General features: G+C 69.5%; 97 protein-coding genes and 6 pseudogenes. 44 read left to right on the forward strand and 59 right to left on the reverse strand.

The genetic code is table 11. From position 1 onward, the window contains the following. The 5 genes from ACZ7M2_RS12765 to pcaDC form a co-directional block, all read left to right on the forward strand. A partial coding sequence (locus ACZ7M2_RS12765) for a thiolase family protein (RefSeq protein WP_471595245.1) occupies positions 1 to 832 on the forward strand: 832 nt, incomplete at its 5' end. Between the two features lie 10 nt (positions 833 to 842). Next, positions 843 to 1610 (forward strand): protocatechuate 3,4-dioxygenase subunit beta, encoded by a 768-nt coding sequence (gene pcaH / locus ACZ7M2_RS12770; RefSeq protein WP_471595246.1) that lies wholly within the window; start codon positions 843 to 845, stop codon positions 1608 to 1610. 2 nt (positions 1611 to 1612) lie between these two features. Further along, entirely contained in the window at positions 1613 to 2176 is a 564-nt protein-coding gene (pcaG, locus tag ACZ7M2_RS12775; RefSeq protein WP_352047694.1) for a protocatechuate 3,4-dioxygenase subunit alpha, read from the forward strand. Then, a complete protein-coding gene (pcaB, locus tag ACZ7M2_RS12780) occupies positions 2173 to 3516 on the forward strand; it encodes a 3-carboxy-cis,cis-muconate cycloisomerase (RefSeq protein WP_471595247.1) in 1344 nt (447 codons plus the stop codon). The genes pcaG and pcaB overlap by 4 nt, the downstream gene beginning before the upstream one ends. Continuing rightward, positions 3513 to 4646, forward strand: coding sequence for a bifunctional 3-oxoadipate enol-lactonase/4-carboxymuconolactone decarboxylase PcaDC (gene pcaDC, locus ACZ7M2_RS12785; RefSeq protein WP_471595248.1), 1134 nt, complete (start codon positions 3513 to 3515; stop codon positions 4644 to 4646). Before pcaB ends, pcaDC begins: the two co-directional genes overlap by 4 nt. Before the next feature lie 48 nt (positions 4647 to 4694). Here pcaDC and ACZ7M2_RS12790 read toward each other — a convergent pair whose 3' ends face one another. Further along, on the reverse strand, positions 4695 to 7376 hold the full coding sequence (locus tag ACZ7M2_RS12790) for an ATP-binding protein (RefSeq protein ID WP_471595249.1): 2682 nt from the start codon (positions 7374 to 7376) through the stop codon (positions 4695 to 4697). Between the two features lie 222 nt (positions 7377 to 7598). Here ACZ7M2_RS12790 and ACZ7M2_RS12795 point away from each other — a divergent pair, with 222 nt between their 5' ends. The 3 genes from ACZ7M2_RS12795 to ACZ7M2_RS12805 all read left to right on the forward strand — a co-directional run bounded on the left by ACZ7M2_RS12795 (position 7599) and on the right by ACZ7M2_RS12805 (position 11206). After that, positions 7599 to 8891, forward strand: a complete 1293-nt coding sequence (locus tag ACZ7M2_RS12795) for an MFS transporter (RefSeq protein WP_471595250.1) — start codon at positions 7599 to 7601, stop codon at positions 8889 to 8891. Between the two features lie 4 nt (positions 8892 to 8895). After that, on the forward strand, positions 8896 to 10050 hold the full coding sequence (locus ACZ7M2_RS12800; protein WP_471595251.1) for an anhydro-N-acetylmuramic acid kinase: 1155 nt from the start codon (positions 8896 to 8898) through the stop codon (positions 10048 to 10050). A 151-nt stretch (positions 10051 to 10201) separates the two neighbouring features. Beyond that, entirely contained in the window at positions 10202 to 11206 is a 1005-nt protein-coding gene (locus ACZ7M2_RS12805; protein WP_471595252.1) for a DUF2510 domain-containing protein, read from the forward strand. 172 nt (positions 11207 to 11378) lie between these two features. Here the strand turns inward: ACZ7M2_RS12805 and ACZ7M2_RS12810 are convergent, their stop codons facing one another. Continuing rightward, the gene (locus tag ACZ7M2_RS12810) at positions 11379 to 11993 is read right to left on the reverse strand and encodes a TetR/AcrR family transcriptional regulator (protein ID WP_054236092.1); all 615 of its coding nucleotides are present in this window, start codon (positions 11991 to 11993) and stop codon (positions 11379 to 11381) included. A 259-nt stretch (positions 11994 to 12252) separates the two neighbouring features. Here ACZ7M2_RS12810 and ACZ7M2_RS12815 point away from each other — a divergent pair, with 259 nt between their 5' ends. Together ACZ7M2_RS12815 and ACZ7M2_RS12820 are read left to right on the forward strand one after the other, a co-directional pair. Beyond that, the gene (locus ACZ7M2_RS12815) at positions 12253 to 13152 is read left to right on the forward strand and encodes a phosphatase PAP2 family protein (protein WP_471595253.1); all 900 of its coding nucleotides are present in this window, start codon (positions 12253 to 12255) and stop codon (positions 13150 to 13152) included. Beyond that, positions 13149 to 14108 carry a DMT family transporter gene (locus ACZ7M2_RS12820; RefSeq protein ID WP_471595254.1) on the forward strand — a complete coding sequence of 320 codons (960 nt, stop codon included), beginning with the start codon at positions 13149 to 13151 and terminating at the stop codon, positions 14106 to 14108. Before ACZ7M2_RS12815 ends, ACZ7M2_RS12820 begins: the two co-directional genes overlap by 4 nt. Before the next feature lie 96 nt (positions 14109 to 14204). Here the strand turns inward: ACZ7M2_RS12820 and ACZ7M2_RS12825 are convergent, their stop codons facing one another. The 4 genes from ACZ7M2_RS12825 to ACZ7M2_RS12840 form a co-directional block, all read right to left on the reverse strand. Further along, positions 14205 to 15050, reverse strand: a complete 846-nt coding sequence (locus ACZ7M2_RS12825) for an LURP-one-related family protein (protein WP_471595255.1) — start codon at positions 15048 to 15050, stop codon at positions 14205 to 14207. Between the two features lie 52 nt (positions 15051 to 15102). Continuing rightward, positions 15103 to 17154 (reverse strand): phosphocholine-specific phospholipase C, encoded by a 2052-nt coding sequence (locus tag ACZ7M2_RS12830; RefSeq protein ID WP_471595256.1) that lies wholly within the window; start codon positions 17152 to 17154, stop codon positions 15103 to 15105. A 205-nt stretch (positions 17155 to 17359) separates the two neighbouring features. Beyond that, positions 17360 to 18268 (reverse strand): hypothetical protein, encoded by a 909-nt coding sequence (locus ACZ7M2_RS12835; RefSeq protein WP_471595257.1) that lies wholly within the window; start codon positions 18266 to 18268, stop codon positions 17360 to 17362. Further along, on the reverse strand, positions 18265 to 18669 hold the full coding sequence (locus ACZ7M2_RS12840; RefSeq protein WP_471595258.1) for a hypothetical protein: 405 nt from the start codon (positions 18667 to 18669) through the stop codon (positions 18265 to 18267). Before ACZ7M2_RS12840 ends, ACZ7M2_RS12835 begins: the two co-directional genes overlap by 4 nt. Positions 18670 to 18823: 154 nt before the next feature. Here ACZ7M2_RS12840 and ACZ7M2_RS12845 point away from each other — a divergent pair, with 154 nt between their 5' ends. Further along, positions 18824 to 19135 (forward strand): hypothetical protein, encoded by a 312-nt coding sequence (locus ACZ7M2_RS12845; protein ID WP_471595259.1) that lies wholly within the window; start codon positions 18824 to 18826, stop codon positions 19133 to 19135. After that, entirely contained in the window at positions 19135 to 21984 is a 2850-nt protein-coding gene (locus ACZ7M2_RS12850; protein WP_471595260.1) for a CHAT domain-containing protein, read from the forward strand. Before ACZ7M2_RS12845 ends, ACZ7M2_RS12850 begins: the two co-directional genes overlap by 1 nt. A gap of 103 nt (positions 21985 to 22087) precedes the next feature. On the opposite strand, the gene ACZ7M2_RS12855 is transcribed toward ACZ7M2_RS12850, so the two are convergent. The 5 genes from ACZ7M2_RS12855 to ACZ7M2_RS12875 form a co-directional block, all read right to left on the reverse strand. Then, positions 22088 to 22552 carry a hypothetical protein gene (locus tag ACZ7M2_RS12855; RefSeq protein WP_471595261.1) on the reverse strand — a complete coding sequence of 155 codons (465 nt, stop codon included), beginning with the start codon at positions 22550 to 22552 and terminating at the stop codon, positions 22088 to 22090. Between the two features lie 2 nt (positions 22553 to 22554). After that, on the reverse strand, positions 22555 to 22755 hold the full coding sequence (locus ACZ7M2_RS12860; protein ID WP_355590628.1) for a hypothetical protein: 201 nt from the start codon (positions 22753 to 22755) through the stop codon (positions 22555 to 22557). Then, a complete protein-coding gene (locus ACZ7M2_RS12865) occupies positions 22752 to 23186 on the reverse strand; it encodes an ATP-binding protein (RefSeq protein ID WP_328510979.1) in 435 nt (144 codons plus the stop codon). The genes ACZ7M2_RS12860 and ACZ7M2_RS12865 overlap by 4 nt, the downstream gene beginning before the upstream one ends. 458 nt (positions 23187 to 23644) lie before the next feature. Then, the gene (locus ACZ7M2_RS12870; RefSeq protein ID WP_471595262.1) at positions 23645 to 24430 is read right to left on the reverse strand and encodes a zf-HC2 domain-containing protein; all 786 of its coding nucleotides are present in this window, start codon (positions 24428 to 24430) and stop codon (positions 23645 to 23647) included. Between the two features lie 25 nt (positions 24431 to 24455). Next, on the reverse strand, positions 24456 to 25058 hold the full coding sequence (locus ACZ7M2_RS12875; protein WP_471595263.1) for a sigma-70 family RNA polymerase sigma factor: 603 nt from the start codon (positions 25056 to 25058) through the stop codon (positions 24456 to 24458). 825 nt (positions 25059 to 25883) lie between these two features. Between ACZ7M2_RS12875 and ACZ7M2_RS12880 the strand changes: the two genes are divergently transcribed. From ACZ7M2_RS12880 to ACZ7M2_RS12895, 4 genes are read left to right on the forward strand one after another with little or no spacing between them, the layout of a single operon-like run. Beyond that, positions 25884 to 26180 carry a cupredoxin domain-containing protein gene (locus ACZ7M2_RS12880; RefSeq protein WP_060897465.1) on the forward strand — a complete coding sequence of 99 codons (297 nt, stop codon included), beginning with the start codon at positions 25884 to 25886 and terminating at the stop codon, positions 26178 to 26180. Further along, a complete protein-coding gene (locus tag ACZ7M2_RS12885; RefSeq protein WP_471595264.1) occupies positions 26177 to 27178 on the forward strand; it encodes a metallophosphoesterase family protein in 1002 nt (333 codons plus the stop codon). The genes ACZ7M2_RS12880 and ACZ7M2_RS12885 overlap by 4 nt, the downstream gene beginning before the upstream one ends. Beyond that, a complete protein-coding gene (locus ACZ7M2_RS12890) occupies positions 27175 to 27615 on the forward strand; it encodes a hypothetical protein (protein WP_471595265.1) in 441 nt (146 codons plus the stop codon). The genes ACZ7M2_RS12885 and ACZ7M2_RS12890 overlap by 4 nt, the downstream gene beginning before the upstream one ends. A gap of 50 nt (positions 27616 to 27665) precedes the next feature. After that, the gene (locus tag ACZ7M2_RS12895) at positions 27666 to 27938 is read left to right on the forward strand and encodes a hypothetical protein (protein WP_328510976.1); all 273 of its coding nucleotides are present in this window, start codon (positions 27666 to 27668) and stop codon (positions 27936 to 27938) included. A 292-nt stretch (positions 27939 to 28230) separates the two neighbouring features. On the opposite strand, the gene ACZ7M2_RS12900 is transcribed toward ACZ7M2_RS12895, so the two are convergent. After that, positions 28231 to 28881 carry an aldo/keto reductase gene (locus tag ACZ7M2_RS12900; protein WP_471595998.1) on the reverse strand — a complete coding sequence of 217 codons (651 nt, stop codon included), beginning with the start codon at positions 28879 to 28881 and terminating at the stop codon, positions 28231 to 28233. Beyond that, complete coding sequence (locus ACZ7M2_RS12905; protein ID WP_471595266.1) at positions 28878 to 29360, reverse strand: Dps family protein; 483 nt, start codon at positions 29358 to 29360, stop codon at positions 28878 to 28880. The genes ACZ7M2_RS12900 and ACZ7M2_RS12905 overlap by 4 nt, the downstream gene beginning before the upstream one ends. Before the next feature lie 34 nt (positions 29361 to 29394). Here ACZ7M2_RS12905 and ACZ7M2_RS12910 point away from each other — a divergent pair, with 34 nt between their 5' ends. Then, positions 29395 to 29757 carry a GTP cyclohydrolase I gene (locus tag ACZ7M2_RS12910; protein ID WP_471595999.1) on the forward strand — a complete coding sequence of 121 codons (363 nt, stop codon included), beginning with the start codon at positions 29395 to 29397 and terminating at the stop codon, positions 29755 to 29757. Between the two features lie 298 nt (positions 29758 to 30055). Here ACZ7M2_RS12910 and lpdA read toward each other — a convergent pair whose 3' ends face one another. Genes lpdA through ACZ7M2_RS12925 form a run of 3 tightly spaced genes read right to left on the reverse strand, consistent with a single transcriptional unit; the run spans position 30056 to position 34929 of the window. Next, on the reverse strand, positions 30056 to 31435 hold the full coding sequence (gene lpdA / locus ACZ7M2_RS12915) for a dihydrolipoyl dehydrogenase (protein WP_471595267.1): 1380 nt from the start codon (positions 31433 to 31435) through the stop codon (positions 30056 to 30058). Between the two features lie 34 nt (positions 31436 to 31469). Beyond that, complete coding sequence (locus ACZ7M2_RS12920; protein ID WP_471595268.1) at positions 31470 to 32747, reverse strand: dihydrolipoamide acetyltransferase family protein; 1278 nt, start codon at positions 32745 to 32747, stop codon at positions 31470 to 31472. Beyond that, positions 32740 to 34929, reverse strand: coding sequence for an alpha-ketoacid dehydrogenase subunit alpha/beta (locus ACZ7M2_RS12925; protein ID WP_471595269.1), 2190 nt, complete (start codon positions 34927 to 34929; stop codon positions 32740 to 32742). Before ACZ7M2_RS12925 ends, ACZ7M2_RS12920 begins: the two co-directional genes overlap by 8 nt. A 132-nt stretch (positions 34930 to 35061) precedes the next feature. Between ACZ7M2_RS12925 and ACZ7M2_RS12930 the strand changes: the two genes are divergently transcribed. The 3 genes from ACZ7M2_RS12930 (at position 35062) to ACZ7M2_RS12940 (ending at position 38058) form a co-directional block, all read left to right on the forward strand. After that, positions 35062 to 35574, forward strand: coding sequence for a VOC family protein (locus tag ACZ7M2_RS12930; protein ID WP_471595270.1), 513 nt, complete (start codon positions 35062 to 35064; stop codon positions 35572 to 35574). Continuing rightward, the gene (locus tag ACZ7M2_RS12935; RefSeq protein WP_471595271.1) at positions 35571 to 36254 is read left to right on the forward strand and encodes a GntR family transcriptional regulator; all 684 of its coding nucleotides are present in this window, start codon (positions 35571 to 35573) and stop codon (positions 36252 to 36254) included. The genes ACZ7M2_RS12930 and ACZ7M2_RS12935 overlap by 4 nt, the downstream gene beginning before the upstream one ends. A gap of 427 nt (positions 36255 to 36681) precedes the next feature. After that, the gene (locus ACZ7M2_RS12940) at positions 36682 to 38058 is read left to right on the forward strand and encodes an NADP-dependent succinic semialdehyde dehydrogenase (protein WP_471595272.1); all 1377 of its coding nucleotides are present in this window, start codon (positions 36682 to 36684) and stop codon (positions 38056 to 38058) included. A gap of 128 nt (positions 38059 to 38186) precedes the next feature. Here ACZ7M2_RS12940 and ACZ7M2_RS12945 read toward each other — a convergent pair. Together ACZ7M2_RS12945 and ACZ7M2_RS12950 are read right to left on the reverse strand one after the other, a co-directional pair. After that, positions 38187 to 38466 (reverse strand): annotated as a pseudogene (locus tag ACZ7M2_RS12945) (ISL3 family transposase); the annotation flags it as partial. Positions 38467 to 38603: 137 nt separating this feature from the next. Next, positions 38604 to 38856, reverse strand: a pseudogene (locus tag ACZ7M2_RS12950) (VOC family protein); the annotation flags it as partial. Here ACZ7M2_RS12950 and ACZ7M2_RS12955 point away from each other — a divergent pair. Beyond that, a pseudogene (locus ACZ7M2_RS12955) lies at positions 38828 to 39193 on the forward strand (MarR family winged helix-turn-helix transcriptional regulator). The pseudogenes ACZ7M2_RS12950 and ACZ7M2_RS12955 sit on opposite strands and share 29 nt — an antisense overlap. Positions 39194 to 39299: 106 nt before the next feature. On the opposite strand, the gene ACZ7M2_RS12960 reads toward ACZ7M2_RS12955, so the two are convergent. From ACZ7M2_RS12960 to ACZ7M2_RS12975, 4 genes are all read right to left on the reverse strand, one after another. Then, a complete protein-coding gene (locus ACZ7M2_RS12960; protein ID WP_471595273.1) occupies positions 39300 to 40010 on the reverse strand; it encodes an enoyl-CoA hydratase/isomerase family protein in 711 nt (236 codons plus the stop codon). 83 nt (positions 40011 to 40093) lie between these two features. Further along, positions 40094 to 41521 carry a Re/Si-specific NAD(P)(+) transhydrogenase subunit beta gene (gene pntB, locus ACZ7M2_RS12965; protein WP_471596000.1) on the reverse strand — a complete coding sequence of 476 codons (1428 nt, stop codon included), beginning with the start codon at positions 41519 to 41521 and terminating at the stop codon, positions 40094 to 40096. Between the two features lie 23 nt (positions 41522 to 41544). Beyond that, on the reverse strand, positions 41545 to 43101 hold the full coding sequence (locus ACZ7M2_RS12970) for a Re/Si-specific NAD(P)(+) transhydrogenase subunit alpha (RefSeq protein WP_471595274.1): 1557 nt from the start codon (positions 43099 to 43101) through the stop codon (positions 41545 to 41547). Between the two features lie 119 nt (positions 43102 to 43220). After that, on the reverse strand, positions 43221 to 44030 hold the full coding sequence (locus tag ACZ7M2_RS12975) for an SDR family NAD(P)-dependent oxidoreductase (protein WP_471595275.1): 810 nt from the start codon (positions 44028 to 44030) through the stop codon (positions 43221 to 43223). 191 nt (positions 44031 to 44221) lie between these two features. Here ACZ7M2_RS12975 and ACZ7M2_RS12980 point away from each other — a divergent pair, with 191 nt between their 5' ends. The 3 genes from ACZ7M2_RS12980 (at position 44222) to ACZ7M2_RS12990 (ending at position 47295) form a co-directional block, all read left to right on the forward strand. Then, on the forward strand, positions 44222 to 44983 hold the full coding sequence (locus tag ACZ7M2_RS12980) for a hypothetical protein (RefSeq protein WP_471595276.1): 762 nt from the start codon (positions 44222 to 44224) through the stop codon (positions 44981 to 44983). Positions 44984 to 45094: 111 nt separating this feature from the next. Continuing rightward, a complete protein-coding gene (locus ACZ7M2_RS12985; RefSeq protein WP_471595277.1) occupies positions 45095 to 45751 on the forward strand; it encodes a helix-turn-helix domain-containing protein in 657 nt (218 codons plus the stop codon). A 143-nt stretch (positions 45752 to 45894) separates the two neighbouring features. Next, positions 45895 to 47295 (forward strand): M24 family metallopeptidase, encoded by a 1401-nt coding sequence (locus ACZ7M2_RS12990; RefSeq protein WP_471595278.1) that lies wholly within the window; start codon positions 45895 to 45897, stop codon positions 47293 to 47295. 478 nt (positions 47296 to 47773) lie between these two features. On the opposite strand, the gene ACZ7M2_RS12995 is transcribed toward ACZ7M2_RS12990, so the two are convergent. Continuing rightward, complete coding sequence (locus tag ACZ7M2_RS12995) at positions 47774 to 49192, reverse strand: FAD-binding oxidoreductase (RefSeq protein WP_471595279.1); 1419 nt, start codon at positions 49190 to 49192, stop codon at positions 47774 to 47776. Positions 49193 to 50010: 818 nt separating this feature from the next. On the opposite strand from ACZ7M2_RS12995, the gene ACZ7M2_RS13000 reads away from it, so the two are divergent. Together ACZ7M2_RS13000 and ACZ7M2_RS13005 are read left to right on the forward strand one after the other, a co-directional pair. Beyond that, entirely contained in the window at positions 50011 to 50385 is a 375-nt protein-coding gene (locus ACZ7M2_RS13000; protein ID WP_471595280.1) for a hypothetical protein, read from the forward strand. Between the two features lie 92 nt (positions 50386 to 50477). Beyond that, positions 50478 to 50975 carry a carboxymuconolactone decarboxylase family protein gene (locus ACZ7M2_RS13005; protein ID WP_471595281.1) on the forward strand — a complete coding sequence of 166 codons (498 nt, stop codon included), beginning with the start codon at positions 50478 to 50480 and terminating at the stop codon, positions 50973 to 50975. 278 nt (positions 50976 to 51253) lie between these two features. On the opposite strand, the gene ACZ7M2_RS13010 is transcribed toward ACZ7M2_RS13005, so the two are convergent. The 11 genes from ACZ7M2_RS13010 to ACZ7M2_RS13060 all read right to left on the reverse strand — a co-directional run bounded on the left by ACZ7M2_RS13010 (position 51254) and on the right by ACZ7M2_RS13060 (position 68348). Next, positions 51254 to 52873, reverse strand: coding sequence for an ISL3 family transposase (locus ACZ7M2_RS13010; RefSeq protein WP_471595282.1), 1620 nt, complete (start codon positions 52871 to 52873; stop codon positions 51254 to 51256). A gap of 827 nt (positions 52874 to 53700) precedes the next feature. Beyond that, complete coding sequence (locus ACZ7M2_RS13015; protein ID WP_471595283.1) at positions 53701 to 54588, reverse strand: NAD(P)-dependent oxidoreductase; 888 nt, start codon at positions 54586 to 54588, stop codon at positions 53701 to 53703. 114 nt (positions 54589 to 54702) lie between these two features. Further along, positions 54703 to 55242, reverse strand: a complete 540-nt coding sequence (locus ACZ7M2_RS13020) for a flavin reductase family protein (protein ID WP_471595284.1) — start codon at positions 55240 to 55242, stop codon at positions 54703 to 54705. Between the two features lie 103 nt (positions 55243 to 55345). Then, a complete protein-coding gene (locus tag ACZ7M2_RS13025; RefSeq protein ID WP_471595285.1) occupies positions 55346 to 58318 on the reverse strand; it encodes a winged helix-turn-helix domain-containing protein in 2973 nt (990 codons plus the stop codon). A 107-nt stretch (positions 58319 to 58425) separates the two neighbouring features. Further along, entirely contained in the window at positions 58426 to 59286 is an 861-nt protein-coding gene (locus ACZ7M2_RS13030) for a cupin domain-containing protein (RefSeq protein WP_471595286.1), read from the reverse strand. Between the two features lie 154 nt (positions 59287 to 59440). Next, a complete protein-coding gene (locus ACZ7M2_RS13035; RefSeq protein ID WP_471595287.1) occupies positions 59441 to 60970 on the reverse strand; it encodes a 4-hydroxyphenylacetate 3-hydroxylase N-terminal domain-containing protein in 1530 nt (509 codons plus the stop codon). Positions 60971 to 61620: 650 nt separating this feature from the next. After that, complete coding sequence (locus ACZ7M2_RS13040) at positions 61621 to 64677, reverse strand: winged helix-turn-helix domain-containing protein (protein WP_471595288.1); 3057 nt, start codon at positions 64675 to 64677, stop codon at positions 61621 to 61623. A 232-nt stretch (positions 64678 to 64909) separates the two neighbouring features. Continuing rightward, positions 64910 to 65362 carry a hypothetical protein gene (locus ACZ7M2_RS13045; RefSeq protein WP_471595289.1) on the reverse strand — a complete coding sequence of 151 codons (453 nt, stop codon included), beginning with the start codon at positions 65360 to 65362 and terminating at the stop codon, positions 64910 to 64912. Positions 65363 to 65566: 204 nt separating this feature from the next. Next, positions 65567 to 66046, reverse strand: a complete 480-nt coding sequence (locus tag ACZ7M2_RS13050; RefSeq protein WP_471595290.1) for a flavin reductase family protein — start codon at positions 66044 to 66046, stop codon at positions 65567 to 65569. Positions 66047 to 66139: 93 nt separating this feature from the next. Next, on the reverse strand, positions 66140 to 66484 hold the full coding sequence (locus ACZ7M2_RS13055; RefSeq protein WP_471595291.1) for a dioxygenase family protein: 345 nt from the start codon (positions 66482 to 66484) through the stop codon (positions 66140 to 66142). 241 nt (positions 66485 to 66725) lie between these two features. Further along, positions 66726 to 68348, reverse strand: coding sequence for a 4-hydroxyphenylacetate 3-hydroxylase N-terminal domain-containing protein (locus ACZ7M2_RS13060; protein WP_471595292.1), 1623 nt, complete (start codon positions 68346 to 68348; stop codon positions 66726 to 66728). A gap of 636 nt (positions 68349 to 68984) precedes the next feature. Here ACZ7M2_RS13060 and ACZ7M2_RS13065 point away from each other — a divergent pair. Continuing rightward, positions 68985 to 69113 (forward strand): annotated as a pseudogene (locus ACZ7M2_RS13065) (IS110 family transposase); the annotation flags it as partial. Positions 69114 to 69857: 744 nt separating this feature from the next. After that, positions 69858 to 70499 (forward strand): annotated as a pseudogene (locus ACZ7M2_RS13070) (reverse transcriptase N-terminal domain-containing protein); the annotation flags it as partial. Here the strand turns inward: ACZ7M2_RS13070 and ACZ7M2_RS13075 are convergent. After that, positions 70480 to 70850, reverse strand: a pseudogene (locus tag ACZ7M2_RS13075) (transposase); the annotation flags it as partial. The pseudogenes ACZ7M2_RS13070 and ACZ7M2_RS13075 overlap by 20 nt on opposite strands. A gap of 255 nt (positions 70851 to 71105) precedes the next feature. On the opposite strand from ACZ7M2_RS13075, the gene ACZ7M2_RS13080 reads away from it, so the two are divergent. The 7 genes from ACZ7M2_RS13080 to ACZ7M2_RS13110 all read left to right on the forward strand — a co-directional run bounded on the left by ACZ7M2_RS13080 (position 71106) and on the right by ACZ7M2_RS13110 (position 76830). Then, positions 71106 to 72170 carry an aromatic ring-hydroxylating dioxygenase subunit alpha gene (locus ACZ7M2_RS13080; protein WP_471595293.1) on the forward strand — a complete coding sequence of 355 codons (1065 nt, stop codon included), beginning with the start codon at positions 71106 to 71108 and terminating at the stop codon, positions 72168 to 72170. After that, the gene (locus ACZ7M2_RS13085) at positions 72167 to 72358 is read left to right on the forward strand and encodes a hypothetical protein (protein WP_471595294.1); all 192 of its coding nucleotides are present in this window, start codon (positions 72167 to 72169) and stop codon (positions 72356 to 72358) included. The genes ACZ7M2_RS13080 and ACZ7M2_RS13085 overlap by 4 nt, the downstream gene beginning before the upstream one ends. Next, a complete protein-coding gene (locus ACZ7M2_RS13090; RefSeq protein ID WP_471595295.1) occupies positions 72355 to 73290 on the forward strand; it encodes a PDR/VanB family oxidoreductase in 936 nt (311 codons plus the stop codon). Before ACZ7M2_RS13085 ends, ACZ7M2_RS13090 begins: the two co-directional genes overlap by 4 nt. A 186-nt stretch (positions 73291 to 73476) precedes the next feature. Then, on the forward strand, positions 73477 to 74448 hold the full coding sequence (locus tag ACZ7M2_RS13095; protein ID WP_471595296.1) for an ABC transporter substrate-binding protein: 972 nt from the start codon (positions 73477 to 73479) through the stop codon (positions 74446 to 74448). Then, on the forward strand, positions 74445 to 75218 hold the full coding sequence (locus tag ACZ7M2_RS13100) for an ABC transporter permease (RefSeq protein WP_471595297.1): 774 nt from the start codon (positions 74445 to 74447) through the stop codon (positions 75216 to 75218). Before ACZ7M2_RS13095 ends, ACZ7M2_RS13100 begins: the two co-directional genes overlap by 4 nt. Before the next feature lie 11 nt (positions 75219 to 75229). Next, positions 75230 to 75994, forward strand: coding sequence for an ABC transporter permease (locus tag ACZ7M2_RS13105; protein WP_471596001.1), 765 nt, complete (start codon positions 75230 to 75232; stop codon positions 75992 to 75994). A 20-nt stretch (positions 75995 to 76014) separates the two neighbouring features. Further along, a complete protein-coding gene (locus tag ACZ7M2_RS13110) occupies positions 76015 to 76830 on the forward strand; it encodes an ABC transporter ATP-binding protein (protein WP_471595298.1) in 816 nt (271 codons plus the stop codon). On the opposite strand, the gene ACZ7M2_RS13115 is transcribed toward ACZ7M2_RS13110, so the two are convergent. The 16 genes from ACZ7M2_RS13115 to ACZ7M2_RS13190 all read right to left on the reverse strand — a co-directional run bounded on the left by ACZ7M2_RS13115 (position 76802) and on the right by ACZ7M2_RS13190 (position 95030). Further along, entirely contained in the window at positions 76802 to 78955 is a 2154-nt protein-coding gene (locus ACZ7M2_RS13115; RefSeq protein ID WP_471595299.1) for a discoidin domain-containing protein, read from the reverse strand. The two genes, ACZ7M2_RS13110 and ACZ7M2_RS13115, sit on opposite strands and share 29 nt — an antisense overlap. 95 nt (positions 78956 to 79050) lie before the next feature. After that, positions 79051 to 80643: a glycoside hydrolase family 13 protein gene (locus ACZ7M2_RS13120; protein ID WP_471595300.1), complete on the reverse strand. Its 1593-nt coding sequence runs from the start codon at positions 80641 to 80643 to the stop codon at positions 79051 to 79053. A gap of 30 nt (positions 80644 to 80673) precedes the next feature. Continuing rightward, positions 80674 to 81555, reverse strand: coding sequence for a carbohydrate ABC transporter permease (locus tag ACZ7M2_RS13125; RefSeq protein ID WP_067361564.1), 882 nt, complete (start codon positions 81553 to 81555; stop codon positions 80674 to 80676). Beyond that, the gene (locus ACZ7M2_RS13130; protein WP_471595301.1) at positions 81552 to 82523 is read right to left on the reverse strand and encodes a carbohydrate ABC transporter permease; all 972 of its coding nucleotides are present in this window, start codon (positions 82521 to 82523) and stop codon (positions 81552 to 81554) included. Before ACZ7M2_RS13130 ends, ACZ7M2_RS13125 begins: the two co-directional genes overlap by 4 nt. An 8-nt stretch (positions 82524 to 82531) precedes the next feature. After that, the gene (locus ACZ7M2_RS13135) at positions 82532 to 83881 is read right to left on the reverse strand and encodes an extracellular solute-binding protein (protein WP_471595302.1); all 1350 of its coding nucleotides are present in this window, start codon (positions 83879 to 83881) and stop codon (positions 82532 to 82534) included. Between the two features lie 158 nt (positions 83882 to 84039). Further along, a complete protein-coding gene (locus ACZ7M2_RS13140; protein WP_352047660.1) occupies positions 84040 to 85038 on the reverse strand; it encodes a LacI family DNA-binding transcriptional regulator in 999 nt (332 codons plus the stop codon). A 63-nt stretch (positions 85039 to 85101) separates the two neighbouring features. Next, a complete protein-coding gene (locus ACZ7M2_RS13145) occupies positions 85102 to 85794 on the reverse strand; it encodes a GntR family transcriptional regulator (protein ID WP_471595303.1) in 693 nt (230 codons plus the stop codon). A 52-nt stretch (positions 85795 to 85846) separates the two neighbouring features. Further along, a complete protein-coding gene (locus tag ACZ7M2_RS13150) occupies positions 85847 to 86848 on the reverse strand; it encodes a proline racemase family protein (RefSeq protein ID WP_352047658.1) in 1002 nt (333 codons plus the stop codon). A gap of 57 nt (positions 86849 to 86905) precedes the next feature. Then, positions 86906 to 87802: a dihydrodipicolinate synthase family protein gene (locus ACZ7M2_RS13155; protein ID WP_471595304.1), complete on the reverse strand. Its 897-nt coding sequence runs from the start codon at positions 87800 to 87802 to the stop codon at positions 86906 to 86908. A gap of 145 nt (positions 87803 to 87947) precedes the next feature. Continuing rightward, on the reverse strand, positions 87948 to 89360 hold the full coding sequence (locus ACZ7M2_RS13160) for an FAD-dependent oxidoreductase (protein WP_471595305.1): 1413 nt from the start codon (positions 89358 to 89360) through the stop codon (positions 87948 to 87950). Next, positions 89350 to 89649, reverse strand: a complete 300-nt coding sequence (locus ACZ7M2_RS13165; protein WP_060898511.1) for a (2Fe-2S)-binding protein — start codon at positions 89647 to 89649, stop codon at positions 89350 to 89352. Before ACZ7M2_RS13165 ends, ACZ7M2_RS13160 begins: the two co-directional genes overlap by 11 nt. Then, positions 89646 to 90797 carry an NAD(P)/FAD-dependent oxidoreductase gene (locus ACZ7M2_RS13170; protein WP_471595306.1) on the reverse strand — a complete coding sequence of 384 codons (1152 nt, stop codon included), beginning with the start codon at positions 90795 to 90797 and terminating at the stop codon, positions 89646 to 89648. Before ACZ7M2_RS13170 ends, ACZ7M2_RS13165 begins: the two co-directional genes overlap by 4 nt. Before the next feature lie 179 nt (positions 90798 to 90976). Then, positions 90977 to 91792 (reverse strand): ABC transporter permease, encoded by an 816-nt coding sequence (locus ACZ7M2_RS13175; protein ID WP_471595307.1) that lies wholly within the window; start codon positions 91790 to 91792, stop codon positions 90977 to 90979. Between the two features lie 10 nt (positions 91793 to 91802). Next, positions 91803 to 92693, reverse strand: a complete 891-nt coding sequence (locus tag ACZ7M2_RS13180; RefSeq protein ID WP_471595308.1) for an ABC transporter permease — start codon at positions 92691 to 92693, stop codon at positions 91803 to 91805. Between the two features lie 10 nt (positions 92694 to 92703). Further along, positions 92704 to 93963 carry an ABC transporter substrate-binding protein gene (locus ACZ7M2_RS13185; RefSeq protein WP_471595309.1) on the reverse strand — a complete coding sequence of 420 codons (1260 nt, stop codon included), beginning with the start codon at positions 93961 to 93963 and terminating at the stop codon, positions 92704 to 92706. Between the two features lie 29 nt (positions 93964 to 93992). After that, the gene (locus tag ACZ7M2_RS13190; RefSeq protein WP_471595310.1) at positions 93993 to 95030 is read right to left on the reverse strand and encodes an ABC transporter ATP-binding protein; all 1038 of its coding nucleotides are present in this window, start codon (positions 95028 to 95030) and stop codon (positions 93993 to 93995) included. Positions 95031 to 95134: 104 nt separating this feature from the next. On the opposite strand from ACZ7M2_RS13190, the gene ACZ7M2_RS13195 reads away from it, so the two are divergent. Together ACZ7M2_RS13195 and ACZ7M2_RS13200 are read left to right on the forward strand one after the other, a co-directional pair. Further along, the gene (locus tag ACZ7M2_RS13195) at positions 95135 to 95971 is read left to right on the forward strand and encodes a FadR/GntR family transcriptional regulator (protein WP_471595311.1); all 837 of its coding nucleotides are present in this window, start codon (positions 95135 to 95137) and stop codon (positions 95969 to 95971) included. Continuing rightward, complete coding sequence (locus ACZ7M2_RS13200; protein ID WP_471595312.1) at positions 95928 to 96707, forward strand: cache domain-containing protein; 780 nt, start codon at positions 95928 to 95930, stop codon at positions 96705 to 96707. The genes ACZ7M2_RS13195 and ACZ7M2_RS13200 overlap by 44 nt, the downstream gene beginning before the upstream one ends. 34 nt (positions 96708 to 96741) lie before the next feature. Here the strand turns inward: ACZ7M2_RS13200 and ACZ7M2_RS13205 are convergent, their stop codons facing one another. Next, a complete protein-coding gene (locus ACZ7M2_RS13205) occupies positions 96742 to 97389 on the reverse strand; it encodes an MmyB family transcriptional regulator (protein ID WP_471595313.1) in 648 nt (215 codons plus the stop codon). Between the two features lie 240 nt (positions 97390 to 97629). Here ACZ7M2_RS13205 and ACZ7M2_RS13210 point away from each other — a divergent pair, with 240 nt between their 5' ends. From ACZ7M2_RS13210 to ACZ7M2_RS13225, 4 genes are read left to right on the forward strand one after another with little or no spacing between them, the layout of a single operon-like run. Then, entirely contained in the window at positions 97630 to 98286 is a 657-nt protein-coding gene (locus tag ACZ7M2_RS13210; RefSeq protein ID WP_054236054.1) for a helix-turn-helix domain-containing protein, read from the forward strand. Between the two features lie 32 nt (positions 98287 to 98318). Continuing rightward, on the forward strand, positions 98319 to 98849 hold the full coding sequence (locus ACZ7M2_RS13215) for a hypothetical protein (RefSeq protein WP_054236102.1): 531 nt from the start codon (positions 98319 to 98321) through the stop codon (positions 98847 to 98849). A 15-nt stretch (positions 98850 to 98864) separates the two neighbouring features. Next, positions 98865 to 100073 (forward strand): MAB_1171c family putative transporter, encoded by a 1209-nt coding sequence (locus ACZ7M2_RS13220; RefSeq protein ID WP_352047652.1) that lies wholly within the window; start codon positions 98865 to 98867, stop codon positions 100071 to 100073. Continuing rightward, positions 100057 to 101505 carry an NAD(P)/FAD-dependent oxidoreductase gene (locus ACZ7M2_RS13225; RefSeq protein ID WP_471595314.1) on the forward strand — a complete coding sequence of 483 codons (1449 nt, stop codon included), beginning with the start codon at positions 100057 to 100059 and terminating at the stop codon, positions 101503 to 101505. Before ACZ7M2_RS13220 ends, ACZ7M2_RS13225 begins: the two co-directional genes overlap by 17 nt. Positions 101506 to 101562: 57 nt before the next feature. Here the strand turns inward: ACZ7M2_RS13225 and ACZ7M2_RS13230 are convergent, their stop codons facing one another. Continuing rightward, a complete protein-coding gene (locus ACZ7M2_RS13230; RefSeq protein WP_471595315.1) occupies positions 101563 to 102606 on the reverse strand; it encodes an alpha/beta fold hydrolase in 1044 nt (347 codons plus the stop codon). Positions 102607 to 102845: 239 nt separating this feature from the next. On the opposite strand from ACZ7M2_RS13230, the gene ACZ7M2_RS13235 reads away from it, so the two are divergent. After that, complete coding sequence (locus ACZ7M2_RS13235) at positions 102846 to 103088, forward strand: hypothetical protein (protein ID WP_168497945.1); 243 nt, start codon at positions 102846 to 102848, stop codon at positions 103086 to 103088. Here ACZ7M2_RS13235 and ACZ7M2_RS13240 read toward each other — a convergent pair. Together ACZ7M2_RS13240 and ACZ7M2_RS13245 are read right to left on the reverse strand one after the other, a co-directional pair. Then, entirely contained in the window at positions 103085 to 103771 is a 687-nt protein-coding gene (locus ACZ7M2_RS13240) for a 4'-phosphopantetheinyl transferase family protein (RefSeq protein WP_471595316.1), read from the reverse strand. The two genes, ACZ7M2_RS13235 and ACZ7M2_RS13240, sit on opposite strands and share 4 nt — an antisense overlap. Further along, positions 103719 to 104627, reverse strand: a complete 909-nt coding sequence (locus ACZ7M2_RS13245; RefSeq protein WP_471595317.1) for a metallophosphoesterase family protein — start codon at positions 104625 to 104627, stop codon at positions 103719 to 103721. The genes ACZ7M2_RS13240 and ACZ7M2_RS13245 overlap by 53 nt, the downstream gene beginning before the upstream one ends. Before the next feature lie 288 nt (positions 104628 to 104915). Between ACZ7M2_RS13245 and ACZ7M2_RS13250 the strand changes: the two genes are divergently transcribed. Together ACZ7M2_RS13250 and ACZ7M2_RS13255 are read left to right on the forward strand one after the other, a co-directional pair. Next, positions 104916 to 106091, forward strand: coding sequence for an ATP-grasp domain-containing protein (locus ACZ7M2_RS13250; protein WP_471595318.1), 1176 nt, complete (start codon positions 104916 to 104918; stop codon positions 106089 to 106091). A gap of 146 nt (positions 106092 to 106237) precedes the next feature. After that, positions 106238 to 107935, forward strand: coding sequence for a carbohydrate binding domain-containing protein (locus ACZ7M2_RS13255; RefSeq protein WP_471595319.1), 1698 nt, complete (start codon positions 106238 to 106240; stop codon positions 107933 to 107935). A gap of 27 nt (positions 107936 to 107962) precedes the next feature. Here the strand turns inward: ACZ7M2_RS13255 and ACZ7M2_RS13260 are convergent, their stop codons facing one another. The 4 genes from ACZ7M2_RS13260 to ACZ7M2_RS13275 form a co-directional block, all read right to left on the reverse strand. Then, a complete protein-coding gene (locus ACZ7M2_RS13260) occupies positions 107963 to 108847 on the reverse strand; it encodes a sulfotransferase family protein (RefSeq protein ID WP_471595320.1) in 885 nt (294 codons plus the stop codon). Between the two features lie 174 nt (positions 108848 to 109021). Then, positions 109022 to 112069 (reverse strand): alpha-mannosidase, encoded by a 3048-nt coding sequence (locus ACZ7M2_RS13265; protein WP_471595321.1) that lies wholly within the window; start codon positions 112067 to 112069, stop codon positions 109022 to 109024. Between the two features lie 44 nt (positions 112070 to 112113). Continuing rightward, positions 112114 to 113451, reverse strand: coding sequence for a 6-phospho-beta-glucosidase (locus tag ACZ7M2_RS13270; protein ID WP_352047643.1), 1338 nt, complete (start codon positions 113449 to 113451; stop codon positions 112114 to 112116). Continuing rightward, entirely contained in the window at positions 113448 to 114215 is a 768-nt protein-coding gene (locus ACZ7M2_RS13275) for a DeoR/GlpR family DNA-binding transcription regulator (RefSeq protein ID WP_352047754.1), read from the reverse strand. The genes ACZ7M2_RS13270 and ACZ7M2_RS13275 overlap by 4 nt, the downstream gene beginning before the upstream one ends. Positions 114216 to 114279: the final 64 nt, after the last annotated feature.

Here is a 114279-nt window from a genome sequence, read left to right on the forward strand (position 1 = left end):
CTACGTCCTGCCCAAGAACGACCGGCCCTTCCCCGCCGGACACACCGAGCTGTACTCCACCACCCTCGGCTGGCGCATGGTCAACCCGAAGATGGCCCCCCAGTGGACCATCCCGCTCGGCGAGTCCGCCGAACTCATCGCCGACAAACACAAGATCAGCCGCGAGCAGCAGGACGAATACGCCCTCGGCAGCCACCGCAAGGCCGCGGGCGCCCAGCAGGAGGGCCTGTTCGACCGCGAGATCACCCCGGTGCCGATCCCCCAGCGCAAGGGCGACCCGGTGCTCTTCGCCGCCGACGAATCCGTCCGCCCCGACACCTCCCCCACCGCCATGGCCAGGCTCAAACCGTCCTTCCGCACCACCGACGGCACCGTGACGGCCGGGAACGCCTCCCCCCTCAACGACGGCGCCGCCGCCCTGCTCCTGACCGACGAGGAAGGCCTCAAGGCCACCGGCCGTGAACCTCTCGCCCGCATCCGAGCCACCGGTGTCTCCGCGACCGACCCCCAGTACTTCGGCCTCGCCCCCGTCGAAGCCGTCAACCGCGCCCTGGCCAAGGCGGGCAAGACCTTCGCCGATCTCGATGTGCTCGAGCTGAACGAGGCCTTCGCCGCCCAGGTCCTCGGCTGTCTCGCCGAATGGCCCGAGTTCGACCCCCAGGTCCTCAACCCGCAGGGCGGCGCGATCGCCCTCGGTCACCCCCTCGGCGCCTCCGGCGCCCGCCTCGCCGGCACCGTCGCCCACCAACTCGCCCGCAAGGGCACCGGCACCGGCATCGCCACCCTCTGCATCGGCGTCGGCCAGGGCCTCGCCCTCGTCCTCGAACGATAGGAAGTCGACCATGGCCCTCACTCAGTCGGACATCGACGTCGAGATCAAGGATCTCCAGGACGCGTACGACAAGGCGGTCGCCGGCGGAGCGCCGGTTCGAAACCACCCGTCGCGCGACTACCCCCCGTACCGCAGCTCCCTGCTGCGCCACCCCGTGCAGCCGCTGGTCGCCGTCGACGGTGACCCGGAGACGGTCGAGCTGTCGGGTCCGGTGTTCGGCGTCACCGACATCACCGAGCACGACAGCGACCTGACCATCCAGCACCGGGGCGAGCCGATCGGCGAACGCATGACCGTCTCGGGCCGGCTGCTCGACCGCGAGGGGCGTCCCGTGCGCGGTCAGCTCATCGAGATCTGGCAGGCCAACGCCGCCGGTCGTTACGCCCATCTGCGCGAGCAGCACCCGGCGCCGCTGGACCCCCACTTCACCGGTGTCGGACGGACCCTGACGGATGATCAGGGACGGTACAGGTTCACCACGATCAAGCCGGGCCCCTACCCGTGGGGCAACCACACGAACGCGTGGCGGCCCGCGCACATCCACTTCTCGGTCTTCGGTACGGCGTTCACCCAGCGGCTGATCACCCAGATGTACTTCCCGAGCGACCCGCTGTTCCGCTACGACCCGATCCTGCAGTCCGTGACGGACCAGGCGGCCCGGGACCGTCTGATCGCCACCTACCGGCACGATCTCTCCCAGCCCGAGTTCTCCATGGGTTACGAGTGGGACATCGTCCTCGACGGTCCCTCCGCCACCTGGATCGAGGACGGCCGTTGACCATGACCGAGCGGTTGCTCCCCACCCCGTCCCACACCATCGGCCCCTTCTACGGCTACGCGCTGCCCTTTCCCGACGGAGGTCAGGTCGCGCCGCAGGGCCACCCCGAGGCGATCACCCTGCACGGGTACGTGCGCGACGGCGCGGGCGAGGTGATCCCGGACGCCCTGCTGGACTTCTGGCAGGCGGCTCCCGACGGCTCCCTCAAGGGTGCCCCCGGTTCGATGCGGCGCGACCCGTCGACGGGCGGCTTCCTCGGCCGGCGCGGCGTCGACTTCACGGGCTTCGGCCGGGTCGCCACGGACGCCGACGGTCGGTACGCGCTGCACACCCTGCCGCCGGGCAACGCCGGGCTTCCGTACATCAGCGTGTGTGTGTTCGCGCGCGGTCTGGTGCACCACCTCTTCACCCGCGCGTACCTCGCCGACGGCGCCGACCCGCTGCTCGACTCGCTCCCTGCCGACCGGCGCGCCACGCTGATCGCGACCGAGGGCGCGAACCGGACGTACCGTTTCGACATCCGCCTTCAGGGCGAAGGCGAAACGGTCTTCCTGGAGTTCCAGTGACTGCTGCCGGCCCCGTCCGTTCCGAGTCCGATGCCGATATCGGGCTGCTCGCCCCCGGGTGGGCGGGCTCCCCGGCGGCGTCCGCGACCTCGGACGGCGCGCTTCTGGGGGCGCTCCTCGACGCGGAGGCGGCACTGACCCGCGCGCAGGCGGGACTCGGGCTCGCGCCGGACGCGGCGGCGTCGGCGGTGTCCGCCGTGGCCGCGGCGGACCTCGACGTCAGGTCGATCGCGCTGCGCGCCCGAGGCGGCGGCAATCCGGTGATTGCGCTGGTCGCGGATCTGACAGCGGCGGTCGGCAAGGAGTACGGGCCCTACGTCCACCGCGGCGCGACCAGCCAGGACATCCTGGACACGGCGCTGATGCTGGTCGCCCGTCGCACACTGGACCTGGTCCTGGCGGATCTCGAGCGGACGGCGCGGGCCCTGGCCCGACTCGCCGCCGCGCACCGGGACACGGTGATGCCGGGGCGGACCCTCACACAGCACGCCGTACCGACGACCTTCGGGCTGAAGGCGGCGGGGTGGCGGTCGCTGGCGCTGGACGCGCGGGACCGGCTCACGGGTGTCCGGCTTCCCGCCCAACTGGGCGGAGCCGCAGGGACGTTGGCCGCCTTCACGGCCTTCGGCGCCGAGGATCCGGGCGCGCTGGTGGCGGCGTACGCCGGTGAACTCGGGCTCGCGGAACCGGCGTTGCCCTGGCACACCCTGCGGACACCGATCGCCGACCTGGCCGGCGGCCTGGCCTTGACGGCCGGGGCCCTCGGCAAGATGGCGGCCGATGTGCTGACCCTCTCCCGCACGGAGGTCGCCGAGGTCGCGGAGGGGAGCGGTGGCGGATCGTCCGCGATGCCGCACAAGGCCAACCCGGTGGCGGCCACCGTGATCGCCGCCTCCGCGCGCCGCGCGCCGGGGCTCGCCGCCACGCTCTACGGGTCGATGGTCGCCGAGGACGAGCGGCCGGCCGGTGCCTGGCACGCCGAGTGGGAGCCGTTGCGCGAACTGCTGAGGCTGGTCGCAGGCGCCGCCCGCAACGCCGCCGAGCTGGTCGAGGGGCTTCGGGTGAACGCGGGCGCCATGCGCGATCACCTCGCTCTCACCCATGGGTTGATCGTCTCCGAGCGCCTGGCCGTCGAACTCGCTACGGTGCTCGGGCGGGCCCGCGCCAAGGAGCTGCTGACCCGGGCCGCCGGGCGGGCCGTCGCCGAGAGACGGCCCCTCGTGGACGTACTCGGCGAGGAGCCGGAGCTCAAGGAGCTCGACCTCGCGGAACTCACCGACCCCACCCGCTACACGGGCTCCGCGAAAGCCCTCATCGACCGTGCTCTGGAGCGAACGTGAACCGCACCCTGCTCAACCACCGCGCCGAGGGCCCCGAGACCGCTCCCCCCTTGCTCCTAGGCCCCTCGCTCGGCACCTCCCATGCCCTGTGGGACAAGGTCGCGCCCGAGCTGTCCGTCACCCACCGGGTGGTTCGCTGGGATCTTCCGGGACACGGAGAGTCGGCACCGGACCTGATCGGGCCGGGGGCCACCGTCGGCGACCTCGCCGCCCTGGTCCTCGCCCTCGCCGACTCGCTCGGCATCGAACGCTTCGCCTACGCGGGCGTCTCGCTCGGCGGCGCGGTCGGTCTGCACCTCGCCGTTCACCACCCGGAGCGTGTGTCGTCCCTCGCCGTCATCTGCTCCTCGGCGCACTTCAACGGCTCCAAGCCGTGGGAGGAGCGTGCGGAGCTGGTACGCGGGGAGGGGCTGGCCGCGCTCGCCACGAACGCGAACTCCCGTTGGTTCACGCCCGGTTTCACCGTGCCGCGGTTGATCGAGGACCACCGGAACGCGGACCCGGAGGCGTACGCCGCCTGTTGTGACGCGCTGGCCGCCTTCGACCTGCGCGACCGGCTCCCCGACATCTCCGTGCCCACCCTGCTGATCGCGGGCCGCCAGGACCCGGCGACGCCGCCCGCCCATCTGCGGGAGATCGCCGACGCGGTGGCGAGCGCCACGCTCGTCGAGCTCCAGGGAGCCTCGCACCTGGCGCCCGCGCAGTGTCCGGTGGCGGTCCTGACGGCGCTGCGGGCCCACTTCGACGGGGGTGCCGTGCGGGGCATGGAGGTGCGGCGTGAGGTACTGGGTGACGCCCATGTGGACCGGGCACAGGCCCGGCAGACCCCCTTCACCGCCCGCTTCCAGGACTTCATCTCGCGCTACGCCTGGGGCGAGATCTGGACCGACCCGACGCTCTCGCGCCGCGAACGCAGCATGATCACCCTGACGGCGCTGGTCGCACACGGTCACTACGACGAGCTGGCCATGCACGTCCGGGCGGCACGCCGCAACGGGCTCACCCCGGAGGAGATCGGCGCCGTACTGCTGCAGACGGCCGTGTACTGCGGTGTCCCGGCGGCGAACTCGGCGTTCGCGACGGCTCAGCGGGTGCTCGCCGAGGAGGAGGGCGACGACAGCACAGGGTGACCCTGCCCGTCCGCTCCGGACACCTCGTCCTCGCGCCCGGCCCGGCGGCTACCTCAGCCCTCTCCCTGTCGACAGGACCTCCTCCGCCCTCGCCACCAGCCCGTCCGCCCCGCACGAGCGCGCCAGCGTCAGGCCCTTGCCGAGCTCCGAGACCGAGCGCGCCGCGATGCCGTACTCGACGCGGGCCGCCGCGTGTTCGTACTGGCAGGGCGAGGCCTCCAGGTAGGTGACGGCCTGGGCGGCCAGGCGGACCGCACGCTGGCCCGATTCGAGGGCCGCCGCGCAGCGCAGTGCCTCACCGATCGCGGTGTCCGTGCCGAAGCGCTCGGCCTGGCGGCGGGCGTCGGTGGCCAGTACGGCGGCGCGGGCCGGGTCGTCCGAGGCGAGCGCGCGAGCGAGGTCGAGCGCCCAGGGCGCCATCACCGTGTTGTGGTGGCCGCGCGCGGCGGCGGCCTTCTCGGCAGCCTCGAGTTCGTTGATGCCGTCCTTGACACGGCCGACGGCGAGCAGCAGCCGTCCGCGTACGGAACGGGTGTCGGGCAGCACGATGGTGGACGGGTACGGCGGTGCGAAGCCGTACTGCTCGGCGATCGCCCAGGCCTCCTGGACGTCGCCGCGGGCGAGCAGGGTGTCGACGAGGCCGCAGGTGGCGGACCAGTACAGGGGCAGCCCGCGTCCGACCCGCTCGGCGATGCGCAGCGACTCGCGCAGGGTGGTCTCGGCGTCCCTGAGGCGGCCCCGCCTGCGGTAGGCGAGACCGAGGAAGGCGTGCGCCAGGGCGAGGTGGCCGCCGCTCCATCCGGCGCTCGTGTAGGAGCGCAGCGCCTCGGAGAAGAGGCTCTCAGCCCGGTCGAGCCGGTCCGCATAGGCGTACGAACTGCCCAGCATCATGAGGAGTTCGATGCCCCACTCGGTGTCGGTCCAGCCGAGTCCGGGCGCGAGGCGGCCGTTGACGAGGGCGCGGTCGCAGAGTTCCACGACCTCCTCCGCGCTCTCGCCGCGGGTCATCGCGTCGAAACCGCGCAGTATCAGCAGGGCGCGCTCGGAGTTGTCGCGTCCGCTGCAGGTCTCGACGAGTTCGGCGAGGTTTCGTGAGCGTCCCGGAACGTGGTCCTCGCCCGCGTGGATGCCCTCCCACATGTAGTGGACGGCCTGAAGCCGCATCCGGGCGGGGCCCACGTCGAGCCGGGCGGCCTCCGCGTCGACCGTGCGGACGGCCTCGTCCAGCTGGTCGTTGTGAACCAGGGCCTGGGAGAGGCGGAAGACGGCGTCCACCCGCAGATCGCCGTCGAGGCCGGACTGGTCGAGCGCGGTGCGCAGATGGCTGATCGTGGTGGCGGGAGCGGTCAGGAGGGTGGCACAGCCCAGTTCGTAGAGCACGCGCGCCTGGACCTCCGGAAGCGGGGGTTCCGCCAGGGCGCGCTCCAGGCAGCGCCTGGCCGCGTCGGGCGCGCCGACGGCGAGGTGTTCGCGGGCGGCCTCGCGCATCTGCTCGACGAGTTCGGGGTCGTCGTCCGGGTGTACTTCGAGGAGGTGGCGGGAGGCGGCAGCGGATCCGCGGCCCGATTCGGTGACCGCCCAGGCGGCCTGGCCGTGCATCGCGGTGCGCAGCGCGTCGGGGATCGAGCGGTAGACGGCGCTGGCGATGAGGGGATGTACGAACTCCAGGTCACCGCCGGTCAGTTCGCGGCTCACGGGTTCGGTCGGGGTGAGGATGCGGGCCGCGCCGAGCAGTTCGGCGCAGCGCACGGCCTCGTCGCGCTGCATCCCGGCGAGCTGGGCGGCGAGGTCGAGAGAGATCCCGGTGCCGAGGATCGCCGCCGCCCAGGCGAAGCGGGTGGCATCGATGCCGAGTCCTTCGAGGCGGGCGACGAGTCCGCGACCGCGTGCCGAGCGGTTCAGGGCGCGCAGTTCGGCGGCCGAGGCCTCGACCGGTTCCAGCTCGCTGTCCTGCACCTTGGCGAGCAGTTCGACGGTCTCGTACGGGTTGCCGCCGGTGACCGCCCACACCTCGCGGCAGAACGGGGCGTCCGCGTGCTCTCCGAGCGTGGCGCGGGTCAGTCCGGCGGTGGCGTCGGGTGTCAGCGCGCTGAGCGTGAGGATCGGTCGGGCCGCGGCGGCGACGGCCTCCAGCTGGCGGGCCCGCTCACCGCTGACGTCACCCGGCCTGCGGGCGACCACGACGAGGACGGGCAGGTCGTCGAGGCGCTCGGCGAACGCGACCAGCCACTGCAGGGTCTCCTGGTCGGCCCAGTGCGCGTCGTCGAGGATCAGGACCAGGGGCCACTCGCGCTTGGCCAGCCGCCTGACCGCCGCGACCAGTCCGTCGCACACGCCCTGCGGGTCGGCCTGGCGCTCGCCCGGTTCGGCGATGCCGAGCGCGGGTCCGGCGATGTCGTACCAGTCGCCCAGGTATTCGCGGGCCTCTTCGGGCATCAGCGAGACGATGGCGGGCTGGAGGAGTTGCCGTATGACGTTGAAGGGAACGGAGGTGACGGTCTCGCCGCCGCGGGCCGACCACACCGTGCAGCCGTGGGCTTCCGCGATCCGGCGCGCCTCGGCGAGCAGCGCGGTCTTGCCGATGCCCGCCTCGCCACTGAACACCAGCAGACTGCCGGAGGACGAGGCGTCCGCGCGCAGGGTCTTGACGGCCTCGACCACGTCGGCGATCTCCGCCTCGCGCTCCCACAGGGAGGACGAGGCGGCCGGTCCCGGCCGTGCCTCCGTCATGCCGCTACCTCCCCAGGTCGCCCGTACGACGTACAGACATCGAGCCTAGCCGTCCGGAAGCCGATGTGGAGGTGGGTCGGTGCACCTGTTGCCGAGACGGGTAACGGGAGGTGTCCGCAGGCGACGCGGTGGGGCGCCGACCAGCCGTGGTGAAAGTTATCGACAGTCAAAAGACCTGAAAATGGCGCTGCTTTTCCAAGGAACAGCGAGGAGGAGGGACCCATGAGTGGCCCCCGCGTGCACGACTCCGTCCCGCACACCACCGGTCCCCCGCGCGAACGGCACGGGGCCCTGCTGGCGGGCTCGGTCGGCAACTTCGTCGAGTGGTACGAGTTCGGGGTCTACGGCTACTTCGCGACCGTCATCGCGGCCCGGTTCTTCACCCCGGAGGGCGGCAGCGAGACCGAGGGGCTGGTGAGGACCTACGCGTCCTTCGCGCTGGCGTTCTTCTTCCGGCCGGTCGGCGCGGCGCTGTTCGGACGGCTCGGCGACCGGATCGGGCGCCGCCCGGTCCTGATCATGGTGGTCGCGTTGATGACGGGCGCCACGACGCTCATCGGCGTGCTGCCGGCCTACGCCACGGTCGGTGCCCTCGCGCCGTGGCTGCTGACCTTCCTCCGGGTGGTCCAAGGGCTGTCCGCCGGCGGGGAGTTCGGCGGCGCGGTCTCGATCATGACGGAGTTCGCGCCGCCGGGCAGACGAGGGCTGTACGGGTCGTGGCAGTCGTTCACGGTGGCTCTGGGGCTGCTCGGTGGTGCGGGTGTGGCGACGCTGCTGGCGACGGTGCTGACCGAGGGGCAGTTGAGCGACTGGGGCTGGCGGCTGCCGTTCCTGCTGACGCTTCCGCTGGGGCTGGTCGCGCTCCGGCTGCGGCTGCGACTGGAGGAGACGCCCGCCTTCCGGCACGAGAGGAGACGGGAGCGCCCGCCCGGGCACGAGGTCGCGCGGACCGTCGCCCTCGGAGCGGGACGCGTGATGGGCTGGTCGGCGGCCGGATACACGTTCCTGGTCGTGCTCCCCTCATACCTCCAGAACACCCTCCACACCGGCTTCCGGCAGGCGCTGCTCGCCACGGTCCTCGCCAACCTCGGCTTCGCGGCCACGATCGTCCCGGCGGGTCTGCTCAGCGACCGGATCGGGCGGCGCCCCGTGCTGCTCACCGGCGCCGGCCTGGTCGTGGTCCTTTCCGTCCCGCTGATCGACCTCCTTCAGGACACGGGGACTTCGCACGCCGTGAAGGGTCTCGCCGTGTGCGGGGCGGGTGCCGTCGTCGGGTTGATGGCGGGACCCGGACCCGCCATGCTCTCCGAGATGTTCCCCACGAGCGTCCGCCACACCGGCCTGGGACTCGCCTACGCCCTGTCCAATGCCGTGTTCTCGGGCTGCGCGGGCCTCATCATCACCGAGATGATGAAGCGGACCGGAAGCGTGGACATCCCCGCGTACTACGCGGCGGCGACGTGCGCCGTCAGTGCGCTCGCCCTGGCCACGCTCCCCGACAACCGAGGGAGTTGAGCAGGTGCGGGTGATCGGCCTGATGTCCGGGACGTCGTACGACGCGATCGACGCGGCGGCGGCCGAGCTGACCCTCGAAGGTGAGGACCTCACTCTGCGGCCGCTCGGGATGGTGGGTGAGGCGTACGACGGCGCGCTGCGCGAGGCGCTCGCGGCGGCGCTGCCCCCGGCGGCCACCACGCTGGCCGAGGTGTGCCGCCTGGACACCCTGATCGGGCAGGCGTTCGCCGCGGCGGCGGTCCGGGCCGACCGCGAACTGTGCGGCGGCGATGCCGAGTTGGTCGCCTCGCACGGGCAGACCGTCTACCACTGGGTCGAGGACGGCCGGGCGCACGGCACGCTCCAGCTCGGTCAGCCCGCCTGGATCGCCGAGGCGACCGGGCTGCCGGTGGTCTCCGACTTCCGCCCCCGGGACATCGCCGCCGGCGGCCAGGGCGCGCCCCTGGTGAGCCTGGTCGACCTGCTGTGGCTGCGCGGCAGGGCGGGGACTCCGGTGGCGCTGAACCTCGGCGGCATCGCCAACCTCACCGCGCCGGACGGCACCGCCTTCGACTCCGGGCCCGGGTGCGCCCTCGTCGACGTGGCCGTGCAAGGGTTGACCGGGGGACGTCTGCACTACGACGTGGACGGCGCCCTCGCCGCCCGCGGCACCGTGGACGAACCGTTGCTGGACCGGCTGCTCGCGGAGCCGTACTACGCGCTGCCCGCGCCCAAGACCACCGGCAAGGAGCTCTTCCACCTCGGCCATCTGCGCGACGCGCTGACCGGGTTCGGCACCCTCACCGCCGAGGACGTCATCGCCACCCTCACCCGGCTCACCGCCCGTACGGTCGCCGACGCGGTGCGCTCGGTAGGTGCCACGGAGGTGATCGCGTCCGGTGGCGGCACCCGCAATCCGGCGCTGATGGCGATGCTGGGCGCGGAGCTGCCGGGAGTGCCCGTACGCACGTCCGACGCTCTGGGTCTGCCGGCGGCGGCCAAGGAGGCGTACGCCTTCGCCGTGCTGGGTTTCCTGACCCTGCACGGGCTCACGGGCACCGATCCGGTGAGCACCGGGGCCCGGCATCCGAGTGTGCTCGGCTCGATCACGCCGGGGCGCGGCGGGCTGCGGCTGCCGCCGAGGGCGGGAGCGGCGCCGGTGCGACTGGTCCTGGCATGAAACCCACTGGTCGTAGCCTGACACCCGCTGGTCTTGACGAGGCACTCGTTGGTCTTGACGAGGCACCCGGCGGCGCTTGCGAGGCGTTCTTGAAACGAATCTTCCGGATCCCTCTCATCCGCCTTTCACCCACGGCTCATACGGTGGGTCCATGACGCAGGTGACTCCTCCCGGCTGGTATCCCGACCCGGGGCAGACAAGTGACAGTCCCGCCACCGAACGCTGGTGGGACGGCAAGACATGGACGGACCAGACCCGCCCCGTCGGGTCCGCCGCCGCATGGGGTCCCCCGACGCACCCGCCGGCCGCCGGACCGTATCCGGCGCCCGCTCCGGGCGCCCCGCGGCGCGGACTGCGTACCGGCATAGCCGTCGCCGCGGCGATCGCGGTCCTCGCGGGCATCGGGGGCGGCGTGTACGCCCTGACCAAGAGCGACGGCAACGGTGGGAACAGCGCCACTTCCCCGGACTCCGGCGGACAGAACGGCGGCCAGGGCGGATTCGGCGGCCAGGGCGGCGGCAACGGGGGCCTCGAGGGCGGACCGGGCGGCGGCTCCGGAGGCTCGGGCGGTTCCGGGGGCCAGACCCCGGCACCGGGCCAGTCCGGGCAGCCGCAGCTCGAGGACGGCTACGCCACCGACCTGATCAGCGGCATCAGCGTGCCGGTGCCCGACAACTGGACCGGCGGCAGCACCACGACGGGTGCCGTGCTGTCGACGAAGGACACCTACAAGTGCCCCGGCGACACCGCGCAGGAGTGCCAGCGGGGCGGCGCGTACTCGGCAACCGCCGCAGCGCAGAAACTGAAGTCCACCACGGCGGAGGCGGCGGCCAAGGAGGACATCTCCAAGAACGCCACCGAGTCGTACGGCAAGGGCTACGGCACGATCACCTCGCACACGGAGCTCGCCTCCAAGGCGGTCACCGTGGCCGGCGAGAAGGGCTACCTCGTCCGCTGGAAGGTCGTCACCAGCAAGGGTGACGACGGTTACGTCGAGTCGCTCGTCTTCCCGTCCCCCGCCGACTCCAAGTCACTGATCGTCGTCCGCTTCGGCATCGACGTCAGCTCCAAGGCGCCCAAGGAGTCCGTCATCGATGACATCACCAAGGGCATCAAGGTGGCGTCGGGAGTCAGCGGCAACGGGCAGAACGTGTAGCCCGTAAGACCGTGTAGCCCGTAAAACCGTCCCCCGGACATGGATCGGCCGGGTGGGGTGCCCCTCCGCTCAAGAGGAACCCCACCCGGCCGGGGGTGCGCGCCGCCCCCGTCCCCACGGTGCGGCGCGTGCAGGCCGACGTCCGGTCATCCCGCGGACGGCGACCTGGGTCTCAGGTCAGGCCGAGCGCCGGAATCACGACAGCCTCGACGAATTGTGTGAGATACGCCGCATCGGCGTTCCGCCCTTCCAGCACGGGACGAACCCGCACCACACCGAAGAGCTGCGCCGGGATGAACTCCAGCGCCGGGTGGTCCGCGGCGACCTCGCCGCGGGCGACCCCGCGGGCGAGGATCTCCTTGACCGCGCCGATCTCGGGCTCGACCAGCGCGTCGCGCAACGCCTCCTGCAGTTCCTTGTCCTGGAACACGGCGTGGCCCAGCGCCTGGTGCAGCTGGCTGTCGCGGCCCGACCAGTTCCCCGCGGCCTGCGCCATCGCGCGCAGGTCCCCGGCGAGCGTGCCGGTGTCGATGCCCGAGAAGCGCGGACAGCTGTTGGCCCGCAGGGCCGCAGCCACGAACTGCGGCTTCGTCTTCCACTGGCGATACAGCGTGGACTTGCTGCACCGGGTGCTCGCGGCCACGCCCTCCATGGTGAGCGAGTCATAGCCGCACTCGCGGATCTGCTCGAGCACGGCGTCGTAGAACTCCTGCTCACGCTCGGGCGTGATCTTGGAGCGGCGCGAGGCGACGACCGTCTCCGGTCCGTCCGCGGCCTGCGACGTCATGGCTCATCTCCTCGCTCATGTGGGTGGCTCGCCTGGTGTTCCGCTTCACACAGTGTATATCGATACGCCACTGTACCGGTACGCGTCCGTATCGGTACAGTGGCGTATCGGAACACCTTCGTATCGGTACACTTCCGTATCGATGAGCCTTGGACAGGACCCACTCCGCTGTCGAGTGAATCTCGAGTGATCGAGTGGATGCTGTCCTGGGCTCACCGCGCACCACCCCAAGCAACACCGTCAGCAAAGGGGCCGGGGGATGGAATCCCGAACCGAGCCTGCGGAAGCAGAACCAGAGCCGGCCGCGGCGATACGGCGGCCGTCGCCGCACGACACCGCGGCACGGCCGCCTCTCGTACGTGAGCTCCTGCTCGTCGTAGGACTCTTCCTCGTCTACAAGGTCGGCAGGCAGCTGGCCGACGGCCACACCGCCGAGGCCTTCCGCAACGCGAACCGCGTGTGGGACTGGGAGCGGACGCTCCACCTGCCGGGCGAAGGCTCCGTACAGGGCGCGCTGCTGCACAGCGACACCCTGGTGCACCTCGCGAACACCTACTACGCGACCGTGCACTTCCCGGCCACCGTGGCCTTCCTGGTCTGGATGTACCTGCGGCGCCCGGTCCACTACGTGTGGGCCCGCCGGGTCCTGGCCGTGGTCACCGCCGCCGCCCTGGCGCTGCACCTCACCTTCCCGCTCGCCCCGCCCCGGCTGCTGACCGCGGCGGGTCTGGTGGACACCGGACAGGTGTACGGGCCCACCGTCTACGGGGCGCACCCGGCGACCGACGAGATGGCGAACCAGTTCGCGGCGATGCCCTCGCTGCACTTCGGCTGGGCCCTGATGGTGGCGATCGGCCTGATCGCCGCGACCCGCTCCCGCCTGCGCTGGCTGTGGCTGCTGCATCCGCTGCTCACCCTGCTCGTGATCGTCGGTACGGCGAACCACTACTGGCTCGACGCGATCGTGGCGACCGCGCTGCTCGGCATCGCGCTGGCCGTGATCCGTCTGCCGCGCGGAGCCGCGGCGACCGAGGCGCACGGCCTTGCCGCCGATGACGAGGCATCTGACGAAGCCGACGGCGGAGCCGGGAATTCCGGCGGGGCCGGCGGTGCTGGCGAAAAGGAATCCGTACCGGAGCTCGTGGGGGCAAGACGATGAACGCCACACTCGCCGCCGTGGTCCTCTCGCTCTTCTCGGCCGTGGCGTACGCCGCCGCGGCCGTGGCCCAGGAGCGGCTGGCCTCCCGGACGACCGACTCGGGCATGCTGCGGCTCCTGGGCAGCGGGGCCTGGTGGTGGACCGTCGTACTGAACGCCTCCGCCGCGCTGCTGCACGTCGCCGCGCTGAAGTACGGCACGCTCACGCTCGTACAGCCGCTCGGCGCGCTCACCCTGGTGGCCGCGGTACCGCTCGGCGCACGGGTCGCCGGACGGCGGGTCAGCCCGGTCGAGTGGCGCGGTACCGCGCTCACCCTGATCGGACTGTCCGCGCTGCTGGTCACGGCGTCCGGGCCCGCGCCCGACGACGTTCTGAGCGTGCCGCAGGCGCTGGGCGTGGCCGCCGCGACGGCCGCCCTGATCGGCATCCTGTCGCGGCCCGGCACCCGGCCGGGGCTGCGGCACGCGACCGCCTCCGGGTTCGCCTCGGGTGTCGCCTCCGCTCTCACGCAGACGGTGACCGTGGCCGTGACGGACCGCTCCGGACCACTGCTCAGCGCCCAGGTGATCGTGGTGGCCCTGCTCGTCGCCGTCTTCGCGGCGGGCGGACTGCTCCTGTCACAGATCGCCTACCGGGGTGGTCTCGGCGCCCCGCTCGCCGTCGTGACGCTCGCCAACCCGGTCGCCGCCGCGGCGATAGGCCTCTTCCTGCTCGGGGAGCAGTTGCAGGGCGGCCCGGCCGGCCTGCTGCTGGCGACCCTGGGCGCGGGCGTGGCGGCGTGGGGTGTGGTGACGCTGTCCCGCTCGGTGCCGGAGCCGGCGCGGCCCGAACCTCTGGTGGACGCCGGGGACGAGCACCCCGTCGCCGCGGTGCTGGCGCTGGAGCCCGGATCGGCGGCGTACGAACCCTCGATGCTGCCGAAACAGCCCGGCTCGGGTCAGCTGACGCCCCTGTAGGGCTCCCGCAGGGCTCTGGGAAGGCTCCAGGAGCACGTACGACAAGAAGGGTGGCCGCGGAGAGTTCCGCGGCCACCCTTCTTGTCGTGTGCTGGTTCAGCCCAGCCCGCGGGCGTCCTGCTTGAGCGCCGTGTCGACGGTGAGCGCCGTCGCGATGACGAGGCTCAGCAGGGGCTCGGGAAGCTGGTAGTGGATCTGGAGGACGTAGTTGTCCGCCGTGGTGAACATCGTCTTGGCGAGGCCTTCCCAGGTCTTGGTGATCCGGGCGACCTCGTTGTCCGTGTGGTCGACGATGGCGAAGTTCCAGGCGCGCCAGTTCTCCGCCTTGATCGCGCCGACCTGCTGGCCGTTGACGTTGATCGCGAAGTTGATCTTCCCGATCATGTTCTGCTGCACGATCTCGCCGACGGGCTGTCCGTCCGGACGCTCCACGACCACCCGCGACTTGATGAACTTCGCGGGACGCGTGAGCCGCAGCACCGGCTGCCCGTGGGCGTCACGGATCTCCAGCTTGTGCGTCATGTACTGGTCGAGGCTGGAGACGAAGCGGATTGCCTTCTTCAGACCGCTCTGACCGACCTCGACGACCGCGCCGAGCTGGTTGCCCTGCTGGTCCATGACCTTGTACTCGTTGGTCAGCTCGATCAGCTTGGCCTTCTGGTTCACCACCAGGACCGGCTCGGTGAACAGCGTGCCACCCCCGGCGCCGCCGCCCGCGACACCCGCCTGCCGCTGCACCTGCTGCTGCACGCGAGGGTCGGGACCGGCCGCCGGCTGTCCGTACGGCTGCTGGGCCTGCTGCGGAACCGTCGGCCCCGCCGGGGCCGCCTGGTCCACATTGGTGTGCTCGGTCCACTGCGAGCCGTCCCAGTAACGCAACGTCTGGGGCGCCCCGTGCGGATCCGGGTACCAGCCTGCAGGAGTGTTCGAATGCGTGGTCACCGGGGCACACTACCGTGAGCCGGCCGGAAATTGACCAGAGCCGAGATATCCATCAGAAGGTGACGATCGCCGGGTCGCTCACACCCGCGTGACCGTTCTCGACATGTCCGGCGAACCGCCTCAGGAACCCCGCGTCCGCCGTGGACACGACGGTCAGGTCGTACCAGCGCCGGCTCGCCCGCAGGTCCACCGTGTGCCGCACGGTCGCGCCCGCCCGCACCTTGAACGAACTCGGCCGCCCTCCGTAGCCGCCTGTGAGCTTGAGCTCGACCGTGCCGGAGCCCTTGTTGGTGAAGGTCAGCTCCACGTTCTCGCCGACGTGGCGCGCGGTGACCTCGGGTCCCGCGGTCTTGCCGGGGCCCTTGAAGACGCGCAGGAAGCCGTTGGGACCGTGCACCGTCAGGTCGTACGAGCCGCCGGAGTACGCCGAGTTCCAGGTGTCGGAGACGGTCTTGCCGGCCTCGGTGGTGTACGTCCAGGGGCCGTCGGTGCGGTTGCCGGAGGTGACGAAGAAGGCGGCGCCGGCCTTGGCACCCGAACCGAAGGCGAGCGTGAACTTCCCGGCCGCCGTGTCCGCCGAACCGTCCACGAGGGGCGCGTACTTGAGCGGGCGGGCCGGGCGCGAGCCACGCTCCTGCCGGGGCAGCACGGGGTTCGCGGGCGGGGTCGGCACATAGTCGGGGTGCCGGTCGTGGTCCGGCGGCTGGTAACCGTCGGTGTCCGGCAGCGCGACCGGCTTGGTGTCCTTGCACGAGAAGTCGAAGGCGGCGGTGAGGTCGCCGCTGATCGCGCGCCGCCAGGGCGAGATGTTCGGCTCGTGCACGCCGAAGCGGCGCTCCATGAACCGGATGATCGAGGTGTGGTCGAGGGTCTCGGAGCAGACGAAACCGCCCTTGCTCCAGGGCGAGACGACGAGCATCGGCACCCGCTGGCCGAGTCCGTACGGTCCGGCGGCACGGCCGGCGTCTCCCTTGTAGAGGTCCGGGCCGACGTCGACCGTGGACTTGCCCTGCGCGTCCGACTGGGGCGGGAACGGCGGCACGAGGTGGTCGAAGAAGCCGTCGTTCTCGTCGTAGGTGATGAACAGGGCCGTCTTCGCCCACACCTCGGGGTTGGAGGTCAGCGCGTCCAGGACCTGGGAGATGTACCAAGCACCATAGTTGGCAGGCCAGTTGGGGTGCTCGGTGAAGGCCTCGGGCGCGACGATCCACGAGACCTTGGGCAGCTTCTTACCCTTGACGTCGGCCTTCAGCTGGTCGAAGAAGCCCTCGCCCTTGCGGGCGTCGGTGCCGGTGCGGGCCTTGTCGTAGAGCGCGTCACCGGGCTTGGCGTTGCGATACTGGTTGAAGTACAGCAGCGAGTTGTCACCGTAGTTGCCGCGGTAGGCGTCCGGGATCCAGCCCCAGGAGCCGTTCGCGTCGAGGCCGTCACCGACGTCCTGGTAGATCTTCCAGGAGACCCCGGCGGCCTCCAGCCGCTCCGGGTACGTCGTCCAGTCGTAGCCCACCTCGTCGTTGCCGAGGACCGGGCCGCCGCCCTTGCCGTCGTTGCCCGTGTACCCCGTCCACATGTAGTAGCGGTTCGGGTCCGTGGAGCCGATGAACGAGCAGTGGTACGCGTCGCAGATGGTGAACGCGTCGGCGAGCGCGTAGTGGAACGGTATGTCCTCGCGCGTCAGGTACGCCATCGTCGTCGACGACTTGGCGGGCACCCACTTGTCGTACTTGCCCGCGTTGAACGCGGTGTGCCCGTCGCTCCAGCCGTGCGGGAGGTCCTGGATGAACTGCAGGCCCAGGTTGTCGGCGGCGGGCCGGAAGGGCAGCACCTCCTTGGTGCCGTCCGACTGGTGCCAGACCGACTTGCCGCTGGGCAGCGTGGACGGGCGGGGGTCACCGAAACCGCGGACGCCTCTGAGCGAGCCGAAGTAGTGGTCGAAGGACCGGTTCTCCTGCATCAGCACGACGATGTGCTCGACGTCGTCGATCGTGCCGGACCCATGGTGCGCGGGCAGGGCGGCGGCGCGCTCGATGCTGTTCGACAGCGCGGTGAACGCCGCGGTACCACCGGCGAGTTGGAGGAAGCGGCGTCGGTTCACTTGAGGCATGACTGGGTGACCTCTTGTCCTGACGTGGTGCTGTGGATGGGACCTGCGCGGGGGGAGTGTTCCAAGAGGAACGAATGTCGGGGAAGACCCCGTGGCGCCGGTGTGACGCACAGGGGTCTGCGATGCGAACACCAGCGCGCGTGCCGTCCGCGCCGATGCGCGGTCTCAGACGCCCTTGCGGAGCAGGGCGGCCCGGGTCACGGATTCAGACGCCCTTGCGGAGCAGGGCGGTGATCTCCAGGCCGGTTTCCCGGTCCAGCCTGCCCGGGCAGTCCACGCCCAGCGCGAGGGCCAGGTCACGGCCGTGGAGGTCCACCGCGGACTCGACCAGCTCGGCGAAGGCGTCCATCGCCGACCGGCCCCGGCGCGCCCCGAGCATCGCCAGGCCCAGCGCGATCAGGGCGGACGGCCACCACCAGACGGCGACCAGCAGGTACGGCGGGCTCCAGGCGGCGAGGCGGACGGCGTCGTCGTAGACCTCCCGCGCGGTGCGCAGTTCGGTGCGGGTGTCGGCGGACAGGACGAGCCAGAGCCGGGACCAGGCGGAGTCGAGGTCGAGCCGGTAGGCCTGGTGGACGCGCAGGTCGAGGGCGCGGACGCGATCGCCGGTCCAGCAGGGGTGGGCGGGCTCCACCAGGGAGATCCGGTTGCGCACCGCGGCCAGTCGCGCGAGCTCTCGGAGCGTGCCGGGGTCGAGGGGCGGCCCCTGTGCGACGGCTCGCGCGTCCACCCGCGCGTAGGCGTCCTCGGCCGCCCGCCACCTCCCTCGCCGACGCTCGGTCAGCCGCCCGCCGAGCGGCCGTGCCGGTGCGGGCCAGTCCCCCGTCCAGAGCCGCTCCACCGCCCCGCCGAGCGCCTGGGCGAGGAGGCCGAGCCCGGCCGAGGCGATCACCGTCGCGGACGCCGCCAGCACCACACCGCCGGTCGACCGGCTCGCCGGATGCCCGGCCAGGTCGTCGAGCGCGCGGGTGACCCGGCCGACGTCGTACCAGTGCGCCTGGCCCAGCAGCCGCCCCGCCCCGGCGACCGCGAGGAACAGCAGCCCCGAGGGGACGAGGTGGGTGAGCCAGCGCGCGGCCAGGTTCTTGCCCAACTCGGCGAGCACGGCGTTCATGACAACCTGCGGCGGCGCATCGGCTCGCCGTACAGACGGCAGGTCTCCGGCACCGGTTGGTTCCGGGCCGGGGTCCGGCGGTCGCAGCGGTCCCCCGGGCAGACGTACGCCTCCACCACCGGGTGCCCTTCCACGGCCGCCGGAAGCCCGCCGATGCCCGCGCCCCGGGTGAACGCGCGCAACCCGGCCGCCACCCCGCAGCGGCGCAGGAGCCGGTGGAGCGCGGCCTGTGGACCCGCCGGGTCGCCGTTCCCCCGCAGCGCCCCGAGGATCTCCTCCAGCTCCGGCCGGCGCTCGGCCGGCACCAAGCCCCTGATCTCGTCCAGCCGGGCGCAGACGACCGACCGCACCGCCCTCGACTCGCCGTCCCCGTCCCCGTCGCCGGTGCGGATTTCCGCCATCCTTGCAACCTCCTTACATGGCAACCGAGTTGAGAGGATACTGGGCGATCACCGACGGTCACGGGGGGTGATGCCGATGTTCTGGCGTCGACGCACGCGGGCACGGAGAGCGGAGCAGGACGGATCGGACGGACCGCGGTTCACGTTCAAGGTGATGCCCTCGGAGGCCGAGCTGCGCCGGGCGGCCGAGACGGGCTCCCCGCAGGCCCTGAACCAGTACGGCATCAAGCTGCGGCTCGACGGGCGCCTCGATGAGGCCGTCGAAGTACTCACCGGGGCGGCGGAACAGGGCAGCCAGGACGCCACCGCCAATCTCGCCCTGACCCTGCTCTCGCTGGGGCGCGACGACGAGGCCGCCGCATGGTTCGACCGGAACGGGCCGTTGGGCGAAGCGATGGCCCGACGCATCCGCGAAAAGCGCGACGAGCGTGACGCTCCGGGCTCCCCTGGGCAGCACGGTTCCTGATGTCCGCCCCGTACGACCTGTTCGGCGCACCCGGGTACGAGCAGTTGCTCGCGGTGCTCGGCGCCGCCGAGGACTCGCACACCCGGTACGAGCGCACCGGCCGGCTCCCGGACCTGGAACGGTCCCTGGTCCTCTTCGACGCCGTGCTCGACAGGACGCAGAACATCGACCTCCGCGGCGCCGCCATGAACGGGGTCGGCACGGTCCTGTGGTCCCGCTACGAACGGTTCGGCGAACCGGCCGACCTGGACGGGGCCATCACCCTGTTCCGCGAGGCCCTGGCCCCGTACGGGGCGGAGGTCACCGTCGCCACGCCCTCCTATTGGACGAACCTCTCCGGCGCGCTGCGGCTGCGGTGGCTGCGTACGCACGACGCCCGGGACCTGACCGCCTCCGTCGACGCGATCCGGACAGCCCTCGACTCGACCCCGGTGCGACGCTCCAACCGTCTGAACAGCCTGGGCGACGCGCTGCTGAGCCTCCATCACCTGCACGGCGACTCCGCCGCGCTCGCGGAGGCCGTCGAAACCTTCCGGGCGGCGGTGGCCTGCGCCGAGCCGGGCACGGAGGAGCAGACCTGGGCCCGCTCCAACCTCGCCGAGGCGCTGCGTCTGCATCACCACCAGTCCCCCGACGGCGCCCCGGAGGCGCTCGACGAGGCGGCTCTGCTGGCGCGGGCGGTCCTCGCCGCAGTCCCGCGGCGCCATCGGCTGTATCCGCGGTTCCTGTCGAACCTCGCCTCGATCCTGGCCGAGCGCCATCAGGCCCGGGCGGACCCCGCCGACCTGCGCGAGGCCGCCAGGGCCGCCCGCCGGGCGGTCGCCGCGACCCCGGCGGGCCATCCCAACCTGGTGCAGCGCAACGCGGTGCTGGCGACCGTACGGCGTCTGGAACTGATCGGCGCGGCAGATGTCGCCGCGCCCGCACCCGGGGTCGTCGACGGTGGCGGCGGACGCCGTTCGACGCGCCGCGAACGGCGGGCCTTACGCGCATGGGTCCGGGCCACCGCCGAGGCGTACGCCACGACCCCCGAAGGGCACGCGCTGCGCGGGCTCGCCCTGCTGAACCACGGTTCCGCCCTGGGCATGCGGGCGGTGACCGAGGGCGATCCGCAGGCCCGTGCGGCGGCGATCGACCTGTACCGGAAGGCCGCGTCCGACCCGACCATGGACGTCAGCGTCCGGGTGGGCTGCGCACACCTGTGGGCGCTGAGCGTCATCGGCGGCGGCGAGAGCGGCTCGCCCGACGACCACGCCGCGGCCATGGAACCGTTCCGGCTCGCGGTCGAACTGCTGCCGCGCACGGCGTCGTACCGCATCGGACGCATGGACCGCGCACGCCAGTTGGGCAAGTTCGCGGGTCTCGCGCAGGACGCGGCGGCCTGCGCGCTGGAGCTGGCCGACCCCGAACTCGCGCTGCGGCTCCTGGAGCAGGGCCGTGGCGTGCTGCTCGCCCAAGCCCTCGGCGCCCGCACGGACACCACGGACCTGCTGAGCCGTCTGCCGGACGAACTCGCCGCCGAGTACGCCCGGTTGATCCCCCAGCTGGACCGCCCCGAAGCCGCCTCCTTCATCTCGTCCGGGCCGGCCGGGACCGGCCCCGGCCACCCGGCCCCTGGCACCCCACTCGCGGGCGAGGACCGGCACGCCCTCGCCGAACGATGGGACCGGCTCGTGGCGGCGATCCGACGCGAGCCGGGCTTCGGGGACTTCCTACGGCTCCCCCGCACCGCCGAGATGCTCGCCGGACTCGGTGACGAGGGCCCGGTGGTGATGGTCAACATCAGCCCGCTGCGCTGCGACGCGCTCGTCCTGCGCGAGGGACGGGTGCGGTGCGTACCGCTGACGGCGCTCAGCCATGCGGAGGTGGTCCGCCGGGCCGACGCCTTCCTCGTCGCCGTCCGTACGGCGGGCGACGCCGGCCGGCCGTTGTCCCGCCAGCGCGACGCCCAGTCCGAGATCCGGGAGGCGCTCGCCTGGCTGTGGACGGCGGTGGCCGAACCGGTCCTGGACGCGCTCGGGCGCCACGCCGACGACGGGCCCGGCGGGGAGTCCCCGGGACGGATGTGGTGGATCCCCACCGGCCCCCTGACCGCCCTGCCCCTGCACGCGGCCGGGCGCCACGAGAACGACCGGGACAACCTGCTCGACCGTGCCGTCAGCTCGTACGCCCCGACCGTCAACAGTCTCGTCCACGCCCGGCGCCGCCAGAGCGCACGACAGGACCGGCGGCCGACCGCCCCCACGGCCCCCCTGGTGGTCGCCGTGCCGGCGCCGCCGGGCGCGGGGCTCGTGCCACTGGAGGGCGCGCGGGCGGAGGCCGCCCTGCTGGCCGCGCGACCGGGCGCCCGTCTGCTCCTGGACGAGCAGGCGCTACGCCGGACCGTGCTCGACGCACTCCCCCACCACCCCTGGGTGCACTTCGCCTGCCACGCCGTCGCCGCCGACGACGGGGTCGCGACCGGCCAGGTCCTGCTGCACGACCACGACACGGCCCCGCTCACCCTCACCGACATCGCCCGGCTCCGGCTCCCGGCCGCGGAGCTGGCGTACCTCTCGGCGTGCGAGACCACTCGCGGCCGCGGCGAGTACGCCGACGAGGCGCTGCACATCACCGGCGCCTTCCACATGGCCGGCTTCACCCACGTCATCGGCACCCTCTGGGGCGTCGACGACGACACCTCCCGAGAACTGGCCGACCACTTCTACTCGGCCTTCGCGCCCCGACACCCCTTCCCCGGCCGGACGGCACGCGCCCTGCACACCGCGGTACGCGCCCTCCGCGACGCCGACGAGGGCTACCGCCTGAACCCGAGCCTGTGGGCGCCGTACATCCATGTGGGGCCGTAGGCGTATCGGCCTGAAGCACGCGGGAGGATTCTCCGTGGCCGAAGGTGCGGCCGGGCTCCCCGAGCGATGTCGTACTCACACGCCCGCCCGGTACTGGTCGTACTCACGCGCCCGCCCGGTACCGGAGGTCGGGCACGCGCCGCTCCTCCTGGTGCGTGCCGGGGCGCCCGGCGGCCGTCCATGCGGCGTACTCCTGGCGCACATAGGGCCGACGGCCGGGGTCGACCGTGATCGCGTCGGGGTGGTGCGGGCCGGCCACCAGGCCGGGATGGCGGCGGTCGTACAGCAAGAGCTGTTCGGCGGTCTGTGCGGCGGCGCCGTCCGGGCCGGGGCCCGGGCCGTCCAGGGCCATCCGGTCCATGAGAGCAGCCCTGCGCAGCAGCCAGGCGCGTTCGGCGGCCGTCGCGTCGACCGGCGGGCCGGTGACGGTCCGGACGCGGCGGCCGTCGCGTTCGGCTCCGAGGGCAAGCACTCGGTGCATCTCGCGGCGCAGGTCGGGGGCGTTCGCGTACGCCACGTGCGGAGGCGGCGCGTCGATGGCCTCGGCGGTATTCGGGGTGACCCTCATGCTCACACCTCCGCCGTTACACCGAGGCCGCAGCGTTTGCAGAGCACCGTGTCATGGTCGGGGTCGCCGTGGTCGAGGACCGACAGGTTCGCCGGGGAGGGCACGAGCACCTGCGCCGGGCCCGGGCAGCGGTCGATGGGGCACGGCTTGTGGGTAGCGAAGGCCCGGTCGGTAGAGGCATCGGGGGATCCGGGGCCGGTCATGCCGAGCACCTCAGACAGGCGCGGACCTCGCGGCCGTCGCCCGTCTGGTGGACCTCGGTGGACTGTGCGAGGTGCCGGACGATGCCGGTGCCGCGGCCGTGTTCGTCCGGGGCGATGTCGGGGCGAAGGTGCTCCACGACCATTCCGGAGTCACTGACCACTATGTGCAGGGTGCCGTGCTCGAGGACGAGCAGCAGGGTCATGCGCTCGCGTCCGTACTGGGCGGCGTTGGCGGCGAGTTCGTCGACGATGAGAACGGCGGAGTCCCGTTCGCTCGCGGGAACACTCCAGGTCTCCAGCAGATCGGCCGCGAAGTGACGAACGGCGGAGACGTGCGCCTCCTGCGCGGGCAGGGTGAGCAGCGCCTGGTGACTGCAGTGCCGGGTGAGCAGCGAGCTCGGACGGGGGGAATCGGTGACAAACATGGTCATCTGGCTCTTCCGTGGATGTGCGGAGACCGGAAAGTGGAGGACCGCCAAGGACTTCGGGGGGGCGGTCGGTGGGCCGGATCCTGTAGGGGAGCGCTCATTCAGTTCCACGGGCGGCACATGCCGAACGGTTCGGGTTGTTCACGCCTTTTGCTCAATTTCTTGCGGCTCAGGTCAATGCCGTTGACCGGGCCGAGCTCACTCGCCTCCGCAGGAGCTCGATGCCGAACCCGACGAGCAGGGCACGGGCAGCACCTCGGCCGTCGGGCGCGTCCCGAGTGGGTCCGGGGCGCCGCCTTCGGCCTCCTCCGGCGGAGGTTGAGGTGAACGCCACAGGCCCCCGCACAACTGTGCCCACCCGCACACGCAGCCGGCGCGCCTTTCCTCCAGGCGCGCCGTGAGGAGTCGGCCGGATACGCGGGGAGCCCGCCCGACGCATCGTCGGGCGGGCTCCCCACCGCTCACGCCTGCATCGTGACCAGCTTCTGACCGTTGCCTGCGACGATCTCAAAGTGCTCGATGGCTCCCGGAGACATGGCAACCGCTCCTGGGATCGTGGTGCCGGGAGGGTACTCGCCCGCCCGCCAGGTAGCGCCGTCCGCCCTGACCCCGCCGGGCCCGACCGCCTGCAGCCGGCAGGTGATTCCGGCAGGCGCTCCCCTGGCGGAGACCTGGAGGACACTGCCCCAGGCAGAGGGCGAGACCTTGACCGAGGCGGTGACGCCGGTGGCGGGATCACTTCCCGAGAAGGTGCGCCAGGCGGTCGGCGCGGTCGGCCCGGGCCGCGTCGCCAGACTGCCCACCGATCCGGTGGTCGCCAGCCATGTGCCGCCGGCCGCTGCCGCGATGAACGTCAGGGAGGCGGCGGCACCGGCCAGTTGCAGACGCCAGGTCCTGCGGCGCCGGGCCGCGGCCTGCTGGAGCAGCCTCTCCAGCACACCCGCCTGCGGCACCGCGGACACGGTGGGCCGTACTGGCGAGGAGCCCTGAGCGCTCTGGGCCGCCCGCGCCACCAGCCGGTCGGCCAGGTCTTCGTCGGCCACCGGCGCGGTCCGGCCCGCAGCTTCGGCCGCGGTCACCGTCGCCAGCAGCGCGGGCAGTCCCGCCAGCTTGACGTGTTCCGCCTGGCACTCGGCGCATTCCGCGAGGTGGACGCGCACCTGTTCCATTTCCGCCGGGGGCAGCGTGCCCAGGACGTATCCCCCCAGCGCCTGCCGGAGGGCGTCGTGCTCCGCGCTCATGCTCATGGTCGCCACCTCCTGCATGCCACGGTCATGGCTCGATGCCCCGTTCCTGCAGCGCCAGCCGCAGGGCGTGCAGGGCGTAGTACGTCCGCGACTTCACGGTGCCCAGCGGGATGCCCAGCACCCGGGCGGCCTCCGTCATGGTCCCGCCCCGGTAGTAGGTCTCCAGCAGGACGACGCGGTGGTCCGGGGACAGTGACCGGACGGCGTCGGCCACCGCCCAGCTCTGCAGTGCCTGCTCGATCTCGTCCTCGCCCGGTGTCTGCTCGGCGGCTCGCTCCAGCGCCTCGCCGCCGACCTCGGCCGGTCTGGCCCGCCGGGCCCGGTGGGCGTCGATGACCAGGTGCCGGGCGACCGTACACAGCCATGCCCGGGCCGGGCCGCGTGCCGGGTCGAACGCGGCGGGATGCTGCCACGCCCGCAGCAGCGTCTCCTGCACGACATCCTCCGCCCATTGCCAGTCTCCTGAGGTCAGTCGCAGCACGTAGTGGAACAGGGGTCCCGCGTGCTCCGCGTACAGAGTGCGCAGCAGTTCCTCGTCTGCGGTCGAAAGGGTCCCTTTACCAGAGACACGGTGCGCGGAGTCATCCGGATCGGTCTTTTGATCACGTTTTCGGGAACTCCAGGGCATAAGTCGATCATCGCGCATATGTATCGCTTTGTCGTGTAACGCACGGCGCGGCAATGGTGACGCTCCGCGAGCGGAGCACCCGGGGGTCGACCGTTCTACGGCGATCACCAAGAAGCGTCATAAAAAGTGCATATCTACCGAACCGAGCGCCCTCGCCGCCCGTGGAGCCATACAAGAGCCGACTTTCGCGGCGCTCCTCCTCCATTCCCCACACGGCAAGGACGGATCAGAGGTGACCGAGAGACACGACGCGGCGCACTCGCCCACGGCGCCGGCCGCACTCGCCCCGCGCACACCACGACAACGGTCCTACGGAGTGTTCGACGCGTACGACGCGCCGCTCGCGGCCCCGGATGCGGAACTGCCGCCCGCCCCCTGCGACTTCACGGCACGCAAATGCGGATGCACAGCGCGGGGCATGCCGAGGCGGCCGGGCGCCACAGGGGCAGCACCAGCGCTCACGGGTTCCGTCAGGGGCACGCGGCCGCGACACGGCATCCACCACACATCACGGCGTTGCGTGGGCTCAGTCGGCACATGCCCCATCCCTGCCTTGACCAGTGAGGAACGAACACCATGCACCTGAACCTTCGTACACCAGGCCGTCGATCACGCGTCGCGGCCGGGTCGGCCGTCGCCACCGCCGTCGCGTTGGGGCTCCTCAGCGCATGCGGCCAGTCGTCGCATCCCTCGTCCACCGGAGCCGGCGCCATCAAGCCCGGTCCAGGTCAGCACCAGATAGCAGGGATGCCCGGTGCCACCGGACCGGGGAACACGGCGGGCTCCGCTCCCGGCACCTCGCCGATGCCCAGCATGAGCATGCCCATGAGTCCCCCGAGCACGGGTGCGGCTGCCGCGCCGGTGGCCGGTGACGCCGTGGCGATCAAGAACTTCGCGTTCTCCCCGGCCACGCTCAAGGTCAAGGTGGGCACGACGGTGACCTGGACCAATCAGGACACCGATGCCCACACGGTCACCAGCGCGGGATCGGGCGGCCCGCTGCGTTCGGCAGCCCTGAACACCCACGCGACCTACAGCTACACGTTCACCAAGCCCGGCACCTACTCCTACCTCTGCACCATCCATCCGTTCATGACCGCCACCGTGGAGGTGACCCGATGACCGGCTACTACGACCGTCCCAACAGCGCATCGGCCGACGATGCCGAGCAGCCCGCCACGGAGCACGGCATGTCCCGACGCCAACTCATCCGCCACGCGGGGTGGTTCGGCGGCGCCGTGGTGCTGACCGTGGCCAGTGGAGAGGTGATCAGCCACATCGCCGACTCCCGGGAACCCGACTCCATGACCGCCGCCGGCGCCACCGCGGCGGCGAACAGCTCGCTGCGGTTCGTGCAGGTCTCCGACAGCCATATCGGGTTCCATGGCCCGGCGAACACGGACGTGGTCGGCTCATTCACCGAAGCGATCAATCAGGTCAACTCGCTCGGATTCAGGCCTGACTTCGTCATGCACAGCGGCGACCTGACCCACCTGTCCACGGCCGGCCAGTTCGACCAGGTCAAGCAGATGCTGACCGGTATGCAGACAGACCGTGTCTTCACCGTACCGGGCGAGCACGACTCCATCGGCGACGCGGGCCGCGCCTACCGGAAGACCTTCGGCATGGGCACGCTCGGCGATGGCTGGTACAGCTTCGACACCCACGGCGTGCACTTCATCGCCCTGGTCAACACCCTGAGCCTGGAGAAGCTCGGCCATCTCGGCAACGACCAGATCGACTTCGTCCGCAAGGACATCGCCGGACTGTCGTCGGACACCCCCATCGTGGTCTTCAGCCACATCCCGCTGTTCGCCATGTACCCGAAGTGGGGCTGGAGCACCGATGACGCCCTCAAGGTCATCGCCCTGCTGCGCCGCTTCTCCTCCGTCACCTGTCTCAACGGGCACGTCCACCAGCTGTTCACCAAGACAGACGGCAACATCACCTTCCACTCCGCCACCACCACCGCCTACCCCCTGCCCAAACCGGGCCGTGCCCCCGCCCCCACTCCGCAGGTCGTCCCCGCCCGGCAGCTCAAGGACGCACTCGGCATCCGCACCGTCGGCTACCGCCAGGGCGACCGCGAGCTGGCCATCAAGGATCAGAGACTGGCATGAACGCCCAAAGACTCCTCGCCCCCACCCTGCGATCGGCGAGCGCCGTCACCCTCGCCGCCGGCGGATACATACACGCCCAGCTCTACCTCGACGAGTACCGCTTCATCCACATCATCGGCCCCCTGTTCCTGCTCCAGGCGAGCGCCTCCTTCGCCCTCGCCGTCCTGCTGCTGATGGGCACACCACCCCTGCTCCTGAGGGCCGCCGCGGCCGGCGTCACGCTCGGCGCCCTCGCCGGTTTCACCGCCTCACGCACGGTCGGCGTCTTCGGATTCACCGAACACGGCCTGCAGCCCGCCCCACAGGCCCTCCTCAGCCTCCTCACCGAAATCGGCACACTGCTGCTCCTCGCGGTCTGGCAGGTGACCGTGACGAGACAACACCGCGCTGCCCGCACACCCGTCAGGACATCCGTCCGAGAGCGGGCCACCAACTGAACCACCACGGCCAAGCCGCTCGGGATGGCCCAGAACCAAGGAGTATCCCCATGTACCTGGAACCGCGCCCAGGAACCGCCGGGCCGAGCCCGCACCTGCGCGAACTGAAGGACGCCGTGCGCGCCCTGCTCGGCCTGGACAACGACACCGCCGTCATCATCCGCGAACTCACCCGCAGCGAACCCGGCCGCCCACCGCGGGAGACCGTCGTCGCCGTGGTGCCGATGGACGGCGAGGCCCACCGCTGGACACTCCACCGCCCCGCCGACCAGATCACCGAGAACGACCTGAGGGCCACCCTGCTCCCCCACCGACCGAGCTGACCCGAACAACCGATCTGCGGAAGCCCGTCCGCCCGACCAGGGCGCCGCCGGCCTCGGTGAAGGTGTCGAGCAGCGTGAACGCCTCCTCCTCGGTGTTCTCGCCGCCGAAGTACATTCGTGTCGACCGCCGGCTCGGACACGGCGAGACCGGAGTTGCCGAGGCTGCGGTACTGCATGGCTTTCCCAGCCTTTCTGTTGCGAGTGAGGGTCGGTCCGAGCGACGGGCTGAGGAGTTCGGCCGGGGTCCCGCAGTCCCGCGGTCCCGTAGTCCCGTGGTCCCTTGGTCCCGTGGTCAGAACCAGGAAGGCCCGACGTTGGTGTACGGCGTCTGCAGCGCTGCCGCTTCCTCGTCCGAGAGCTGAAAAGCGAGCGCGTCCACGGCCTGCTGGAGGTGGTGCGGCTTGGTGGCTCCGACGATGGGCGCCGAGACCAGCGGGTTGCGCAGCACCCAGGCGAGAGCGATCTGGGCCATGGGGACGCCGCAGGCTTCGGCGAGCTGCCGCACGGCGTGGATGACCGGCTCGTCGTACTCACTGTCGAAGGCCTGCACGACGTGGTCGGTGGAGGAGCGGGTGCTCTGCTCACCGACGGGGCGCGCGAGGCGGCCCTTGCCGTTCGGGGAGTAGGGCACCAGCCCCACGCCCATGTCGCCGCACATGGCCATGAGTTCCGGCTCGTCCTGGCGGCGCAGGAGGTTGTACTGGTTCTGCATGGACACGAAGCGGGTCCAACCGCCGAGGGCGGCGGCGTGCTGGAGCTTGGCGAACTGCCAGGCGTACATCGACGATGCGCCGAGGTAGCGGACCTTTCCGGCCTTGACGATGTCGTGCAGTGCTTCCATCGTCTCCTCGACCGGTACGTCGTCGTCGAAGCGGTGGATCTGGTAGAGGTCGATGTAGTCGGTGCCCAGCCGGGTCAGGGAGGCGTGCGCACCCTCGACTATCCGGGCAGCGAGCTCCTGGAGGAGGGGTGGCTTGAGAACTTCGAGAACACCGCCAGGTCGCGCAGTTGCTCGATGAGCAGGTCCTCGGTGGCGGTGTCGATGTCCTCCGCTTCCTTGATCGCGGCGCGGACGGCCTCGATCACTCCGGTGTAAACGAGATCGAGCGCGCTGAGGTGGGCGATCGCATCGGCGCGGCCGATGGAGTAGTCATCCCAGGTACGGTCGGTGACCAGGGCTCCCGGTGTTCCCAGCGCGACACCGCCGAGCGCGGCGATGCGCTCCGCGACGTCGTCGGCCATGTCCCGGACCCGCTCCACCTGCGGGTCGATCATCTCGTGGACGGCGATGAAGTGCGGCCCCACCACGTTCCAGTGCAGGTGCTTGAGCGTCAGGTGCAGATCGTTGAGCGCGTGCAGGCGAAGCCGGAGCACACCGATCAGCGAGACCTTCTCCTCGATCATGCGGGACTGGTTCCCCATGGCCGTGCATCTGCTGCCCGGCGCCTCGCGCTCGATGCCGGGCACCGTGTACTTCGGGGTGAGATCCCGTGCCGGAAGGCTACGAACCTGTAAGGCCGGCTCAAGGTGCTGCGATAGCCGTGTGCCAGGCAGCCCTGCCTTCGACCGCATCGTCGAGTACTTCGCCTGCCTCGCCCAGGTCCAGGAACGCCTCACCAAACAGGTCGCCGACTGGCTCCAGTCCCACCTCGAACCCAAGGGCGTCGGCGTGGTCATGGAAGCCGAGCACTCCTGCATGACCCTGCGCGGCGTCCAGGCAACCGGCTCCACCACCATGACCTCGGCCCTGCTCGGCGTGCTCCGCTCCGACGCCCGCTCCCGCGGCGAATTCCTCGCCCTCACCTCCACCACATCCTGACCCGCCGGCACCACATGCCGGCACGCCACACCGCTTCTCTCCCCCAGCCCGTCGGCGCCGCGGTCACCGGACAGCCCAACCGCCGGCGCGGCGCGGACATCCGTGGATGGGGCGGTCGTTCTCCGGCGGGAGACGCTCGACGTGGCGCCGGCAAAACCCTTGCTCGGTCGAGGTCGGCGCGGACGCCGCCCGCGACACCGCCGGCCGGTGGCGGCGTCCCGCGCGCTCGCGCCGTCCCCACCCCCGCCGACGTCCCGGACACCACGGCATCCGCCTGATCGCTACCGGATCCCGGGCTTCATCCGTGCGTGTGCAACGACTTGCCCGCGAGAGCGAGGAACGCCTCCCCCAATGCCTCGTTCTGGCTCGGATGCGCGTGCACGAGGGGGGCGACATCACCTGGACGAGCCTCCCAGGCGACCACGAGCTGAGCCTCCGCGATGAGTTCGCCCACCCTCGCACCGACCATGTGGGCCCCCACTACCGGACCGTCCTTGTCACGAACCAATTTCACGAAGCCGGACGTACCGATGATCTGGCTCTTGCCGTTGCCGGCCAGGTTGTACTCGACGCTCTCCACCCCGTCGGCACCGAACTTCTCCTTGGCCTGCGCTTCCGTGAGGCCGACAGACGCGACCTCCGGGTCGCAGTAGATGACGCGGGGGATGTAGCTGTCGGCGACCGGTGCCGGGGCAAGACCTGCGACCTCCTCCGCGACGAAAATGCCGTGCTGGAAACCACGATGCGCGAGCTGGAGCCCATCGACGATGTCCCCGACGGCGAAGACTCCGGGTACCTGGGTGCGGAGGCAGTCGTCGACCTGGACGAATCCACGATCCAACGTCACACCGACCTCCTCGAAGCCCATGCCGGTCGTGCGGGGTCCGCGCCCAACCGCGACAAGCAGGATCTCGGCCTCAAGCCGGTCACCCGCCTCGATACTGACCGACACCCGGCTCGCGTTCTGCTCGACGCTGTCGACCCGAACTCCGGTACGCACGGTGACTCCGCGCCGCCGAAAGGCACGTTCCAGGGTCTTGCCACAGGACCGGTCTTCGTTCGGGACCAGGCTCGGCAGTGCCTCGACGATGGTGACGTCGACTCCGAAGGACCGCCACAGGCTTGCGAACTCGACACCGATGACGCCGCCGCCCAGGATGATCGCACTGCGCGGAAGCTCCGGCAGGGAGAGCGCCTGCGTCGACGAGAGGATTCGTCCGCCGAACTCGAGTCCGGGCAGGCTGCGGGCAACGGACCCGGTGGCCAGGACCACGGCTCGCGCCGCGGAATAGGTCACCTCACCGACCTGCACTGCCGTCGGTGACACAAGGCGTCCGCGTCCCTGGATCAATGTCACGTCACGGCTGACGACGAGTCCTTGCAGCCCCTTGTACAGACGGTCGACGACATCGTCGCGATAGGCGTACAAGCTGGGCAGGTCGATGCCCTCGAAGGAGGCGCGGACGCCGATCGACGCGGCCTGTCTCGATACGTCGGCGACCTCGGCGGCGTGCAGCAGAGCCTTGGTGGGGATGCAGCCGTTGTGCAGACACGTTCCGCCGAGCTTGTCCTCTTCGACGAGGGCAACGCTGAACCCCAGTTGCGCACCGCGCAGCGCGGCCGCATAACCGCCTGATCCGCCGCCGAGGATCACGAGGTCGAAAGTGGTATCGGTCATGGTGCGTTCTCCTTGTCCTCGCGTTCGCCGGTACTCACAGCAGGATCCGGAGCGGGTGTTCGAGCACGTCCATGAGCGCCTTCATCCACTCGGCCGCGGTGGCGCCGTCCACCGACCGATGGTCGACGGCGAGGGTGAGACGCAGAACGGAGGCGACGACGACCGCGTCCTCCTCGACGACTGCCTCCTGCCGCACCGCGCCGACGGCCAGGATCGCGGCCTGTGGCGGGTTGATGATCGCGGCGAAGTCCTCGGTTCCGTACATGCCGAGGTTGGTGATCGAGATCGTGCCGCCTTCCAGTTCGTCCTGCCGCAGCCGGCGCTCCTTCGCGCGGGCGATCAGGTCCTTCGTCGCCGTGGCGACGCCGCTCATCGACAGGGAGTCCACGCCGCGGATCACCGGAGTGAGCAGACCGCCGTCGGTGGCGACGGCCACGGCGATGTCGACATCCGAGAAGTGTCGGATCGAAGTGTCGTTCCACTGCACGTTCATCGCGGGAACGCTCACGTGCGCCGAGGCGACCGCCTTGATGAGCAAGTCGTTGATCGACACCTTCACGCCCCCGCCGGCGTTGATCTGCTTCCGCAGCTCAAGCAACGCGTCGACACGTGCACCGCCGCGCAGATAGAAGTGCGGCGTGTTCTGCTTGCTCTCCGTCAGCCGGCGGGCGATGGCCCCCCGCATCCGGGTGTTGGGCACATCCACAAAGCGTGAATCGACCGCCGACGTCCCGGTACGCGGGATGTCCGCGCCGGCGCTCAGGGGCAACGCCGCCTCCGACTCCGCCCGTCTGACGACCAGTGCCTCGACGTCGGACCGCCGGATTCGTCCGCGCGGGCCGCTCCCCACCACACCGTTCAGATCGACTCCGAGCTCGCTCGCGACACGTCGCGCCAGCGGGCTGGCGAAGATGCGCTCGCTGTCTCGCGCCGCCTCGGCGGGCGCCGGAGCGACCGTGCCTGCCGGCGCCACCGACTCTTCCGGCGCCGGCGCCGAGGGCGTGGAAGCCGCCAACGCCGTCACTTCGGTACCCAGCGAAGCCACCAGGGCGTCGACCTCGGACGCCGGCTCTTCCGGTGCGCCCCAGACCGCGATCGGTGTACCCACCGCCACGGTCGTGCCCGCTTCCACCAGGAGGCGCAGCAGTACGCCGTCGCTCTCGGCTTCCACGTCGACCGCGGCTTTCTCGGTCTCCACGGTGACGATCGTGTCGCCGGCCGCATACGGAGTGTTCAGGCCGACGTTCCAGGATTCCAGGATCGCCTCTGTGGTGTTGGCGGCGACCTCGGGCATGCGCAGAATCTCAGCCATTGTTCTGCCCCTGCGAGATCTCGAGGAGCTTGGCGACGATTTCCTCCGTGGAAGCGAACGCGGCACGCTCCAGTACCTTGCTGATGCTCGGCGACGCCTCGCCGCCCGTCACGCGCTCGATCGGGGCGTCGAGCCAGTCGAACAGCCGGCGCTGGATCTCGTCCGCGAGCCAGCCACCGTAGGAGGTGCCGAGGGCGCCCTGCTCGGCGATGAGCACGTTGTTGGTCTTCATCACCGATTGGGTGATGGTGTCCCAGTCCAGGCTGGCCCGGTCCAGCCAGCGCAGGTCGATGACTTCGGCGTCCACTCCTGTCTCTTCGACGGCGGCCAGAACGGCCTGTGTCGTCGACAGATACGTGAGGATGGTCAGGGCCGCGCCCGTACGGCGTACGGCGGCCTTGCCGACCGGGAGGTAGTGGTCGTAGTTCTCCGGCAGTCCGGGGCCGGTGGAGTTGTACAGATCCACGTGCTCGAGGACCACGACCGGGTCATCGCAGGCCAGGGCGGTGTTCATCAGGCCGACGTAGTCGAACGGGGTCGACGGAGCGACTATTCGCCAGCCCGGTGCCGTCGCGAAGATGCCGGCCGGGTCCATCGAGTGCTGGGATCCGTAGCCGGTACCGGTGGCGACCTTGCTGCGCAGCACGAACGGCACCTTGCCCTCACCTCCGAACATGTGGCGGGCTTTCCCGATCTGGTTGAAGAGTTGGTCTGCCGCCACCCACATGAAGTCGGCGTACATGAACTCGACGATCGGGTGGAACCGGCCGTCCAGGGCCAGTCCGCCGCCGAGGCCGGCGAACGCGTTCTCCGAGATCGGGGTTCCGATCACGCGGTCGGGGAACTGTTCGCTCAGGCCGCGGGTGGCGCCATTGGTGCCGCCGTTGAGCCGGTGCACGTCCTCCCCCATCACCACGACACGAGGATCGGTCTCCAGACGGCGTCCCATCACGCCGGCGACGGCGCCGATGAACTTGACGTCGGTCATGCCGTCAGCGAAGTCCTCGGCGTCGGTGAACTCGATCTGGGCCAGCTCCGACAGGTCGCCCCGGACACCTTCGTCGACGAATGCCGGGTCCGGCCACTCCGAGGGCCGGATGCGTCGCTCACCTGGCTTGCCGCCCTGCCGAGGTTCCAGCAGGACGTCGCCGAGTTCGGACATCAGAGCCTTGGCACGCTTGATCGTTTCCGCAACCGCCCTCTTGCTGAGGATTCTGCGTCGCACCAGGTGTTCCACCATGGTGTCGATCGGGTCGCGGGCGCGCCACTGCGCTTCCTCTTCCTTGGTGCGATACCGGAACGCCGAGCCGGGAAAGGGGCCGTTCTGGTGGAAGTAGCGGTACACATCGGCTTCGATCATCGTCGGACCGTCGCCGTCGCGCATATGGGCGAGGGCCTGCTGCGTCACGAGGTACACGGCCAGCGGATCCATGCCGTCGACCTTCCAGCTCCGGATGCCGAAGCCGGGGCCGCGGCCGGACAGCCGTGGCTCGGCAGTGACTTCGGAGACGTGGGTGGAGACGGCGTAGAGGTTGTTCTCGACGAAGAAGCACAAGGGCAGTGACCACGCCGCCGCGAGGTTGAAGGTCTCCAGCGTGGATCCGATGTTGATCGCGCCGTCGCCGAAGAACGTGAAGGTCACCGCATCAGTGCCGTCCTTCTTGTGGGCCCACGCGGATCCGGCCGCGAGCGGTACCCCGCCACCGACGATCGCGTTCGTCCCGATGGCGCCGGCCTCGTGCCACTTCAGGTGCATGCTGCCGCCTCGACCGTGGCTGAAGCCCTGGTCCAGTCCGCAGATTTCGCGCAGGCTACGCAGGAGCACGGCCCGCACGTCCTCAGGGAACGGCTTCGTGGGATCCAGGCCTTTCGGGTACAGATGGGCGAGCACCTTGGCGAGGAACTGGTGATGGCCACGATGTGACCCGTTCACGGTGTCCTGCGAGGTCAGGGCGAAGCACGCACCGACCGCGCCGCCCTCCTGGCCGATGCTGGAGTGCGCGGGGCCGTGGATGAGCCCGTCCGCGGCAAGCTCCAGGACGTACTCCTCGAAGGTCCGGATCAGCACCAGCTGACTGAACATGCCCGTCAGCAGGTCGGGAGCCGCGGCGTCCCAGTCGTCCTGGGTGACGACGAACTCCGACCACGCGGCCTTCGCTTCGAGTGTGTGTTCCGCAGGCATCGGGAGCCCCCTTCAATCGACTGGAATGCCCTCGACCCTGTCACACAGTTGGATCCAATCACAAGACCATGCTCGACTTTTGGTGCGACAGACGCCACCATGGGGTTTGTTTGTATCCAAAGGAGGAAGACCATGCCTCTACCCGGCCTCATGCGCCTGGATCACATCGGATTCACGGTGCCGGACCTCGACCAGGCGCACACGTGGCTCGTGGACGTCCTGGGTTGTGAGTACCTGTACTCGCTCGGCCCGTTCAGCTCGGCAGACGACTGGATGCCGGAGCACCTGAACGTGGACGCGCGCGCAGTCATGCGTCAACTGCGCTTCTACCGGTGCGGCGAGCAGGCCGTGTTCGAGGTCTTCGAATACCGAGCGGAGGTGCAGCAGAAGGCCGTCCCGCGCAACAGTGATGTCGGCGGTCACCATGTCGCGCTGTACGTCGAAGACCTGGACGAAGCCGTGTCGTTCCTGAGGGCGAGGAACGTTCCCGTGCTGGGCGACCCGACCGTCAGCTCCGGGCCGTCGGCGGGGCAGCGGTGGGTCTACTTCCTCTCGCCGTGGGGGATGCAGTTCGAGCTGGTGTCTTATCCTGGCGGCAAGGCCTTCGACCACGACCCGTCAAAGTTCAGAGGTGACCGCTCTTGAGTCCTGAGCAGGCTCGCGATCCCCGCGGGTCGGACAGTGTCAGCAGTCAGCGCATCGCCGGCACCCTCCGCCAGGAGATCCTCGCCGGCGAGCTGACTCCCGGCACTTGGCTGCGCCAGGATGAACTCGCGGAGCGCCTCGGCACGAGCCGGATCCCGGTCCGCGAAGCGCTGCGGATCCTGGAGTCCGAGGGTCTCGCCGAGTCGTTCCCCAATCGAGGGTCGCGGGTTCCCGTGCTCAGCCTCGAGGACGTGAACACGTACTACCGGATGCGCGAGCGACTCGAACCGCTGACCCTGGCCGAGAGTCTTCCCCATCTCACCGATCACCACCTCGCCCGCCTGGAACATATCCAGGACGAGATCGAGAACCAGAGCGACGTCAATCGGTTCCTGCTTCTGGATCGCGACTTCCACATGGTGACCTACGCGGGTTGCCCCAGCGACCACCTGCTGGCCATGACAGAGCGGCTCTGGAACTCCACCCAGCACTATCGCCGTGCGTTCATGGTGCTCACGGACCCTGACCGGGCCACGATCGTCAACGCCGAACACCGCCTGATCCTCGATGCCGTGCGGCGCCGTGATCCTGAGGACGGTGAGCGATACCTCACGGGGCACATCCGCCGCACGAGGGTCGAACTCACGGCCCACTCCGAACTCTTCGCCGCAAAGCGGTGACGCGGGGCGGACTCCTGCAACGGCGTCCGCGCCAGGACCGGCCGTCTCAATCTCCTTCCTGAACCCCCGCTCGAGCATGCCGGACCAGGCGCACGCGGAGCGCCCCGTGGTGCGCGGCGCGCGAACGAGCGTCCCCTTCGGCCGTCGTCCCCGAGAACTACGAATCGCGGAGCCGACGACGCCTCACAGCCGAGCAGCCGGCCCCCTCCCATGGCCGTCCCTCCCCTGCGCATCCGAGTCACGCAGCCTGCTCCTTCAGCGCATCGCGAACTGTTCTCAGCTGGACACGCACACCATACATGTATCCAACTAGAGGCAGGAGGAGGCGATCCGCCTCGCATTTTCCCTAGCACGCCATTTCCATGGACCTTACGATGGATCCAATCAATGCTCATGGAAAGCCACCCCACACCACGAGGAGAGCTCCGTGCCCATCGCTACCGTCAACCCCGCTACCGGTGAGCTCATCGAAGAGTTCGCTTCACTCACGAAGGAAGAGGTCGATCAGCGGCTGGCGCGAGCAGAGGCTGCGGTCGCGCTGCTGCAGGCCACCGACTTCGACACTCGCGCCCGGTGGATGCGAGCAGCCGCAGCCCTGGTCGAGGCCGAGGCAGCCGACACGGCGCGAAGGCTCACGATCGAGATGGGCAAGCCGATCACGCAGGCCCGCGGAGAGGTCCTCAAGTGCGCGCAAGCGATGCGGTTCTACGCCGACAACGCCGAAAGCCTGTTGGCCGACCAGCCACTCGCTGACCCGAGCACGGTCACAGCCTCGGCTGCCTACACGTCCTACGAGCCCCTCGGCGTCGTCCTCGCCGTGATGCCGTGGAACTATCCCATGTGGCAGGTGATCCGGTTCGCCGCGCCTGCGCTGATGGCCGGCAACGTCGGCCTGCTCAAGCATGCCTCGAACGTGCCGCAGTCCGCGATGTATCTCGACACGCTCTTCGAGCGAGCGGGCTTCCCCTCCGGGTCGTTCCAGACGCTCCTCATCGGAGCAGCCGACGTCGAAGCAGTCCTCCGCGACCGACGCGTCGCCGCCGCGACGCTGACCGGTTCGGAGCCGGCCGGCCGGTCGGTCGCCGCCGTCGCCGGCTCCGAGGTGAAGAAGGTCGTGCTGGAGCTCGGTGGGTCCGACCCGTTCATCGTGCTGCCCTCCGCCGATGTCGGCGCGGCCGCCCACACCGCCGTGACCGCTCGTACGATCAACAACGGTCAGTCCTGCATCGCGGCCAAGCGGTTCCTCGTCCACACGGAGGTGTACGAGGAGTTCGTCGAGGCCTTCGTCGCGGGCACGAAGGCACTGACCGTCGGCGACCCGCTCGACGAGGACACCGAGATCGGGCCGATCGCGACGGAGTCCGGCCGGCGCGAGCTCGTCGGCCTAGTCGACGACGCCGTCGCGAAGGGCGCCGTCCTGCGGTGCGGTGGGTCGGCGGTCGGGACTGAGGGGTGGTTCTTCGAGCCGGCTGTGCTGGAGGAGGTCACCCGCGAGATGCGCGTGTACCGGGAGGAGGCCTTCGGCCCGCTGGCAGTGGTCCACCGGGTCGACGACATCGAGCAGGCCGTGCAGCTCGCCAACGACTCGTCCTTCGGCCTGAGCTCGTCGGTGTGGACCACCGACCCGGACGAGGAGCGCTTCCTGGTCAGCCGACTCGCGGCCGGTGCCGTGTTCGTCAACGGTATGACCGTCTCCTACCCCCAGCTGCCCTTCGGCGGCATCAAGGACTCCGGTATCGGCCGCGAACTCGCAGCGGAAGGCATCCGAGAGTTCTGCAACCTCAAGACGGTCTGGAAGAGTTGACGGGAACCCTCGGTTTCCTCGAACCGGGCGCTAGGGGCCCAGGCATTGCCCGCAGGCTCCTTGCCCGGTCACGACGTCATCGGCCGTCGGCTCAGCGGGGTGGCAGGGACGCGTGACTCACGCCCCTCGGTGCCGCGGAGGTGTCCGGGTCGGCCGTCAATGGCCTCGGTCGGGCCGTTGGACGTGCCGGGTCGGTCGAAGTGGGCCAGCATGTGAGCGGCGCGTTGTTTCAGCGTTCCGTCGAGTCGGCTTAGCTCGGGTAGTCACGATTCGCTGGTAGGTGCCCCAGGTCGCCTCGACCGTAGCGTGCTCATCAGCAGTGAATACGTCGGCGAGTCGGGCGTGTTGGCGGCCCATGAGCAGGCCGACGCCTTCTTGAAGCCCGTGAAGCCGTCCATGGCCACGATTTTGGTCCCGTCACGGAACCCTGGAGTCTGGGCCGTAGTTCCTCTCGGTCGTCGACAACCGCAGGAACGGCACCAGTTGCCTCGGGCCGCAACCGGCGGTCTTCGGGGGAACGGTGATCGTCGGTGGCGATTGGCTTGTCAGGCACGGTCGTGGAGAGTGACTTGGTAGCCGTCGGGGTCGGCGGAATGTCCGGCCGAAGGGGCCGCCAATCGGTGCGGAGACGATGGTGTGACCGTCGGCGACGAGAGCATCGTGGATGGCCCGGACGTCGGTGACGTGGAGCCAGATCGCGGCACCGATGCCGGGCTGAGCAACAGATGCGAGATCGGTGCCGGGAACAACGTCGCGCAGTGCGAACGCGATCGGCTTCGTCTCCAAGACGAGGGCGTGCGCTCAAAACGGCGTCGGCGTCTACCTGGACAAATCACTGGGCTACCTGCTGAAAGAGGCTTCGAGCGCCGTGCGCGCAGTCATGGAGGAGGTGCTGCGACCTCCGAACTCGCGCGTGGCGCATTCGTGACACGGCAGTCGATGAACGTGCTGCTCCAGGCACTGGAGCAGCAGGGCTACGTGACCAGGCCTCGTCGGGAAGGTTCTTTCCGCGCGGCTCACGCCGCGCGGCCGACGGAGCCTGGAAAAGGCGACCGTAGCGGTCCGGTCCGTCGAGGTCAGAATGCCTGCTGGCATGACCGGGACCGAGCAGTCAGCCGCGTTCAGAATCCTGTAGAGGATGATTCGTTCCCTGCGCGATGGCAACGATGGGCCCTCAATCCACGCGACCTCGCCCTTGCGGACGAGGTCGCGGTAAGCGTTCCGGCCGGCGTGAGCAGAGTTCAGCGTCCGAAGAGCTCGGCGAAACGTGGCAGCGACGCGTCGAAGGCGTCGTCGTACGACATCGATGCGAACTCGTAGACGGAACGACGGCCAGGGGCACCTGCGCCGGCCGCCCTCAATGCCTTGTCGAGCCACTCCCGGGCGACCACACCGGCTCGGCCTGCCTCGACCACGGCTTGCACGAGACCGACCTCGCGGGCCCTCTCGGCGGTGAACGGCTCGCCGGAACCTATGTTTTCCATCGCCAGGCGCGGCCCGATCCTATGAATGATGGGCACTTGCGCGATCATCGGCCACATCCCGGCGCTGACCTCCATCGTGCCGATTCGCGCGCTGTCCACCGCGACGGCGAAGTCGCAGGCCGCGACGAACGAGGCGCCCCCAGCAAGCGCGTCGCCGTTGACGGCAGCCGCGACGGACAAACCCAGACGAGGAAAGATCCGGAGGGTCTCCATCAATGCCCTGCCGAACAGGACTGGGTCCGCACCGGCTTTGATGGCAGCGATGTCGAGACCGCCGCAGAAGGTCTCACCTGCGCCGGTGAGCAGGACGGCGCGGATGTCCGGGTTGTCGTCACACTCCCGCAGCCGGGTGCGGATGTCGGTGAGGATGCCTGGGTTGAGCAGGTTCCGCTCGCCATTTCGAATGGTCAATATGCTGATGGCACCGGCTATTTCTTGCTCTACGGCGCCGCTCCAGACGCTGTCCACGCCATTCATCATCCGAGTCCTCTCATTGCGTTGCGGTCCATTTGTCGATAGCGGCGCGTCACAGTCGCGTCCGCGCCCAGGTGTCAGAGGACTCGGAGGATGTCTTCGACGCGGTCCTTGGCGTCGCCGAAGAGCATGGCGGAGTTCTCGCGGTAGAAGAGCGGGTTCTGGACGCCGGCGTAGCCGGAGGCCATGGAGCGTTTGAAGACGATCACGTTCTCGGCGTTCCAGACCTGCAGGACGGGCATACCGGCGATGGGCGACTCCGGGTCCTCGGCGGCGGCGGGATTGACGGTGTCGTTGGCGCCTATGACGAGGACGACGGTGGTGTCGTCGAAGTCGCCGTTGATCTCGTCCATCTCCAGCACGATGTCGTAGGGGACCTTGGCCTCGGCGAGCAGGACGTTCATGTGGCCCGGCAGCCGACCCGCGACCGGGTGGATGCCGAAGCGCACGTCGACGTTCCGGTCCCTGAGTTTGCGGGTCAGCTCGGCGACGCCGTACTGGGCCTGGGCCACGGCCATGCCGTAGCCGGGGGTGATGATCACCGAGTCGGCCGACCCGAGGAGCTCAGCGACCCCCTCGGCAGTGATCTCGCGGTGCTCGCCGTAGTCCTTGTCGTCGGCCGGGCCGGCCTCGATGCCGAATCCGCCGGCGATCACGGATATGAAGGACCGGTTCATCGCCTTGCACATGACGGAGGACAGGTAGGCACCCGAGGAGCCGACCAGGGCGCCTGTGATGATCAGCAGGTCGTTCTCCAGCAGGAATCCCGATGCCGCGGCTGCCCAGCCGGAGTAGGAGTTGAGCATCGAGACCACGACCGGCATGTCACCGCCGCCGATCGAGGCGACCAGGTGCCAGCCCAGGGCCAGCGCGACGATCGTGACCGCTATCAGCAGCCACAGCGCCGGGTCGATCACGAACCACGTGGTCAGCACCGCGAACGCGGCCAGGGCACCGAGGTTGAGGTAGTTCTTGCCGGGCAGCATCAGCGGGGACGACTTGATACGTGCCGAGAGCTTGAGGAACGCCACGATCGAGCCGGTGAAGGTGACCGCACCGATGAACAGACCGATGAACACCTCGGCGGAATGGATCCCGAGCAGTTCCTGAGCCTCCAGCACCTTGGCCTCGACACTGACCGGACCGCCCAGGGTGGCCTCGACGTGCAGGTAGCCGTTCCAGCCCACCAGCACCGCGGCCAGTCCCACGAAGGAGTGCAGCAAGGCGATCAGCTCGGGCATCCCGGTCATCTCCACGACCCGGGCCCGCCACAGCCCTATCGCGGCACCGATCGCCATGGCGCCGATCATCAACGCCAGACCGACTCCGGAGATGTCACGGTGGACCGCCAGCGCGATCGTCGCGGCCAAGGCCACCGCCATGCCGGCGATGCCGAACGTCTTGCCGGCCTTGGCGGTCTCGTGATGGGACAGTCCGGCCAGCGCCAGGATGAACAGCAGGGCCGCGACGATGTAGGCACCCGCCGCGGCGGCCTCGACAGTCATCAGATCAGACATGGCAGGGCCCTTCAGCTTCTCGAGAACATGGAGAGCATCCGGCGGGTCACCGAGAAGCCACCGAAGACATTGACCGAGGCCAGCAGGATCGCGATCGTCGACAGCACCGTGACCACATCGCCGTTCGCGGAATCACCGTGCCCGATCTGCATCACGGCGCCGACCACGATGATCCCCGAGATCGCGTTGGTCACGCTCATCAGCGGCGTGTGCAGGGCGTGGTGCACGTGCCCGATCACGTAGTAGCCGATCACGATCGCCAGCGCGAACACCGTCAAGTGTCCCAGCAGCATCGCCGGGGACAGGGCCGCGATCAGGAACAGCACCGTGGCGCCGGCCCCGACCGCGGCGAACCGCCGCTGGGGCGACACCGTCCTCGCCCGTGGCTCGACCGGCTTCACCCCGGAGGGTGCGGAGACGGAAGCGGCTGCTCGAGCGGCGGACACCTGGACCGGCGGCGGCGGCCAGGTCGACTCGCCGTCGCGGACCACGGTCATCGACCGCTGCACCACGTCGTCGAAGTCCAGTACCAGCAGGCCGTCCTTGTCCGGGGTCATCAGCTTGATCAGGTTGACCAGGTTGGTGCCGTACAGCTGGGACGCCTGGGCGGGCAACCGACCGGGCAGATCGGTGTAGCCGATGATCGCCACGCCGTTGGCCGTGACCACCGCCTCGTCCCGGACCATGCCCTCGACGTTGCCGCCGCTCGCGGCGGCCATGTCCACGATCACGCTGCCGGACCTCATCGACGCCACCATGTCCGCGGTGATCAGCGTCGGCGCCGGCCGGCCCGGGATCTGCGCCGTCGTGATCACGATGTCCATCTCGGCGATCCGGTCCGTGTACAGCTGGGCCGCGCGGGTGTTGTAGTCCTGCGACATCTCCTTGGCATAGCCCGTCGCCGACACCTCCAGTTCGCCGGCATCCTCAGGCTCGACCGAGAGGTACTCGCCGCCCAGCGACCTGACCTGGTCGGCGACCTCCGGCCGCGGGTCAGTGGCGTACACGACGGCACCCAGGCTTCCCGCCGCGCCGATCGCGGCCAGACCGGCCACGCCCGCACCGCAGACGAGGACCTTGGCCGGTGGCACCTTGCCCGCCGCCGTCACCTGACCGGTGAAGAACCGGCCGAAGACATGAGCCGCCTCGACCACCGCCCGGTAGCCCGCGATGTTCGCCATCGAGGACAACACGTCCAATGACTGCGCCCGCGAGATACGCGGCACCGCATCCATCGCCAACGCCGTGATCGGCCGCATCGCCAGGTCTTCGACCAACGCGGGGTTCAACGCCGGGTTCATGATGCCGACGACCGTCGCACCCGGCTTCAACCCGTCCAACTGCTCCGGCGAGAGGGCGTTCACCCCGAGCACGACGTCCGCTGCCAGCGGGTCACCCATCCTCGCACCGGCCTCGGCGTACGCCTCGTCCGGGAGTCTCGACAACTCACCGGCACCCGGCTCCACCACGACGTCGTACCCCAGCTTCACCAGCTGGACCACCGTGGCAGGAGTCGCGGCAACGCGCGTCTCACCGCGGCGGGCTTCGCTCACGATTCCGATCAACATTCCCACAACTCCCGGCTGTCGATGTTGCAGAGCACTCGGCGGATCCTCAGGTACGCAAAGCAGGAGCGCCGTCCAAGGCAAGTGCGGGCCTTGGACGGCGCTTGCCTGGGTGCCCGGGATCAGGCGACGGGCTTCGACAACCCGCCGTCGACGCGCAGCACCTGACCAGTCACGTAGGAGGCGTCGTCGGACGCCAGGAACGCCGCCGCGGCACCGATTTCGGCGGGCTCGGCCCAGCGGTCGAGGCGAATACCGAGCCCCTTGGCCATGCCGGCCCGAACCTCTTCGGCGCTCTTGCCCTGCTGCTTGCCCATGGCCTCGGTCTTGGTCAGCCAGCCCTCGGTCTTCGTCATTCCGGGGGAGATCGCGTTGACCCGGATGTTGCTGGCAGCCGCCTCGCTCGCCAGGTAGCTGGTCAGCGCGACCACGCCCGCGTTCACGATGGCCGTAGGACCGGTGTTGGGAATCACCACGTGGGCAGTGGCGCCGACGACATTGACGATGTTGCCGCTGCCGTTCCGGCTCAGGAACGGGAGAGAGGCCTGCGAGACACGCAGGAACCCGATCAGCTTCGTGTCGAAGGCGGATGCGATGACCGCCTCGTCGACGCTGTCCAGGGCGGACGGCGCGAGCTGCGGCCCTGCGTTGTTCACGAGGATGTCAAGACTGCCCTGCCACGCGTGCACCTCTGCCAGCACGCTGTTGACGGAATCCGCGTCGGTGACATCCGCGACGATCGGGAGTACGTCCGCGGCGCCGGCTCCGACGGTGAGACGGCCGGCCGCAGCCTTGACGGCCGCTTCGTCCCTGGCTGCGATCGCCACCTTGGCGCCACGCTCGAGCAGCGCCTGCGCGATGGCAAAGCCAAGGCCTCGACTACCACCGGTCACGAAAGCCGTGCGGCCCTCCAAGTTCCAACCTGCAGCCATGTTCGGTTCCTCCAGTCAGAGCGTTGTTGCTTCTGCCAGAGAGTGGATCGAATCGCCGAGGCGCTGCAAGCACGGCTAACGCAGGTTTCACACGCGAACTGTCGGGCCGCCTCGCACCTTCCGAACGGTTAACGGTGCGAGGCGGATACTGGTCCGCGCTCATCCGTTCCGAGGCAGAAGAGAGGCGAGTGATGGAGGTCTTCAGCGTCGGGATACCCCGTGGGAAACGGGACGCCGCCAGTCGCCACACCGCTGGAGCGGGCTCGCGCGCCAAAGTCGCGATCGGGACCTTCGACGGCGTCCACCTCGGCCACCGTCAGGTCCTCCGCGGGTGCGACACAGTACTCACATTCGACCCTCATCCGATGCGGGTACTCGAGCCACGCCATGTGCCGAGCCTGCTGAGCGATCGCCGTCGCAAGCTCGAGAAGCTCGGCGCCTTGGGGATCCGGAGCGTGGCGATCGTCCCGTTCGACCACGCCTGGTCACACCTCTCCGCCGAGGACTTCGTCGAAGGCGTCCTTGTCGACCGGCTCGGTGCAAAGTTCGTCAGTGTCGGCGAGGGTTTCCGATTCGGCGCCCGAGGCGCCGGGACGACAACCACTTTCGATCAGCATCCCGAGCTGAGCACCCGGGTCGTCCCGCTCGTCAGGCGGGGCCCGGCCGGTGAGCCGATCTCATCGACGCGCATTCGCCGGCTGATCTGCGACGGTGATGTCGAAGAGGCCGCTGACCTGCTGGGTGCCTCCCTCGCCCTTCCGGCAGTCGTCGGCGATGAGGGCCGGCTTCTGATCTCATCCGAGTTCGCCCGCCCCGCACTCGGGCACTATCTCGGCTACGTCGACCTCCGCCCTTGCGCGCTTCGAGTCTGTCAGGACCGCACGGTCGCGGTCACGAGCACGGCGCGGACCGGCACCCACGTCGAGGTGACGTTCGTCAAGCGAGCCTCATAGGCCGAGCCCTCCCACTCGTTTAGTATTACTGCACAGCAGCTTCGGGCAACGTCCGACGCCTACAACGACTGCCCGCATGTCCCATGCGGGGATCGAGGAGGGAACGGACCCGTGGAACCCGAAGCACGCGCTCGCTTGCGCACCGCTCGCACCGAGGCCAAGCTCAGCGTTCGTGAACTGAGCCGCCGCGTCGACATCTCACCGAGCATGTTGTCCCAGATCGAGAACGGGCACTGCGAACCCTCGGTGGCCACCCTCTACGCCCTCGTGTCGGAACTCTCGGTCTCGTTCGACCAACTCCTCGCCGGACCGGGGGTGGAGCACAGTCCCGGCCCACCGGCCGCCCCTGCGGCACCTGTTGTGACGCCCGTTGTGACGCCCGAGAAACGAGCGGTCCTCGTCATGGACAGCGGCGTCACCTGGGAGCGGCTTACGGCCAGCCCTGACCCGCTCGTCGACGCACTGCTCGTGACCTACCCACCCGGCAGCAGCTCCTCCACGAACGGAGGACTCATGAGTCACCATGGGCGGGAGTACGGCTTTTTGATGTCGGGGCGCCTGACCGTCCGCCTCGGGTTCGAGACCCACATCCTCGAACCCGGCTCGTCCATCAGCTTCGACTCCGCGGTCCCCCACTTGTACGTGAACGAGAGCGACGAGCCGGCGAGCGGCCTGTGGCATGTGATCGCCGCCGGCGGTGCGCCGGGAACCGAGAGCCCGGCCACCGTCTGGGCCCCCATTGACGCGCAGCGAGAGGGTCACCCGTGACCACTGGGCCGCGAGCCACCGGTGGTTGACGTCTCCCGCCCTCCAGGTGTTAAGTCACGCTGAACACGCGGCACCATGCGGAGTGCAGACGGTGCGCGTGCGTCTCCCCTACCCGCAACTGTCCGCATGGCAAAGGACTTGTGATGGCGATACCGACGTTTGGACCGAACGCAGTCGACTGGGAAACCCGGATCGACATGAGCAGGCTCCGCGACGAGCGGCTGGCCCGTCTGCGCGAGTCGTTGGAGCAGTCCGACCTCGGCGCTGTCCTGGCCTTCGACTTCGCCAACATCCGGTACATGACCTCGACCAACATCGGCACATGGGCGATCGACAAGATGATCCGGTTCTCCCTGCTGGTCAGGGGAGGCGAGCCGATCGTCTGGGACTTCGGTTCGGCCGCCAAGCACCACCAGCTGTACAACCCCTGGCTGGACTACTCCAAAGCCCACTCCGACGGCGATCCGCACGGAGCCCACCACGGCGCCGACGCCCGCAACCCGAGCGGCGCTCGCGCGGGCATCTCGACCTTGCGTGGCGCCATCAACCCTCTCGTCGGGATGGCCGACTCCGTCGCACAGAAGATCAAGCACGAGCTCGAGCTCTACGGCCTCCTGGGCGAGCCGCTCGGCGTCGACGTCATCGAGCTCCCGGTCCTGATGGCCCTGCAGAACGCGGGCATCACGGTGGCGGACGGCCAGCAGGTGTTCCTGGAGGCCCGGCGCATCAAGACACGTGACGAGATCCATCTGCTCACCCACGCCTGCTCGATGGTCGACGCCGCCTACGAGAACCTCTACGAGTTCCTCCGGCCGGGCGTGCGCGAGAACGAGTGCGTGGGTGTGGTGGCCAAGACTCTCTACGACCTCGGCTCGGAGTTCGTCGAAGGCGTCAACGCGATCTCCGGGGAGCGCTGCGCACCGCACCCCCACGTCTTCTCGGACCGCATCGTGCGGCCCGGGGATCCCGCGTTCTTCGACATCCTGCACAGCTACAACGGCTATCGGACCTGCTACTACCGCACGTTCGCCGTCGGCAGTGCCTCCTCCGCCCAACGCGACGCCTATACGCGGTGCCGTGAGTACATGGACGAAGCGATCAGCCTCGTCCGGCCCGGAGCCACGACGGCCGACATCGTGTCGGTGTGGCCGACGGCGCAGGAGTTCGGGTTCGCCGACGAGGAAGCGGCCTTCGCACTCCAGTACGGCCATGGTGTCGGGCTGTCGATCTGGGAGAAGCCGGTGTTCTCCAGGCTGGTGTCCCTCGAACACCCCGAGGTACTCGAAGAGGGCATGGTGTTCGCACTGGAGACCTACTGGCCGTCGAAGGACGGCTGGGGCGCGGCCCGGATCGAGGAGGAGCTCGTGGTGACCGCGGACGGGTGCGAGGTGATCACCAAGTTCCCGGCGGAGGAGCTTCTCGTCGCCGGCCAGCGCTACTTCACCGTCTCGGGACCGTTGTCGACCCAGCGCGACTCCCAGTCGCATCTGAACACGCCCGCCGGGGCCCGGTCCAGCGACCGGAACGACGCCGCCAGCCTCTGACCGGAGGGTTCTCCCCCGGCCGTTGGTCCACCTGGGCGCGAGCGACGGACGTCTCTCCGTGGAGCAGGGCACGTGAAGGGGGTTCCTACGTAAGGAGCGGGCGAGTCTCCCCCAGTGCCTCCGAGTGATCCGGGTGGGGGTGGATCAGGCTTGCAACGCCGCCGAGTCCCGGTTCACGATCAGCCGGGCCGGGACTCGGCGACGAGCCTGACCTGGCTCCTGAGGGGGAGGCACGCGTGCGGTTGCCGGCCGGGGCCGCTGCGAGCGGGTGGTGCACGCCCCGGCCGTCGCCGCAGGGAATCCGCGCCCAGGCCTCGCCGGCCGCCATGAAGCCTTCAGCCCGCCTCGGCCGCACCAGCACAGCGCCCGACCGGGCCAGCCTCGCTTTGCCGCGGAGACCGCGCAATGCGCCCCGCTGGTACGGGGCGAGGGGCGGAGCGACACACCGGGCCTCGTGTGGCGCTCCGCAGGTGTGTGGTCAGTCAGTGGCCTCAGGGGCGATGTTCTTGTTGAAGCGGAACAGGTTGTGGGGGTCCCAGGCGGCCTTGACCGAACGCAGCCGCCGGTGCTTGGCCTCGCTGCCGTGTACTCCGCGCCGCCACTCTTCGCCGAGGTCGTCGGTGAGGTTGGCGTACCCGTTCGTCAGTGCGTGCGGCCGCATCGCCTCGGTGAGAGTCGTCGCCCACTGGTCGTACTGCGCGTCGTGCTCGGGTGCGTCCCACTTGCAGATGGATTCCCACAGCCAGGCAGCTCCCTCACGGGAGAAGGCCATGGCGTTCTCGTCGGCATCCTCCGAGATCGCGCCGCCCATGAACGAGATGTTGATCGAGTAGATGATGCCGGGGTTCGACGGCACGGCGGCAACGTTCTCCAGCAGCACATCGACGGCGTCGGCGGACAGCGTCGTCAGGTACCCGCCACGCAGGTTCATGCGCATGCCGTAGGGAGCGACGGCGTCGAGCATGCTGTTCGCCCGCACCCACGTGGTCTCCGTGACCAGGTTGGCAAGCGGTTGGCCGAGCGCGGCGAGCGAGTCGACGACCTCATGCGCCGCGACGGCCTCCCCGGAGTGGACCACGACGAGAACCAGCACCGGCTCGCCGTGCACGCTTTCGGGCAGCATCGGCAGCGGAGGAGCAGGAGCGATCGCGACCAGCAGGCCCAACTCCCGCGGTGCGGTGGCCAGGTGCGCCGAAAGCTTGCCGAGGACATCGGCGGCCTGGTCGAACGGGAAGATCAGCTGCCCTGCGACGACGTCGGGGCCGACCGGGTGCGCGCGGTACTCGAACGAGGTGACGACCCCGAAGTTGCCGCCCCCGCCACGCAGCGCCCAGAACAGCTCGGAGTTCTCGGTCTCGTCGGCGCGGACCTTGCGGCCGTCCACGGTGATCATGTCGCAGGCCAGTAGATTGTCGACGGTGGCGCCGTGGCGGCGCATCAGGAAGCCGACGCCGCCGCCCAGAGTCAGCCCGGCGACGCCCGTGCTGCTGACTGTCCCGGCGGGTACGGCCAGGCCGTGCCGCTGTGCGGCGGCGTCCATCTCGCCCAGCTTGACCCCCGGTTGGGCCCGAAGCACCCGGGTCTCCGGGTCGACGGTGATCGCCCGCATCGCCGAGAGGTCGATGACCAACGCGCCACCAGGCATCGCGTAGCCGTCGGAACCATGCCCGCCGCCGCGCACGGCCACCGGTATGGCGCGTGCGGAGGCGTAGCGCAGGACGGTCGCGACGTCCTTTTCGTCGACGCACTGTGCGATCAGCGCGGGCCCCACGTCGGCAGCACGGCCTTGGTAGAGCGCACGCGCCACGTCGTACTGGTCGTCGCCGGGCCGCAGCACCGCGCCGCGGAAGTCCGAGGGGAAATCGGAGTAGGTGAGGGGTTCTGTCGAGACGCTCATGGGGGCCTCCTGTGTCATGGGTGTACAAGGCGAACCGGAGTTTCGAACTCCGTGTTGGTTGGCGGGACGCTGACACCGGCGGTGCATGGGCCCGTTGAAGCCCTTGGCGACCGTCCGATGCATGCCGACGCCCGCGAGAACGTCCACCTGGCCCGCGAGCCAACCGGACGGTCTTCGCCGGCCGCGGGTGGGAGGCGCCGATCGAGGTCCTCGCCCGCCGCTCGGGGGTGGGCATTTCACTCAGTACCCTCTGCCGCAAATACACAGCACACGCGCCCGCCGGCAGCCTCGCCTGGTCGGCGGAACAGTGCCGGCACCGCCACCCGAGGCAGCTTCGGATCCATTCTGGCACCCCTGGGCCAGATATTCCTAGGCTGACGATTGAAACTGGATCCATTTTCTGCCACGGTAGAGAGTGACAGAAGCCGGAGAGCCTCTACGCTCAACTGGTACTGATCCGCGTGTTGGAAAGTACGTTTCGGCACCGGCACGAGGCACGATCGGCACCGTCGACGGCCCGCACCGAGGACACCACCAGCTCCTCGCCCAGGCGTTGGGGAATCTCCGCGCCGACGGCCCGGAAACGACCGAAGAGTCTCGGACGAGGCTCGCGCTCTCCTACCGCGGACACTCGATGAGATCTGCGGCCTCGACCGGGGCGGGGGCAATACACCGTGCCACACACGATGTGTTCCGCCCCGCCCTTGGGCCATGGGCCCGTCGCGGTACGGCCGCGGCTCATTGAGTGCAGAAGTTCAATCGGCCTCATCAAGGACCGGCTGTGGATCGTGACGTGACGTCCAGAGTTGAAGGACGCAATGAGCCTGCCAGAAGAAGACCCTCAAGCGAAGACCCTCCCTGTCGCCTGGAGCATGGCGCTGCGCGGTGCCGTACGAGGCAGGGCAGTGGCGCAGACGACCGCGGCCGCCCTGACCGTCGGGTCGATTCTGTTCATGGTCAACCTGTACTCACAGGTCCGGGAAGCCCCGTTCACGTGGGCACTCGCGGCTCGCGTCGCCCTGACGTTCCTCGTGCCGTGGTTCAACGCCACGATGGGGATCATGATCGGCCTGCGGAAGCCTGGCGCTGCACCGCATCCACGGACCGCGCCGGCGGACGCGGCCTCTCTCCCGGAGTCCGACCCACCCTCCCCCCGAACTCGCCGCTTCCAGGCAGGACCCGTCGAAAGGTAATTCTCGTGTCACTGGTACCGATCCTCGCATCCGATCAGTTCGCGTCCGTCGACCAACCGGCTCTCGCAATGGGGGTGAATATGTACGGAGACGTGCTGAACACTTGGGCAGGTATCGGGAACAGCCCCGGCCTGCTCGCCAAGTACCTTCCATTCCTCGGCCAGCTCAATGGCCCGGGCGCGTTGGAGCAGCGCATAAAGGAGCTGGTCGCCGTACGCGTCGCCGTGCTCAACCACTGCCGCTACACGGCGAGTCACCGCTGCACGTCGGCGCTGGCCAAGGGGGTGGGGCTCGACGAGCTCGCAGCCGTTGCGAGCGGCGAGCTCGAAGGCTTCACCGAGCAGGAGCGACTCGCGCTTCAGTTGGCCGAGGAGATGACGGTCTCTCTTCCGAGGGTCCCCGTGGAAAGTGGCCACGCAGGTGTCTCGGGGGCCGTCCGCGGCGAGTTGCAGCGGATGTTCGACGCACCGGAGCTGGTGGAGCTCGTCATGTGCATCAGCATGTGGAACGCACTGTCACGTTTCCACCGTGTCATGGACTTCGAACCCGACATGCCGGAGGCACCCGCACCTGTGGCAGCCCATCTCTGAGACCACCGTGCGGGGCAGTGAGGCCGGTCAGGCAGGGTTCTGGCCGGCCTCACCGTGCGTCCGGATGGGGAGGCCATGAAGTCCAGCTCACCCAAACCAGTCAAGATGCACGCCTGAAGCCGATGTTGCACGACTTCCGATACCGGCAGCGGGACGAGCCCCTGCGCACGAGCCGCGGGCCTAATGCCGACGTGCGGTTGTCCGTTCTCGGCGACACCTGAATTCTGGTTCTGGATCACTTTCAGTGCTGGGGCCACGGAGGGTCACCGAAACCGCGATCATGAACGGCCTCGCGCGGTGAGGAGGACGCGTTTGCGGAGCAGGTCGAAGTTGGCTCGGCCGAACATCTGTCTCTTCAGCATCTTGATCTTGTTGTTGTGACCTTCGACGGCGCCGGAGCTGTAGCGGAGGCTGAGGCCGGCGACGACGGCGTCGAGGTCCTGGCCAAGGCCGGTGACGAAGGAGTGCAGGGCGGGCAGGTCATCGGCCTGGACGCCGGCGATCCACTGGTCGAGGTGTTTGCCTTGGCGGTCGTTCATCAATTCGGCGAACGCGCGGACGTGGTGGGAGGTTCGGTCGAGCGCGGGGCAGCGGGTCAGGATCGTTTTGAGCTGCTGGGCCTGGTCGTCGGTGAGGCGGTCGGGGTGGCGGGTGAGCCAGCTGGTCACGTCCCGGGCGGAAGGTGCTTTGCGGGGCGGGTCGTGCGGGAAGTTCTCGCGGAGCTTGGCCACGTACTTCTTCACGACGCTCTCGCCGCCGGTGTAGCCGAGCTCGCGGACTTCCGCGAACAGGCGGCGGGCGACGGTGCAGCCCTCGGCCCACCGCTGGTGCAGGTGGTGCTTGTAGGGGTCGAGGATGCTGGTGCGGCCGGTCCACCGGCCCACCAGGAGTTCGTCCGGGTCCGCGGCGCCTGCGAAGCGGCGGACCGTGTTGCGGGCCAGCCCGAGCTGGCGGGCGATCGCGCGCAGTCCGACGCCTTGGCCGAGGAGAGCGTGGACGGCCGTGTGCTGTTCCCGGACGCGGTCGGAGAGCCGGCCGGTTGTCCGCGGCCCGGTGGGAGGGCACGGTTCGAGGTTCGTGTTCTCCATGTCAGCGGCGACCCTGGTGGTGGAGGGGTCGTGCGGTTCCCGCAGCAGAGCTCGGTGCTGGACGACCGTCTTCTCGACGGCCTCGGCCAGGTTCGACCAGATGTGCCATCGGTCCGCGACGTGGATGGCGTTCGGTGCGCCGAGCCGTCCGGCCTCGGCGTAGGCCGTGGAGCGGTCTCTGCAGATCACCTCGACGCCGGGATGCTCGGCGAGCCACCGGGCGACTGTCGACGTCGTCCGGTCCGGCAGCAGGTCGATGGGCTGGCGGGTTTCGATGTCGATCAGGATCGTGCCGTAGTTGTGGCCCTTGCGGAGCGCGAAGTCGTCCACCCCGAGCACCCGCGGTGTCGAGGTCTCGGGCTCAGGCAGGTGGCGGATCAACCGCAGCAGGGTCGACCTGCTCACCCCAGCCGCCAGAGCCTGGGCCAAGCGGGCGCCGGGGCGGCCGGCCAGCATCACCGCCACGCGCTCGAGCACCCTCTGCAGGCCGGTGCTGCGTCTGCCGTGGCGGACCGTCAGTCCGTCGACCTGCTCGGCAAACGTCGCCTGCCTGCAGGCAGGTTGACCACAGCGGAAACGCCGCACCTGTAACTCGATCAGCACCGGGCGCCCGCCGACCGCGCTGTCGGCGAGCCGACGTACGTATCGGCTGTGCACCCGGGACGACCTTGTCCCGCACGCCAGACACACAGCCCGCTCTGCAGCAGCCCTGGCCCGCACTGCCACCAACTCGCCGTCAGGCACGACGTTTTCGATCACGACACCTTCGACCTGGTGGAACCACAGGTCCTGGAGGAGGACATCACCCACGGCCGTTCATGATCGCGGTTTCGGTGACCCTCCGTGGCCCCAGCACTGAAAGTGATCCAGAACCCAGGTTCACCCGCCGCCGACATCCGTCAGGAGGGCCCGATCTTGTACGTCGCCGAGGACGGCGCAACCACCGCGGCGCCGACGGCCTTGTTACGGGCCGGCCGGGCCCCTCCCTCGCGCGGCGAGCAGCTCCCGGACAGTACAGTCGCTCATGGTGGCCGCCCCGCTGTCAGGCGAGGCGGGGAGGTACCGCAAGCCGTGGTCCTGCCGTGAACCGGTGCCCGCAGGGCCTTGGACTCATCGGTGCCCAGGGAACCTGCTGTGGTCGGGAAACCGCGCGCAATCGGGTGGCGGCGGCCGAGGGTGTCGGCAACGGAACTTTGGGCCCGGCCTTCGGGCGAGTGAGCGGTCCGTGCAACCTACGCAGGGCCGCGCACACTCCCCCAGTGGTCCGACCGCCCGTTCACCGCGTTGGAGGAGGAGCCGGTCCTCGGATCCGTCGAGTACGGCTGAAGCCCAGCAGTCCACCCTGGTCGGCGGGTTGGACAGCCGTCGTCAGGTCCACAGAGCGGGAGACACCGGACGTGGCTTGCCGACGGTTGCCCCTGACGTTCCGCACACGACTGGCCCATCGGCCGGCGACTGCCCTCATTCTGCGCTGACTTGAACACAGTCGAAGGCACAGGGCCACTGTTGCAGCGCGGGACGCCGGCTGACCGACGGCTGCCGGGCCGGCACCGGACTCGCCCTCACCCACTACCCGGCAGCAACCTGCATGGATCAGCGTCGGCCTTCGAGCCGGGGTGCCGCAGCCACCCGCACCATCAGGCGGGAATCTGACCGGCCTCACGCTGCAGCCGGACGAGGAGGGCCATGAAGTCCAGCTCACCCAAGCCGGTCGAGATGCACGCCTGAAGCAGTTGCTGCACGACGCCGGTGACCGGCAGTGGAACTCCGCCGGCCGCGGCCGACTCGAGGGCCAGGTCCAAGTCCTTGCGCATGAGCCGAGCACTGAACGTCGATGTGTAGTCGTCCGCCAGCAGGGGCCCGATCTTGTACTTCACCAACGGCGACGCGACCGCCGAGGCGCCGACGACCTCCAGAAGCTTGTTACGTTGCACGCCGTGGCCCTCGGCCAACGCGACGCACTCGGCAAGGAGCTCGGCCGTCCCGGCGACCATGAGATTGAGGGCCAACTTGATGACGCGGGCAGCGTCCCCCTCGCCGGTGTAGAACACATGGGGACCGATATCGCGCAGCAGGCTCTCCATGGAGGTGAAGACGGCGTCCTCACCCGAAGTGATGATCGTGAGGTTCCCGGCACGCACAACACCCGGGTTTCCGCTCACCGGAGCGCACAGGTAGCGGACGCCGTTGGCCGCGGCGGCGGCGGCCACGTCGCGGGAGACCTCGGCAGAGACAGTGCTCATGTCGATGAGGGTCCGTCCCTTGCCGGACGCGGCGCGGGCGAGCCCCCCGTCACGAGCGAGCGCGACATCGGCCAGGGCATGGGAGTCCGCGACCATCGTGATGCAGACCTCTGACCGGGCCCACGCGTCAGAGGGGGCGGCCAGCTCGATCGCACCCTTGGCGACCAGGCCGTCTGCCCTGCCCTTCGACCGATTCCACACAGTGACCTTGTGGCCCGCGCTGATGAGTCGTTCGGCAATGGCGGATCCCATCTGACCGAGACCCAGAACGGTTATATTCACGTTCATCTCCTGGGGACACGATGCGCGACTTGCGCAAAGGGTTGTTGTTCTCGTCCGAGCCCGACGCGTCGCGATGACACGCGGTGCCGGCCTGGGCACCTGGGCGGCGTCTCACTACATCGATGCGGCGAGGTGCCAGTCGAATGCGAGCTGTGCGTGGGAATGGGGATCGCAGAGGCTGCCGAATCTCCCACCGAAGTACACAAGGGGGTCCGAGTCGGCGGAGTAGCCACAGCTGACCACCTCGCCGATGAAGATCGTGTGGTCTCCTCCGGCGACCTCTTCCTTCACGTCGCAGACGAAATAAGCGACGGCGCCGTCGACAACGGCGAGGTCGTGGCCGGTGCGCAGCCCCATGCCGGCGAACTTGTCGTCACATCGGCTCGCGAACCGAAGCGCGTGATGCTCTTGGCCCTGTGAAAGGACGCTGACGGCGAATACTCCGGAGCCGGAAATCGCGTCCCTCGTCGCAAGGGTGTTTCCGACGCACACCAGCAGCATGAGCGGGTCGAGCGAAACAGACGCGACCGCGCTTGCTGTCATTCCCGCCGGTCCGTCCGGAGTCCTGGTGGTCACGATCGTGACGCCGGTCGTGAACCGTGCCATTGCTCCTCGATAGGTAGCCGCCATGTCCTGCGCGGTCGATGTACCCATGATGCCCTCCGTTGCCTGTAACGAGATGGCTTGAGCGTTTCCTGTGATCAGGTGGCCTGAGTGTGACTGACGGCATGTTTACCGACGCGAAATCGGCCCGGTCCTATCGGCGCAGCTGCATGACAAGCCGGCGGACCTCGTCTGACGGCGGCACGCCGAGCTCCCGCATCCGGGCGACGTACCGTTGGTAGAGCGCCAGCACGGCGTCATCGCTGCCGCTGGCATGCGCCAGTTTGATGGCGAGCCGCCAGGCCTGTTCGCGGTACGGATCCTCGCGAAGCACGTGGTCGACCAGGCCCTTCGCCTCGCGATAACGGTTCATCCGACAGGCGAGCTGGGCTGCGTCGACTCGCGCCGACAAGAAGGTCTCAGCCAGAACCACGCGACGCTCGGCGACCCACTCATTCGAAACCGTCGCAAGGTAGGGCCCCCTCTCGGCAATGCTGAGCGCGTGCGTCAGCGTCTGGAGACGAATCTCTCCGCTCTGTCTCCCTGCCTGGGCGACGAGGTCGACTGCCCGTTGTGCCGAACCCATGGCCAGGGCGGGGCCGACCAGTTGAAAGAGATCGCCGTCCTGCGCCGGGCCCAAGCCGTCAGGCAGTGTCTCGCGAAGCCGGTAGAGCGCCTGCCGCAGATAGCTGCGGCCGGCAGCATCATTGCGGCCGCCAAAGAGCGCCCCGAGAAGCTCTTCGCGTGTTGCCCTGCGGTCGGGTGTCCCGAGCAGGTAGCTGAGGAGCGCGACACTCTTGGTCAGCCGAGGCTGAGCCACGCTCCCGTCGACCGTGAGGGTGGGCTCGCCGAACTCCTCGAGCACGAGACGGGGCGTACTCACGTTCACGCGCACGGAATGCTGGCCCGAGAGGACGGCGAGCATCTCGTGCCAGGGCGACATGCGACTGGCCTTGGTGTCCGCGGCTCTGGCCGCAACCGACGGCACATCCGCCAGGGCCGTCAGCAGCAGGTGCTGTGTGCCGTGTGCCGAAGCGGAGATCATCGCGAGGTCGGCTGTGGCGTCGGACTCGTCCTCGAGGCCGACACGCCATTGGGCCTCGGCCAGGTACGCGGCTGCCGTCGGGAGATCGAGATGGCGGTCTCCCTTCTGCATACTCCGAAGGCATTCCGCGAGGAGCTCGTACCCCTCGGCATCCCTGTTCTGCAGGAGCATCGACAGACCTGACCACATCTGCCATGTCTCCCGTGTGAGGCTGTACTCCGAGGCGCCGTTGGCAGCCGCCTCCGCCAGCACGCGGTGAGCACGTTGTGTGTCGCCCTTGAGGCGCAGCCACAGCTTGGCTTCGACAAGCAGGCTCATGTTCTTGTAGACCTTCGAGCCGGTTGATGCGATGAGCTCGCGGCCTCGCTCGATGGATGCGCGGGCTTCCTCTCCGCGGCCGAGGTCGAGCATGAGATCGACGGCGTCGACAGCATGCAACCAGACAGGCTGCGATGAACCACGGCGGGGTTCGAACATCGCCATCGCGGCATCGAGTCGCCCGGTGGCGCGCAGCGCGGCAACGACCCAAGGGCCGCCGAGTATCGTCCGCCATGGATCGAACGACCCGGGGTCGTCGAGTCCTTCGAGGCGGCCGCGCATGAAGGCGAGCCTCATCAGCAGACCGTCCAGTGGGCCGGACGGTGTGGTCGAGTGGTCGGGAAAAGGTGGCGGCTTCTCGCCGGTGGCCAGCGCGATCAGCGTCTGCGCGATAAGCCGGTTCCGGCCCGGCGGCAGCTGATCGGCAAGGGACTGTGCTTCCTCGATCCGTCCGTGGTGCCAAAGACACCAACAGGCCAGGACGTGGGCCTCCTCGCAGTGGGGGGTCTCCGCCTTGGGAAGCCAGTCGTATCCATGGCGATCGACGAGTTCCACTCCGCGGTCACATTGCTCGAGTGCGAACGCGACACGCAGGATGACAGATCCGATCTCCGGGGTCGGTGTCCGGACCGACGCTCCCAGCGCATCGAGCCACCGTGCCGCCGGCGCGAAGTCCATCCGCGCGACGAGACTGGGGAGGGCTACCGCAGCGAGCCGCCCGGCCGCCTCCAGGTCACCGAGCCGGAGCAACTCATCGACGGCTTCCTCGTGCTCCCCGCGGCTGATCAGGACCTCGGCGTGCCTGCGGCGAACCATTCCGAGCGTCTTGGGATCCTCCCGTCCCAGCCCCTCGTGCAGAAAGTCGCGGAACACCGGGTGCGGCGTCATGCGCGAACCATCCGAGGACCACGTCACCGGAAGATGCCGGGCGCGGAGATTCGCCATGACCCGCGCCGCGTTCTCCTGCCCCAGGGCTCGGGCGCCCTCAACCGATACCTCCTCCAGCAGACTGGTGTGAAGAAGGAACGTCCTCTCCATCGAGGAGAGTGAGTTGAAGACGTTCGCTGCGACATAGGACCGCAGCGCGTCGGGATCCAGCTCGCGAGACCGTGCATGACGCCAGCCCTCGAACAGGACGCCAGTGACCCAGCCCCCTGTCGCCGCCACCGCCTGCGCCGGATTTACGTCGACATGGCCGACAGTTCGAAGTGCCGCGCCCGCTTCTTCAGCGTCGATGGCGAGCTCGCTCTCGACCAGCTCACCCACCCGGTCACGGTCGCTCGTCGAACCCGGGTCGAGGCGGACATCGACGCGCGAGATCAGTACGAGGTTCACGCCGGACGGCAGATAGCGGGCGAAGGACGACAGCACGGCGATGCAGGTCTCGTCGGGGGCGATTCGTTCCACGTTGTCGCACACGAGGATGAGCCGACTCCCCTGGAGGCTTTCAGCCAGCAGACCGGCTGCCTCACCGATGTGAAGGCTGCTGCTCAGGGCATCAGTCGCCACATCGGCTGCGCTGGGGACAACCCCCTCGACAGCCGCCTCGAGATAGACGAGCAGGCGGCCCGCCGCCTGCTCGGTACCGTCGAGTGACAGCCAGGCAACAGGCCTGTCGAGGTCGCTGACGGCCAGGGCCACCGCCGTGGTCTTGCCGGCCCCGGCCGTCGCGAAGACATTCACCACACTGTGACGGTCGAGCAGCCCGCTCAACCGCCGACTGAGCCTGTCGCGGACGACGACGCCTTCCGCCAGCTCCGGCATGGCCAGTTTCCGTCTGATGATCGCGCGATGCTGGCGACCTGGCGCCTTTGAACCGCCTGGCCGATCGGAATCGGAGTCACCCATCGATCGTCGAGCCTCCGTGCTCCTCAGTGCTCATGCGGGACATTACGCCAGTCGTCCGGGAAGAAGAACCCGTCCGAAGTCGGAGGAATCGGCGACTGCACTTCGATCCAGCGGGCCGGCTCGTCCCGTTCGTTGACGAAACCATGCGTCCCGTTGGTGCCTGCCCACACCAGATCACCGGTCTGGATGACCTCGTCGTTGCCGTCGAGGGTCCCTCGCATCCCGCCGGAGGTGAAATAGTAGATCTCCTCGAACGGGTGGTAGTGGACCTTGGCCGCCTTGCCCGGGCCGGACTTCGGCGCGATCTCGCACACGAAGACGGTGTGGTGCTGTGCTCCCAGCAGCTGGTCGACCATCATCCTGAGACTGATGTTCTTGACGTTGGGACCGTGGTAGCCAGGCATCGACAACTGCGCGTACGGGGCCATGTCCGAGTCCTCGAAGTGCCCGACGAAGCGATGCCGGGGGTCCGTCTCGGACGGTCGGCCGAGATTCTCACCCGGAGCGGGCTTGGCGGCAATGCTGCTGCGGGCCCCGTCGAACGTCGGCGGCTTCGGTGCGCGCACCCCGAGCCATGTCAGTCCCGCATCACCGGCGGTCAGCGAGTGGGCGACACCGACGGCCGCCACACCGTAGTCACCGGAACCGAGTTCGTAGCGCAGCCCGGCAAAGGCGGCTTCGCCGGATCCGCCGGTGATGAACCACGACTCCTCGAACGGGCAGCGGGCCCAGCCCGTTGTCGCCCCGGGAGCCAGCTCGTACAAGCTCACTTCCAGGTGGGAGGCACCCTGCTCGTGTCCGACCAGGAGCGCCTGCCGAAGACCCGGCACGCCCTCGACATCCACGAACTTCCGGTCCGCCGCACGCGCAATGTAATAAGCCATGTCATTCTCTCCGTCCATACGCGAGAGATGCCAGGGCAGGCATCCCTCGCCGGTTGCTGCTGGTCCTGTTCGGGCCTCTGCCCAGGGCAACGGTGAGGGCGGGCGGTTCGCGGCCCACAGCGGCCACGAGCCGCCCCCCGTGCCGTCGGTCGGGTCAGCGGACCCGTGAGCCCTCAAGCCGTGCGCCGTCAAGGCGTCGGGCGTACTCGGCCTGCTCGGTGTAAGCCGTCACCTCGGGGGCGCTGGGCTCCGGAAGGCCGCAGACCTTCCGGGCAAGCTGTGTGAGCGGTCCGGAGGGTGACAGCTCCGAGCGCTTCATCGTGTGCATCCGGGTGGCAAGCATCGGGGTCCCGTTGAACTGCTCGAAGGTGCTCACCCTGTCGCCGAAGTCGGAGAGGAACAGGTCGCGGATGACGCGCGAGATGCGCAGGCGGTCGTAGGGCTCGCCGACCGCACCTTCCTGCAGCGGTGCCAGCCAGTCGTGAAGCTCGGGGTTGTTCCACTGCTCCTCGGTGGGGAACAGGAGGGAGGCACGGCCGGCGAGGTCGATCACCTCGTTCCTCATGTCCGCGTACCTCTCGAGGTAGTACGACCGGCCGAAGTCGAAGAGCAGGACGTTCGGCTTGTAGAGCCCCGACGGCGAGATGAAACCTTCCGTCTCGGACGCGATCACGTGGGCCCGCATCGTCTGGTAGAACTCGACGAGACGCGCCAGGCGCGCCTGGACCGGCGGAATCTGGTAGGTGCCGAGGTGCTCGGTCATCAGCATCGCGAGTCCGACCATGAGCTCGGCCCGGACCATCTGCCGGATGAGCGCCTCGTAGTGCGTCCAGTCGAAGATGCGCTGCGGGTACAGCGAAGCGTGCTCGGGGCTTCCGATGTGGAATACGAAGTCCCACGGAATGAACACGTTGTCGAAGATGACGGTGCATTCGAGCTCGTCGCCGGCCGAAGAAATCGGGTGGTTCTCGGGGTCGTTACGTACCGTCGCCTCGCGGGAGGTGATCGTGACGCCCGGCGCGTTCACCGGACAGGCGCCGTAGATGACCTGTTCGCTCTCGATTCCCGGGCGGTAGAAGACGCCGATGTGAAGGTAGTCGGCGAACGGCGCACCGGTGACCACGGCTTTGACGCCGTTGACCACAATGCCGTCGTCGCGGGTCTCCACGACACGCAGCGCGGTCTTGGCCGCGTGCTGCCTGGACCGGTCGATCTGAGGGTCGATGAAGGCGAAGGCGCAGTTGAGGTCGCCCTCCTTCACCAGATCCAGGAACTTGCGGATACCCACGGTCAGGTCACGCCCGCCAGTACCCACTGACTGGTCACTCCACGGCTGCGGGTCCTCTTCGTAGGTGACCAGACCGTAGTTGTTCGCGCACGGGGTCCGGCCGATCGATCCACCATCGAGCTCACGGACGACGGTCTCCAGATACATCCGCTTGCGCCGCAGCCCCTCGGCGTCCCCGTGCTTGAGCCACATCTTCGAACGACGCACTCCGTCGTCGTCGACGAAGGTCATGGCGTCCTGCATCTCGGGCTCGTGATGCAGGTCGTAGAACTTCGCGAAACTCTTGGCCGCCGCCATGGTCTTCGGGTGCGTCGTGATGTCGTCGATCCGGTCACCTCCGACCCAGACAACGCGCCCGTCCCTGAGCGACTCCAAGTACTGATCGCCAGTTCGCATCAGATGCCACCTTCTTCACCGAGTACCATCGGGCATGGACTGTCCCTGTCGGGTCGTCATTCAAATTCCACTCGACAGAACGTCACTGGGAATATTGCCGCGACCCCGATTGCGAACCTACTCCTCCACGTGTTAGCCGATGGGAAATCAGCTTCACATTCGGCTGACGCTTCGAATTGCTCAATTCGAAGCGGCGAAATCACACCTCACCGCGAACTGGGCACTCACTCCGCCGATTGATTCCTTTGAGTGTAGACAGTTGGATGTTAATGGGGTGTTAATCGCGCCGAGAGACGCCGTTAATAAAGCGGTTAGGGGGTCTTGCGCGGAGCATGGCGAGTTCGGCCCGCGGACGAAAGTGCCGATCCGCCCGGCTCCATCGTCGAAATACAGACAGTGGTGCGGAAGCAGACGGCGCGCGAAGGCGGCAAGGCCGGCCATCAGGATTCTCACACTGTGGCCGCGGGTTGCCGAGTGAGCCCAGAAGGAGGTTCCTGGGCCGGACGCCTGGCAGGAGCGGCTTCGGTCAGCCGCGCAACAGGGCAGGCACCGGCCTCCCGATGATCACCGAGCGTCGCGACTCCGTGACCGACAAGCCCTCTGCCCGTTCCCCCACCGAGGTATCCCGTCGCGCCCATCTGCGCGGGCCGTCATCCGCGCAGTTGGGTCACAAGCCCGCGAACCTCACCGGACGGCGCGACACCGAGCTCCCTCATCCGTGCGACATACCGCCGATAAAGCGACAACACTGCGTCATCGCTGCCGCTGGCATACTCAAGCCGGATCGCGAGCTGCCAGGCCTGCTCCCGGTAGGGATCGTCGCGGAGCACATGGTCGACCAGACCCTTCGCCTCGCGAAGGCGGTTCAATCGATAAGCCAACGTGGCTGCGTCGACTCTGGCCGACGACAGGACCTCGGTCAAAGCCGCGCGACGCTCCACGACCCATGTGTCCGATCCCGTCGCCAGAAAAGCGCCCCTCTCTGCACTGCTCAGAGCGTGCAAAAGCGTCCGGAGTCGAACCTCTCCGTCCTGCCTTCCGGCTTGCGCAACGATGTCAACAACTCGCTGGGCCGAGCCCATCGCCAGCTCCGGGCCGACCAAACGGAAGACATCCCCGTCCTGCGACGGCCCAAGGTCCGCGGGGAGCGCCCGGCGAAGCCGAAAGAGGGCCTGGCGCAGGTAGCTTCGGCCGGCGGCATCGTTGCGGCCGCTGAAGAGCGCGCCGAGAAGCTCATCGCGTGTGGCCCTCCGGTCAGGGCTTCCGAACAGATAACTGAGCAGCTCCACACTCTTCGTCAGGCGGGGCTTGACCACATTCCCGTCGACCGTGAGAGTCGGCTCTCCGAACTCCTCGAGGACGAGACGTGGCGCGCTCACCTTCACACGCACGGGGAGCCGGCCCGAGTGCACGGCGAGGGTCTCGTGACAGCGGGACACGCGACCGGACTTGGTGTCCGCCGCCCTGGACGCAACCGATGGCATGTCCGCCAACGCTGTCAGCAGCAAGTGCTGAGTCCCGTGGGCCGAGGCAGAGGCGATGGCGAGCTCCGCCGTGGCGTCGGACTCATCCTCGAGACCGAGCCGCCATTGCGCCTCGGCAAGGTACACCGCAGCTGTCGGGAGATCGAGCTGGCGGTCTCCTCTCTGCATACTCAGCAGGCATGCCGAGAGATGCTCCTGCGCCTCAGCATCCCTGCCTTGCAGCAGCATGGAAAGACCCGTCCAAAGCTGCCACGTCTCACGCGTCAGGGCATAGTCCGAGGCGCCGTTGGCAGCCGCCGCCGCCAGCACGCAGTCGGCACGTTGCCCATTGCCTTCGAGACGCAGCCACAGCTTGGCTTCCGCGAGAAGGCTCATGTTCCAGTACACCTTCGAGCCTGTTGACGCGATGAAGTCCCGCCCCTGCTCGAGCAAGGACCAGGCTTCGTCTCCGCGGCCGAGATCCAGCATGAGAAAGACGGCGTCGACACCATGCAACCAAGCCGGCTGCGACGAACCGCGACGAGGCTCGTACATCGCCATGGCGGCGTCCAAGCGCCCTGTGGCGCGCAACGCGGCAACGACCCAGGGTCCCCCGAGGATCGTGCGCCACGGGTCGAACGAGCCGGGGGCGTCGAGTCCGTCAAGGCGACCGCGGACGAAGGCCAGGCGCATCAGCAAACCGTCGAGTGGGCCGAAGGGCATCGTTGAGTATTCCGGGAAGGGTGGGGGCTCCTCGCCGGTTGCGCCCGCGATCAATGTGTCGGCGATGTACCGGTTCCGTCCAGGTGGCAGCTGATCGCCGACGGACCGGGCCTCGTCGATCCGTCCGGAGTGCCAAAGAGACCAACAAGCCAGGACGCGGGCCTCCTCGGAGTCGGGAGTCCCCAGCTCCGGAAGCCAGTCATAGCCGTGCCGATCGAGGAACTCAACTCCGCGACCCCATTGCTCCAGCGCAAAGGCAACGCGCAGGACGACGGATCCGATCTCCGGAGTCGGGGTCCGGACCGACACACCCAGTGCATCGAGCCAACGTGCCGCCAGGGCGAAGTCCATCCGCGCAACCAGGCTCGGGAGGGCGACGGCGGCCAACCGTCCAGCCGCCTCCACGTCGCCGAGCCGAAGCAGCTCATCGACGGCTTCCTCGCGCGCGCCGTTGGCGATCAGGAGTTCTGCGTATCTGCGACGCACCCCGCCGATCGTCTGGGCGTCCTCCCGTTCGAAAGCCGCCTGGAGGAAGTCGCGGAACAGGGGGTGGGGCGTCATGCGCGAAGCGTCGGCGGACCATGTCACCGGAAGGTATCGGCCCCGGAGGTCGGCCATGATGTGCGCCGCGTTCTCCTGGCCCAGTGCCCGGGCTCCGTCGACCCCTATCTCGTGCAACGGGCTCGTATGGAGCAGGAACGTTTGCTCAGGCAGGGAAAGCGAGTTGAATATGTTCGCGGCGACGTAGGAGTGCAGTGAGTCAGGATCCATCTCGTGAGACCGGGCGTGGCGCCACCCCTTGAACAGGACGCCGGTTACCCATCCCCCCGTCGCGGCCACTGCCTCCGCGGGATCCACGTCGACGTCACCCACTGTTCGCAGCGCCGCGCTCGCCTCCCGGACGTCGAAGGCAAGGTCGGTCTCCACCAGCTCGCCGCCCCTGTCACGCTCGCTGGTCGAGCCCAAGTCGAGCTGGACGTCCACGCGCGAGATCAGTACGAGGTTCACGCCGGACGGCAGGTAGCGGGCGAAGGACGACAGCACCGCCATGCAAGTCTCGTCGGAAGCGATTCGCTCCACGTTGTCGCAGACCACGATGAGCCGACTGCCCTGCAGGCTTTCGGCAAGCAGGCCGGCCGCCTCACCGATCTGAAGGCTGCTGCTCAGAGCATCCGAGGCGACATCCGTCGCATTGTGGACTTTGTCCTCGACAGCCGCCTCGATATATACGAGCAGACGCCCCGCCGCCTGCTCCGTCCCGTCGAGCGACACCCAGGCAACAGGCCTGTCGAGATCACGCAGAGCCAGAACCACCGCGGTTGTCTTGCCTGCACCGGCGGTCGCAAAGACTTTCACCACCGCGTGACGCTCGAGGAGCGCATGTACGCTTTGGCTGAGCCTCTGGCGGTGGACTACCTCTTCGGCAGGCTCGGGAATGGCGAGTTTCCGCCTGATGATCGTGCGATGCTGACGACCTGTCGTCGTCAGCCCGCTCGATCGACCGGGCCCGGACTCACCCATCGGAGCAGCTTCGAGGATGTCCGGCGGAGCGGACTCCTCTCCCCGCACCCCAGGCCATGCGTGCCGACATCGCCCAACCTCCGCGCTTCTCAGTGCTCCGCGTGGAGTGTACGCCGGTCGTCCGCGAAGAGCGCTTCGATAGCCTGGGGAATCCGGCGACTGATCTCGGTCCAACGGGGTAGCTCGTCACATTCATTCATGAACCCATGTGTGCCGTCGGTGGTGACCCACATCAGGTCCCCTGGTCGCAGCGACGCACAAGAGGACTCCTACACGACAGGGCCACATGGGCGTCTGACATTCGAACGGTCTCCGCCGACGGACTGCGCCGCCGACAGCCACGGCTCGGTGACGAGTGACACCTGGCCCGCCACGGTGAGCCGATCTTCTTCAGACGGCAGCGCACCGCGACGTCCAGGTCCAGCTCCGTACCGACCTGACTGACCTGCATCGGGCCGTCGGCTCCTTGCACGATGACCGGAATTGTCCGGTACTCATCCGGCAACGCATCCTCGCCGCCCGCATCCGTACGGTGCGGGGCCAGCAGCACCGCCCGGTCACCCACCTGTGCCCTTGCCGGGCGAGCCGCGGCCGCGGCGTCGGCCGCGGCCTGCTCAAGCTGCTGTGCCGATTGCTCGGCCAGGTCGTCCACCCGGGCCCGCACGGCCGCAACCCGCTCCAGCATCCCCAGCACCCTGTCGATCACCGAAGTGGGCCGAACCACTGACGGATCGCAGGGACAGACCGGACAGCCACGCAGCCCAATCGGACATCCCCGCCGGCGGGCCCGTCAGCCGATCGCCACCGCGGACATGCGCAGCCGAGCAGCCGTCCCATACATCACACCAGGGCCTCGACCCGCGACTTCACGGCGCACGCAACACAGCCCCTAGCTCATGGCGCCGAATCCACCCGCGAAGTGGACGAGCGGACGGCCTTCCGCTTCGTGTGCGAAATGCCATGCGTCGCCCACGAAGATGGTGTGGTCGCCGCCGGGCAGGGCCTGGGAGACGTCGCAGACGATCGTGGCGATGGCGTCCCTGAGGACCGGCACACCGTGGTTCTCGTCGATGGCCACGCCGGCGAACCGGTCAGGCACTGAGGCGGCGAAGGCGCGGGCCAGGTGCTCGCCGTCCTCGCCCAGGACGTTGACGGCGAAGCGTCCATGCTCGGCGATCGCGGTGCGGGTGAAAAGGTGGTTGCCGATGCACACGATCAGCTGGAGCGGGTCCAGCGACAAGGCGGATACCGCGCTGGCTGTGATGCCGATGGGCGTGCCTCCGGTCCGGGTCGTGATGACGCTGACGCCGGTGGCGAGACGGCTCATGGTGGCCCGGAACGCGACGGCCGTGTCGAGGGTTTCAGTCATGTGGGACCTCCAAGAGGGGTGCGGTCTGGCCCGCGCCGGCGAAAGACGCTCCACGGCGAGCACCGGGCGTCCCGTGCGGGTGGCATCGATGGGTCAGGCGCGGCCTGGGTGCGGCGTGTGCCGGGAGTCCCGGCGAGGGGCGGGGTGCCGCCTGTGAGATGCGCCGCGGGTCCGGAGTCGGCCCTGCGGGCTCGAGCACGAAGGTGTGCTCAGCAGGATGTACGGATCGTGGGTCGTGGTGCTGTACGGGCCGGTGCCAGACGGTTGGTCCTGGTATGCCGCAACGAGTGACTGCGGCATGCCGAAGGCCGGGTCGTGGTCGAGGTAGGGGTCGTCGGAGGGGCGCAGCATCGTGGTCACGTCCTGGAATCCCCGGGCGACGATCCGAAGGTGCAGATGCGCAGGCCGCATGACCGATAGGCCGGTGGTCCGCATCATGGTGAAGACCCCGCGGGCGGGGTCGCACAAAGCCGTGCCGCGCGCATCCGCTTCGGATGGATCAAGCAGGATCGCCCGGGAGCGCGCCTGCAGGGGCGTCCAAGGCCTCACCGGCCATCAGGAAGGGAGCGGGTCCTGGCCTCGGCTGCGCAGCACTTCCACGGCGTATCGCCGAAGGGCGAAGCACGCTACCGATGCGTTCGGCCCGCGGGATCCTGCGGGCCGAACGCGTCGGTGGCGGTCACGCGTCCTGGGTCTTGATGTAGTCGGGCTGATCCTTGTCGTCCAGCGAGAAGCCCTGGTTGGCATCGGCGGCCCGAGAGGATGCGGGCCGGGTGGCGACGGGAGTCGCCGAGCCGAACAGTTCCTCCCGCTCGGCGAGGGCGCGTGCGGTCATCTCGTCGGAGGTACCGAGACCGATTGCCTCGCGGGCCAGTTCGGTGATGGAGCCTCCGGGGTCGGTCGAGATGCGCTGCATCGTCAGCAGCTTGATGAGGAACAACGGCGTGCCCTGGAACCGCTCGAACGACCTGAAGCGTCCGGCCCAGTCGCTGAGGAACCGGTCCTGCACGAACTTGAAGAGCCGCACCTTGTCGTGCGCGCTCATCGTCGTGCCGTGGAACATCTCCAGAAGCCTGGTGCCGACCTCGGGGACCTCGAAGTCGTTCTCGCTCGGCGACAGCACCGCGGAGCGGCCGCACATCTCGACGATCTTCTCCGTCAGCCGGCTCACGTTCTCCAGGTAGTGCGCGCGGCCGAAGTCGTAGAAGACGTTGTTCGGCTTGCACAGTCCCCGCGGCGTCACGAACGCGGTCGTCTCCGATGCGATGGTGAAGGCGCGCAGCGTCTCGTGGAAGCGGACGAGGTCGGCGATGTCGGATCCCACGACCGGGTGCTGCAGCGTTCCCGTCGTCTGTGCGACGAGGACCGCCAGTCCGGTCATGAGTTCCGCGTTGACGATCATGTGGTGCAGGGTGTCGGCGTGCTCGAAGTCGAAAGTACGCTGCGCGTACAACCTGGAGTGATCGACGTTGCCCAGGTGGTAGATGTGCTCCCACGGGATGAGGACGTCATCGAAGTACGCCATGGAGTCGAGCTCGTCACCGAGGCTCGACAGCGGCCGCTCAGAACCGGACTCGGCGGGTGCGGCGTTGGAACGTCGTGCCACGTGCGTGACCTTCGGGTGGCTCACAGGGACGCTCGCCCAGATGATGTGCTCCGGTTCCGTCCCAGGCTTCACGATGTTGCCGAGCAGCATCGTGTCGGCGAATATGACCGCGGTGGAGACCCCCTTCCAGCCTTCGACCACGATGCCTTCGTCATTACGCTCCTTGACGCGGAGCATCGGGTTGCGTGCGGCCGCCCCGGGGTCCGAGCGGTCCCGCTGCACGTCGTTGAGCAGGGGGACCGTCCACAGGTCCGCGTCGCGGTTGGCCTCGAAGTCAGCCACGATGTTGCGGGCGAGGTCGACGTTCGCGGGTGTGTCCTTGGACAGATCTGCCCAGGGGGCGGTGTCGTCCACGAGGGCGTACCAGTTGCCGTTGTTGCTCTGGGGAAGGCGGCCGAACGCACCGCCGGCGAAACCGCGAATCACCTGGTTGGCGTAGTCGCGCCGGCGTTCGAGGTCGTGCCGGTCCCGCGGATACAACCAGCCGACCGCGCGTCGCGTGCCGTCCTCGTCTACGAAGGTCAGGGAGGCCTGGTTCTCGGCCTCGTGGTGCAGGTCGTAGAAGCGCGCGGCCTGCGCGGCATAGCCACGGGTCAGAGGATGCTCGGTCACATCCTCGATGCGCTCACCGTCGATGAAGACGTTACGCCCGTCACGCAGAGATTCCAGGTACTCCGCACCGGTTCTCATGGTCATGCCTCCAGCTCTCTAGGAACGCGGCTCACTGTCCCGGTCAAGCCGTTAACAAACCGCGAACAGGGCGTTAATGGCCCTCCGGGCGAGCGCCGTCCAGGTGTATGCGCAGTCCGAGTGAGTCCAGCACCGCACTCGCCGGCTCGGCGCGGTCCCTGGCCGGGCACACGACCCCGCGATCAAGGACGTCTTCAGTAGGAGAATCGTCGGCTGCCCGATCGACACGAGGATGAAGTCCCGCCGGGCCGTACCTGCGCCGGACCCCACCCGGTCGAGGGCATCTGGTCGGTACCTGGCAGCAGCTTGGGCCACGAGAGCCAACGGTGCCGCTGAGTGTGTGCGAGCCGGGATGCCGGGCTGGTCCGCGCGGGACGAAGGCAGGAGTGCAGACCGGCCCCGCCCCCCATTACCTTCTTGTTAGCCCCGCAACGGGGCGCCCGGCCTTCGGAGTTGGCATGGCTTTCTCCCCTTGTTCGATCGCATGGCTTGGGGGGTGGTGTCACCGGCTCCGGAGGCATCGACAGACCGCTGATTAGGGGCATGACGACCGGCTTCTTCGCAGGTCGGGAGGCTCTTCGTAATGTGGATGTGGCGATCGATGCCGTGGGGCGGCCGGGCGAGAACGACCGAAGGACGCACGTGATCGACGTCAGTGACATCGGCGCCTTCCTCGGCCTGGACGTCGGCAAGGGCGAGGAAGGCGCCACCGCCGTCACCCCGGCCGGGAAGAAAGCCTTCGACAAGCGGCTACCCAACAGTTCTCCTCGATCCGCGGCGAACAACCGTCCCGGCGCGGAAACAAGCAGCTCAAAGTGCGACACGAAGTCGCTCACGACAAGTGGGAACAGCCACGGAGGAAGGAGTGAAGAGCTGGTCCCCGGATCAGTGTCCAAGATCCGTTCCCGCGCTCACATGCGTCACCGGCAACGGCGGGGTGTGAAGCTGAGCGTTCAAACCCAAGGGTGTCTCGGCCATCGAGGAGCCACAGGTGAGGGAAAGACTGGACGGGTGAATTGTGTGAACCCCCGTTGATGTCCCGTTAGCTTGAAGCCGCCCGATGGCTTGCAGTCAGCGGCTGTAGGACCCCGCGTTGAGAGACGCGAAGCGACTCCCGGAGATTTGAGACCGGGAGGAGGACACCGCTGGTCCCGGGATCGAGGGGGCGCCCACCCCAGTCGCAACTTGCGTGTGTGGAACGTGGAAACCCCGTTGGGGTCCGGGAGAAACAAGGCCCGGTAAGCCAACCGCAAGGAAGGCCCAATCCCCCAGCGGGAACAGGATGGCGCAAGAAGCAAATGCCGGTAGGTCGAAAGGCCAGGGGAAACGCAGGAGGAACCTTCGAACCTCTTGCATATAACTCGCCGGATACGGGTCTCAGTGGCCCGGCCCGAAAGGGAGCCCACGTGAGCCGGGTGAGCCTTTAAAGCATCACGAGTCAAGAAGCCAGAACCTGTTGGACAAGTTAGATACCGAGGGAGGACCGTGCAGCAAGAGGAAACTCCAGACGGCTGCGTGCCCGACGGGATCGGACCACAGGACGATACCTTCGACTGGAACAGTGTCGACTGGGACAGAGTTGAGGGGAACGTACGGCGACTGCGACAGCGGATCTTTAAGGCAACACAGGAAGGGGACCTAAAGAGAGTCCGCAACCTGCAAAAGCTCATGCTGAGGAGCTACAGCAACACGCTTGTGAGCGTGAAGCGGGTGACACAGCAGAGCAGTGGCCGCAAGACGGCAGGCATCGATAGGGAACGGGCACTCACTCCGAGAGCGCGGGCCCGGATGACAACCGAAATGCATCGGGGGTCACAACCCTGGAGGGCCAAGCCCGTAAAGCGTGTCTATATCCCGAAGAGCAATGGAAAGCAGAGACCACTCGACATCCCGGTCATGCGTGATCGGGTCCTCCAAGCACGCGTCAAGAGTGCCTTGGAACCAGAGTGGGAGGCCCGGTTCGAACCACGATCCTATGGATTCAGACCAGGCCGCGGATGCCATGACGCCATCGCGGCGATCTTCGGAGTCGCGAAAGGCAAGATGGCAAAACGCCTGTGGGTGCTGGACGCCGACCTGGCGGCAGCGTTTGACCGCATCGATCACGCTCACCTGCTCAAATCCGTCCAAGGGTTCCCCGGTTCTCCGAACGTGCGCCACGGATCGCCGCAAGAGCTTTCGGGCCGGACGCGGCAAGTGCGTCGACAAGGCGGGAGACGGTCGGATCGGAGGCCACCCGGCCGAACACCGCCGGCTCGGCCCGCAGCATGGCGACGTCGGCCAGACAGCCGCCGCCGAGTGCGACGGCCAGGGTCACCTCCAGCAGGATCTTGCCCGGTCGTGCACGGGCCGCGGCTTACGCCACGGCACCAGCGCAGTCGATATCGCGGTGTCCAGGCCCACCTTGCGGACGGTCTCGACCAGCAGCACCGACCCGGCCTGCGTGACCACCCCACGGGCACCGCCCGCGACGCGGACACGCGGGTACAACCCGATACGGCTGACCATCATGGTGCAAGAGTGGATTGACCCGTGGAACGGTCAACCTGCTCGATTCGACAACGATTCGACCCCGCGAGTGTTGGACAGGATTGGCACCCACCCCTGCCCTCGACCGGAGTGGTGAGGTGAACTGACTACCACGTTGCAGGCAGTAGACGGCTGACCAGGAAGTTTCCGTCCGACGGAAGTCCTATTGCCGGGGTGTGGGCGACATCGTCATGGTGTTTCCGACACGACGTCGAGGATGACGGGACCCCGCGCATGCCGCACATCACCGCGTTCGCCAGAAACCAGTGGTACGTCGCCGCCTACTCGCACGAGGTCGGGCGGGAGTTGCTCGGTCGGACGATCCTCGGTGAACCGCTCGTCTTCTACCGGACGCAGGACGACGGGACGGCCGTCGCGCTGGCGGACCGGTGTGTGCACCGCCGCTTCCCGCTCTCGGAGAGCCGGCTCGACGGCGACAGGATCGTGTGCGGCTACCACGGCTTCACGTACGACACGACCGGCAGCTGTGTGTACGTGCCGGGGCAGAAACGCATACCGCGCACGGCCCGGGTCGCCTCGTACCCCGTCGTCGAGCAGGACTCGTTCGTCTGGGTCTGGATCGGCGACCCGGCGCTCGCCGACCCGGACGGCATCCCCCGCGCCCGGCACATGGACTCGCCGGACTGGACCACCGTCTGCGGCATGGAGCCCATCGACGCCGACTACGGGCTGCTGGTCGACAATCTGCTCGACCTCTCGCACGAGACGTATCTGCACGGCGGTTACATCGGCACCCCCGAGGTCGCCGAGACGCCGATCACCACGGAGGTCGACGAGGGCGCGGGCATCGTGCGGGTCAGCCGGCACATGGACGACGCCGAGTGTCCCCCGTTCTACGCCCGCTCGACCGGAATCGAGGGCCGGATCACCCGCTGGCAGGACATCGAGTACCACGCGCCGTGCCTGTATCTGCTGCACAGCCGGATCGCCCCGGTCGGGGTGCTGCCCGAGGCGGACGGCGGCGACCCGAACGGCTTCCACACCGAGATCACCTACGCGATCACTCCGTCGAGCGACGGCCATGTCTACGACTTCTGGGCGGTCTCCCGGGACTTCGCCGGGGACGACGAGGAAGTCACCACGTTCCTGCGGGACTTCAACCACACCGTGGTGATGCAGGACGTCGACGCGCTCAACCTGCTGCAGAAGACCCTCGGCACCGAGCGGACGGGCTACCAGGAGCTGAGCATCAACATCGACACCGGCGGTCTCGCGGCCCGCCGCATCCTCGCCCGCCTGGTCGAGGAGGGCGACAAGCCGATGGAGAAGGTGCTGTGACCACGCCTCCCCGCTTCGCGACCCGCGAGATCTACCGCATCGACTGGGTCCCGGGCACCGATGTGCTGCACGGGACCTGTCACTGCGGTGCCGAGCACAGCGCCCAGGACCCGATCGAGATGTGGGAGTGGATGCTCGGCCACCCCGAAGGACATCGGCCACAGGAGTCACGGGGGCTTGGATCATGAGCTCCTACGAAGTCGAACTCGTCGTGCAGGAGAGGGAGTTCGCCGCCGATGGTGTGCTCTCCCTCACTCTGCGCCACCCGCTCGGCGAGGAACTCCCCGCCTGGGACCCCGGCGCCCACGTCGACGTGGTGCTCGGGGCCGGCCTCGAGCGGCAGTACTCGCTGTGCGGGGATCCCGCGGACCGTCGGGCGTGGCGGATCGCGGTGCTGCGGGAACCGGACGGACGCGGCGGATCCTCGTATGTGCACGAGCAGTTGGGCCCGGGCGACAAGGTCCGGGTCCGCGGCCCGCGCAACCACTTCGCGCTCGCGCCCGCCGCGCGCTACCGCTTCGTCGCGGGCGGCATCGGCATCACCCCGATCCTGCCGATGCTCGCCGCGGCGCAGGCGGCGGGCGCCGAGTGGACGCTGCTGTACGGCGGGCGGACACGCGACTCCATGGCGTTCACCGGGGAGTTGGAACGGTACGGGGACCGGGTGACCGTCGCTCCGCAGGACGAGTGCGGACTGCTGGACCTCGACTCCGTCCTGACCGGGGTCCCCGAGGGCACGCTCGTCTACTGCTGCGGTCCCGGCCCGCTGCTGGACGCGGTGGAGGCGCGCTGTCCCGCCGGGCTGCTGCGCGTCGAGCGTTTCCGGCCGAAGGTTCAGGAGACGGGCGGGGACGGCGAGTTCGAGGTGGAGCTCGCGCGCAGCGGTCGTACGCTGACCGTCCCCGCGCATGTCTCCGTGCTCGACACCGTGCGCGGCGCGGGCGTCGAGGTGCTCTTCTCCTGCACGGAGGGCACCTGCGGGACCTGCGAGACGGATGTCCTCGAAGGGACCCCGGACCACCGGGACTCGGTGCTCACGAACGACGAGCGGGAGGCGGGCGAGACCATGCTGATCTGCGTCTCCCGGTGCCTCGGGAAGCGGCTCGTGCTGGACCTGTGAGCCGCGGGGCCCTGGAGGCCCGCCTCGGCGCAGACCCGTCTCGGTCGGGCCCGGCCCACCAACTGTCAACAATATTGTTGGCCAAAACCATTGACCCCGCCGTACGAGGGCTCTACCTTCCCGCTGAGTACCCATTGCGGTGCGCGCACAGCCTGTCGGAACAATGTCGTCTGCACAGGAGGAGCCATGCGTCGTCTGCTCGCCGGTCTCGCGGTCGGATCCTTTCTGGTCGCCGCGTCGGCCTGCGGTTCGTCCGGCGGCGGTGGCGCCTCGGACAAGAACGCGTCGTCCGGCGGTACCACCACGGTCAAGGTCGGGGTCATCCCCATCGTCGATGTCGCGCCGCTCTACCTGGGCCAGCAGAAGGGCTTCTACAGCAAACGCGGTCTGAAACTGTCCATGACGACCGCGCAGGGCGGCGCGGCGATCGTGCCGGGAGTGGTCAGCGGCCAGTTCCAGTTCGGGTTCAGCAACATGACCTCGCTGATGATCGCCCAGAGCCAGAACGTGCCCGTGAAGGCCGTCGTCAACGGGGTCGCCTCGACGGGCCTGGCGGGCAAGGACTTCGGCGCCATCACCGTGAAGAAGGGCAGCCCGATCAAGTCCCCCAAGGAACTGGAGGGGAAGAAGGTCGCGGTCAACACGCTGAAGAACATCAACGAGACGGCGGTGCGCGAGTCGGTGCGCAAGGCGGGCGGAGACCCGTCCAAGGTGAAGTTCGTCGAGCTGGCCTTCGACCAGATGCCCGCCGCCCTCGACAGCGGTCGGATCGATGCCGCGATGGTGGTCGAGCCCGCGCTCGCCACCGTCAAGAGCCAGGGCGCCACGGAGATCGCCTCGTCCCTCGTCGACGTCGCCAAGAACCTCACCGTGGCGATGTACTTCACCTCGACGCAGTACGAGCAGAAGAACCCCGACGTGGTGAAGAAGTTCCAGGAGGCGACCGCGGAGTCCCTCGCCTACGCCGACGCCCACCCGGACGAGGTCCGCCAGGCCGTCACCACGTACACGAAGATCCCGGCGGCGACGCTGGCCCAGGTCACCCTTCCGAAGTGGCCCGCCGAGCCGAACCGCGCGTCGATCGAGGCGCTGGAGAAACTGGGCGAGCAGGACGGGCTCTTCAAGTCCGCGCCCGACCTCGACAAGCTGCTGCCGTGAGGGGTGCGAACGCCGCGCTGGGCGCCGCCGGACTCGCGGCCTTCCTCGCGCTGGGCGAGGCGGTGCCGCGGCTCGGTCTCGTCAAGGAGGCGTACTTCCCGCCGACCAGCCGCATCGCCGACGCGCTCGGCCAGGAGGTCACCGACCACGCCTTCTGGACGGCGCTCGGCGACACCCTGACCGGCTGGGCGCTGGGCCTGGCGATCGCGATCGGCGCGGGTGTCGTCGTGGGGCTGCTCGTCTCGGTCGTGCCGTATCTGCGCGAGGCCACCGCCTCGACGATCGAGTTCCTGCGCCCGATCCCCTCCGTCGCCCTGATCCCCCTCGCTGTCCTGCTCTACGGCACCGAGCTGCGCTCCGTCCTCCTCCTCGTCGTGTACGCCTCGTTCTGGCAGGTCCTCGTCCAGGTCCTGTACGGCGTCCAGGACGTCGACCCGGTAGCCGAGGAGACGGCCCGCTCGTACGGCCTCGGCCCGTGGGCACGCGTCCGGCACGTCCTGTGGCCCACGGCCCTCCCCTACGTCATGACGGGCGTCCGGCTCGCCGCCGCGGTGGCCCTCATCCTCGCCGTGACCGCCGAACTCGTCATCGGAGCACCGGGGCTGGGCGCGCGCATCGCGGTCGCCGAGTCCTCGCAGGCGGTCCCCGACATGTACGCGCTGGTGGTGGTCACCGGTCTGCTCGGGCTGCTCATCAACGTGGGCGCCCGTACGGTGGAGCGCCGGGCGCTGGCCTGGCACCAGTCGGTGCGCGGGGAGGTGGCGGTGTGAGGGACTTCCTGATGCGGCTGCTCTTCGTCGTCGCGCTGCCCGCGCTGCTCGTCACGGTCTGGTGGCTGGCGTCCGACGGCAGTACGAACGTCTACTGGCCACCGCTGCGCACGATCCTCAAGACCTTCCCGGACGTCTGGACGAGCGAGCGGCTGCGCTCCGACCTCGTGCCCAGCGTGCTGCGTCTGCTCGCCGGTTACGCGGCGGCGGCCGTCGTGGGCGTGGCGCTGGGCACGGTCATCGGCTCGTACCGGCGGGTGCGGGCCGTGTGCGAGCCGGTCCTCGAATTCCTGCGCGCGGTTCCGCCTCCCGTCCTGGTCCCCGTCATCATGCTGTTCGCCGGCATCGGCGACACGATGAAGATCGCCGTGATCGCGAGCGGCTGTGTCTGGCCGATCTTGCTCAACACGGTCGAGGGCGTGCGGGCGATCGACTCGGTGATGGCGGAGACGGCGCGTTCGTACGGCATCACGGGCGTGGCCCGGCTGCGCGGCGTGGTCCTGCGCGCGGCGAGCCCGCAGATCTTCGCGGGCCTGCGCCAGGCCCTGTCCATCGGGATCATCCTGATGGTCATCAGCGAGATGTTCGCGGCCAGCAACGGCCTCGGCTTCACCATCGTCCAGTTCCAGCGGAGCTTCGCGATCCCCGACATGTGGACCGGAATCCTCGTTCTGGGCCTGCTCGGTTTCCTTCTCTCGGTCGTCTTCCACCTGGTCGAGCGCCGGGTGCTCGGCTGGTACCACGGTCTGCGCGCGGTGTCCCGGCGGTCTCCGTGAAGCTCGCGAAAGGGCGGTCCATGCACGCGTCTCTTGTCGTATCCGGCCTGAACAAGGTCTACGAGGGTTCCGGCCGCCGGGTGGAGGCGGTACGGGACCTCACCTTCACCGTCGAGGCGGGCGAACTCGTCTGTCTGGTCGGCCCGTCGGGATGCGGCAAGACCACGCTCCTGAAGTGCGTGGGCGGGCTGCTGACGCCGACGGCGGGCGAGGTACGGCTGAACGACCGCCCGGTGAGCGGTCCGCCGCCGGGGATGGCGTTCGTGTTCCAGGAGTACGGACGCAGCCTGTTCCCCTGGATGCGGGTCCGGGAGAACGTCGAACTGCCCCTGAAACAGAAGCCGTTGAGCAAGGCGCGGCGCCGGGAGCTGGTCACGGACGCGTTGGAGTCGGTCGGGCTCACGGATGCCGCCGGGGCCTACCCGTGGCAGCTGTCCGGCGGGATGCAGCAGCGCGTCGCGATCGCCCGCGCGCTCGCCTACGAGCCCGACGTCCTGCTGATGGACGAGCCGTTCGCGGCGGTCGACGCGCAGACCCGGGCCGATCTGGAGGACCTGGTGCGGGGTCTGTGGCGGGAACGCGGCATCACGATCCTCTTCGTCACGCACGACATCGACGAGGCCGTCTACCTCGGCGAGCGGGTTCTGATCCTCTCCGCCTCACCCACCGTCGTACAGGAGCAACTGAAGGTCGATCTCCCCGACGAGCGGGACCAGTTGCACACCCGGGTCGCCCCGCGCTTCGCCGAACTGCGGACCCATGTGTACGAGCAGATCCAGGCGGCGAAGCGCGGGGCGGCCTTCGGTCTCACGACAGATACGCCTCCACCTCGCTGAACTGGGCCGCGGGCCAGCCGGTGTTGGCGGTGACATCGAGCCGGAGATAGCGCAGGTTCGTGCCGCTGGGCAGGGTGACCGTCACCGTGTTCCCGGTGGCCGGGTCGAAGCGGTAGTCCTTGGAGGCGACGACCGTCGAGTACGCCGAGCCATCCGTGCTGCCCAGAACCGACAGGGTCTGCGTGCGCGCCTGCCAGACCGCGGCGGGCGGCAGCTTCAGCACGAGGCGGCGGGCGGGCTGATTCGAGCCGAGGTCCACCGTCCAGGCCTGCGGGAAGGCGTTGTTGGTGGACTCCCAGTAGCTGTTCGCGTCGCCGTCGACCGCCTTGCCGGGGGTGTAGACGTCCTGCGACCCGGTGGCGGTGGCCGGGCGGCCCTTGGCGAGGTTGCGGGCCGGGTCGGGGTCCGGGTTCCCGGCGCCGGGCTGGGGCCAGGTGGAGCAGTCCGCCCAGGTGGTGTCCCAGCCGGAGTTGCCGGCGCCGTTGGTGAGCGTGAAGGCGCCGGAACCGTTCGGGTAGGGGCAGTTGTAGATGCCCGCCGCGCCGACCCCCGTGGCCTGCACATTGCTGAACCTGGCCGCGCCCTGCGACTCGGCCTGGACGACGACCGTGCCGGTGTTCCTGACCGTCGCACCGTCCACCGTGATGTTCTTGGTCGCGTAGCCGTGGCCGCCGCCCGACACGAACTCGAAGGCGCTGTAGGGACTGTCGGTGATCGTCGTACCGGTGATGTTGACGGTCGCCTCGATGGCGCTGTCGTAGGAGTCGACGCGCAGCGCGCCCATCGGGTGGTTCCAGTTGGGGTTCATCGCGCCCGCGCGCACGAGGGTGTTTCCGGAGACCGTGATCGTGCCCGCGAGCGGGGAGAAGGGGTCGAGGAACTTCTGGTTGGAGATCGCGATGCCGCTGCCGAGGGCGTTGGTGTCGGCGACCAGGTTGTTCGTCACCGCGAGGTCGGTGCCGCCGTAGATCGCGATGCCGTTGGCGAGGTTCGGCTGTGAGATGGTGTTGTTCTCGAAGCTGCTGTTGGTGTCGGGCGAGTACAGCGACCACATCGCGAGGGCGTCGTCACCGTTGTTGCGCAGGAAGTTGCCCCGCACCCGGACCCCGCGCGCGTTGCCGTTCAGGTTGAGGCCGTCGGCGGTGGTGTCGAGGATGCGGTTGTTCTCGACGACGAGGTTGTCGTTGTTGCCGGTCAGCCAGAGGCCGACCTTGAGGTGCTGGAGCCACATTCCGGAGACGCTGGAGTTCGGGCCCAGTGAGCCGTTGACGAAGTTGTCCGGGTTGGAATCGACTCGCTCGGTGACCTCACCGATGACGGCGAAGTCCTTGAGGTGGACGCCTCCGGACGAGCCGGTCTGGTCGATGAAGCGCGAGGTGTGGACGACGGAGTACCAGCTGCCGGCGCCCTGGAGGGTGACGTTCTGGATGCCGTTCAGCGAGGAGGTGACGCGGTAGTCGCCCGGCGGGATCCACACCACTCCCCCTTGCGCGGCCGAGATCGCGTCCCGGAACGCCTGGGTCGAGTCGCCCTGGCCGCTGGGGTCCGCGCCCTTGTCGGTGACGGACACCGATCCGGCGGGGCGCGTCGCGGCGGCGGCCACCTGTTCGAAGTCGGCCACGTCCACGGTGACCTGGGTGGACGTCGCCTGGAAGGCCACCTTGTCGCCCGGCTGCACGTTCTGCCCGAGCAGCAGGCGGGCGTTGTCGAAGAAGTGGTGGGTCTTCGCGCCCGCGATCCAACTCGTGTCGACGTAGGAGTACTTGGAGGTGACGGCGAGTGTCCTGGCGAGCTTCTGGCCGTTGACGTAGACGTCGAGGGTGCCGGACTGTCCGTCGGGAACGTTGTAGGACACGTTCACCGCGTTGGCCGCGCGCGGCACGGTGAACTCGACACGCTGGCCCGCGGTGAGCCGTACCGCCTGCCGTCCGGACGCCTCCGAGGCGAGGGTGCCCTGGGTGTAGTCGGGCCCGATCTTCGCGCCGGTGCTCGTGGCGGACTCCGCCTCGACCGAGGTGAAGGGCAGGTCGGCACCGACGGCCGCGTGTGCGGCGGGTGCGGTCATCACCAGCATGCCGGCCGCCAGGGCGACGGTGGTGGCGGTGACGGTGGCGAGCATTGGCATGTGCCTGACAGATCTGAAGCTGTTGTGCATGTGCTGATCCCTTCGTGGTGGGGGTGCGGGGATAGCGGTATGCGGTCGGCGCTGTCGACGCGGTCTCAGCCGCGCAGCCAGACCGCCGTGTCCTTCGGCAGTCGCCCCTGTGGGTCCAGGGGACCGCTGCCGAGCAGGAGTCGGGAGTGGGCGGGGAGGCCGGCGGGGGCGTCGGCGAGGTTCACGACGCACAGCAGCCGCCCCTCCTGCCCGGTCCGGGCGAAGGCGAGTACGCCTTCGGGCGTGGGCAGCCAGGTGAGCGGGCCGTCGCCGAACTCCGGCCTGATCGTCAGGGCCGCGCGGTAGAGGGAGAGCATCGAGCCGGGATCGGCGGCCTGGAGGTCGGCGGCGTACGCGGACCAGCCGCTCGGCTGGGGCAGCCAGGGCTCGCCGCCGAAGCCCGCGTGCGGCGCGTCGGCCGTCCACGGGAGCGGGACCCGGCAGCCGTCCCGGCCCGGGTCGGTGCCGCCGGAGCGGAAGTGCATCGGGTCCTGGACGCGGTCGCCGGGTATGTCGGCCTCGGGCAGGCCCAGCTCCTCGCCCTGGTAGAGGTAGACGGCGCCGGGCAGGGCGAGGGAGAGCAGGGCCCCGGCGCGGGCCCGGCGGGTGCCGAGAGCGAGGTCGGTCGGGGTGCCGAAGGCCTTCGTGGCGAAGTCGAAGCCGGTGTCGGCGCGGCCGTAGCGGGTGACCGTGCGGGTCACGTCGTGGTTGCACAGTACCCAGGTGGCGGGCGCGCCGACCGGGGCGTGTTCGGCGAGGGTCTCGTCGATGGACGTCCGCAGGCGTCCTGCGTCCCAGGGGCAGGTCAGGAAGGAGAAGTTGAAGGCGGTGTGCAGCTCGTCGGGGCGCAGATAGCGGGCGAAGCGCTCGGTGTCGGGGAGCCAGACCTCGCCGACGAAGATGCCGTCGTGGGCGTCGGCGACGGAGCGCCAGGAGCGGTAGATGTCGTGGAGCTCGTCGCGGTCGACGTACGGATGCGGGTCGCGGCCCTCGACGAAGTCGGGGAGGTCCGGGTCCTTGGCGAGCAGGGCGGCCGAGTCGATGCGGACGCCCGCCACGCCGCGCTCGAACCAGAACCGCAGGATCTCCTCGTGTTCCTGGCGGACGGCGGGGTGCGCCCAGTTGAGGTCGGGCTGCTCGGGGGTGAACAGGTGGAGATACCAGGTGCCGTCGGGCAGCCGGGTCCAGACGGGCTCGGCGGAGCCTGCGAACTGGGACGGCCAGTCGTTGGGCGGGAGTTCACCGTGTTCGCCGCGTCCGGGACGGAAGTGGAAGAGCTCGCGTTCGGGCCCTCCGGCCAAGGCGGCCCGGAACCAGGGGTGTTGGTCGGAGACGTGGTTGGGCACGATGTCGACGAGGGTGCGGATGCCCAGTTCCTTCGCCTCGGCGATGAGTTTCTCCGCCTCGGCGAGCGTCCCGAAGGCCGGGTCGATGACCCGGTAGTCGGCGACGTCGTAGCCGCCGTCCTTCATCGGGGACAGGTACCAGGGGTTGACCCACAGGGCGTCCACGCCGAGTTCGGCGAGATACGGGAGTTTGGCGCGGACGCCCGCGAGGTCGCCGGTGCCGTCGCCGTCGCCGTCCGCGAAGCTGCGGACGTACACCTGGTAGATGACGGCGGAGCGCCACCAGTTCTGGGCATGGGTGGGCTGTCCCACGGTGCCTGCCTTTCTGTTGCGGGGGCGGTGTCAGCCCTTCGTGCTGCCCGCGCTGATCCCGGCGATGATGTGCCGCTGGAACACCAGGAACATCAGGACCATGGGGATACTGGCGATCACCATCGCGGCGATGAGCACGGTCAGCTGGATGTTCTGCGACAGCTGGACGAGGGCCACGCTGATCGGCTGCTTGTCGGTGTCGGAGAAGACCATCAGCGGCCAGAGGAAGTCCTGCCAGACGGCGACCAGGGCGAAGATCGACACGACGCCCAGGACGGGGCGGGACATGGGCAGCACGATGGACCAGAGGGTGCGCAACCGTCCGGCACCGTCGATCTCGGCGGCCTCCAGGACATCGCGCGGGATCTGGTCGAAGAAGCGCTTGAGGAGATAGAGGTTGAAGGCGTTGGCCACGGCGGGCAGCCAGATGCCGAGCGGGTCGTTGAGAAGGCTGGTGTGGATCAGCGGGAGGTCGGCGACGGTCAGGTACTTCGGCACGACCAGCGCCTGCGCCGGGACCATCAGGGTGGCGAGGATGCCGCCGAGAATCACCTTGCCGAACGCCGGCTTCAGCTTGGAGAGGGCGTACGCGGCCGCCGTGCAGAAGACGAGCTGGAGCAGCCAGGCGCCGGCGGCCTGCACCACCGTGTTCCACAGGTGGGTGGGCAGGTCCATCAGGTCCCAGGCGTCGGTGTAGCCGCTGAGGTGCCATGCCTTGGGCACGAGGGTCGGCGGGGTCCGCGTCACTTCGTCCGGGGACTTCATCGCGCCGGTCACCATCCAGTAGACCGGGAAGAGGAAGGCGAGCGCGAAGAGCAGGACGACGGCCGTGAAGACGGTCCAGTAGAGGGCCTTGCCGCGGGGGCGGGCGAGGGTGAGCGGGGAGACCAGGGTGCGGGTGCCGCTGCTCATGAGTACTCCTCCCCCGACGAGCGGGTCAGCCGCAGATAGACCGCGGAGAACAGGCCGAGCAGCACGAGGAGCATGACGCTCAGCGCGCACGCGCCGCCGAAGTCGTTGTAGAGGAACGCGTACTTGTAGATGAGGTAGAGGACGGTGACCGTGGCGTTCTCGGGGCCGCCGCCGGTGATGACGAAGGGCTCGGTGAAGACCTGCATCGTGGCGATGATCTGAAGCAGCATCAGCATGAGGACGATGAACCGGGTCTGCGGGATCGTCACGTGCCGGATGCGCTGGAGGATGTTCGCGCCGTCCAGTTCCGCCGCCTCGTACAGCTCCCCCGGGATGCCCTGGAGCGCGGCCAGGTAGATCAGGACCGTGCCGCCCATGTTGGCCCAGGTCGCCACGATGACCAGGGAGACGAGCGCGGTGTCGGCGCCGTTGGACCAGTTCGAGGTGGGCAGGTGCAGAAAGCGCAGCGCCTCGTTGGCGAGGCCCGCTCCGGGATCGTAGAACCACTTCCACAGCAGGGCGCTGACCACCGGCGGGATCATCACCGGCAGGTACACCACGACCCTGAAGAACGCCTTCGCGTGCCGGAGTTCGTTGAGGACCAGGGCCATCACGAACGGGACGGCGAAGCCGATGAGCAGGGCGAGGAGCGTGAAGGTGAACGTGTTGCGCCAGGCCGCGGTGAACTCCGGGTCGTGGAAGACACGGGTGAAGTTGGCGGTGCCGACCCACTGGGGCGATGAGCCCGGCGTGTACTTCTGGAAGGCGATCACGACCGCGCGGATCGCGGGGTACCAGGAGAACAGCGCGAAGCAGAGCAGGCCGCCGACGAGGAAGGCGTACGCGCGGGACTGGTCGGCCAGGCGCCGGCGCCACGGGCCCCCCGCCCGGCGCCCGGCCGACCGCGGTACCTCCGGCGCGCCGACGGCGGCCGGAGGGGGCACCACGGGCTTCGATGCGGTCTTCATACGCCTGGTCAGCCCCGGGCCAGGATGGAGTCGATCTTCCCGGAGGCGTCCTTCAGGAGCTGGTCGATGTTCGCGTCCTTCTTGGTGAGGACCGCGGAGACGGCTCCGTCGAGAACCGAGTAGATCTGCTGGGCCTGCGGCGGCTCGATCTTCATCTGCAGGCTCTGGTTGCCGTCCAGGAAGGCCTGGTAGTTCTCCACGGGCACATTGGCGTTGGCCTTCTTGACCTGCTGGTCCTTCGCGTCGGCGGCGCCGGTGAAGAGCCGGGGCTCGGGGAGGCCGACGGGGGCGTCGTTCTGCTTGGCGCGGGCGTAGTCGCCGAGGAAGCCCTTTCCGGGGGTGAGGAACATGTGGTCGAGCCACTTCAGGCCGGCCTTGATCTGCTCGGGGCTGTCCTTCTTGTTGAACATGTAGCCGTCGCCGCCGATGAGCGTGCCCTTGCCGCCGGGCATGGGCGCGAGGGCGAGGTCGTCGTAGCTGCCGCCCTTCTCCTTGACGAGGATCGGGATGTTGTCGGGCGCGGAGAGGTACATGCCGAGCTTGCCGGAGCCCATCAGCTGCTGGACGTCGTTGATGACGAGGAGCTGCTTGCTGCCCATGGAGTTGTCGCTCCAGCGCATGTCGTGCAGGTTCTGCAGGACGGCCTTGCCCTCCGGGGTGTCGACGCTGGCCTTCTTACCGTCCGGCGTGACGACGTCGCCGCCCTGCGAGTACATCTCGGCGGTGAAGTGCCAGCCGCCCTGGTTCTGGGCGCTGTAGTCGGCGTAGCCGACGGTGCCGCCGCCGAGCGCGGCTACCTTCTTGGCGTCCGCGCGCACTTCTTCCCAGGTCGCCGGGGGCTTGTCGGGGTCGAGACCGGCCTTCTGGAAGAGCTTGCGGTTGTAGATGAGCCCCATCGAGTAGCCGGTGCGCGGCACTCCGTAGATCTTGCCGTCGACGGTGTAGATGTCGCGCAGTTGCTGCTGGATGGTGCCGTAGCTCTTGAGGTCCTTGACGTACGACGTGATGTCGGCGGCCTGGTTGACGTCGACGACGTGCCTGGAATCGGTGAAGTACGTGTAGAAGACGTCCTCCATCTGGCCGCCGGCGAGCTTGGCGTCGAACGTCTTGGGGTCCTGGCAGGGGAACGCGTCGTGCGCGACGACGTCGATGTCCGGGTTCTGCTTCTCGAACGCCTTGATGTCGGCCTCGAAGAACGAGCGGTCGACCTTGGCGCTCTTCGGAGGCATGCAGTTGACCGTGATGCGGGTCTTGCCACCCGCGGAGCCGTCGTCGCTGCCACCGCAGGCGGTGGCGGTGAGCGCGAGGGCGGACGCCGTGAGCACGACGAAGGTACGGCGGAACCCGGTGCTTCTCATCGGTGGACCCCTTTGGGCAGGAGCGAGGAAGGCCCACGGGGGCGCACCACCTTGAGCTGGCGCACCGCCGTGTGCTGGCGCCGCACACTCAAGCACCGCCGACAAGGGTCCGCAAGATGTCGCGCAGAATCTGGAATTATTTGACAGTGGAGTGGATCTCAGGGGCGGGGTGCTTGCGCGGTGGACCCCCGGACCACCAACTCCGGTTCGAACAAGAGCTCTTCGGCGGTGACGCTGCTCCCGCCGATCTGGGCGTTGAGCAGCTCAACAGCCGCCCGGCCCATCGACTCGATGGGCTGGCGGACGGTGGTCAGGGGCGGCTCGGTGCAGTTCATCAGCGCGGAGTCGTCGTAGCCGACGACGGACACCTGTGCGGGCACGCCGAGTCCCTTGCGACGGGCGGCGCGTACGACACCGAGGGCGAGCGGGTCGCTGGCGCAGATGAAACCGGTGACCCCGCGGTCGATGAGCCGGGCGGCCGCCGCGTGGCCGCCCTCGATCGAGAACATGGCCCGCGCGATGTGCGCGTCGGGCAGCTCGGGGGCGAGTGCGCGGGCCGCCGCCAGCTTCCGCGCCGAGGGCATGTGGTCGGCGGGCCCGAGCACCAGACCGATACGCTCGTGACCGAGCGAGACGAGGTGGCGCCAGGCCTGCTCGACCGCCACGGCGTCGTCGCAGGAGACGCCCGGGAAGCCGAGGTGCTCGATGGCCGCGTTGACCAGCACCACCGGGATGTTGCGGTCCGCGAGCTGCCGGTAGTGCTCGTGCGGGGCGTCGGCCTGCGCGTACAGTCCGCCCGCGAACACCACGCCGGAGACCTGCTGTTGGAGCAGCAGCTCCACATAGTCCGCCTCGGAGACACCGCCCTTGGTCTGGGTGCAGAGCACCGGCGTCAGCCCGAGCTGTGCGAGCGCCCCGCCGATCACTTCGGCGAACGCCGGGAAGATCGGGTTCTGCAGCTCGGGCAGGACGAGCCCCACGAGCCGCGCGCGTTCACCGCGCAGCTGGGTGGGCCGCTCGTAGCCGAGCACGTCCAGCGCCGAGAGCACCGCCTGCCGGGTGGAGTCGGAGACGCCGGGCTTCCCGTTGAGCACCCGGCTGACCGTGGCCTCGCTGACCCCGACCTTTTTCGCCACCTGAGCAAGTCGTCGCGTCATGAGCGCAAGAATAGCGCAAGAAATGCAAGCCGCTTGCGTAACAGTCACACGGTCCGGTGGGCCCTAATGGGCCGCCCACAGGCCACGGACATGGCCCAGGTGCCGGGTCATGACCCTCCGTACGGCCTCGGGGTCGCGGTCCACGAGGGCGTCGAGGAGTTCGAGGTGCTCCTCGGCGGAGTCCTGGAGACGGCCCGCCTCGACCAGGGCGTTGAGGCCGTACAGGCGCGAGCGCTTGCGGAGGTCGTCGACGACCTCGACCAGGTGGGCGTTGCCCGCGAGGGCGAGCAGACCGAGATGGAAGCGGATGTCCGCCTCGACGTAGGCGATGAGGTCACCGGCCGCCGCCGCGGTCACGATCTCCCGGGCGGCCGGGCGCAGCGCCTCCAGGGAGACCGCGTCCGCGGTGGTGGCCAGCTGCACGGTGGTGGGGATCTCGATCAGCGAGCGGATATGGGTGTACTCGTCGAGTTGCTTCTCGGAGACCGCGGTGACCCGGAAGCCCTTGTTGGGCACCGTGTCGACGAGGCCCTCCTTGGCGAGGTCGAGCATGGCCTCGCGCACCGGTGTGGCCGAGACGCCGAAGCGGGCGGCGAGCGTCGGCGCGGAGTACACCTCGCCCGCCCGCAGTTCCCCCGCGATCAGCGCGGCCCGCAGGGCGTCGGCGACGCGCTCGCGGTAGCTGCTCTTCTTGCCGCCGAGGACGGGCAGGGCGGCGGGAGCGGCGGAGGGTGCGCTGCTGCGCGTGGCGGGCATGGGTCGACTCCTCGTACGGCGGATGGTGCAATGTCACGTGACATCAGTATCGCTAGAGCACGAAACCCGCCGGGAAGGGGTCGGTCGGGTCCAGGAGGTACTGGGCGGTGCCGGTGATCCAGGCGCGGCCGGTGAAGCTGGGCAGCACCGCCGGGATTCCGGCGACCTCGGTCGTGCCCAGCAGTCGTCCCGTGAACTGCGTCCCGATGAAGGACTCGTTCACGAACTCCGTGTGCAGGGGGAGTTCACCGCGGGCGTGCAGTTGCGCCATGCGCGCGCTGGTGCCCGTACCGCAGGGCGAGCGGTCGAACCAGCCGGGGTGGATCGCCATGGCGTGGCGCGAGTGACGGGCGGTGGCGCCGGGCGCGTACAGGTGGACGTGGTGGCAGCCGCGGATGGACGGGTCCTCGGGGTGGACCGGCTCGTCCTCGGCGTTGACGGCCGCCATCAGCGACAGTCCGGCGGCGAGGATCTCCTCCTTTCGTGACCGGTCGAAGGGCAGGCCGAACCGCTCCAGCGGCAGGATGGCGTAGAAGTTGCCGCCGTACGCGAGGTCGTACGTCACCGTCCGGCCGTCGGGCAGGGTGGCCTTGCGGTCGAGGCCCGCCGAGAAGGACGGCACGTTCTGGAGCGTGACCGCGCGGGCGGCGCCGTCCTCGACCTCGACCTCGGCGACGACGAGGCCCGCCGGGGTGTCGAGCCGGATCGTGGTGACCGGCTCGACGACCTCGACCATGCCCGTCTCCACCAGGACGGTCGCCACGCCGATGGTGCCGTGCCCGCACATCGGGAGGTAGCCCGACACCTCGATGTAGAGGACGCCGTAGTCGCAGTCCGGGCGGGTGGGCGGCTGGAGGATGGCACCGCTCATCGCGGAGTGGCCGCGCGGCTCGTTCATCAGAAGTTGCTTGATGTCGTCGCGGTGCTCGCGGAAGTACAGCCGCCGCTCGTTCATGGTCGCGCCGGGGATGGTCCCGATGCCGCCGGTGATCACCCGGGTGGGCATGCCCTCGGTGTGCGAGTCGACGGCGTGCAGGACGAGTTTGCTGCGCATGGGATCTCCGTAACTCCCGCTGTTCGCGGTGGACTTGGCCCGGTCAAGGAGCGGAGCTCAGGCGAGACCGGCGGCGAGGGCCTTCTCGGTGGCGGCGCGGACCGTGGCCTCCTGCTCGGGCAGCAGCGGGACGCGCGGTGGACGCACCCGCCCGCCGTGCCGGCCCACGACGTCCATGGACAGCTTGATGGCCTGGACGAACTCGACCTGGGAGTCCCAGCGCAGCAGCGGGTGCAGCCGGCGGTAGAGCAGCCGTGCCGTGTCGAGGTCGCCCCCGACGGCCGCGTGGTACAGCTCGACGCTCGCGGCGGGCAGCGCGTTCGGGTAGCCGGCCACCCAGCCCTTGGCACCCGCGACGGCCAGCTCCAGCAGAACGTCGTCGGCGCCGATCAACAGGTCCAGCTCGGGCGCGAGTTCGGCGATCCGGTAGGCGCGGCGGACATCGCCGGAGAACTCCTTGACGCCGTGGATGTACCCCTCCGCGTGCAGCTTCGCGAGCAGCTCGGGCACCAGGTCGACCTTGGTGTCGATGGGGTTGTTGTACGCGACGACCGGGACGCCCGCCTCGGCGACCGCCTCGTAGTGGGCGAGGACGGAACGCTCGTCGGCGCGGTAGGCGTTCGGCGGCAGCAGCATCACGGACCGGCAGCCCGCGTCGCGGGCCTGCTCGGCCCAGCGGCGGGCCTCGGCGGAGCCGTAGGCGGCGACGCCGGGCATCACCCGGGAGCCGCCGATCGCCGACACCGCCGTCTCGACGACCTTCGCGCGCTCCTCGGGCGTGAGCACCTGGTACTCGCCGAGCGAGCCGTTCGGTACGACCCCGTCGCAGCCGTTCTCGACAAGCCAGGCGCAGTGCTGCGCGTAGCGGTCGTAGTCGACGGAGAGGTCGTCGTTCAGCGGGAGCGCGGTGGCTACGAGGACGCCGCGCCAGGGACGGTTCTCGATGGCGGTCATGAGCGGTTCCCTTTCCGTGGTGTGAGATCTGTGGTGCGAGATCTGTGGCGTGTGATCCGTGGTGCGGGATCCGTGATGCGGAATCCGTAGTGTGTGACATTTCACTGATGATCGGTAGCGGTGGGGCGAGGCGGTACGAAGGTGGTCAGTCGTCCTCGGGATCCCCGGCCCTCGCCAGCACCCCGAGCGGTACCGGGCGCGCCAACAACCGCCGCGCGGGCGTCTGTTCGCATCCGGCGAGTCCGGCGACGGCGGGCTCGCACATCCGGCCCTGGCACCAGCCCATCCCCGCGCGGGTGAGCAGCTTCACGGTCCGTACGTCGCCCGCGCCGAGTTCGTCGACGGCGTTCCTGACCGCACCGGCGGTGACCTCCTCGCAGCGGCACACGACGGTGTCGTCGGTGACCTGCTCCGTCCAGTGCGCGGGCGGCGCGTAGACGGTGTCGAGCGCGGCGAAGAACTCCCGCGCTCTCCTGCGGGACCTGGCGGCGCGCGCCCACGTGTGCGGGTCGGGCCGCGTCCCCGTCAGCCGGGCCGCGGCCGAGCGCCCCGCGATGTGCCCCTCGGCGAGCGACAGCGCCGCGCCACCGATGCCGGTGGTCTCGCCCGCGGCCCATACGCCGGGCACGTCGGTGCGCTGCTCGTCGTCCACGGCGACGTTCAGGCCGTCGATGCGGCAGCCGAGCGACTCGGCGAGGTCGAGGTGCGCCAGCATGCCGTGACCGACGGCGAGCGTGTCGCACGCGATGCGCCGTTCGGTGCCGGGCCCGACCCGTCCGTGGGTGTCGAGCGCGGCGACGGTCACGGCGTCGAGCCGCTGCTCGCCGTGTGCCGCGACGACGGTGTGCCGAGGGAGCAACTTGACGTGGTGCCACAGGAGTTGGGCGCCGTACCGCACCCCCTCGGCGACCTTCCCAGGCTGTGCGGCCAGGGCCACGGTCCGCCGCAGGAACGCCTTCGGGTCGGCGGACTCGACGAGGGCGGCGACCTCGACCCCCGCCGCGGCGAGCCCGGTCGCCACGGGCAGCAGCAGGGGCCCGGTCCCCGCCACGACCGCCCGCTGCCCGGGGACGACGAGTCCGCCCTTCAGCATGGCCTGCGCACCACCGGCGGTGACGACCCCGGGGAGGGTCCAGCCCGGGAACGGCAGCACCTTCTCGTATCCACCGGTGGCGAGGAGCACGGCGTCGGCGCGGACGGTGACGGGCTCCTCCTGGAGGGGGCCGAGCAGCGCGTGCACGACAAGTTCCACACGTTCCACGGGTTCCACGGGTTCGACGCACCACACGTGATGGTCCGCCAGATGCCTGATCGTGCCCGCCTCGACCCGCGCGGCCAGCGCGTCCCCGAGGCGCCGCCAGGTCCGCCACCGGTGGTGCAGCGCCTCCGGGCGCCGGGCCCCGAGTTCCGCCGGGGGCCGCCGGTAGAACTGGCCGCCCGCTCCGGCCGCCGAGTCGATCAGCGTGACCCGGACACCGTGCTCCGCGGCGGCCAGGGACGCGGCCAGCCCCGCCGGTCCCGCGCCGATCACCGCGAGGTGCGGTCGCTCAGTCACCATGGCCGGTCCCCTCCTGCGTACGGATCGTGTCGCCCGCTCGGACCGGCACCAGGCAGGCCCGCTGGTTGGGGCGGTCGTTGACGGTCACCAGGCAGTCGAAGCAGACTCCGATGCCGCAGAAGACGCCGCGCGGGCGGCCCGCGCCGCGGGTGGCGCGCCAGGAGGTGACGCCCGCCGCCCACAGTGCGGCGGCGACGGTCTGCCCGGGCAGGGCCGTGATCTCACGGCCGTCCAGGGTGACGGTGAACGCGGGGCCCGGCTCGGCCCCGACCAGCTCCAGAGGATTCACCCGGCCTCCTTCGGGAAGCGGTCGGGCCGGAACGGCGCAAGGTCCAGGTCGGGCGTCCCGCCCGCGACGGCCTGCGCGATCAGCCGCCCGGTGCCGGTGGCGAGGCCGATTCCCGCGCCCTCGTGCCCGCAGGCGTGGAAGAGCCCCGGCACCCGTGGATCAGGGCCGATCGCGGGCAGGTGGTCGGGCATGTACGGCCGGAAACCCAGGTACGTCCGCAGGGCCCGTACGTCGGCGAGGAACGGGAACAGCCTCGTCGCCCCGGCCGCCAGCGCCCGTACGGCCGGCAGCGAGAACGACCGGTCGAAGCCGACCCGTTCACGACTCGCGCCGATCAGGACCGGCCCCGCCGCCGTGCCCTCCACGACGGGTGAGGTCCCCAGCGCGGCCGAGTCGCTGGCCACGTCGGCGACGTAGTCCGCGGCGTACACCTTGTGCCGCACCCGGCGCGGCAGTGGTTCGGTCACCAGCACGAAGCCGCGTCGGGGCAGGACGGGCAGGAAGACGCCCGCGAGCGCGGCCACTTCGGCGCCCCAGGTGCCGGCCGCGTTGACGACCACCGGGGTGTGGAGGTCACCACGGTCGGTCCGCACGCCGCGTACCGCTCCGTCCGCCGTGCGCAGCACCTCGGTCACGGTCCGCCCCGTCAGCAGCCGCGCCCCCGAGGCCCGCACGAGGTGCGCCGCGGCGAGTGCCGGCATCACCTGGGTGTCCTGCGGATAGTGCACGGCGCCCGCGAGGCCGGGTGCCAAGCAGGGTTCCAGGGTGCCGAGTTGGTCGGCGGCCACCGGAACCGCCTCGATCCCGGCGGCTCGTTGTCCCGCCGCGAAGGTCTCCAGCGCGGTGAGCCCCTCGGGTGTGGCGGCCACGACGACGCCCCCTTTGGCCTCGTACTCGAAGGCCTCGCCCAGCTCCTCCGCGAGGTCGGCCCACAGACGCCCCGACAGCAGGGCGAGGTCGAGTTCGGGCCCGGGTTCCTTGTCGGAGACGAGCAGATTGCCCTCACCCGCGCCGGTGGTCCCGCCGGCCACCGGGCCGCGGTCCACCAGAACGACGTCGAGGCCCGCCCGGGCCGTGTACAGCGCGCAGGCCGCGCCGACCATTCCGGCTCCGACGATCACGACATCACAGGTCAGCCGCTCGCTCACACCAGTACTATGTCACATGCTTCTCACGCCAGGAAGGACACCGGCCGACGACCCGGTCCGCCCGGGTGAACCGGATCGCTGCTTCCAGCTCGGCCTGGCTGCCCCGCTCGGCCGACGAAGTCGAGGCATGGACACGGGAGTTCGCCGGGCGGTCGGCCCGCAGCCCATCCTGCTCCCGTTCACACCCGGCTCCCGGACGCCGTGTCGGCGGACAGCCGCTGGGCCGCGTAGATCGGGAGCACGGAGAGCAGCACGAGCACCGCCGCCACGACGTTCACGACCGGTGCCTGCTGGGGCCGCGTCATGTTGTTGAAGATCCAGATCGGCAGGGTCTCGATGCCGGGCCCGGCCGTGAACGTCGTCACCACGATCTCGTCGAAGGAGAGCGCGAAGGCGAGCAGTCCGCCCGCCAGCAGGGCCGAGCGCACCAGCGGGAAGGTGACGTCGAGGAAGGCCCGGAAGGTGTCCGCGCCCAGATCCATCGCCGCTTCCTCGTACGAGCCCGAGGTACGCCGAAGCCTCGCGACGACGTTGTTGAAGACGACCACGATGCAGAAGGTGGCGTGACCGACGATCACGGTGAACAGGCCGAGACCGACGCCGAGCGGCTCAAGTACCGTACTGAACGCCGAGTTGAGCGCGATGCCCGTGACGATGCCGGGCAGCGCGATCGGCAGGACGACCACGAACGAGATGGCGTCGCGGCCGAAGAACCGGTGCCGGGCCACGGCGAAGGCGATCAGCGTGCCCAGCACCAGGGCGATGGCCGTGGCGCCGAGGCCCGCCTTCACCGAGACCCAGAGCGCCGAGCGGGCACCCTCGTTCTCCCAGGCGACCGACCACCAGCGGAAGGTGAGTGCGGACGGCGGCCAGCTCGCGCTGCGGTCCGGGTTGAAGGAGTTGACCAGGACCAGCGCGAGCGGGACGTAGATGAACGCGAAGCCGACCCCGGCGGCGACGCGGAGCGCGATGCGCGCGGAACGGGAGAGTTGCACGGCGGGCTCCTCAGAGACTGCTCAAGGCGCCCGTTCGGCGCATCGCGAGCAGATAGAGCACGATGACGACGACGGGGACCGTGCCGAGCGCGGCGGCCATGGGCAGGTTCAGTTCGATGTTGGAGTAGACGAGGTTGCCGATCAGCTGGGTCTTGCCGCCGACGATCTGCACGGTGATGTAGTCCCCGAGGCTGAGCGAGAAGGTGAAGACCGAGCCGGCCGCCACGGACGGCAGCACCATCGGGACCACTACCGAGCGGAAGGTGCGTCCGGCGCGGGCGCCCAGGTCCGCCGAGGCGTCGAGCAAGTTGGCGGGCAGCTGCTCCAGTGCCGTGTGGATCGGCAGGATCATGTACGGCAGCCACAGGTAGGTCAGCGCGATGATCGCCGCGAACAGTCCGAACCCGGGTCCGCCGAGCCCGAAGGGCTTCAACATCCAGTCGGCGAAACCTCCCTGGGAGAGGATCAGCCGCCAGGCGTACACCTTGACGAGGTAACTCGCCCACAGCGGCGTGAGAATGGCGACCACGAGCAACGGCCGCCACCTGGGCCTCGCGATGCGGGCGGTGTAGAAGGCGACCGGGAAGGCGATCACCACGGACAGCGCGGTGACGGCGAGCGCCACACCGATGCTGCGCAGGATCACCTGCCGGAAGACAGGCGTCATGAACAGGGCGTGGAAGTTGTCGGTCGACCAGATCTTCACGACCTCGGAGGTGAAGGAGTTGGTCGTCCAGAACGCCGAGACGAACAGCACGGCCAGCGAGCCGAGGTAGAGCACGGCCAGCCACAGCAGCGGTGCGGTGAGCAGCAGGGACAGCCTGAGCCGCGGCCGGCGGTGCAGGGTCCCGGCGAGCCGCCGGACGGGGGACCGTCCGGCGGCCTGCGCGGTGGAGGTCATCGGTTGTCTCTCAGCCCTTGATCTCGGTCCAGGCCTGGACCCACTTCGCGTACGGCACGCACTTCACGTCGGTGCGGCCGTCCAGGCACTGTTCGATGGGCGTGTTCCAGAAGGCGATGTTCTTCCAGTAGCCCTCGTCGGCCGCGTGGAAGGTGTCGCAGAACGACTTGTCGCTGGTCTCGGTGCACGCCTTGGAGTTGGCCGGGGCCTCACCGAAGTACTCGGCGACCTGGGCGTTCACCTTCGGCGAGATGATCCAGTCCATCCATTTGTAGGCGCAGTTGGGGTGCTTGGCCTTGGCGGAGATCATCCAGGTGTCCGACCAGCCCGTGGAGCCTTCCTTGGGCACGAAGGCCTTCACCTTGGCGCCCTCGCCCTGCGCGAGGTTGGCGATGACCTGCCAGGTGGTGCCGACCACGGAGTCACCACTCTTGAAGGCGGAGATCTCCTTGAGATAGTCGCTCCAGTACTCCCCCACGTCCACGCTCTGCTTCTTCAGCAGCGCGACGGCCGCGTCGAACTGCTTCTGGTCCAGCGCGTAGGGGTCCTTGATCTTCAACTCCGGCTTGGCCGCCTTCAGATACAGCGCCGCGTCGGCGATGTAGATCGGCGAGTCGTACGCCGTCACGTGCCCCTTGTACTTCGAGGCGTCGTCGAAGACCGCGGACCAGGAGGTGGGAGCGGGTGTGACCTTCTGCGTGTTGTACATCAGCAGGTTGGCGCCGCGGCCGTGCGGGATGCCGTACATCTTGCCGTCGACGGAGTTCCAGGCCCCGTTCTTCAGGCCGCTGAAGACGTCCTTGTAGTTCGGCACGAGGGTGGTGTTGACCGGGGCCGCGTCACCGGAGGCTATGAGGCGCAGGGACGCGTCGCCGGACGCGGAGACGGCGTCGTACTGGCCGGTCTTCATCAGCTTGACCATCTCGTCGGAGCTGGCGGCGACCTTGGAGTTGACCTGACAGCCGGTCTGCTTCTCGAAGTCGCTGACCCAGTCGACCTTGGGGTCGTTGGAGCCGTCCTCGACATACCCGGCCCAGGCGACCAGGTTGACCTGGCCCTCGGTCTTGCCCAGCTTCGACTGCGCCTTGAGGTCCGGGGGGTTGAGGCCGGTGGCCGAGGAGGCACCCGAGTCGGACGACCCGCAGGCCGTTGCGGCGAGGAGCACCGCGACGGCGGCCGCGAGAGCCGCAGGGGCGCGCTGAAGCGCCCCGGAGGCGAACGAAGAACGAGGGGCTCGGAGGGTTCGGTTGAGGCGCACGACGTACTCCATACGTGATGGGGGACTGAGCGTGGGGGTCGTCAGCGGGGGGCGGGGACCTTGAAGGTGTGACGGTGGTGCCACTGGAGCCGGACCCGGGTGCCGCGATAGGCGGCGACGTCCTCGGAGGAGGTCTCCAGGTTCTGCTGGAGCGCGGTCAGCCGTCCGCCCGCGTCGAGGTCCACCAGGAAACGGGTGGCGTCGCCCAGATAGACGACCTCGACGACGGTGCCCGTGGCGGTGGAGTGCTCCGGCTCGCCGGCCTCGGCGGACTCCTTGAGGACGCGGATCTTCTCGGGCCTGATGCTGTACGTGCCCGGGGCACCCACCACCTGCTGTGCGGAGTCGCCTTCGAGCAGGTTGGAGGTGCCGACGAAGCCGGCGACGAAGGGGGTGGCGGGGCGTTCGTAGATCTCGGCCGGGGTGCCGACCTGTTCGATGCGGCCCTGGTTGAAGACGGCGATGCGGTCACTCATCGTCAGGGCCTCCTCCTGGTCGTGGGTGACGAAGACGAAGGTGATGCCGACCTCGCGCTGGATCGCCTTGAGTTCGACCTGCATCTGCTCGCGCAGCTTGAGATCGAGGGCGCCGAGCGGCTCGTCGAGCAGCAGCACCCGGGGGCGCCCGACGAGGGCGCGGGCGAGTGCGACGCGCTGACGCTGACCGCCGGAGAGCTGGGAGGGGCGGCGGGCCCCGAAGCCTTCGAGGCGTACGTCCGTGAGCGCTTCGCGGGCCTGTTGGAGCCGCTTGGCCTTGGGCACCTTGCGGACCTTGAGGCCGTACGCGACGTTCTGCTCGACGGTCATGTGCGGGAACAGCGCGTAGTCCTGGAAGACGGTGTGCACGTCCCGCTCGAAGGGGGCCAGCCCGGTGACCTCCTGGCCCGCCAGCTCGATCCGGCCCGCGGTCGGGCTCTCGAAGCCGGCGATCATCCGCAGGACGGTCGTCTTGCCCGAGCCGGACGGGCCGAGCATCGAGAAGAACTCACCGTCGGCGATGTCCAGGTCCACTCCGGCCACGGCGGTCGTCTCACCGAACGCCTTCCGCAGGCCCTGGAGCCGGATCGCTGTTGCCTCCATGGGCGGGAACCTTTCTGGTGCACTGGCGCGTTGACCGGAAAGATATGAAGTCATAGTTCAAAGCTCAATACCCCCTTAGAGTAAAGGTTGAGTCAACGCACAAGGTGGTGGCCGTGAAGCAGCACGTGAACAACAACGCCGAGGGTGCCCGCAGAGCCGTCTTCACCCCCGTGGACAACCGCGCCCGGGTGGACGCGGTCATCCGCAGGCTCAGCGACGCCATCGAGCTCGGCCTGCTCGCCGACGGGGAGCAGCTGCCCGGCGAGATGGAGCTGGCCGGTCAGCTCGGCGTGTCCACGGTCACCCTGCGCGAGGCGCTGATGGCGCTGCGCCAGCAAGGGCTGGTCATCACCCGCAGGGGGCGCGGCGGCGGCAGCTTCGTCTCCCTCCCCGAGGTCCCCGGCGAGGAGCGACTCAGGGTGCGGCTGGCCGGCTGGAGCACGGAGGAGCTGCGCGATCTGGGCGACCACTGGGCCGCCCTGTCGGGCGCGGCTGCCCAACTGGCCGCGGAGCGCACGGAGCCGGGCGACCTGCAGCAATTGCGCCGCACACTGGATGAGTTGGCGTCCGCCGGGGACGCCGCGGCGCGCAGCCGGGTCTACGGCCGGTTTCACGTCGAGCTCGCCGCGGCGGCCCAGTCCGCCCGGCTGACCCGCGAGCAGGTCGCGCTCCAGACGGAAGTGGGGGCACTGCTCTGTCTCGTGCTCGGGAACGACGCATATCGTGAAGAAGTCGCAGACCGTCACCGCTCCGTAATCTCGGCCGTGCAAGATGGAGCCCACGCATCGGCCAGAGCGCTGGCCGAGCGGTGCGTCCAGGCCTCGACGGCACGGCTCATCGCCCTCCGCCTCGCGATGCCGCGCGCCGTGTCCGGTCCCCGTCCGCTGGAGGGCGCCCATGAGCAGGAGCCCCGGTCCGGCCGGCGCCACGGCGACGCTTGACGCGACACCGGAGGCGGCCGTCGCCGCCCAGGTCCGCTCCACCCTCGAGGCCGTCTTCGAGGCGGTTGCCGATACCCGCGCCGACGCCACGGTCCGGCTCACCGGGGTCGCCGCGCAGGGCCGTCGACCCGCGACCGTCGACCTGGCCGCGCTGCGCCCGGGACTTCATCTCCGGCTCACCCGGCAGGAGTTGGTGTCGGGCGTCGGATTCGTCGCCGCGCCGGGACTGCTGAGTGACGTACCGGCGTGGCTGGAATGGTGGCAGACCGGCTCCGACGGGGACGTACGGCCGCTGCTGCTCGACCTCGACCCCGCGCACTCCGCGTACTCCGACTACACGCACTGGGACTGGTTCGCCCTCCCCCGTGACACCGGACAGCGGGCGGTCGCCGGCCCCTATGTGGACTACCTCTGCTCCGACGAGTACAGCCTGACGCTGTCCGCGCCCGTGCAGGTGGAGGGCCGGTTCGCGGGGGTCGCCGCGGCCGACGTGTATCTGCGGCACTTCGAGGCGGCGGTCGTGCCGCTGCTCCAACAGCTGCCCGGTCCCGCCCACTTGGTGAACGGACGTGGGCGGGTGGCCGCGTCCGCCGATCCCGCGCATCTGGCCGGATCGCTCACCAGGGGCCAGGACTTCGGGGCCGTACTGGCGGGGGCGCGGACCGTGCGCCGCGACGGGATGCGGCTGATCCCGTGCGACGGAGTGCCCCTCGTGCTCGTCGTACTGGGCCCCTGAGCGGGCCGCCCACACCCTGGACCGCCGAGCGGGCTCACACCACGCGCAGCTCCGCCGCGCCGTTACGTGTCCTGCGCGGTCCGGCCGTCATGTGCCGCGCCTCGCGCAGGACCAGGGTCATCCGCGTGTATCCCAAGTCCTGGAGGGCCTTGGGGGTCTCGCCGACGATCCGGCAGTCCGTGCGGCCCCAGCGGGGATCGGGGTGCACCAGCGGCCGTACAGCGCCGTCGTGCTCGACGGCGTCCGGGCCGACGGCGCGGATCCAGTGCGGCAGGCCCTGCCGGTAGGCGGCCTCCATGATCGGGTCCTGGGCGATGTCCCGGCGGATCGACTGGAGTCCGCGGTCCTGACCGTGGCGCTCCACCGCCGCGGCGAAGTGGGCCAGCATCGGCAGGCACCAGCTCGACTCGTGCTCGCCGAGGACCGTGGCCGCGTCCGGGTGAAACAGGACGAACCGGAGGAAGTTGTCACCCGGCATGGCGGTCGGATGGGGGCCCACGCCGCCGAAAAGTGTCTCGAACGCGGCGTTGGACAACACGACGTCCCAGCGGTGGTCGAAGACGACGGACGGGAACGCGACAGCCTCCAGAAGAGCGGCGTAGTCCTGGAGATACGCCTGAGCCTCGAGACTCTCGGGGACAGGTCGCGGCTGGGACCGCTGCCATCCTGCCTGGTACGCCATCGGGAGGTCACCCCTCTTGCCTCTGCGGCCTTCACGCGGCGCCCCGATCCTGCTGCCCGGAGCTCAGTCATGTCAACTATCGTGGCATTTGGCGCTTGTTGACGGCTGATTCGCGCCACAGTTGTGGCTACAGCTGGATGTGAGTTCGAGCGAACGGCTAGTCTCCCGTTGGTCCCTGACCCGTGTGAGAGAGACCCGAGAGACCCGAGCGAGACTGAGAGAGACGTAGGAGATCAGTCGGTGACGGATGGCTTCGAAGTTCCGGGCGCCACGGCGACGGTTCTGCTGCCGGCCGTCGTGGCCCGGGTCACCGCACTCGCCGACCGGCTCGATGTGCAGCACTCCGAGGTTTTCGACGTCCAGCGCCTGTCGGCCGAGTCCGGCGTGCCCCAACCCGTGGTGCGGGCCCTGCTGGGCGGTCGCCCCGCCGGGGAACCCGATCTCCAGGCCCGCTTCCTCCAGCGCCTGGACCTGTTGCGCCGCACCCGGCTCAAGCCCAATGGGCGCAAATACACCCAACAGGAGATCGCCGACGGCGCCGGAATGTCGCGTCAACAGGCGGGCGCCCTCATCAACGGCGACCGGCGCCCCACCATGGAGCACTGCGACGCCATCCAGCGCTTCTTCCGGGTGCACGCGGGGTTCCTGACGGCCGAGGACTCCGAGGCGCTCGTGGGCGCCCTCCAGCGCTCGGAGCAGGAGCTGCTCCAGCAGCTCGCCGACCGCGAGCGCGAGGCGGCCGCGGCCGCCGACGACCCGCTGGAGCGGCTGCTCCAGGACCACGGCGTCCGCGGAATCGCCTGGCGGGCCGCGCAGTTGCCCACCGACCAGCACCGCGACAAGGTCGCCGAATGGCTGGACATGCTCTTGGAGAGCGTCAAGCGGCCCGAGTCGTGATCCGGGGGAGAACTGTGGGCATCGGAAGGGACATGCGCCGCCTGTGCGGCGAGCTGGTCGCGGAGCTCTCGCTCCCGGCCCCGGCGGAACCCGGCGACCTGTACGCCGCCCTGTGCGACGCCATGAGCAGACGCCGCGGACGCCCCGTCCAGTTCCGTACGGCCGCGTTCCCGCCCGGCACCGCCAGCGGACTGTGGCTCGACATGGCCGACCAGGACCTCGTCGTCATCGAGGAACGCACCGCCCCCGACCACCAGTTGGTGATCCTCGGCCACGAACTGTGGCACATGAAGGCCGGGCACTGCAGTCACCACGTCGAGGGCGCCGCCGTCGCGGCCCGCTTACTCAGCGACACCGCCGATCTGCAGGCGACCGTCCTGAGGGTCGCCGCGCGCACCCGCTTCGACCTCGCGGACGAGAAGGAGGCCGAGAGCTTCGGTCTGCTGCTCGCCAGCAAGTGCCGTACCTGGCTGGCCGGTTCGCCACTGCGCGGGCCGGTGAGCCGGGACGGTCTGGCCGGTCGCATCGAGGCGTCCCTGGGGTACCGCGGACCGCAGGGCTGAGGCGCCTTCCCGGACATGGACGGATCCAGCTACTACGTCCCGGCCGTCGCCATGGGCGCCGCCCTCGCCGTCAAGGCGCCCACCCTGATCCGCGGCTGGCGCGACCCGCTGCTGCGGTCGGTGGGCGTCCTGCTGGCGCTGGCCTGCCTGGTGTTCCTCTTCGCGGCCCCGCCGACCATCGCCGAGGTCAATGACCTCACCGGTATCCCCAACGTCTCGGCGCCCCTGGTCTACTGCCTGCTGAGCGTGTTCAGCGCGTCCTGTCTGGTGCTGATCATCCACTGGCGCGGCGGACCCCCCGAGGTCACCCGCCGGCTCTCCCGCCGCTGGATCACCGGGTACGGCGTCGTCAGCGTGGCACTGGTCGTGCTCTACCTGCTCGGGGACTGCCCCGAGGAGCGCCTGCGGGACCTCGACACCTACTACGCGAACACCCCGTTCATCCGCGAGATGATCGTCCTCTACCTCGTGGCGCTGACCGTCGCGGGCGTCGCGATGAACGTCATGTGCTGGCGTTGGGCCCTTCAGGTGGACGGCTGGCTGCGCGCCGGGCTGCTGACGATCGCGGTCGGCTTCCTCTTCAACGTCCCCTACTCGGTGACCAAGTTCATCGCCGTCGTGGCCCGCTGGAACGGCGCGAACCTGGACGGTCTGAGCACCGACGTGGCTCCTGTACTGGCCTCCGTCGGAGCCCAGGTCAGCGCGGTCGGCTTCCTGCTCCCGCTGGCCTGCCAGCGCATCGGGGACAGCTGGACCACCTGGTCGACGTACCGCCGGCTCGGGCCGCTGTGGCGCGAGCTGAGCACGGTCTCGGCGCACGCGGACCACGCGGTGCGGATCTCCTGGTGGTCCTCCGCCGAACTCCAGGTGACCCAGCGGGAGTCCGACATCCACGACGGCATGCTCGGCCTGTACCCCTACTTCGACTCCGAGGTACGCTCCCTCGCCTACGACGCGGCCGTGACGGCGGGCTCCGAGCCCGCCCAGGCTCAGGCCGAGGCCGACGCGGCGATGGTGACGGCGGCGGTGCGGGCCAGGGCGGCCGACCCGGAGGGCAGGGTCATCAGCGCGGCGGAGGCCGCCACCGCCCCCGCCGCTTCCGCCGAGGGTCCACGCGACCTCGTACGGATGTCGATGGCCCTGCGTCAGTCACCCGTCGTCGCGGCCGTCCGAGGACGGGCCGCTACCAGGTCAGAGAGCGACTTCCATGAGCAATCCCGCTAGCGCGGCAGCAGGCGACAGAGGTACGGCCCCCCGTCGGGCCGTCGTCATCGGCGCGGGGACGGCCGGTCTGCTGGCCGCCGCCGCCCTGGACCCGTACGCCGAGGTCACCGTCGTCGAGCGCGACGTCCTGCCGGACGGGCCCGCGCCGCGCAAGGGCCTCCCGCAGGCCCGGCACGCCCATCTGCTGTTGTCGGGCGGCGCCCGCGCGATGGAGGAGCTGCTGCCGGGGGTGACCGCGGCCTGGCTCGCCGCGGGCGCCCGCCGGATCCCGATGCCCACCGGATTCGTCTCGCTGACGGCGCAGGGCTGGCTGCGGCGCTGGCCCGAGATGGAGTTCATGATCTCGTGCACCCGTGATCTGCTCGACTCGGTGCTGCGCGACCAGGTCGCCACGAAGGACCGGGTGACCGTCGTGGACGGCACGGAGCTGCTCGCTCTGGAGGGCGACGCCTCCCGGGTGACGGGCGTGCGCGTGCGGATGCGGGACGGCGGGCAACGGGTGCTGCCGGCCGACCTGGTGGTGGACGCCTCGGGACGCGGCTCGCGCTCCTCACTCTGGCTCGACGCGCTGGGTGTCGCACCGGCGCCGCTGGACGAGGTCGACTCCGGACTCACCTACGCCAGCCGGATCTTCCGGGCACCGGCGGGCACCGAGGACTACCCCGTGGTCGGTGTACAGCCCGACCCGGCACAGCCCGTGCCGGGCCGCTCCGCGACGATCGTGCCCGTCGAGGGCGGGCGCTGGCTGGTGACGCTGTCGGGCACCCGCGACGGACAGCCGACGGACTCCGTCGAGGAGTTCGAGCCGTTCGCGCGCGGCCTGCGGCACCCCCTGGTGGGCGAACTGATCGCGCACGCGCAGCCGCTGACGGACGTCACCGTCAGCCGCAGCACGATCAACCGGCGGCGTTTCTTCGAGAAGGTCAAGGGCTGGCCGGAGGGATTCGTCGTGCTCGGCGACGCCGTCGCCACGTACAACCCGGTCTACGGGCACGGCATGACGGTGGCCGCCCAGGGCGCGCTGGCGCTGCGCGGCCGGCTCGCCGAGCACGGGATCGCGGCGCCGGGGCTCGCGCGGCGGGTGCAGCGGGCGGTGGCCCTTCCGGTGACGATCGCCTGGGAGCTGGCCACGGCCACGGACATCCGCTACCCGGGCGCGATCGGTGAGGAGCCCGGGGTCACGCGGAAGTTGCTGGGGCGCTATGTCGACCGGCTCCTGCGCACGGCGGCAGGACGCCCCCTGGCGGCCCGGGCGCTCCTGGCCGTGATCACCCTCTCGGCTCCCCTGTCCACGCTGGTCGGACCGAAGGTCGCCGTCGCCGTACTGCGCGGCCCGCGCCGCCCTCCCCTGACCGCCCCGCCCCTCACGGCCGAGGAGCGGGAAGCGGTGCTGAGCGTCCCGGAGCCGTCGGGAACGCCGGCAGCGCGCTGAGCGGAGAGCGAGCGTCCAGCGGCACCGTCGGCGGTGGGGCGTCGCCGGCGGTGGGTGTCAGGTCGCGCTGCGTTCGCTCGCCTCGCGCAGATCGCGCTCCACCGCCCGGTTGTGGGCGGTGTCGGGCCGGCCGGCCGTGGTGCCGGGGCGGCCCGCGCGCAGCAGTTCGCGCCAGTGTTCGCGGCTCCAGTCGGCCGGGCTGGTGGTACTGGTGAACTCCTCGACGAGGTCGAGGAAACGGGCCGGGTCGCTGTGGAAAGGGAAGTGGCCCGCGCCCTCGAAGATCTCCAGCCGGCTGCCCGGCATGGCCTGGTGCGCGCCGTACGCGTGCCGCACCGGCACCACGCTGTCCCGGTCGCCCCAGAGCAGCATCGTGGGCATGCCCTCGGTCAGATAGCAGCGGTCGAGCATGGTCACCGCCTGCCCGCGCCAGTCGACGACCGCCCGCAGGGTGCGGATGAACGCGCTGCGGGAGGTCGCGTCGGGCAGCGCGTCGACGAGGTTGAGCATTTCCGGTGCGTCCTGGCCCAGATCGGTGTCCAGGAGCCTCATCAGGCGCAGGAAGATGCCGACTTGGAGGCGCATGCCGGGCAGTCGCAGCGCGGAGAGCATGAGGTGGGCGCCCGGCAGCGAGACGGCCCGCAGTACGGGGTTGACCTCGCCGCCGACGCCGCCCGCGCTGACCAGGATCAGCCGTTCGGTGCGCTCCGGGAACTGGTAGGCGAACTGCATGGCGACACCGCCGCCCAGCGAATGCCCGACCAGGGTGGCGGACTCGATGTCGAGCGTGGTGAGCAGATCGCGGACCCCGTTGGCGTATGCGGCCACCGAGTAGTCGGCGCGCGGCTTGTCGGAGGAGCCGTGGCCGAGCAGGTCGGGCGCGATCACCGTGTGGGAGCGTGCGAGGTCGGGGATCAGGTCCGCCCAGGTCGCCGAGGAGTCGCCGATGCCGTGGATCAGGACGAGCGCGGGGCCCTCACCGGCCACGCGGTAGGCACGACGGTAGCCGTGCACGACGCGGTGCCGCAGACGCAGCTCCGCGTCGCCCACGGAGCGCAGCCGCGGGTTGCGCCGCGGACGCCGAGGCGGTACGTCGACCACGGGCTCACCTCCTGTTCCGGGCCGCCGTGAAGGCGGCTTCCCTGCCGCCGAGAAGGCGCTTCCCGGCTCTTCTCACCACCCTAGAGCCCCTGTCCCACAAGGGATTTCCGTGATGTTTCACCTCCGCTAAGCGGGCGAACCTGCACGCATCGAAACCGGATTGTCAGTGGCGGTTGGCAAGCTGGAGGCACGTACCGCCATGTACCGCTTCGACCAGCCGACCCGGGGAGAGCCGTCCGATGCCGACCGCCGTACTGACCGACCACGAACGCGCCGCCGTGCAGGCCTATCTGCGTCTCCTCCAGACCGTACGAGCGGCGTTCGACGGTCCGCCGGACGGGTGTCGACCACCCGTGGTGCCGCCCGCCGCGCTCGCCGAGGCGGAGCAGGCGCTGGCGGCGGCCGGACTCGCGGGCAACGAGGAGGAGTTCTTCCGGCTGCTGCACAGCTGGTGCCCGGAGCCCGGAGGCCGCCTTGCCTAGGGCCTGGTGTGCGGGACGGTGACGGCCGTGGCCAGCAGGCCCCGGCGCACGGTCCAGCGTCCTTCGAACGACTGTATGCGTCGCCCGTTCACCAGCGGTCCCGGCACGAGGAGTTCGGCGCGCAGGCCGCCGGAGCGTGCGGGGCCGTCGTCCGCGAACAGTTCGATGTCCGCCTCGAAGAAGTCCAGCCACTTTCCGGTGAGGGGGTACCACGCCTTGTAGACGGACTCCTTGGCGCTGAACAGCAGCCGGTCCCAGTGCACGGAGGCGTCCCGCCGCGCCAGCTCGCGCAGCCGGTCGTTCTCCGTGGGCAGGGCCACGGAGACGATGACGTCGTCGGGGAGTTCCTCGTGGGGTTCGGCGTCGATGCCCAGCGAGGCCAGGTCGGTGACGCGGACGAGGGAGGCCGCGCAGTAGCCCTCGCAGTGCGTCATGCTGCCGATCAGCCCGGCGGGCCAGACGGGCGCCCCGTGCTCGCCGCGCAGGACGGCCTGCGCGGGCACGCCGAGCTTCTCCATGGCCCGGCGGGCACAGGCACGCACGGCGGCGAACTCACGGCGTCGCTTCTCCACGGACCGCGCCACGAGCTCCTGCTCCCCGGGGTACAGCGGCGCGCCCCAGTCCTGGTCGTCACCGTGTGTCTCCACGGTCACGACCGATTCCGGGAGCAGCTCCTCGATCACCGGCTCCGACCTCCATCGGCAGTACGTGGCGCAGGGTGTCCGGCGGGCCGGGGCGGGGCCGCCACTCCCGGGGGTATCCCACCGAGACCTCTTCGAAGCGGACACCCTCATGGTGGGTGGTCCGCGGGATGTGCAGATGGCCGTAGACCATGACCTGGGCGCGGAAGCGGCGGTGCCAGTCGGCGGTCAGCCGGGTACCGCACCACATGGCGAACTCGGGGTAGCGCAGGATGTCGGTCGGGTGACGGTCCAGCGGGTAGTGGTTGACCAGGACGCTGGGCAGGTCCTCGGGCAGCTCGGCGAGCCTGCGCTCGGTCTCGGCGACCCGGGCCCGGCACCAGGCCTCGCGGCTCGGGTAGGGGTCGGGGTGCAGGACGTGCTCGTCGGTGCAGATCACCCCGGTCCCCTCGGCGTACGCCATGCCCTCGTCCTTGGTCGCGCAACCCGGCGGCAGGAACGAGTAGTCGTAGAGCAGGAAGAGCGGTGCGACGACCGCGGGGCCGCCCGGCCCGTCCCAGACGGGGTAGGGGTCTTCGGGGGTCGTGACACCCAACTCCCGGCACATGGCGACGAGATGCTCGTAGCGGGCGACACCGCGCAGTTGCACGGTGTCCTTGGGGTGGGTCCACAGCTCGTGGTTGCCGGGCACCCAGACGACCTTGCGGAAGCGTCCGCTGAGGGTTTCGAGGGCCCAGTGGATGTCGGCCACGATCTCCGAGACGTCACCGGCCACGAGGAGCCAGTCGTCGTCGGTGTGCGGGCGCATCTTCTCGACCAGGGCGCGGTTCTCCGCGTACCCGATGTGCAGGTCGCTGATGGCCAGCAGGTTTCCGTGTCCGCCGGCCGTCGACCGCACCCTTGCCACCTCCGAGAAAAGGACTGGAAACACAAGAACACATTCGTCCCCGCGGGACAAGGACGGCCCGCGCGCCGGGCCTCGCGCCCCGGCGCGTCGAGCCTGATTCCGGGGTCTCGGGAAATCCGTAACACGCCCGTAGCGTCACACCGGGCTCGCTCCCCTTATGATCGCCCCAACACAACCGCCACGAACCCTTCTCGGCGTATGGCGGTTTGCTGTTCCTCCCTCTCCCCTGGCCGGGCACGGCCTGCTCCGCCGTGCCCGGAACCCTGAAAGGCGGCCTGCATGGGTTCTCGCGTACGCGTCTGGCTCAACCGCACGTACGCGGAGAACGTGTTCTTCATGGACCAGCTGCGAAGTAATCCGCAGCTCCGCCCGGTCGAGATCCATGCCACCCACGGCGATCCCGACTCCCCCGTGCTCGCCGCCGCCGACACCGCCGCCATGGAGCCGGAGGGCCTCTCCCCCGCCGCCTACGTCGAGTACGCCCTCGACCAGTGCGCGCGCCACTCCATCGACGTGTTCGTGCCGGTGCTGCACCAGGCGGCGCTCGTGGCGCACCGCGCCGAGTTCGCGGCGCTCGGCACGGCCCTGCTGGCACCGCCTTCCGAGGCCGTGGCCGTCTTCCTGGACAAGGCCACCGCGTATCAGGCGGTGCAGGCGGTGGGTGTGCCGGTGCCGCCGTGGTGGCGGGTGCGCACCGAGGAAGAGCTCGTCGCCGCGGTCGAGACCCTGGAAGCCGCGGGTCACAAGGCCTGCTTCAAGCCGGCGGCGGGGGCGGGCGGCGTGGGCTTCCGCGTCATCACGCGCGCCCCCTTCTCACTCGCGCACCTCAATGGATTTCCGAGCCCGTACGTGCCGCTCGACCTGGTCGTGGAGGCAGTGCGGTCGGCGGACGAGCCCGTCGACTGGCTGGTCATGCCGCTTCTGGGGCAGCCCGAGGTGTCCGTCGACTGCCTCACGGCGCCGGACGGCCGGGTCCGTATGGCGGTGGGCCGCACGAAGAACGGACGGCGTCGCGGTTTCACGCTGCACCCTTCGTTCATCGAGCCCGCGCGGCTGCTCGCGGAGGCGTTCGGACTGCACTATCTGACGAACATTCAGTTCCGGATGCTCGATGACGAGCCGGTTCTCATGGACGTCAACACCCGCCCGGCGGGCGGTCTGCACCAGCTCTCGCAGTGCGGCATCAACGCCCCTTGGGCCGCGGTGCGGTTGGCACTCGGCGAGGAGCCCGGCGAGATGGTGCCACCGCTGCTCGGGCAGGACTACACCGTGCTCGCGGGTCCCCGTCCGGTGCGTCCGGTCTCGCTGCCGCAGCAGCGCACCGGCGCGCCCGCGTCCACCCTGCCCGCCGTGCCCTCCCCGGCCCCGGCCACGGAGGCCGCTCCGGTGTCGGAGGCGCCCGCCCATGCGTCCAAGGCCTCCAGCGCGACCACGGCGGCCATCGCCCCCGCCTGAGCCTTACGCCCTCTGCCCCCACTCACCGGTCTGGACCAATTCCGCGCAACGCCTTGACAGCGGGATTGGTCCATACCAACTTGGTTGCGCACCTCTCAGCACTCCCGAAGCACTCCCGAACACCCCCATGCCTCAAGGGAGATCGCGTGCGCATCAACCTCAGAACAGACCTCAGGCGCTCCAGACATCGCGTCCTCGCGCTGCTCGGCACCGCCGCCCTCGCGCTCGCCGGCGCGGTCGCACTGCCCACCACGGCCCAGGCCGCCAACATCCTGTCCAACCCCGGCTTCGAGTCGGGCGGCCTCTCCCCCTGGTCGTGCACCGGGAACCTCGGCTCGGTCGTCTCCAGCCCCGTGCACGGTGGCTCCAAGGCCCTGGCCGGGGCGGCGAGTTCGAGTGACAACGCCCAGTGCAGCCAGACCGTCTCGGTCCAGCCGAACACCACGTACAGCCTCTCGGGGTGGGTGCGCGGCAGTTACGTCTACCTGGGCGTGGACGGCGGTGCCTCGACGTGGACGACGTCCCCGTCGGCGTACAGCCAACTCAGCGTCTCCTTCACGACCGGCGCCTCGCAGACCACCGCCAAGATCTACGTCCACGGCTGGTACGCGCAGGGCACCTACTACGCCGACGACATCAGCCTGGACGGTCCGGGCGGCGGAGGCGGCTCCGACACCCAGGCGCCGACCGCGCCGACGAACCTGACCTCCACCGGCAAGACCTCCTCCAGCGTGTCCCTGTCGTGGGGCGCGTCGAGCGACAACGTGGGCGTCACCGCCTACGACATCTACAGCGGCTCGAACCAGGTGCTGAGCGTCTCGGGGACGAGCGCGACGGTCAGCGGTCTTTCGTCGAGCACCGCCTACACGTTCACGGTGAAGGCGCGGGACGCCGCCGGGAACACCTCCGGGGCCTCCAACTCCGTGTCCGTGACCACGGACGCGGGCGGTGGCGGCGGCACCGGCTTCAAGCAGGCGGCACCGTACCTCTACCTCGGCTGGGGCGACCCGCCGAGCGCGACCTCGGTGATGAGCTCGACCGGCGTCAAGTGGTTCACGATGGCGTTCATGCTGGACTCGGGCGGCTGCAATCCCGCCTGGGACGGCAGCAGGGCGCTCACCGGCGGCACCGACCAGACCGTCATCAACCAGATCCGCTCCGCCGGCGGTGACGTCGTCCCGTCGTTCGGCGGCTGGCAGGGCAGCAAGCTCGGGGCCAACTGCTCCTCGGCGAGCGCGCTCGCCGGTGCGCTCCAGAAGGTCATCGACGCCTACGGTCTCAAGGCGATCGACATGGACATCGAGAACACGGACGAGTTCGAGAACGAGGCCGTCCAGGCCAAGATCCTGACCGCGCTGAAGACCGTCAAGGCCAACAACCCGGGCCTCAGGACGATCGTCACCTTCGGCACCTCGACGACCGGACCGACCTACTACGGCAACCGGCTCATCGAGCAGGCGCAGTCGCTGAACGCGGGCATCGACGTCTTCACGATCATGCCGTTCGACTTCGGCGGCGGCTCCGACATGTACGGCAACACCGTCAATGCCGCCGAAGGGCTGAAGACCAAGCTGAAGTCCACCTTCGGCTGGGACGACGCCACGGCCTACTCCCACATCGGCATCTCCGGCATGAACGGTCTGTCCGACCAGCAGGAGAACACCACCCCGGCGATCTGGACCCAGATCCGCGACTGGGCGAACTCGCACCACATCGCCCGTCTCGCCTACTGGGCGGTCAACCGTGACCGGCCCTGCCCCGGCGGCGGCGTGGTGAGCAACTGCTCCGGCATCAGCCAGAACAACTGGCAGTTCACCTCCATCACGGCCGGGTTCACCGGCTGACGCTCCCGGCGTGGGGGTATCCGGCCGTCAGGCGGTCGGGTACCCCCATGCCCGCGCCAACTCGGTGAGCCTGGGCGGGAGTTCGACGGTCGCCTCGGCTGCCTTGGCGGGCTGGATCCGGCCCGACCTGATGGTGTCGCTCCAGTCGCCGAGCTGGGGGCGGAAGGCACCGTGGTCCTGGCTGCCGTAGTCGAGCATGCCGCTCTCCCAGGGGACACCGAGGTAGTCGCACAGGCCCCGGGTGGTCCGCTCGGGGTCGGCGGTGAGCTCCTCGTACGTGATCACGTGCGCGTCGAGGTTCTGCCGGGCCTCCTCCAGCTTCTCGCTGTAGCCGAGCACCTCCTCGTGGATGGCCTCGTGGTCGGGGTCCGAGCGGCGGTTCGTCAGCGAGGTGATGACCGCGCCGGGATGGCGCAGCAGCACGATGTAGCGGGCGCTGGGCCAACATCGGTGCAGACGGGGCCAGACGAGGGTGTTCGGCGGGGTCTTGTCGACGATGATCCGCTTGCCGCTGCGGGTGAGTTCGAGGTGCAGCAGCCGGTCCCACAGGGCGTGCTCCAGCTCGTCCTTGTCGAGCTCGAGGGCGCGCATGGCCTCCGCGGTGAAGTCCCGGGACAAGTGGACGTGGACGGTGCGCAGATGCATCTCGTGCGGGGCGCGGATCTGGCTGTGGCTGTTGAGCAGGACCCGCAGCAGAGTCGAGCCGGAGCGCACGGACGAGAGCACGAAGACGGGCGAGTCCACCAGCCGCGGGGCGGGCGGGGCGACGTACGGCAGGCCGTCGGCGCCCTCGGGGCTCCGGGGCGACGGCAGGCCGTCGAGGGTTCGCCGCGGCGGGCGCACCGCCTCCGCCATCAGCCTCCCCCGGCGCTTCAGTCCCTTGCCGATCGCGGACATACGCGGGTCTCGCACCGTGACACCTCTTTCTCGCTGGTCCCCGCATCACAAGGGGGAAGGGCGAACTCCAGGTGTCGCGCAGAAGAAGCGCCGTGGTCACGGCGGGCGCGGAGCCCGCCGTGACCTGGCCTTTTACCCTTTCCTTAATTCTTCATGGGAAGTACCGTCACTTCCCCCGGGACAACGGGCTCACGCCTTCGCCACGGCCAGCCGCAGCGTCTGCACCTCGAAGGGGCGCAGCGCGACCGCGACCGCGTTCCCGTCCGTGTCGGCCGTGGTCAGCGGGCGCTCCAGGAGGTCGGTCACCTGGGCCCCCGCCAGCGGGAAGCCGGTGCGCAGGGTGCCGGTGCCGCGACCGCCGCGGGACTCGTAGAGGCGTACGACGACATCGCCCGAGGCGTCGTCGGCGAGCTTGACCGCCTCGATGGTCACGCCCTCCCCGTCCACGGAGACGACGGGCTCGGCCGGGCCCGCCGAATCCGCCACCCGCAGCGGCAGGTTGAGCGCGTAGCCCTCCGCGATCGCGTCCTCGATGCTCGCGCCCGGCAGCAGCGCGTAGGTGAAGCGGTGCTTGCCCTGGTCGGCCTCGGGGTCCGGCACGCGCGGGGCACGCACGAGGGACAGGCGTACGGTCGTGGTCGTACCGCCGTCCTCGCGGACCGTGCGGGAGACGTCGTGGCCGTACGTCGAATCGTTGATGACCGCGACGCCGTAGCCGGGCTCGGCGATGTGCACCCAGCGGTGGCCGTAGACCTCGAAGCGGGCCGACTCCCAGCTGGTGTTGGTGTGCGTGGGCCGCTGGACATGGCCGAACTGGATCTCCGCGGAGGAGTGCGGGGCCCGGATGTCGACCGGGAAGGCCGCCTTGAGGATCTTCTCCGCCTCGTGCCAGTCGATCTCGGTCTCGACGTCGATCCGGCGGCTGCCGGCCCGCACGGTGATCGTCTGGACGATCCGGGAGCCCTTGCCGAAGGCGCGCTCCACCTTCAGCGCGCCGAGCAGCGGGCCGTCCTCGACGACCGTGACGGACTCGGCGTCGAGCAGGTCCGTGTAGCGGTTCTTGTAGTGCTTGTCGATGTCCCAGGCGTCCCAGTAGTTCGGGAGGTCGCTGTGCAGACGGAGCAGGTTGCCCTTGTCGGCGAGGACCTCGCGGTCGGCCGTCAGGTCGCGTACGGAGGCCAGCGTGCCGTCCTCGGCCAGCTCGACGCGGACCAGGCCGTTGTCAAGGACGCGGCCGTCGACGGTCACCGGCTGCGCGGGCTCACCCGTGCCCAGCAACGCGCTTCCGCTCGCGGGGACTTCGGCGTACATCGGGATGCCGACGGAGGTGCGGACCACCTCGGCGCGGTCGACCGGGCTGGTGTTGAACACCCGGGTCTCGCCCGTGCCCAGCGCGGCAACGGCCTCGGCCGTGATCGCCTCGACCTCCTTCGCCACCCGCGCGTACTCCGCCTCGGCCTCCCGGTGCACCCAGGCGATGGACGAGCCGGGCAGGATGTCGTGGAACTGGTGGAGCAGGACCGTCTTCCAGAGCCGGTCGAGCTTCTCGTACGGGTAGGAGTAGCCCGGCGCGTTCAGTGCGGCGGTGGTCGCCCACAACTCGGCCTCGCGCATGCGGTGTTCACTGCGCCGGTTGCCCTGCTTGGTGCGGGCCTGCGAGGTGTAGGTGGCGCGGTGCAGCTCCAAGTACAGCTCACCGGACCAGACCTGGTCCTTGGGGATCTCCTCGCGGGCGGTGGCGAAGAAGGCGTCCGGGTGCTCGACCCGGACCTTCGCCGAGCCCTCCAGGCTCGCCAGCCGCCGGGCGCGCTCCATCATCTCGCGGGTGGGGCCGCCACCGCCGTCACCGTGGCCGAAGGGGGCCAGGGACGTCGTGCCGCGGCCCTTGTCCTGGTAGTTGCGGACGGCGTGTGCCATCTCCTTGCCGGAGAACTCGACGTTGTAGGTGTCGACGGGCGGGAAGTGCGTGAAGATGCGGGTGCCGTCGAGGCCCTCCCACCAGAAGCTGTGGTGGGGCAGCTTGTTGGTCTGGTTCCAGGAGAGCTTCTGGGTCAGGAACCAGTCGTTTCCTGCCAGCTTGGCGAGCTGGGGGTAGGCCGCGTTGTAGCCGAAGGAGTCCGGCAGCCAGACGCCCTTGGTCTCGATGCCGAAGTGCTCGATGAAGAACCGCTTGCCGTGGATGAGCTGGCGGGCCAGCGCCTCGCCGCCGGGCAGGTTGCCGTCGGCCTCCACCCACATGCCGCCGACCGGCGCCCAGTTCCCGTCGGCGACGGCCTTCTTGATGCGCTCCCACACGTGCGGGTAGTTGTCGCGCACCCACTCGTACTGCTGGGCCTGCGAGCAGGCGAAGACCAGCTCCTCGTACTCCTCGGCGAGCGCGGTGACGTTCGAGAAGGTGCGGGAGGTCTTGCGCTTGGTCTCGCGGATCGGCCACAGCCAGGCGGAGTCGATGTGCGCGTGACCGGCGGCGGAGAGGGTGTGGGCGCTGGCGTGCGCGGGCTTGGCCAGGGTGGGGGCCAGCACCGCGCGGGCGGCGGCGGCCGTCCCGGAGATGTCGTCCAGGTCGAGGGCGTCCATCGCCTGGTCCAGCGCGATCATGATCTCGTGTCGGCGCGGATCGAGCTCGCCCAGCTCCAGCATCAGTTCGCGCAGCACCTGGACGTCGAGGTCGAGGTGCCAGACGTTCTCGTCGAGGACGGCGATGTCGGCGCGCTTGAAGGTGTAGATCGGTTTGTCACCGGCCGTGAGGCGGTCGCCGAGCGGGGTCGGGCCCGCAAAGTCGTTCGCCAGGATGTCGGGGTTGGAGGCCGCCTCGACCAGGTAGTGGATCTCCTCGCCGCCCGTGGCCGGGTGGGCGATCGGCACGTACTGGTTCTGCGGGTTGACCGCCTTCAGCGGGACCCCGTCCGGCAGGTGGACGAGCGCCTCGGCCTGGTTGCCGGGCCAGTCGCCCACGAAGCCGAGGTCGAAGACGGCCTCGACGCGCTTGCCCGTCCAGTCCGCGGGAACCGAGCCGCGCATCCGGAACCAGGTGGTGCCCCACGGCGGGCCCCAGGGGGTGTCCATCGCGAAGGGCTTGTACGGCGCCGCGGCGGCCTCCTCGAAGGGGACCGGCTCACCGGGCGCCTGCCAGGCCTCGACCTCGAAGGGAACCGAGGCGGCATAGATCGCGGGCTTGATGCGCTGGTCGTGGACGCGTGCGACGCGCTCCTCGATCCGGCGGCGTTCGTCGTGCATGTGAGGTCTCCAGGAGCCAGGAAGCCAAGAAGGGGGGTAAGCGCTTACTTAAGGTACGCCAGGCCCGGGTGGACCGAGGTGTACCCCTCGACCAGACGGCGGGCCACGTTCACGGAGTCGACGAGCGGATGCAGGGCGAAGGCCTTGACGGCGGTCGTGCGCGAGCCGGACTCGGCGGCGGACAGGACCTCGCGCTCCACCGCCTTGACCGCGCAGACCAGTCCGCTGGCGTGGTCGGGCAGCGGGTCGACGGCGACCGGGTGGGCGCCGTTGGCGTCGACGAGGCAGGGCACCTCGATGACGGCCTCCGCGTCGAGCACGCCCAGCGTGCCGCGGTTGCGGACGTTGAGGATGAGCGTGGTGCGCTCGTCGCGGGCGATGGCCCTCATCAAGGCGAGCGCCACCTTCTCGTAGCCGCCGGAGAGGTCGTCGGCGTCGCGTTCGCCCGCGCCCGCCGCGTCCCGGTTCTCCGCCATGTAGGTGGCCTCGCGTTCGGCCCGCGTACGGTCCCAGGCGCTCAGCGCGGCGGTGTCCGGGCGCTTCATCTCGGCGTAGAACTGTTCCTGCTGGTCGCGCAGGAACGCGCCGCGGGTCTTCTCCGCCTGCTGGTAGGCCCGGACGGCCTCCCGGTTGAAGTAGTAGTAGTGCAGGTACTCGTTCGGGACGGCGCCCAGGGACTGCAGCCACTCCACGCCGAAGAGCTTGCCCTCCTCGAAGGAGCCGAGCAGCTCGGGGTCGGCGAGCAGCCGCGGCAGCTCGTCGCGGCCCGCGACGCGCAGCCCGCGCACCCAGCCGAGGTGATTGAGGCCGACATAGTCGATCCAGGCCTCGCGGGGGTTGGCGCCCAGGACGGTGGCGATGCGGCGGCCGAGGCCGACCGGCGAGTCGCAGATGCCGATGACGCGGTCGCCGAGGTGACGGGACATGGCCTCGGTGACCAGTCCGGCCGGGTTGGTGAAGTTGATGACCCAGGCGTCGGGGGCGAGCCGGGCCACCCGCCGGGCGATGTCCACGGCCACGGGAACCGTGCGCAGCCCGTACGCGATACCGCCGGCGCCGACCGTCTCCTGGCCGAGGACGCCCTCCGCGAGTGCCACCCGCTCGTCGTCGGCACGTCCCTCCAGGCCGCCGACGCGGATCGCGGAGAAGATGAAGTCGGCGCCGCGCAGGGCGTCGTCGAGGTCGGTGGTGAAGGACACCTCGGGGGCGTCCGGCAGGTCCTTCGCCTGCTCGGCCAGCACCCGGGCCACGGCCGTGAGCCGTCCGGCGTCCACGTCGTGCAGCACGACATGGGTGACGCGGCCCTCGGCACGGTCCCCGAGGAGTGCCCCGTACACGAGCGGCACCCGGAATCCGCCGCCACCCAGAATCGTCAGCTTCACGCCGTTTCCGCCTTTCCTGTCACGACCACTTGCACGCCCGCCTCTTCCAACGACGACCGCGTCGCCGGGTCCAGCGGGCCGTTCGTCACCACCACGTCCAGCTCCTCGGGGCCACAGACCCGCGCCATCCCCGTACCCGGGAACTTCGCGCGGTCGGCGAGCAGGACGACCTTGTCGCCCGCCTCGATCATGGCCCGCTTGACCGGCACCTCGACGACGGTGGTGTCCATCACCTGCCCGCCGGGCCGTACCCCGCTGGTACCGAGGAACAGCCAGTCGGCATGCAGTTGTCGCAGGTTGTCCTCGGTGAGGAAGCCGACCAGGGAGCGGTACTCACGGCGGACCATGCCGCCGAGCAGCACCAGCTCTATGCCCTCGTCGTCCACCAGCTCCTCGTAGACCACCAGGTTGCTGGTGATCACGGTGATCCGGCGGCCGTGCAGCTGCCGCGCCAGCCGGTAGGCGGTGGTGCCGATGTCCAGCAGGACGGACTGGCCGTCCTGGACCATCGAGGCGGCGCGCTCCGCGATGGCGTCCTTCTCGGCCACACGGACCTCGGCGACCTCGGCGAAGGGCTGGTCGCCCTCCTCCACGACCGCCCCGCCGTGCACCCGCGTGAGCAGGCCTTCCTCCTCCAGTCTCAGCAGGTCACGGCGGACCGTGGCGGGGCTCACGCCCAGCTGTTCGGAGAGATCGGTCACGGCTGCGGGCCCGCCGGAGCGCAGGGCCCGCAGGATGAGTTGATGTCGTCGCTCTGCCAGCACCCTGTGAACAGTACTCGTCATTCCCAATCATTTCTATGCTCAGTTCTGCTCGACTCTTGCCAAA

It is taken from the genome of Streptomyces sp. NPDC111507 (genome assembly GCF_055638955.1).

Bases quoted from the DNA above. Each gene is read 5' to 3' on its own strand.
- ACZ7M2_RS13185 (WP_471595309.1), bottom strand. From the start codon at position 93,963: ATGGAGTACGTCGTGCGCCTCAACCGAACCCTCCGAGCCCCTCGTTCT.
- ACZ7M2_RS13000 (WP_471595280.1), top strand. From the start codon at position 50,011: ATGAGCCTGCCAGAAGAAGACCCTCAAGCGAAGACCCTCCCTGTCGCC.
- ACZ7M2_RS12925 (WP_471595269.1), bottom strand. From the start codon at position 34,929: ATGCCTGCGGAACACACACTCGAAGCGAAGGCCGCGTGGTCGGAGTTC.
- ACZ7M2_RS13135 (WP_471595302.1), bottom strand. From the start codon at position 83,881: ATGAGAAGCACCGGGTTCCGCCGTACCTTCGTCGTGCTCACGGCGTCC.
- ACZ7M2_RS12975 (WP_471595275.1), bottom strand. From the start codon at position 44,030: ATGGCTGCAGGTTGGAACTTGGAGGGCCGCACGGCTTTCGTGACCGGT.
- ACZ7M2_RS12835 (WP_471595257.1), bottom strand. From the start codon at position 18,268: ATGAACGCCGTGCTCGCCGAGTTGGGCAAGAACCTGGCCGCGCGCTGG.
- ACZ7M2_RS13215 (WP_054236102.1), top strand. From the start codon at position 98,319: ATGCGCCGCCTGTGCGGCGAGCTGGTCGCGGAGCTCTCGCTCCCGGCC.
- ACZ7M2_RS13200 (WP_471595312.1), top strand. From the start codon at position 95,928: ATGAGCAGGAGCCCCGGTCCGGCCGGCGCCACGGCGACGCTTGACGCG.
- ACZ7M2_RS13160 (WP_471595305.1), bottom strand. From the start codon at position 89,360: ATGGTGACTGAGCGACCGCACCTCGCGGTGATCGGCGCGGGACCGGCG.
- ACZ7M2_RS12850 (WP_471595260.1), top strand. From the start codon at position 19,135: ATGTCCGCCCCGTACGACCTGTTCGGCGCACCCGGGTACGAGCAGTTG.
- ACZ7M2_RS13235 (WP_168497945.1), top strand. From the start codon at position 102,846: ATGCCGACCGCCGTACTGACCGACCACGAACGCGCCGCCGTGCAGGCC.
- ACZ7M2_RS12810 (WP_054236092.1), bottom strand. From the start codon at position 11,993: ATGACGTCGCAGGCCGCGGACGGACCGGAGACGGTCGTCGCCTCGCGC.
- ACZ7M2_RS13225 (WP_471595314.1), top strand. From the start codon at position 100,057: ATGAGCAATCCCGCTAGCGCGGCAGCAGGCGACAGAGGTACGGCCCCC.
- pcaH (WP_471595246.1), top strand. From the start codon at position 843: ATGGCCCTCACTCAGTCGGACATCGACGTCGAGATCAAGGATCTCCAG.
- ACZ7M2_RS13020 (WP_471595284.1), bottom strand. From the start codon at position 55,242: ATGGGTACATCGACCGCGCAGGACATGGCGGCTACCTATCGAGGAGCA.
- ACZ7M2_RS13190 (WP_471595310.1), bottom strand. From the start codon at position 95,030: ATGGAGGCAACAGCGATCCGGCTCCAGGGCCTGCGGAAGGCGTTCGGT.
- ACZ7M2_RS12855 (WP_471595261.1), bottom strand. From the start codon at position 22,552: ATGAGGGTCACCCCGAATACCGCCGAGGCCATCGACGCGCCGCCTCCG.
- ACZ7M2_RS12910 (WP_471595999.1), top strand. From the start codon at position 29,395: ATGCCGGGCACCGTGTACTTCGGGGTGAGATCCCGTGCCGGAAGGCTA.
- ACZ7M2_RS13025 (WP_471595285.1), bottom strand. From the start codon at position 58,318: ATGCCGGAGCTGGCGGAAGGCGTCGTCGTCCGCGACAGGCTCAGTCGG.
- ACZ7M2_RS12865 (WP_328510979.1), bottom strand. From the start codon at position 23,186: ATGACCATGTTTGTCACCGATTCCCCCCGTCCGAGCTCGCTGCTCACC.
- pcaG (WP_352047694.1), top strand. From the start codon at position 1,613: ATGACCGAGCGGTTGCTCCCCACCCCGTCCCACACCATCGGCCCCTTC.
- ACZ7M2_RS13150 (WP_352047658.1), bottom strand. From the start codon at position 86,848: ATGCGCAGCAAACTCGTCCTGCACGCCGTCGACTCGCACACCGAGGGC.
- ACZ7M2_RS13265 (WP_471595321.1), bottom strand. From the start codon at position 112,069: ATGCACGACGAACGCCGCCGGATCGAGGAGCGCGTCGCACGCGTCCAC.
- ACZ7M2_RS13060 (WP_471595292.1), bottom strand. From the start codon at position 68,348: ATGACCATGAGAACCGGTGCGGAGTACCTGGAATCTCTGCGTGACGGG.
- ACZ7M2_RS12895 (WP_328510976.1), top strand. From the start codon at position 27,666: ATGTACCTGGAACCGCGCCCAGGAACCGCCGGGCCGAGCCCGCACCTG.
- ACZ7M2_RS13155 (WP_471595304.1), bottom strand. From the start codon at position 87,802: ATGACCGCCATCGAGAACCGTCCCTGGCGCGGCGTCCTCGTAGCCACC.
- ACZ7M2_RS13080 (WP_471595293.1), top strand. From the start codon at position 71,106: ATGCCGCACATCACCGCGTTCGCCAGAAACCAGTGGTACGTCGCCGCC.
- ACZ7M2_RS13045 (WP_471595289.1), bottom strand. From the start codon at position 65,362: ATGCTGGAGCGGGTTGCGGCCGTGCGGGCCCGGGTGGACGACCTGGCC.
- ACZ7M2_RS12995 (WP_471595279.1), bottom strand. From the start codon at position 49,192: ATGAGCGTCTCGACAGAACCCCTCACCTACTCCGATTTCCCCTCGGAC.
- ACZ7M2_RS12840 (WP_471595258.1), bottom strand. From the start codon at position 18,669: ATGGCGGAAATCCGCACCGGCGACGGGGACGGGGACGGCGAGTCGAGG.
- ACZ7M2_RS12930 (WP_471595270.1), top strand. From the start codon at position 35,062: ATGCCTCTACCCGGCCTCATGCGCCTGGATCACATCGGATTCACGGTG.
- ACZ7M2_RS13145 (WP_471595303.1), bottom strand. From the start codon at position 85,794: ATGCCCGCCACGCGCAGCAGCGCACCCTCCGCCGCTCCCGCCGCCCTG.
- ACZ7M2_RS12805 (WP_471595252.1), top strand. From the start codon at position 10,202: ATGACGCAGGTGACTCCTCCCGGCTGGTATCCCGACCCGGGGCAGACA.
- ACZ7M2_RS12875 (WP_471595263.1), bottom strand. From the start codon at position 25,058: ATGCCCTGGAGTTCCCGAAAACGTGATCAAAAGACCGATCCGGATGAC.
- ACZ7M2_RS12920 (WP_471595268.1), bottom strand. From the start codon at position 32,747: ATGGCTGAGATTCTGCGCATGCCCGAGGTCGCCGCCAACACCACAGAG.
- ACZ7M2_RS13125 (WP_067361564.1), bottom strand. From the start codon at position 81,555: ATGAGCAGCGGCACCCGCACCCTGGTCTCCCCGCTCACCCTCGCCCGC.
- ACZ7M2_RS13205 (WP_471595313.1), bottom strand. From the start codon at position 97,389: ATGGCGTACCAGGCAGGATGGCAGCGGTCCCAGCCGCGACCTGTCCCC.
- ACZ7M2_RS12980 (WP_471595276.1), top strand. From the start codon at position 44,222: ATGGAGGTCTTCAGCGTCGGGATACCCCGTGGGAAACGGGACGCCGCC.
- ACZ7M2_RS12890 (WP_471595265.1), top strand. From the start codon at position 27,175: ATGAACGCCCAAAGACTCCTCGCCCCCACCCTGCGATCGGCGAGCGCC.
- ACZ7M2_RS12830 (WP_471595256.1), bottom strand. From the start codon at position 17,154: ATGCCTCAAGTGAACCGACGCCGCTTCCTCCAACTCGCCGGTGGTACC.
- ACZ7M2_RS13115 (WP_471595299.1), bottom strand. From the start codon at position 78,955: ATGCCAATGCTCGCCACCGTCACCGCCACCACCGTCGCCCTGGCGGCC.
- ACZ7M2_RS12795 (WP_471595250.1), top strand. From the start codon at position 7,599: ATGAGTGGCCCCCGCGTGCACGACTCCGTCCCGCACACCACCGGTCCC.
- ACZ7M2_RS13105 (WP_471596001.1), top strand. From the start codon at position 75,230: ATGCGGCTGCTCTTCGTCGTCGCGCTGCCCGCGCTGCTCGTCACGGTC.
- ACZ7M2_RS12820 (WP_471595254.1), top strand. From the start codon at position 13,149: ATGAACGCCACACTCGCCGCCGTGGTCCTCTCGCTCTTCTCGGCCGTG.
- ACZ7M2_RS13050 (WP_471595290.1), bottom strand. From the start codon at position 66,046: ATGACTGAAACCCTCGACACGGCCGTCGCGTTCCGGGCCACCATGAGC.
- ACZ7M2_RS12885 (WP_471595264.1), top strand. From the start codon at position 26,177: ATGACCGGCTACTACGACCGTCCCAACAGCGCATCGGCCGACGATGCC.
- ACZ7M2_RS13220 (WP_352047652.1), top strand. From the start codon at position 98,865: ATGGACGGATCCAGCTACTACGTCCCGGCCGTCGCCATGGGCGCCGCC.
- lpdA (WP_471595267.1), bottom strand. From the start codon at position 31,435: ATGACCGATACCACTTTCGACCTCGTGATCCTCGGCGGCGGATCAGGC.
- ACZ7M2_RS12845 (WP_471595259.1), top strand. From the start codon at position 18,824: ATGCCCTCGGAGGCCGAGCTGCGCCGGGCGGCCGAGACGGGCTCCCCG.
- ACZ7M2_RS13030 (WP_471595286.1), bottom strand. From the start codon at position 59,286: ATGGCTTATTACATTGCGCGTGCGGCGGACCGGAAGTTCGTGGATGTC.
- ACZ7M2_RS12905 (WP_471595266.1), bottom strand. From the start codon at position 29,360: ATGGGGAACCAGTCCCGCATGATCGAGGAGAAGGTCTCGCTGATCGGT.
- ACZ7M2_RS12870 (WP_471595262.1), bottom strand. From the start codon at position 24,430: ATGAGCATGAGCGCGGAGCACGACGCCCTCCGGCAGGCGCTGGGGGGA.
- ACZ7M2_RS13130 (WP_471595301.1), bottom strand. From the start codon at position 82,523: ATGAAGACCGCATCGAAGCCCGTGGTGCCCCCTCCGGCCGCCGTCGGC.
- ACZ7M2_RS13040 (WP_471595288.1), bottom strand. From the start codon at position 64,677: ATGGGTGAGTCCGGGCCCGGTCGATCGAGCGGGCTGACGACGACAGGT.
- ACZ7M2_RS13055 (WP_471595291.1), bottom strand. From the start codon at position 66,484: ATGATGCGGACCACCGGCCTATCGGTCATGCGGCCTGCGCATCTGCAC.
- ACZ7M2_RS13110 (WP_471595298.1), top strand. From the start codon at position 76,015: ATGCACGCGTCTCTTGTCGTATCCGGCCTGAACAAGGTCTACGAGGGT.
- ACZ7M2_RS12990 (WP_471595278.1), top strand. From the start codon at position 45,895: ATGGCGATACCGACGTTTGGACCGAACGCAGTCGACTGGGAAACCCGG.
- ACZ7M2_RS13250 (WP_471595318.1), top strand. From the start codon at position 104,916: ATGGGTTCTCGCGTACGCGTCTGGCTCAACCGCACGTACGCGGAGAAC.
- pntB (WP_471596000.1), bottom strand. From the start codon at position 41,521: ATGACTGTCGAGGCCGCCGCGGCGGGTGCCTACATCGTCGCGGCCCTG.
- ACZ7M2_RS12790 (WP_471595249.1), bottom strand. From the start codon at position 7,376: ATGACGGAGGCACGGCCGGGACCGGCCGCCTCGTCCTCCCTGTGGGAG.
- ACZ7M2_RS12880 (WP_060897465.1), top strand. From the start codon at position 25,884: ATGAGTCCCCCGAGCACGGGTGCGGCTGCCGCGCCGGTGGCCGGTGAC.
- ACZ7M2_RS13095 (WP_471595296.1), top strand. From the start codon at position 73,477: ATGCGTCGTCTGCTCGCCGGTCTCGCGGTCGGATCCTTTCTGGTCGCC.
- ACZ7M2_RS13090 (WP_471595295.1), top strand. From the start codon at position 72,355: ATGAGCTCCTACGAAGTCGAACTCGTCGTGCAGGAGAGGGAGTTCGCC.
- ACZ7M2_RS12970 (WP_471595274.1), bottom strand. From the start codon at position 43,101: ATGTTGATCGGAATCGTGAGCGAAGCCCGCCGCGGTGAGACGCGCGTT.
- ACZ7M2_RS13140 (WP_352047660.1), bottom strand. From the start codon at position 85,038: ATGACGCGACGACTTGCTCAGGTGGCGAAAAAGGTCGGGGTCAGCGAG.
- ACZ7M2_RS12860 (WP_355590628.1), bottom strand. From the start codon at position 22,755: ATGACCGGCCCCGGATCCCCCGATGCCTCTACCGACCGGGCCTTCGCT.
- ACZ7M2_RS13180 (WP_471595308.1), bottom strand. From the start codon at position 92,693: ATGACCTCCACCGCGCAGGCCGCCGGACGGTCCCCCGTCCGGCGGCTC.
- ACZ7M2_RS13035 (WP_471595287.1), bottom strand. From the start codon at position 60,970: ATGCGAACTGGCGATCAGTACTTGGAGTCGCTCAGGGACGGGCGCGTT.
- ACZ7M2_RS12815 (WP_471595253.1), top strand. From the start codon at position 12,253: ATGGAATCCCGAACCGAGCCTGCGGAAGCAGAACCAGAGCCGGCCGCG.